Below are 115,343 nucleotides of genomic sequence, written 5' to 3' on the forward strand. Positions count from 1 at the left end.
ATTACCGTCAGCTGAATGGTGACCCACAGCCCCGCCAGCAGCTCCGGCCAGTGCGGCCAGAGGGCTGAAAAATCAAGTTGCTCCGTCATCGGCTCAGGCGCCAAGGTTTGCCGGCAGCGGGGCCTTCAGCCATTGCTCAGACAGGCCGTTCAGCGTGCCGTCCTTGATGCCCTGCTCAATCAGCGCATCCACTTTCGCCTTCAGGGCCGGTTCGTTCTTCTTCAGGCCGATAAAGCACGGTGAGTCTTTCAGCATAAAGCTCGGCACCGGGGCTTTATCCGCGTTCTGCCGTGAAATGGCCGCCACCACGAGGTTGCCGGTCGCCACGTACTGCACCTGGCCGGAGAGGTAGGCCGAGAGCGTGGTGTTGTTGTCTTCGTAGCGTTTCACGTTGGCGTCTTTTGGTGCCAGGCCGGTCAGCACCATGTCCTCCACCGCCCCGCGCGTCACGCCGATGGTTTTTCCGCTCAGCGCGGCGGCGTCCTTCAGCTCAGCCCCTTTCGGGCCAAACACGCCGAGGAAGAACGGCGCGTAGGCGCGGCTGAAGTCGATCACCTTCTCGCGTTCCGGGTTTTTACCGAGGCTGGAAATGACCAGATCCACCTTGTCGGTTTGCAGGTACGGCACGCGGTTGGCGCTGGTCACCGGCACCAGCTGCAGCTTGAGCTTCATCTGTTTCGCCAGATAGCGCGCCATGTCTATGTCGTAGCCCTGCGGCTGCAGATCGGTCCCCACCGAGCCAAACGGCGGGAAATCCTGCGGAACGGCAATGCGAATGGTGCCGCGCTTCTCGATATCCTGAAGCTGGTCAGCCTTTGCTGGCAGCTGAGTGAAGAGACATGCGGCCCCGGCCAGTGCAATAAATAGTTTTTTCATGGTGCTTCCCCGTAACGTTAACATGAAACAAAAGATTCTTTGAATGTGATTTTGCAACTAATGTGCCAGATAAGGCGAAGCGGGGAATTTTCTCTTAAAGCCTGATCAAACGCGGACGGGGCGAAAATACTCTCTATTTTCGCCCCGTTCATTTGCACCATTACAATGCAAAGCACCAGTCTGATGCCCCATTATCGTTGTTCGAGTTCGTCCAGCTGCTGGTAGAGGGAGGCAATCTCGTGAATGCGCGGACGGCCTTTATCGAGAATGTCATGCAGGAAGGCGTTCGCCAGCAGGTTGATCAGGCTGTTGACCGAGGAATAACTGTCATAGGCGGAGACGCTGTCCAGCGGGGCGCAGAGCTGCCAGCTCGCCAGCGGAAACAGGCTGTGGGCCTGCGGCTCGCACATCAGCAGCACCGGAATACCGCTACTCTGAAGCTGCTGCATCAGCGGACGAATGATGCGCGGGCGGCGGCGGAAGGCCATCATCACCACCAGATCGTCCGGCGTTAGGTCCACCAGCTCCTCGCTCAGGCTCTGCCCCGGCTGCGGCAGGACCAGCACCTGACCGCGCGCCTGCAGCAGCTGCTGGCGCAGGTGGAGCGCCGCCGGATAAGCGTTACGCATGCCGATAATGACGATGCGCCGCGCCTTGACCATGCAGGCCATGGCGTCGGCAAACTGCTGCGCGTCAAGGGCATTAACCCACTGGGTCAGGTTCGCCATCTCCTGCTTGTAGTGGCGCGCCAGCAGCGTGTTGCCCTGCACCGCGTCGCGGTTATCGGTGAGCGGCATCCCGCTCTGGCGCAGGGTGCGCAGCTCGTCGCGCATATCCTTATATTTCTCATAGCCCAGACGCTTAAACAGGCGGCTGACCGTGGCTTTCGACACCCCGCTCAGCTGCGCCAGCTCGGCGCTGTTGTAGCTGATCAGGTCGTCAAAATGGTCGAATATAAAGTCTGCCACCCGTTGCTCCTGCGGCGACAGCGACGGGTATTGTGCTTTCAGACGTTCATCCAGTTGTTCCATAGCGCCTCTGTAACTTTTGTTTCATCACATTATACCTTTCTTTATACGTATTCATTATACGTGCCAGCTTACTGAAACTTTTCTTTCAGAACTGGAACAGCTTTTGCAGCGCCTTGTGACTTTCAGTGTTACGAGGACTTCTCATGCAAAGCAACGTCTCCACGCACGGCATGGCCGTTGCGCCCCACCATCTTGCCAGCCAGAGCGCGCTGGCGGTGTTGCGCGAAGGCGGCAGCGCGATTGAAGCGATGGTCGCGGCGGCGGCCACCATCGCCGTGGTTTACCCCCACATGAACGGGCTGGGCGGCGATGGCTTCTGGCTTATCGTGCCGCCAGAAGGCGACCCCATCGCCATTGACGCCAGCGGCGCGGCGGGATCGCGCGCGACGCTTGCCGCCTACGACGGGCACACGCACATTCCCCATCGCGGACCGCAGGCGGCGCTGACCGTCGCCGGCACGGTGAGTGGCTGGGACGAGGCGCTGAAAGTCTCCCGCGAGATGACCGGCAAGTCGCTGCCGCTGGCCCGCCTGCTGGCCGACGCCATTGACTATGCACAGAACGGCGCCCCGGTCACGGCCTCACAGGTCCATGCCACGGCCAGTAAATTCGACGAGCTTAAGGCCATCCCCGGCTTCGCAGAAACGTGGCTGGTGAATGGTAAGCCGCCGCAGGTCGGGAGCCGTTTTTACCAGCCCGCCATGGCCTCAACCCTGACGCGCCTGGCGGAGGACGGTCTCGACAGCTTTTATCGCGGCCCGCTGGCGAACGTGCTGGCGCACGGCTTGGAGACGCTGGGCATGCCCGTGACGCTGGCCGATCTTAACGCGCACGTTGCCCGGCGCACCGCGCCGCTGAAGTTGCAGCATCAGCAGGGGGAGATCTTTAACCACGCCCCGCCGACGCAGGGGCTGGTCTCGCTGGCGATACTCGGCATCACCGACCGCCTGAATATGGCGGAGGCCGACGACGCGGACACCATTCACCGCATCGTTGAAGCCACCAAGCTGGCCTTTGGCCTGCGCGATGCCCACATTACCGACCCGCGTGAGCTGAAAACCGAGATTCAGAAACTGCTGGATCCCGCCGCCCTGCAGGCGCTTGCCGACAGGGTTGACGACGGCCACGCCGCGCCGTGGGGAACCGGAAAAGGGCCCGGCGATACGGTGTGGATGGGGGTGATGGATAACAGCGGGCTTGCCGTGTCGTTTATCCAGAGTATTTATCACGAGTTCGGCAGCGGCGTGGTGCTGCCCGATACCGGCATCGTCTGGCAGAACCGGGGGGCGTCGTTCAGCCTCGACCCCGCTCATCTTCTGGCCCTCGCGCCGGGCAAACAGCCTTTCCATACCCTGAACCCGGCGGCGGCGCGTCTTAAGGACGGGCGCGTAATGGTCTACGGATCGATGGGCGGTGACGGACAGCCGCAAACCCAGGCCGCGCTCTTTACCCGCTACGTGGTTCAGGGCGTCCCGCTGCAGGAGAGCATCACCCGCCCGCGCTGGCTGCTGGGGCGTACCTGGGGGCAAACCTCGGACACGTTAAAGCTGGAAGGACGATTTAGTGCTGAGACGGTCGCTGAACTGCGGGCGCGGGGGCATGAGGTCGAACGCTTCACGGACTTTAGCGAAGCTATGGGCCACGCGGGCGCGATTGTCCGGCACCCCAACGGGCTGTTTGAAGGGGCGTTTGACCCGCGCAGCAACGGCGCGGCCGCCGGATACTGAGGAGAAAACAATGACGACACAACAACCCGACTGGCAGGCGTATCTTGCGCAAATGGAGTCCGTGCTCGGCGTGACGCTGGACGATGCCCGCCGCGCCGAGCTGCAGTTGCAGTTCAGCCGCATTGCCAACATGGCCGCCCCGCTGATGGCGCTGCAGCTCGACGACCGTCTGGAGATCGCAGGAGTGTATAAAGCATGACGCTACACGAGATGAGTATCAGCGACATTCAACAGGCGCTGAGCGCGGGCGAGCTGAGCGCCCATGAGATTGCCCGCCAGACGCTGGAGGCGATTGGGCGCGTTAATCCGCAGATCAATGCCTGGACCACCGTGACGGAAGCACGCATGCTCGCCGAGGCCGAGAACATCGACACCCTGCGCCGCGAAAAGCGCCCCCTGCCGCCGCTGGCGGGCGTGCCCTACGCGGTGAAAAACCTGTTCGACGTTGCCGGACACACCACCCTCGCGGGCGCCGAGCTGTTCAGCCAGCGCCCCGCTGCGGCCGCTGACAGCTTCGCCGTGCGCCAGCTGCGCAGCGCGGGCGGGCTGCTGTCCGGCATGATGAATATGGACGCCTACGCCTATGGCTTTACCACCGAGAACAGCCACTACGGCGCGACGCGTAACCCGCACGATCTGACGCGCATTGCGGGCGGATCCTCCGGCGGTTCAGCCGCCGCCGTAGCTGCCGGGCTGGTGCACTTTTCGCTCGGCACCGACACCAACGGGTCGATTCGCGTTCCGGCCTCGCTGTGCGGCATCTATGGTCTCAAGCCCACCTTTGGCCGCCTGTCACGATCCGGCAGCCATCCGTTTGTCGCGAGCCTGGATCATATCGGCCCCTTCGCCCGCCGCGTGTGCGACCTGGCGTCCGTGTACGACGCGCTTCAGGGCCGGGACAGCAGCGACCGTTTTCAGGCAGAGAGCTCCCGCGAGCAGACGCGCCCCCTGCTAGACCGCGGGCTTGACGGCCTGCGCTGCGCGGTGCTCGGCGGCTACTTCACCATCTGGTGCGACGCACAGGCCAGAGACGCCGTGGCGCGGGTGGCGAAGGCGCTCGACGTGCGGGATGAGCTGCAGTTTCCGGACGCCGAGCTGGCGCGCTCCGCGGCGTTTATCATCAGCGCCTCCGAAGGGGGAAATCAGTACCTGCCCGCGCTTCGCCGCGAGCCCGAGCGCTTTGAGCCGCACTCCCGGGAGCGACTGCTGGCAGGCGCGATGATCCCCTCCGCCTGGTATATTCAGGCCCAGCGGTTCCGCGCGCAGGCGCGGCAGGCGTTTCACGCACTGTTTGCCCAGGCCGACGTGCTGATCGCCCCCGCGACGCCGCGCAGCGCCACGCGGATCGGCGAGCAAACCATGGAGATTAACGGTCAGCCGCTCCCCATCCGCGCCAGCATGGGGATGCTGACCCAGCCGATTTCATTTTTGGGCCTGCCCGTGACCACCGTTCCGCTGCGCACCGCACATGGCGCGCCGATTGGCCTGCAGCTGATTGCCGCGCCGTTTAACGAGCAGGCCTGCCTGCGCGTCGCTCGCGTGCTGGAAGAGAGCGGCATCACCGATGCCCGCCTGGCGGAGGTTGCAGCATGATCAATCACGATGACATTAACCTCCCGTGGGTGGTTGCCGAGGTGACCGCCGCGTTTTATCGCTATGAAGACGCGCTGGTGAGTAACAACATTGCCGTGCTGGACGAGCTGTTCTGGCACGACAAAAACACGGTGCGGCTGGGAGCGGGTGAAAACCTGTACGGGATCGATGAAATCCGCGCCTTTAGGGCGGCGCGCCCGTCTGCCGGGCTTCAGCGGACGCTGCGCCACACCGTGATTACCACCTTCGGGGAGGATTATGCCGTGTGCAGCACCGAGTTTACCCGTGAAGGTACGGAGCGGATTGGCCGCCAGCAGCAGACGTGGGTAAGGTTTGCCTACGGGTGGCGCATTGTTGCGGCGCAGGTGAGTTTGATGTCGTAGCCGTAGGCCGGGTAAGGCGCAACCGCCACCCGGCAAAACATCGCACAATTACTTCTGAAACGGATGCACTTCCCGCCAGTGGTCAGCAATCTGCTGGCGGGTACAGACCCACACCCGCTCGTGCTGCTGAACGTAATCCAGGAACCGCTGCAGCGCGCGGAAGCGCCCCGGCCGCCCCAGCAGGCGGCAGTGCATGCCGATGGACATCATCTTTGGCGCGCTCTCCCCCTCCTCGTACAGCACGTCAAAGCTGTCCTTCAGGTACGTATAAAACTGCTCGGCGGTGTTAAAACCCTGCGCGGTCGCAAAGCGCATGTCGTTCGCATCCAGCGTATAGGGCACAATCAGGTGCGGTTTTTGGGTGCCATCGCCGCAGGCCACTTCCGTCCAGAAGGGCAGGTCGTCGCCGTAGTAGTCGCTGTCGTAGTCGAAGCCGCCGTGCTCCACCACCAGCTGGCGGGTGTTGGGGCTGTCGCGCCCGGTGTACCAGCCGGTTGGCGGCTTGCCGAACAGGTCGGTAAGAACCTGCACCGCCTTATGCAGGTGGTCGCGCTCCTGGCTGATGTCCATGTTCTGATAGTGGATCCAGCGCCAGCCGTGGCTGACCACGTCGTAATCCGCGGCTTTAATCGCCTCAACAATCTCCGGGTGACGCGCCAGCGCCATCGCCACGCCAAAGACCGTCAGCGGCAGGCCGCGTTTTTGAAATTCACTGTGGATCCGCCAGAACCCGGCGCGGCTGCCGTATTCGTAAAGGGAGTCCATCGACATATGTTTGTCCGGGTAGCTGGCCGCGCCGATGATGTCCGACAGGAACTGCTCGGACCCGGCATCGCCGTGCAGAACGTGGTTTTCCGCCCCTTCTTCATAATTGAGCACAAACTGCACCGCGATGCGCGCCTGATTCGGCCACCGCGCGTGCGGCGGGTTGCCCGCGTAGCCGCGCAGATCCCGCGGATAATCCTGTTCGAAAAGCCCCATACCACCCCCAAAAGTTAAAATGGATTCAATGCCTGAAAATGCCCGCTTAACGGTTTGCTCTCCGGGAAGGCCAGATCCCCATGCTTGCTGGTCGTGAGCCCCAGCGCCACCAGCGATTCCACCATCTTCACCGCCGCGCTGACGCCGTCGATCACCGGCACGCGCAGCTCGCGGGTCAGCTCCTGCGCAAGGGTCGCCATGCCGCCGCAGCCGAGCACGATGGCGCCGCAGCCATCCTCTTTCAGAGCCTGTATACAGCGCGCGCGCACCTTCTCCTGCGCCAGACCGCTGCCGTCCTCCAGCGCCAGCACCGGGAGATCAATAGCGTGCAGCGCCGCGCACTTGTCCTGAAAGCCATACTGGTGCAGAAGATGGCGGGCAATAATCAGCGTGCGCGGCAGCGTGGTGACCACCGAAAAGCGCGTCGCGACCAGCGTCGCCATATGCATGGCAGCTTCGGCGATGCCGATAACCGGCCCCTGCGCCAGCTCGCGCGCCGCCAGCAGACCCGGATCGCCAAAGCAGGCAATCACGTGACCGTCCACGCCCTGCTCCCTGCCTTTTTTGATCTGTTCCAGGACACCGACGGCGGCGATGGCCTCATCAAAGTGGCCCTCGATAGACGGCACGCCCGCGCCCGGACAGACCGCGAGGATCTCCGTTCCCGGCGCCGCCACCGCTCGGGCCGCCGCGCCGATGGTTTCCGTCATCGCGAGGCTGGTGTTGGGGTTGATCACTTGTATACAGACAGACATTACGACTCCTTGTGGCCGGCAAACAGCCGGGCAAAATCAGGCAGGCACTCGCCCGCCCGCTCGAAGCAAAGGCTGGCAACGATGTGTTCAAAATGGTGCATGAGGGCATCGCTTAGCGGCTGCAGCGCCTTCTGACGCAACAGATCCACAAGCTGTTCGTGATCGTTGCAGCGGCAGCCCTGACGCCACGGCGCACCCCAGGTAGCAATCACCAGCGAGGAGCGCTGGCTCAGGCTTGTCACCATCTCCGTCAGCACCTGGTTGCCGGAGATGGCCTGCAGTTGTATGTGGAAACTGGCGGAATGTCGGATTGCCGCCGGGCCGTCGTACGCCTCGTGCGCCTGCTGCTCCTGACGAATAATGGCCTCCAGCGCTGCAAGGTGCGGCGGCTGACAGTGCGCCAGCACATCCGGCAGGTTAGCGACCTCCAGCAGCGCGCGGGTGCGGAAGATGTGCCGCGCCTCTTCCACCGTCGGGCTGGCGACGTGTGCACCACGTTTGGGCGTCAGGGTGACCATTTGCACAGCGGCGAGTCGTTGAAGCACCTTGCGGATGCCCGTGCGGCTCACGCCAAACACCTCGGCCAGCGCCTCTTCCGGCAATTTGCTCCCCGGCAGCAGCTGATGTTCCACAATCGCGGTCATCAGCGCCTGGAAGATGGTTTCGTCTTTGTCATGCAGGTCTGGCGCGGTCTGCAGGGCGTTTATGTTGTTCATTCACCACTCCGAATTTTACTTTCCGTTATCGAATCGTATACATAAAAATAAAATATTGCATACAAGATTTATTATTTTGGCCTGGATCCTGCAACACCGTTTGCACTCCCACTCAACGGGTTTACATTCACAGGAGCAGGTTTCATGCCAAACAGTCAAAACGCACAGCAGAGTACGGCCGCTGATTCCGGTGCGGTTTACAGCCCACGTCTTTGCAATGAGGATCTGGCACCGACGCGTGACCAGAACTGGAGCTGGTACAACATCTTTTCTTTCTGGATGTCCGACGTTCACAGCATGGGGGGTTACGTTGTTGCCGCGAGCTTCTTTACGCTCGGGCTGGCAAGCTGGCAGGTACTGCTCTGCCTGCTGGTGGGGATCTGCATTGTGCAGCTGTGCGCCAACCTGGTAGCAAAACCGAGCCAGATGGCGGGCGTGCCCTATGCGGTGATCAGCCGTCAGGCGTTTGGCGTCTTCGGGGCCAATATTCCGGCGGTGATCCGCGGGCTTATCGCCTTTGCGTGGTACGGCATCCAGACCTGGCTTGCCGCCAACGCGCTGATGCTGGTGGTGCTGAAGTTCTGGCCTTCTCTGGCGAGCCTTACCAACGGTGCCTTCCTGGGCCTGTCGCCGCTGGGCTGGATCTGCTTTGCCATCATGTGGGTTCTTCAGGCGATGGTCTTCTGGCACGGCATGAGCGCCATTAAGCGCTTTATTGATATCGCCGGTCCGGCGGTCTATGTGGTGATGCTGGCCCTCGCGGGCTGGATTGTATACAAGACCGGTTTTGACGGGATCTCTTTCACCCTCGCCAGCAAATCCCTGAGCGCGGGCGAGCAAACCTGGCAGATGATCACCGCGACCGCGCTGGTGGTCTCCTACTTCTCCGGCCCGCTGCTTAACTTTGGCGACTTCTCCCGCTACGGCAAAAGCATGGGTGAGATCCGCCGCGGCAACCGCTGGGGGCTACCGTTTAACTTCCTGCTGTTCTCCATCGTCACCGTGGTGATTGTCTCCGGCACCCAGTCGCTGTTTGGCCGCATGATCACCGACCCGATCGAAACCGTCAGCCGCGTAGGTAACGATCTGGCCGTGGCAATTGGCCTGCTGACGATGATCACCGCCACCATCGGGATCAACATCGTCGCGAACTTTGTCTCACCGGCGTTTGATTTCTCTAACTGCTCGCCGCAGAAGATCAGCTTCCGCACCGGGGGCATGATTGCCGCCGTCGGCTCGATCCTGCTCACCCCGTGGAACCTGTTCAACTCGCCGGAGCTCATCCATTACACCCTGGACGTGCTCGGAGCGTTTATCGGCCCGCTGTTCGGCATTCTGATTGCCGATTTCTACCTGATTAAGCGCGGCAAGGTGTCGGTAGACGATCTGTTCGACGACACGCCAAAGGGCAAATACTGGTACCGCAACGGCTTTAACCCGAAGGCCATTGGCGCGCTGATCCCATCCGTAGCCGTAGGTCTGGTGATTGGCTTTATCCCGGCCCTGCATGAAGTGGCAAACTTCAGCTGGTTTATCGGCGTCTTCCTCGGCGGCGTGACCTACCGCTGGCTGGCGCGGGAAGAGCGCGAGAGGGCAGGCGCGGCCTCGTTCAGCTCCCGCGTGGCGACGCAAAAAGAGTAACCCCTCCCTCCGGCCGCAGTTTATCTGCGGCCCGTTCATTCTGGCACCGTTCTTGCTGAGCTTTTTCACCCCGCTACGCAAACACTAAGGCAGGACCCACGATGGAATACCAGACTGCGATACGCGGTGCATTTTTCGATATCGCCCAGGTCTGCGACAGCGCAGACGCGATTGCCCAACACGCCCGCTACCTTGAGGACGGGCTGCTGTTTATCCAGAACGGAAAAATTCTGGCGCACATGGCGTGGCAGGAGGGCGAGCAGTATCTCGACCCCCACAAAGGCTACACGGACCTGCGCGGCAGGCTGCTGCTGCCCGGTTTTGTCGACGCCCACGTTCATTATCCACAAACGGAGATGATCGGCGCCTTTGGCGAACAGCTGCTGGAGTGGCTGACCACCTACACCTTCCCGGTGGAGAGCCAGTTTGCCGATGAAGCCTACGCGAAAGAGATCGCCGAATTTTTCATTAACCAACTGGTGAGCAACGGCACCACCACCGCACTGGTGTTTTGCACGCTGCATCCGCAATCGGTCGAAGCGCTGTTTACCGAAGCCCTGCGCCTCAACATGCGCCTTATCGCCGGAAAGGTGATGATGGACCGGCACGCGCCGGACTACCTGAGCGAAGATGCAAAGCAGAGCTACCGGCAGACGCGGGAGTTGATCCAGCGCTGGCACCACCGGGGGAGGCTGGGGTATGCCATTACGCCGCGCTTTGCCCCAACGTCCTCTCCCGAGCTGCTCGCCGCGGTCAGCCTGCTCAGAGAGGAGTTTCCGGATACCTGGCTGCAGACCCATCTCAGCGAAAACCCAAACGAAGTGGCCTGGGTGAACGATCTCTGGCCGGAGCACGAGCGCTATCTGGACGTGTATCACCACTACGGCCTGACCGGAGAGCGCAGCGTGTTTGCCCACGCGATTCATCTGCACCACAGCGAGTGGCAGTGCCTGCACGACACCGGTTCGGCGGTGGCATTTTGCCCCACCTCGAACCTGTTTCTCGGCAGCGGGCTGTTTCGCCTGCCCGCCTGCTGGCAGCACAAGGTGCGGATGGGCATCGGCACCGACGTCGGCGCGGGCACCACCTTCAGCATGCTGCGCACCCTGGGAGAAGCCTACAAGGTCGGCCAGCTTCAGAGCTACCGCCTGCGCGCCAGCGAGGCGTTTTATCACGCCACGCTGGGCGGCGCGCACGCCCTCAGGCTGGACGATAAGATTGGCAACTTCGCCCCCGGCAAAGAGGCGGATTTTGTGGTTATCGATCCTGACGTGACGCCGCTGCAGCGCCTGCGCAATCGCCGCTGTCAGGATATCTACGAGCAGCTATTTGTGCTGATGACCCTGGGCGACGAGCGCAACATCAGTGAGACCTGGGTCAACGGCGAGCGGGTGTGGTCAACTGCCCCGGTAGGTTGACCACCCGCCTGGCGCAATCACAAACGGCAGATGGAAGTGCTCGTCTGCCGCTTCTTCCGTCACAAAATCAATTTGCGCGCAGGGGTAGATCGTCTCCCGGCCGGTTGCGCGAAACCACCCGCCGATCTCCGCCACCAGCCGATAGTGTCCTTTTGGCAGGAATGGGACAAATTCGGTGATGCGGCCATTAGCGTTGGTCACGCCCGTCGCCATGATTTCGCCCTCCCGTTCAAGGTGAACCGTCACGCCCGCTGCGGGCTTGCCCGTCGAAATATCGAGAATATGGGTGCTGAGTGTGCTCATTCGTGGATAACTCCTTCAAGGCGCAGCAGCGTAATTTCCCGCAGCTGTTCCAGCGCAGCATGGATTTCCTGCGCGTCGCTGTTTTCCAGTCGCGCGCGCAGGGCCTGTAATATCTCCTCGCCGCTGCGGCCCTTAGCGCGGATCAGAAATACGCGCCCAAAGCGGGCTTCGTAGCGGGCATTGCCTTCACGCAGCGCCTGCGCAAGCGCCGCGTCACGGTCATTCACCGCGCCCTGCTCCTGACGCGACAGCGCCGCCTCCACCTCTTCACCCGCGGGCTTTTCGCCGATGCGCGGGTGCGCGCTCAGGGCTTGCGCTAACGACGCCTCATCCCAGCGCTGCATCAGCGCCTGCGCCGCGATCGTCAATTCACTCCGGCTCGGGTAAGGCCGTCCACAAACCAGCGCCTCAGCCCAGCCGGGGAGCGCCACGCAGGGGGTGAGCAGCGCGAGAGCCTCTTTCTCAGGAAGATAATTGAAGTCGTGCAGTGCGATCATAGTGTCTCCTTTATTGTCCTCCTCCGGGTTGTTGCACAAACCACGCCACTCTTGTCGCCGATGTGAAACAGTCGATTCTGTATGGCTGGACAGGAAATTATTGATTCATAAAAAGGCATATTCACCGTGTTTGCGCACCTTAGCAGTGCAAACTCACCTCCCACAACGCCGTTTTCGCCACTCTGCAGCCTGGTACGCAAATTGCTGAATGTTTTTACACCCTGCAAAAGGAGAGAAGCATGAAAGCAATCGTCATTGGCGCGGGTATTGGCGGCCTGAGCGCTGCCGTCGCGCTAAAGAAAGCGGGCATCGACTGTACCGTGTTTGAAGCCGTAAAAGAGATCCGGCCCGTCGGGGCGGCCATCTCCATCTGGCCTAACGGCGTGAAGTGTATGCAGCACCTCGGCATGGGCGACATTATCGAAACCTACGGCGGTCCAATGCGTTTTATGGCCTACAAGGATTACCGGCGCGGCGACACCCTGACCCATTTTAGCCTTGCCCCGCTGGTTGAGCGTACCGGAGGGCGTCCCTGCCCCGTCTCGCGCGCTGAACTCCAGCGCGAAATGCTGGACTTCTGGGGTCGCGACAAGGTGCAGTTCGGCAAGCGCGTGGAACACGTTCATGAAGACGACGCGGGCGTAAGCGTCACCTTTACCGATGGCACCACGGCAACAGGCGATTTTGTGATTGCCGCCGACGGCAGCCACTCGGCGGTTCGTCCGTACGTGCTGGGCTATACCCCGGAGCGCCGCTACGCCGGATACGTGAACTGGAACGGGCTGGTGAAGATTGATGAAGAGATTGCCCCGGCGCACCAGTGGACCACCTTCGTTGGCGAAGGCAAACGCGTGTCGCTGATGCCCGTCTCCGGCGGTCGTTTCTACTTCTTTTTTGACGTGCCGCTGCCCGCGGGCCTGGCGGAGGATCGCACCACCCTGCGCGCCGATCTCACGGGCTACTTCCGCGGCTGGGCGCCGCCGGTGCAGAAGCTTATCGCCGCGCTGGATCCCGATACCACCAACCGCATTGAAATCCATGACATCGAGCCGTTCGACAGCCTGGTACGCGGCAACGTCGCGCTGCTCGGCGATGCCGGGCACAGCACCACGCCTGATATCGGCCAGGGCGGCTGCGCGGCCATGGAGGACGCCGTGGTGCTGGGCGAATGCCTGCGTGAAAACCACAACATTACGCTGGCGCTGCGGCAGTACGAAGCCCTGCGCTGCGACCGGGTGCGTGACCTGGTGCTGAAAGCGCGTAAACGCTGCGACGTCACCCACGGGAAAGATATGGCGTTGACGCAGGCCTGGTATCAGGAACTCAAAGAGGAGACCGGGGAACGCATTATCAACGGTCTGTGCGAGACCATTCAGGGCGGCCCGTTAGGCTGAACAAGAGGGACAACGATGAAAAGAGAACCGACACCACCCGCCCACTGCACGTTTGAGCCAGAGGACTGGCTGCGCCTGGCGAAATGCTGGCATCCGGTTGCGCGCGCCTGCGACGTCGGCCCGGCCCCCGTCAAGGCCACCCTGCTGGATGAACAGCTGGTGATTTACCGAATTAACGACCAGGTCGTGGTTGCCCGGGACGTGTGTCCGCACCGCGGCGTGCCGCTGACGCTCGGCTTTCACGACGAGCACGGGATTATCTGCCCCTACCACGGCTTACGCTTTGGTGAAGACGGCCGCTGCAACCGCATTCCGTCCAGCCCCGACCAGCCCGTTCCGGCGAAGCTGAATCTGATTAACTACGCGGTGGAAGAGCGCTTCGGCCTGATCTGGACCTGCCTGGCGTTTGACCCGGACAATCCCGTGCCGCTGCCCACCATGCCGCACTGGAGCGACGACGGATTTCAGCAGATCAACTGCCCGGCGTTTGAGGTGAACGGCTTCGCCGGGCGCCAGGTGGAGGGGTTTCTGGATGTTGCCCACTTTGCGTGGATCCATACCGATACCTTTGCCGATCCCAATAATCAGCTTGTCCCTATCTATCAGCCGCAGGAGACGCCCTTCGGTTTCGTGGCCGATTACTGGAGTTCCGTGAGCAACTATCCCGCCAGTTCACCCGTGCAGGCGCCAGAAGGGTTCCAGTGGCTGCGCCATTTTGAAATGCATCTGCCGTTTACCGCCACCCTGACGATTCATTTTCCGGGTGAATCGAGGCTGGTGATTATGAACGCCGCCTCGCCCGTCTCGTCACGGGTGACCCGCATGTTCGCGCCCATCGCGCGCAACTTTGATCTGCATATTCCGGTGGAGGACGTGCATGCCTTTAACCTGCGCATTTTTGAAGAGGATCGCCTGATGGTCGAAACCCAGCGCCCGGAAAGTCTGCCGCTGGATCTCACTCTGGAAGCCCATATTCCGGCAGATAAGAGTTCGATTGCCTACCGTCGGGGACTGAAGAAGATGGGCTTTGGCGAATTTTTCCTGGTATGACGGAGGCCAATATGCTGAACGTGATCGTTGACGGGCTGTGGCGCGAGGGGGATAAAAGCCTCGCCGTCAGGCTGGTGGCCGAAAACGGCGACGCGCTACCGGCGTGGCGACCCGGCGCGCACATTGATGTCCACCTGCCCTGCGGCGTGGTCCGCCAGTACTCTCTGACCGGGGCATGTGGCGACGAGAGCTATCTTATCTGCGTGGGGCGAGAAGCCGCCTCGCGCGGCGGGTCGCGCTACGTTCACGAAACGCTGCGTCCGGGCCAGAGGCTTTCAATCTCGGCCCCGCGCAATCTGTTTCCGCTGCATCAGGCTGAGCGGGTATTGCTGCTGGCGGCAGGGATTGGCATTACGCCGCTGTATGCGATGGCATTGCAGCTGAAAGCGACCGGAACGCCGTTTACGCTGCACTATTACGTCAGAAACCGGGAAAACGCGGCGTTTGCGCGCGAACTCTCGCAGTGCGGTGACTGCATTATTCATACCACCACCCCACGAACCACGCTGGCGGAGCATTTCCCCGCGCCTGAAGCGGGGCTGCACGCGTGGGTGTGCGGACCTGCGGGATTTATGGAGAAAGCGCGCGATGTGGCGGCGGCGAAGGGATGGAATGACGCCCATATCCACAGCGAGGCGTTTCAGCCCGCTCCCCCTGTCACAAGCGGCGTCGCAGGCGAGATCTTTACGGTCAAACTTGCCTCTACCGGCGAGCGCTGGCCGGTGCCTGCGGATAAGACCATCGCTCAGGTATTACAGGAAAACGGCGTGGACGTGCCGCTGTCCTGCGAAATGGGGATCTGCGGCGCCTGCCTGACGCCGGTGATTGACGGCGTGGTGGACCACAGGGATAGCGTGCAGTCGGAGGCAGAAAAAAGCGCGGCTGACCAGCAGGTGGCGCTCTGCTGTTCGCGGAGTCACTCCGGGGAGCTGGTGATTGCGCTGTAAAACGAAAAAACCCTGCGATATTGCTATCGCAGGGTTTTCGAATTTGGCGGAAGCGTAGAGATTCGAACTCTAGAACCCTTTCGGGTCGCCGGTTTTCAAGACCGGTGCCTTCAACCGCTCGGCCACGCTTCCAAAGTGAGGCGCACTATAAACATCTATTAGCGCCTTGTAAAGCAGGAATTTTTCTATTTTTGCCTGCAGGCGTTTGACTGCGCAAAAAGTCACCCGGACGCTTTCCTGCCCTCCCCCCTTCCCCCCTTGTACATACCGTTACACAGCAACGCTCATCCTTTTAAATCACCGTGGTATAGAATGCCAAAAAAATAGACGGCCATGTGTTTTGTAATGGTAATAAATCCGGGTAATGCGGGTTTTAACGCATTACTGTCATAGCGCCTTACTGGTTGATGATGAAAATCAAAAATACGTTTTGCTTACATATCCTGATGGCCGTTTTGGCCATTTTAGTCCTGAGTTTTCACCCGCTGGTGACAAGCTTTGATCCGCCGCTTAAATTCCAGCCGCTGATCAAGTCCATGGCAGGGACGACAAAAGAACAGGCGGAAAAAATAGCCACAATTTCCCATGCTTTAGAAGGGAATGCTATTTTCTTCCTTGGTGCGTCTGAGGTCGCCACCTCAGAAGAGGAACATTACGCCGTATTTAATTATTTTAATAAGCAATTGCACCAGCCCGTCGTGGCCTATGGCGATGCGTTTGTCGATGACGAAACGCAATTTTTACTTCTCTCGCGTTTTAAAGATAGCCTTAATGCAAACAGCAAAGTGGTTCTGCTTCTGGCGCCTGACGGCTTTTATTCAAAAGGCCTGCCGCCCGCTATCTATGCGGATAATTTCCCGGGCTCGATTTTTAATCCCCTGATGAAGGATCCGCAGGCGCGCCCGTTCCTGGTTAATTACCTGAAGCATATTGATGCGAAAGAGATAAGCCATTTAACCTTCGGGCAAATGCGTGTGTATGGCTGGCATCCGGCGCTGATGTGGGACGAGCTGAGTTTTCAGTTTGCAAACTTCTGCACCCTGATTAAAAACGACTGGCTGTCGCTGCTCAACATCAGGCCACAGACGGCGCAGCCCTGGCCTCAGCAGCCAACCGCCCGTCTCTCCCCTGACTGGGATAAAGCGCTGGCGAATGCCCGCGAGTTGAATAAAAAACGCCATCAGAGCGCGGCCACGCTGTGGATGGACAAAACGATTTACGACGAGGACGGTAAGCCGCAGCAGTGGGATGACACGCCGGTGGTGCCGGCGCAGTTCGCCGCGTTCAGGAAAACCGTTCAGCTTTTGAAAGCGCATCACGTGCAGGTGATAGCTATCGTCGACCCGGTTAACCCCTGGGCGCTTTACAATACCGACACCTTCCGCCCGTTCGATAAGCAGATTCAAACCATTCTGAAAGAGAACCAGATCCCGTATTTGGATATGTACGCCATGCCGTATCAGAACGGCTGGAACTGGGATCGTCTGCACCCTACCGAACTGGCCTGGGTGCCAATGCTTCGCTTTATTGCACAGAGTTTTAAATAATGAAAATCGCGATCCGTCTTTTTTGCCTTTATTTACTGCTGGCGATCACCGTCGTTGCATGGACCGCTGTCGATGACAGCATGAGTATGCAGCTGCATTTTGAATATCAAAAATTCTGAGGCGAAATGATGTACAGCTCAGGAATGTTTTTTGTCTGTTTATTTTCATCCGCGCTGGTGTTTGCGATGGTTAATCGTGTTTTACGCCACCGTCTGACCTGGCTAGTTTCCTTATCCGTGGTGACAGCATTAGGCTGGGGTTATATTTTTCAGGGCAATTACAGTGTTCCCGTGGCCGTCTTTTGCTGGTTTTATCTTGTCGCCACGTTAAAAGAAAAAGGCAGATTAAAAACCTGGCAGGCGGTCGTTTTAACGCTGCTGCCCCTGGTTCTGGTGAAATTACATTTTAATTATCACCTCGGCACAATCGGTCTCTCTTTTATGACCTTCCGCGCTGTGGATGTACTGCTGTATCGCAGTAAAAAAGAGGGCCAGAATTTCCTGCACTATTTCTGCTATCTCTTTATGCCCTTTATTATTCTGGCCGGCCCGATGTATCGCTGGCGGACATGGATGAGCGATGTGAATAAGCCGGCATTTGTCCTGAACCGCGAACAGTTTTTAACGGCACTGGAGCAAATTATTACCGGCATCATTCAGAAGTTCCTGTTTGCCATGCTGATCGATTCGCTCGTCGTGCAGCCCTGGAGCCATAAGCCGTTTACCCTGACCGTGGGCGTGGTGATGTCGATTGCCTACAGCGCCTATCTGTACTTCGATTTTGCGGGCTACAGCAATATGGCCATCGGCGCGGGCCGGCTGTTTGGGCTGAATATTCCGGCAAACTTCAACATGCCGCTTCTTGCAAAGAACCCGCAGGATTTCTGGCGCCGCTTCCACATCAGCCTGTCCGAATGGCTGCGCGACGTGGTCTTTATGCCCGTCTATATGAACCTGATGAAGTTTAACTTTTTCCGCCAGAACAAAACGCTGGCGCAAAATATCGGTATTTTTTGCACCCTGTTCTGCATGGGGGCGTGGAATGGCCTGGAACGCCATTACGTCATCAGCGGCGCGCTGTTTGGCGCGATTTCCGTCGCGCACAACATGCTGCTGTGGTCAGCCAAACGCAGCCCAACGTTACACCGCGGATTGCAGTATCCGGCCGTTGCGTTTTTGGGACGAATTCTGACGCTGGGAAGCGCCGCAGGATCCCTTTACATCTTCAGTGGAATGTCACCTCTATGAAAAATCACTCCGATCTTCAGGAACTGCAGGATTTCTTGCGTGCGGCACTGCGCGATCCCGCCTCCCCGCAGCAGCTGGCCATCAGCGGCAGCGACGAAACCTTAAGCTGGCTCCAGCTTTCCTCTGCCGTGACGAACTGGGCAGAGCGTTATCGACGCTGCCAGCCCGCAGACGGTACGCCGATCGTGCTGTACGGCCATCAGCAGGCCGAGTTCGCCGTGGCCATATATAGCTGCCTGCTGCACAACATTCCGTACATCCCGGTGGACTGCATCTACCCTCAGGAGCGGCTTCGCGAGATCTGCAACCTGACCGGCGCTCCTTACTACTACGACGTGGCGACGCGGCAGTTCATCGCCACCGGCGAGGCGGGCAAGGTGCTGGAGGAGCAGGATCTGGCCTATATCATGTTTACCTCAGGAAGCACCGGAAAACCGAAAGGCGTGCAGATTGGACGTGAAAGCGTATGGCACTTCATGAAGTGGGTCAGCCAGGACTTTTCGCTGCCGGAAAAACCGGTGCTGATGAACCACGCGGTGTTCAGCTTTGACCTCTCCCTGATCCCTCTGCTGGCGAACCTGGCGATGGGAGGCCACATCGTGCTGAATGCCAAAGAGGATATCCAGAAAGAGAACTGGCTCGAGCGACTGCAAAGCAACGCGGTCTCCGCCTGGGTTTCCACCCCCTCTTTTGCCTACCAGCAGCTGCTTTCTCCGCACTTTAACAGCGAGTATTTGCCTGCACTCAGCGTCTTTATCTTCATTGGCGAAGTGCTCAATAAAGCGCTGGTGAAACAGCTCCGCCGCCGTTTCCCGCAGGCCAAAATCATCAACTCCTATGGCCCAACGGAAGCGACCATTGCGACAACCGTGGTTGAGATCACGGATGAGATCCTTAACAGCGACAGCGCGGTGCTGCCGGTGGGCGTGATGATGCCGGACAGCAGAATGGAGATTTCCGCCGAGGGCGAGCTGATTATCTGGGGCAAAAACGTCATGCGCGGCTATTTAGGCCTGCCGCAGGAGAACGCGGCAAAACTGCTGCGTCGGGAAAATGATGCGTTCCGCGGCTACCGGACCGGCGATCTGGGTTATGAAGACGGGCTCATCTACTGCCAGGGCCGCAACGACAGCCAGGTCAAGCTGAATGGCTACCGCATCGAGATCGGCGAGATTGAAAACCGCCTGCTGGCCATGTCCGGCATCAGCGAAGCGGTGGTGATGCCGCTGATGAAACCCTGCGGCAGCGTGCTGCGCATCGCCGCGTTCTGCGTGACGGAGCTGGCACCGGAGGCGATCAAAACCTCGCTGGCAAATGTGGTGCCCCACTACATGGTGCCTTCACAAATTATCGTAAAAGACGCTTTGCCGCTAAATCCTAACGGCAAAATTGACCGCAAGCTGCTGGACGCTTACGCCCGCACACATTAATTATCCCAGGAAAAATGATGGAACACGATATTCTCGCCCTGTTTGAAAAAGTGTTATCCCGCAAGGTTGGCTTTCACGATGAGCTGATTGAATCCGACATTCTCGACTCCATTCTGGCAGTCGACATGGTGCTGGAGGTGCAGGACGTTTACGGCTGTATGATCCCGCCTACCGACGTGGCGACTGTGCTGAAAACCCCGGCCGATCTCGCCCGTTATATTGAAGAGAACCGTTAACGCCCCCTCCTCTGATGGCTCTGGGACTCACTCCAGAGTCCATCATTCGCTTTCCCCTTCTGGATACCATTCACACGAATGAAACCCACCGGTTTTACTATTTCTCCTACACTTTAGGGGTACTGTCGGTACGGGAAATAAAACAAGCCAACATCATGAAGACAATAATGGTTCGCTCTGCGCTCAGCCAGCGATCGTTGCGTCTTTAACAGAGGAGTCTGCGGTATGGCATTCGTAACAACGAAAGACGGCGTCAATATTTACTACAAAGACTGGGGTCCGAAAGAGGCTCAGCCCATTGTTTTCCATCACGGCTGGCCATTGAGTGCCGATGACTGGGATAACCAGATGCTCTTCTTCCTTGCGGAAGGCTATCGCGTTATCGCAATCGACCGCCGTGGTCACGGGCGTTCGGACCAGGTCAGCGAAGGGCACGATATGGATCATTATGCGGCTGACGCGTCGGCCGTGGTTGAAAGCCTGGACCTGCACAATGCGGTGCACGTCGGCCACTCTACCGGCGGTGGCCAGGTGGCCCGCTATGTTGCGAAGTACGGCCAGCCGCAGGGGCGCGTTGCCAAAGCGGTGCTCGTGAGCGCCGTTCCACCGTTAATGGTGAAAACAGAAAACAACCCTGGCGGGACACCTGTAGAGGTTTTCGACGGCTTTCGTAAAGCGCTGGCCGCGAATCGCGCCCAGTTTTACCTCGACGTCGCCAGCGGTCCTTTTTATGGGTTTAACCGGGCGGGGGCCGAGGTTTCAGAGGGCACCATTCAGAACTGGTGGCGTCAGGGCATGATCGGCAGCGCCAGGGCCCACTATGAGGGAATTAAGGCGTTTTCAGAAACCGATCAGACAGAGGATTTGAAAACCATTACGGTTCCCGTTCTGGTGATGCAGGGGGATGACGATCAGGTCGTGCCTTATAAGAATGCCGCCCTTCTGCAGGATAAGTTGCTGGCGAACAGCGTACTGAAAATTTATCCGGGCTTCCCGCACGGGATGCATACCACCCACGCGGATACGATTAACGCGGATATTCTGGCCTTTATCCGTTCATAAACCTCGCCTTTCTTGCCGGGTGGCGCTACGCTTACCCGGCCTACATTCTGCAATAATATTAAGACGTTGCACGTTTCATTGTAAGCCTGTGCCAGCGAAACGCCGCCGGGCGCTAACGCTGTTTAGCCCGAGGGGATTACACACCGAGAGATACTGACTGGAGCTTTTTATGCATGAAAACTATACCGTAGTTGAAACCGTCCCCTCCGCAGAAGCGTTTTGCCGCCTTCGCGAAATCTCGGGTCTTAGCCCTCGTCCGCTGGAGGCAGCACGCAAAGCGCTGCCTGGCAGTTGTTATGGCATGCATATTTTGTGTGAGGGAAAACCCGTGGGTATGGGGCGAATCGTGGGAGACGGTGCGTTGAATTTTGATATTGTCGACGTCGCCGTTGACCCTCTTCATCAGGGAAAGGGGCTCGGTAGACTCATCATGGAAACTCTTGTGGCATGGCTGGATAACAATGCCTGTAGAGGGGCCTACGTTTGTTTAATGGCGGATGTCCCCGAGCTGTATTCTAAATTTGGCTTCACTCTCGTTCGCCCGGCAAGCGAAGGAATGGCCAGAATCTGGTAAAAGGCAACTCTGAGATAAGACAAAAGAAAAACCCCAGCTTAACGAGTAAGCTGGGGTTTATATCTGGCGGAAGCGCAGAGATTCGAACTCTGGAACCCTTTCGGGTCGCCGGTTTTCAAGACCGGTGCCTTCAACCGCTCGGCCACACTTCCTGAGTGAGGCGAACTATAAACACCTCACCGCATGCTGTAAAGAGTGGCTGCAATCGTTCGCTTTAAAATTAGCCAAAATGTGCTTAATCGGTTGAACTGACAACACATCGGCGATTTTATCAGCATAAAATTCAGCCCTCTCGCTTAGTGCTTTTTGATGTACATATCTTTTGTGAAATAGTACCCCAGCTTATCCGGCGTAAAGCCGCCCACCCACGGTTTCACCAGGTGCGTACGGACGTAGTGATAAACCGGAATGGCAGGCACATCACGCCCAAGCAGATCCTCTGCCTGCTGGTAGAACTTACCCCGCTCTGCCGGCGTTTTGGCCTTTGCGGCGTTGATCAAGGCTTGATCGTAGTCCGGGTTGCTGTACTGGCTGGTGTTTTCACTGTCGCCGGTACGGAAGTTGTTCAGGAAGGTCGCCGCGTCGTCGTAGTCGGCAATCCAGGCGTAGCGCACCGCGTCAAAGTTGTGGGTGTGCATGGTATCCAGCATGGTTTTCCACTCCTGATTTTGCAGCTTCGCGTCTACGCCGAGGTTTTTCTTCCACATAGAGCTGGCCGCAATCGCGATGCGCTGGTGCGATTCAGAGGTGTTATAGAGCAGGTTGAAGCTCAGAGGATGGCTTTCGTTATACCCGGCCTCGTTGAGCAGTTTTTTCGCCTCAGCAATACGCTTGTCCAGCGGCCAGCTGGCGTAATCCGGATTCTGCAGCTTGACCCCGCCGATGTCCGGCTGGCTAATCAGCCACGCCGGGCGCTGCCCCTGCCCCATCACCTTCTCAGCGATGATGTCTTTATCCAGCGCCATGTTCAGCGCCTTGCGCACGCGGGCATCGTTGAACGGCGGACGGGTGGTGTTGAATTCGTAGTAATAGGTCGCCAGCTGCGGGGAGACGTCCAGCTGGCTGCCCAGCGTTTTCTTCAACTGAGCAAACTGGTTAATGGGTACCGTATACACAATATCAATTTCGCCCGCTTTATAGCGGTTCACATCCGAGGCCTCGGAGGTGATCGGCAGATAGGTGACTTTGTTAATAACGGTATGCGCGTTATCCCAGTAGCGCGGGTTACGCTCCGCCACAATGCGTTCGTTGACCACCCACTGGGACAGCTTATACGCTCCGCTGCTGACGAAATGCTCCGGTTTGGTCCACTTTTCACCGAAACGGCCAATCAGCACTTTATCCACCGGCACCAGCGACGGGTGCGCCAGCATCGCCAGGAACGCCGCGTTGGGCTGGGTGAGCGTTACTTCCAGCGTGGTGTCGTTAATTGCTTTTACGCCCAGCGTGTCGGGGGATTTTTTCCCCTGAGCGATATCGGCCGCGTTGACGATATGCATGTTGCCGGGATAGCTGGCGTACGGTGAAACGGTTTTTGGATCAACCAGGCGCTGCCAGCTCCAGACCACATCCTCTGCGGTAATGGCCGTCCCGTCGCTCCAGGTGATGCCCTGACGTAAGTGGAACGTCCAGACGGTGTTGTCCTTGTTCTCCCATTTTTTAGCCAGCCGGGGTTGGATTTCTCCTGACGGGGAGACGCTCACCAGCCCTTCGAATAAATCGCTGATAATATTGAATTCGACATCGCTTTCGACTTTATGCGGGTCGAGCGAGGCCGGTTCGCTGCCATTGTTTCTGACCAGTTCCTGTTTTTCGGCCAGCGCTGTTCCTGCTGGCACGTTAGCCGCCCAGGTCGCCGTGCTGGCGCACAGGATCCCGGCAGTGAGTAAAGAGAGCGTAAAGCGCGTGCGTGTTTGTGGTTTCATTTCCTTCGCCTTATTGTCTGTTTTATGACGATCCGGAGATAACTCTTAGCGCCCGAAAGGCAATAACGCAATATTTTTCAGTAACCTATAAGAGGTTGATCTGGTAAATACTTTTAAACCGCCGTTCATACTGGTTACACATGCTTTTGCAGAAGAAACAACCACCTTCAGCGCTAACGTGCTGAGTAAAGATGGGTAAAACCACTTTGAGACTGGCGCGCCGTTTCCTATTCTTTCCGTTAATTACATCTGTCATAAGAGAGTGACTCATGGATCGTATAATTACTTCCTCACGCGACCGCACATCGCTACTCAGCACCCACAAGGTGCTGCGCAATACCTATTTCATGCTCAGCCTGACGCTGGCGTTTTCGGCTATCACCGCTACCGCCAGCACCGTGCTGATGCTGCCATCTCCGGGCCTGATCCTGACGCTGGTGGGGATGTACGGTCTGATGTTCCTGACCTACAAAACCGCTGATAAACCGGTCGGTATTCTTTCCGCGTTCGCCTTCACCGGCTTCCTGGGGTATATCCTGGGGCCGATCCTGAACGCGTATCTGTCTGCCGGTATGGGTGACGTGATTGGCATGGCGCTGGGCGGTACCGCGCTGGTGTTCTTCTGCTGCTCGGCCTACGTGCTGACCACGCGCAAGGATATGTCCTTCCTCGGCGGTATGCTGATGGCGGGCATCGTAGTGGTGCTGATTGGTATGGTGGCAAATATCTTCCTGCAGCTGCCTGCCCTGCACCTGGCGATTAGCGCGGTGTTTATCCTGCTGTCATCCGGCGCGATCCTGTATGAAACCAGCAACATTATTCACGGCGGTGAGACCAACTACATCCGCGCGACCGTGAGCCTGTATGTGTCGCTGTACAACATCTTCGTCAGCCTGCTGAGCATCCTGGGCTTCGCCAGCCGCGATTAAGCAGACCTGCTGAAACAAAAAGGAGAATGCCTCAGGCATTCTCCTTTTTTTATGCTCTAGTCACCTCGGCAAATATAGGTGGGATAGAGCCGGTCCTGTATGAGCCACACGGCGGGCGCAAGCTCGGAGATCGTCAGGTAATAGCGGGCTGTCGGCCTCGCAAAGCCTCCCCACTTTTCGTCCGGGGTATTGTCATTATGCCGACGCCAGGTTTTGGTGTAGCTCAACACGATAACGTTATCATCATCCCGTCGCGACCAGGTAAAATCCACATCCCTGTCAACGATCATGCCCCGGCCTTCAGCCATAGCTGCACCTTTGTACGTTGTTAAGCCGGTGCCGTCCCGATGAAAATAGAACTGGGCCACGGTATTGACCCGGACCTCATTCGCTTTTCCCTCGTTACGCGTAAAGTTAAATTCCGTACTGCAGGCCAGCGCATCACGCTTATATATGCCCCCGGAATAAATAAAGAGCGCCAGCGCGCCGCCAGCAAGCGCCCCACCCGCAGCAAACAGAAGTCTCATTTTCATTTTTCTGCCCCGCTTTTATAGCGAATGGTTTTGCACAGGCTGGTTTTATTGACCGGGCATGCACCAATAAACACTTCATCCGCAACTGCAAGGTTAAAGCGGGCGCTGAAATAGTAGATATTGTACGCTTCGCGCGCGCACGCCACGTTATTCGCCTCCAGCAGCACCGCCAGTTTCGAGAGCACCAGCGGCCGGCCATGATCGTTGATAAGCCAGATGCTACAGCCCGCTATTTTCTGCGCGACGGGCTTTGGCGTCATCGGTATAGCGATCTTCTGCTGCTGGTTAAACAGCAGGCCTAACCCCAGTGCTGATGCTAACAATGCCGCTGCCGAGGCGCCCCATTTAAGGGAAATACGCTGACGTTTTGCCTCTGGCGGCACGACGGAAGAGATCGGCTGTGCTTCAGCGGGTTGAACAATTTGCGCAGGCTGGCAAATCACATCGGCAACAAAACGGAATCCATACCGGGGTATCGTCACAATGAAATTATGATGTTCCCCAAGAGACTGGAAGCTTTTGCGTAATTCACTGACCGCTTTGTTGAGGTTATTTCCAGACGGCGTAAAGCCATACTCCTCCCAGACGCGCGTAATTAATTCCTCCCGACTCAGATCGTGCCCTTTATGACGAATAAACTCCTGTAAAAGGCGAACGGCTGGCGCCGAGAGCGTTAATACAGACTCCGGTTGACCAACAAGACTAATTGCATGTGCTTCAGGATCAAATAACAACGAATTATTGCATATAAAAAACATATTTCACTCTCAGCTATTACCGCAGGCTTTTTTATCCCTGTGACATCGGCAAGAAAATCGCTTCCTGAGCTGGTTCTTTTTTCATCAACAGGAATTTTCTTCCCATCCTGGGTAGCGGCATTTTCTTTTAACTATACAACTTTAAACCCAGCAAATCAGGATAAATCACTGTATATCAGCGGTTAACTAATACAAATTTTCACAACCTGCTGTTCTGGTTAAAGTTTCCCTGCCCTGAAGCGATACGAAAGCAGACGGTGTCCTGGTGTTAAAAACCGCACAAGAACTCAGAGCAGGCAGGCTGAATGTGAAACAGAAACAAAAAGTGAATATGACAACCGCGTTTTATGTCGCCGCGCTGTCGCTGTCATTTTTCTCAGAAATGACAAGGGCCAATATGAGCGTCTATCCAATGGAACTTAACGTGGATAGCGCCGGCGCAGCGCAAATAAAAGTGGCATCGAAAACGGATGATATTCAGTTCATTCGGGTGAGGCAAAAGAAAATTCTTAACCCCGGAACGGCCCAGGAAAAAGAGATTGACGTTGCTTCGTGGAAAGAAGGCGGCGTCGTGGTGACGCCCGATAAATTTGCCCTGGCGGCAGGCGCAATGCGCGTGGTGCGCCTTGTTTCACTGACGCCGCCGGAAAAAGAGACCACCTGGCGAGTCTATTTTGAAGGGGTTAAACAGCCGGACAGCATTATTCCCGGCCAGCCCGAAAGCACGGCAGCGACGGCAAAGCTTGGGGTCAATGTTATCTGGGGGGCGCTGGTACATCTGGCCCCTGCCACGGAGCGCGTTTCGCTGCATATCGATCCCGCACGGGGGACCGTCACCAACGCCGGCACCCTGCGCGTGCCGCTCAGGGAGATCGGTATTTGTCAGTCAGACGACGTCTGTAAATGGATTAAAGAAGACGCCACGATTTATCCGGATACCGAGCGGAAATTAAAAACGCTTAATCAGGTAAACGGCAAGAAATACAAATTCCGCTACTTCAACTGGGTGAAAAAAACCGCTGAAGAAGCTGACTTACCCGTCGTGCAATAACACGACGTCACTGTAAAAACCCTTGTGGTTTGTTTAAAGAGCCAGGGTGCTCATTTGTAAAATATGGAGATATCAATGCGTAAATTTATTAAACCTCTGATGATCGTTGCCGCGATGACCACATCTGCCAGCGCGCTGGCGATCCAGAAAGATATTACCGTCAACGCCAGCGTTGATTCACAGCTGGATATGACCCAGGCCGATAACACGCCGCTGCCAGCCAGCATCGACATGCAGTATCTGCCGGGTCGGGGCCTGGAAAGCTACCGCCTGAACACCAAGGTATGGTCCAACTCCGCTACCAGTAACGTCAAAGTACGCCTCGTTAGCGCAGCTAAGCTCACCAACACGGATGGGGATCAGATTGTACCGATGACGGTTCTTCTGGGTGATAAAACCCTGTCCACCACCGATGCCGAATTTACCGGAACCGAACTTTTCCCGGGCAGCATTGAAAACGGTTCTGCGGTTCTGCCTCTGACCATTTCCCAGACCACCAAAGGCATTCTGAAAACCGGCCAGTACAGCGGCGTTGTAAGCCTGATGCTGACTCAGGCGACCACCACGGAAGGCGGTGCGTAACACCATAGCACCTAAGGAATAACGTCAGAGGGCCCCGCCCTCTGACGTCAGGATGATGTCGAGGCTCGTTCATGGCGTTTCACAGAAATACTCTCCTTTTTGTTGCTTTATTACCCGCATCTGTCCACCTCGCCTGCGCTGAGATGGCCGTCCCGGCCGGATTCGAGGACCTGGCGAAAACGCAGCGCATGTGGACAGAGGTGAGCTTATACGGCGAGTCGCTTGGCCTTTTCGAAACCGATATCAATCTTGAAACGGTCAGTTTTGTCGCGCCTGAAACCGTGGTCGCGGCCATCAAACGTCAGTTTAACGACGATCCTGCCCTTATCGGCTCCGTTTCCGCAGCGTTGGCCGTTCCGCTTGCCCGTAACGGCAACCTGGCCTGCAGCAGCAACGGCTCCGCGACGGGGTGTGATTATCTTGAAACCCGCCGTGCGGCCATCATCTATGACGAAAACAATGCTCGCATAAACCTGTTTTTTGATAAGCGCTTTTTGCCAAAGCCCTCGGAGGAAAACCAGTGGTATCAGCCCACCAAGGACAGCGAAAACGCGTTGATTCATCAGCAAAATATCAATTTCGTTGCCGACAGTGATTATCAGTCTGCCACCGTTCAGGGCAACGGGGCGCTGGCGCTGACCCAGGACGGCTATCTTAACCTCGACTGGACCTGGCTGGGACAACGCTCGCGTCATCAGCAGCAGCAGGAAATGACCGTTAACAATGCCTGGTTCCGCCAGGATTTATGGCGTGAATATTATCTACAGATAGGCGAGATGGATACCCGCGACCTGTTCAGCAACGCCGGGGGGAATATTAACCTCAGCCAGCTGCCGCTGGGCAAAATTCGTGGCATGCGCGCGGGCTCGACCCGGGCATGGATCAACCCTATTCAGCAATCGAAGGGCACGCCCATTACGGTGCTGCTTTCGCACGATGCGCGTATCGACGCGCGCCGCGGCAAGGAGCTGCTGGCCAGCTTTTACCTCAATGCCGGGGCACAAACTCTGGATACCCGCGCGTTTCCGGATGGAAGCTATACCGTGACGCTGTCAGTTTACGAAAACAACCGCCTGACGCGTACCGAGCAGGTTCCGTTTACCCGTACGGGCATTACGCCATTCGACCGCGTCGAGTGGTTTATGCAGGCAGGGGAAACGGCTAATAACGATCGCAATGATGAACGCAGCCCGGTCACACAGGCGGGTATACGCCTGCCCGTCACCCCGACGCTGGCGCTGACCAGCGGCGCAACCGTCATGAAAAGGCAGCACTTCCTGGAAAATGCCCTCGACTGGAGCCGCGGCTTTAACGCGGGCCCGATCGACGGGGTATTAAGCACACGCTTTAGCTACCTCTACGGCAGCAAGGGCCAACGCGGCAATATTCAGCAAATCAGCTATAACGACGGGTTTTCGCTGAGCTTCTACCGCAACGCGTTATCCGCAGAAAATTGTGATACCCGCAGCGCAGGTTTTGACGCCGTCAACGGCTGTTATCGTAGCCTCTCGGTCATGTTCTCCGTGCCTGTCGGCTCGTGGTACGCCAACCTGGGGTATTCGGATAACCGCAACGAAGGGCGCTACGTTACGCGCCGGGAACTGCCTGACCATGACGATCGTCACGATGCCGGCCTGCCGTGGGAGCCGGTGTATATGACCCGCTCCCGCACGCAGGCCTGGCAGGGCGGGCTGAGTAATACCTTTAACGCGCGCGGTCTGAACATCAACAGCAGCATTAACCTGTTTATGCGCAACGACCACTCTCGCGACGGGAAAGACAAAGGCGGCTATCTGAGCGTTAGCCTCTCACTGGCGCATAAGCGTCAGGGTGATGCGTCAGGCTATACCTCGCTTGGTGCAACCTGGCAGCACCAGCAGCATCAGAAAAACCAGCTGAGCTACAACGTGGCGCACAACTGGTATGCCGACGCGCGCGGCGAGAATGAATACGGGCTGAGCGCGTCGGGGATTAACAGCGATTCGCTCAATGCCTCGGCGTATACGCGCCAGGGTGGACGTTTTGGTAACGCCAGCCTGACGGTGAGCGACGCATGGGACCGCCAGGATGGGCGCCATACGTTAAGCAGCAGCGGCAACTACAGCTCCACCCTCGCCCTGTCGCGCTCAGGGCTGTGGCTTGGCCGCTGGGGCGATGGACGCCCGGCTTCTGCCGTTGCGGTAAACGTGGCTACGCCTGAGGATTCCCGGGATTCACGCGTCGCCGTCTCGCTGGATAACGGCGGCACCGCGGATATCCCGGCCAACAGCCGTGCCCTTTTTGCGGTGCCGGGTTATCAGCCAACAACGCTGACGGTTAATGAGTCGCTGAACGTCTCATCAGGCGCAAGCAGTGAAATCACGCAGGGTTCCGGGAGCCGGACGCTCTTTATGGTGCCGGGCAAAATGCTTCGCCGGGACGTGCAAACCACCACCCGCTACACCTGGCTCGGCCAGCTCACTGACGAACATCATTCGCCGTTCGTGGGCGGCGTACCGCTGAACGTGAACGGCTGGAACGATCTCGGCAATGGCGGTTTCAGCGCCCAGAGCGACGCCCTGCTGCGCAACCTTTATCTGGTGCGTCAGCAGCAGTTTTATCAGTGTGAACTGAGCGTGAAAAGCATGCGCGACGTGGTGCGTTACGTCGGGTCGATCCCGTGTCGGGAACTCACTTTCTCCGCCCTGCCGGATTCGGTCCAGCACCAGGCGCAACTGATGCTCGCCGGGCGGAACGTGCCTACGGGGCCAACGGCCATGAATGCAGAGCACCTCACCAAAGGGAAATGATGTGAACAACTACCTCTTTATTTTACTTTTTTTGACGCTGTGGAGCTGTCAGACGCTGGCGGGCGTCCCTGCCGGAAGAAATTCCAGCGTAGGGATTAGCTACGATCGCGCGGTGCCGCCTGCGCGTTTTGATATCTGGGTCCATGAACCGAGCGGTTACGACACTATCGACCCGCAAAAGTGGGGACGCAACACCCTGACCTGCGAGTCCCGCACCGACCCGACGAACGGAGCGTGTATGACAGCGCCGGTCTGGTTTACCGCGAACCCGGCCGCCCCCTACGCCATTACGCTGCGTTTTACCCACACGTCGACAAATAAAACAGCAGATGTGAAGGTCTATGGGGAAAAACATATGTTTATCAACAACAAAGTTTTCACCTTTGCCAGCTTTGTCACCGGCGGTACCGGCGATCTCTCGGCCTGGAACCGGGAACCCTATTTTGATTTTTACATCGTTAAAGGCGAACTGGATAAGCTCGCCCAGCCGGGCATCTGGACCGCAACGCTGAAGCAGAACCTGCGCGAATGGGGAAGCGCCGACTGCGGGGGCAACTTTAACGATGTCAACGTCGGGTGTCCGGGCTACCTCACCATAGCCCGCTGGCAGGCGACGATACGCATTGAGGTGGTCGATCCGGGTAACCAGCAGATTTATCTGCCGGCGTTCCCCCACTCAACCCCGATGGTTAACCTCAATCTGACCAATTTTCCGGGGCGGCCCGGCGGCAGCGAAATCCAGGGCGAGAGCGCGCTGGATATGTGCCTGTATGACGGTAAAAACAGCGCCAGCACGCGCGTCTATCTGCGCTTTGAGGATGACGGTTTAGCGGCCACGGGCCGTACTGAGGGAGCGTTTTCCGTCAGACGACGCGGTGGAAGCCAGACCGAAGCACGGGATCGGCTCGATTATCAGGTTACGGTGATCAACCCGGTAACGGGCGCAGCAGAAACCGCGGCGAATGGCAAAACGCTGATCTGGCAGGGCACTAATGACCCGCAATATCTGCGTCAGGTTGTGCTGCCGGGTGGACGGGAGAGCGTACTTTGTGTCCCCGCCCCCATCATTCTGAAAACGCCCGCGTTTGCTGCCAGCAGCAAAAATGCCGGGGATTACACCGGCACCCTACGCGTTATCTATACGCCCAGTACCTTATAAAGAGGCCATCGTGAGTTACGCCATCCTCGACAACAATCGTTTTTATGCCGAAGGGTTGCGCTACGCCCTTCTGCGCCGTAACGCTCAGACGCAGGTTTCGAGCGGTACGGTAAAGTGGTGCCGTTCGCTGCTGGCCTGCGACACCCTCGTTGTTCGCTGCCGCTTTTCCGTCGCGGGGACGCATCTGGCGCTGGTCGACATTCTTCTGGAGCTGGAAGCCAGGCGCTGGGAAGGAACGGTGTATCTGGTATGCAATGAAAAAGGCTGGGCACTGGCTACCCATCTGCGAAAGCGGTTTGCCACGCTGACCTTATATATCATTGATGACCGGATTGCCGTTGCGGATGCGGCGTATCTGCTTGCCAGAGAGCCCCGCCGGGTGCGCACCCTGAATTGTTGCCTGACAGGCATGGAGTTCAACGTGCTCGACAGGCTGGTGAACGGACAATCGGTACGGCATGTCGCGCATATGACGCAGATGAGCGAAAAACAGGTATCGACGTATAAATGCAACGCGCTAAAAAAGCTTAATGCCAACAATCTGCTCCAGCTTCTTCTGTAGGTCGAGGTTTCTCACGCCGCCCCTTATTTGCTAGACTAGGGGCGTTTTTTACTTTATCGACAGAGCACTATGTTCATTTTTGCAGGCCAGGAAATTGAGACCGATAGCGAAGGCTATCTGAAAGACACCACGCTATGGAGCGAGCCGCTGGCGGAGAAAATCGCCGAAAACGAAGGTATCGCCCTCTCCCCCGAACACTGGGAGGTGGTCCGTTTTGTGCGCGAGTTTTATCTCGAGTTCAACACCTCTCCGGCGATCCGCATGCTGGTTAAAGCAATGGCCAACAAATTTGGCGAAGAAAAAGGCAACAGCCGCTATCTGTATCGCCTGTTCCCGAAGGGCCCGGCAAAACAGGCCACCAAAATTGCCGGCCTGCCTAAACCGGTGAAGTGTATTTAATACCGAATACCGAAGTTCACATATTCCCTGCCGGGTTGATGCGGTTCCGTTAAGACCTTATCAACCCGGGCGCTGCGCGGCCCGCCTGCTTTCAGCCACGCCATCAGTTTTTCAACCTGCTCCGCGTCGCCGCAGGCGACCACCTCAACGCTGCCGTCGTCCATATTTCGCGCGTATCCCGTTAGCCCAAGCGTCATCGCTTCGCGCTGGGTGCTGTAGCGGAACCCGACGCCCTGAACAAGGCCGTGGACCCAGGCAATGGTGCAGACTTTTGACATTTTTCTTCTCCTTAACGTAGCGTTTTCGGTAAACAGCCATAGTGCTGCCGGAAACGGGCGGTGAAACGAGAGCTGGAAAGATACCCACATTGTAATGCGATTTCACCGATCGGTAAGCGAGTCGACTGTAACTGTGACAGCGCCACGGCCATTCTCACCTCCTCCACGATCTGCCGAAACGCTCAACGACATCCGCAGATGATTGCGCCTGGCTGAATGTGCTACTCTACGCGCCATTTCCCTGAAATCGACAGAACAGCAAATTATGAGTGTACGTTTAGTGTTAGCCAAAGGGCGCGAGAAGTCATTACTGCGCCGTCATCCCTGGGTCTTTTCCGGCGCGGTTGCCCGTATGGAAGGCAAAGCCAGCCTCGGTGAAACCATTGATATTGTTGACCATCAGGGGAAATGGTTAGCGCGAGGCGCTTACTCGCCAGCGTCTCAGATCCGCGCACGCGTCTGGACCTTCGATAAAGACGAAACCATCGACATTGACTTCTTCGTCCGCCGCCTGCAGCAGGCGCAGCAGTGGCGCGAGTGGCTGGCAAAGCGCGACGGGCTGGACAGCTATCGCCTGATTGCCGGTGAGTCCGACGGCCTGCCGGGCGTGACCATCGATCGCTTCGGCAACTTCCTGGTGCTGCAGCTCCTCAGCGCCGGGGCGGAATACCAGCGTGCCGCGCTGATTAGCGCCTTGCAAACCCTGTTCCCGGAATGCGCTATTTACGACCGCAGCGACGTGGCGGTGCGCAAAAAAGAGGGCATGGAGCTGACGCAGGGCCCGGTCACGGGTGAGCTGCCGCCTGCCCTGCTGCCGATTGAAGAGCACGGCATGAAGCTGCTGGTGGATATTCAGGGCGGGCACAAAACGGGTTACTACCTTGACCAGCGCGACAGCCGCCTGGCTACGCGTCAGTACGTTGCCGACAAACGCGTGCTGAACTGCTTCTCCTACACCGGCGGTTTTGCCGTTTCGGCGCTGATGGGCGGCTGTGCCCAGGTGGTCAGCGTGGATACCTCGCAGGAAGCGCTGGACGTGGCAAAACAGAACGTCGAGCTGAACAAACTGGACTTGAGCAAAGCCGAATTTATACGCGACGACGTCTTCAAGCTGCTGCGTAAATATCGCGATCAGGGCGAGAAGTTCGACGTCATCGTGATGGATCCGCCAAAGTTTGTGGAAAACAAAAGCCAGCTGATGGGCGCCTGCCGTGGGTATAAGGATATCAACATGCTGGCGATCCAGCTGCTGAACCCGGGCGGGGTGCTGCTCACCTTCTCCTGCTCCGGGCTGATGACCACCGATTTATTCCAAAAAATCATCGCCGATGCCGCAATAGATGCTGGTCGTGATGTACAATTTATAGAGCAGTTCCGTCAGGCAGCCGATCACCCCGTGATTGCTACCTACCCGGAAGGACTGTATCTGAAAGGGTTTGCCTGTCGCGTCATGTAACTTGAAAAGAGAAATATTGCCCGCACTTAATGTGTAAGTCGTATTTCCCGGGAGGTGACTATGATTGCCAGCAAATTCGGTATCGGCCAGCAGGTCCGCCACACTTTGCTTGGGTATTTGGGTGTGGTCGTGGATATCGACCCGGAGTATTCCCTTGATGAACCGTCAGCGGACGAACTGGCGGTGAACGCAGAGCTTCGCGCTGCACCCTGGTACCATGTGGTGATGGAAGGTGACGACGGACAACCCGTACATACCTACCTTGCCGAAGCGCAGCTGAGTAGCGAGCTGCAGGAAGAGCATCCGGAACAACCCACAATGGATGAACTTGCTCAGACTATCCGCAAACAGTTACAGGCTCCGCGCCTGCGGAACTAAGCGTGTAAAAAAAGCCCGATGAACGGGCTTTTTTTTTATTACTTCGCCAGCCCCAGACGGGGGATATCGATTGCCGGACAGCGATCCATAACCACCTTCAATCCCGCATCCCGCGCCAGCACGGCAGCCTGCTCGTTAATCACGCCCAGCTGCATCCACAATGTTTTCGCCCCGACGGCAATCGCGTCCTGCGCTACTTCCCACGCCGCCTCGGAATTACGGAAGACATCGACCATATCAATTTTTTCCGGCACGTCAGCGAGCGTGGCATAACCCTGCTGGCCCAGTAAGGTTTTACCCGCCACTTTTGGCGACACCGGGATGACGTGATAGCCCTGATCGAGAAGGTATTTCATCACCCGATAGCTGGGACGGTCGGGTTTATCGCTCGCGCCCACCAGCGCAATGGTACGCGTGGATGTCAGAATCTCGGCAATATCGTTCTCTTTCATGGTTTTTCTCCTGGCTTTTTTAAAAGTGTACGCCAAAGCGCACATCTCAACCATCCATCCCATACAGATGTATGAGGGCAAAACGGCAAAATATGTCTATATGTTAGTAAACGTGATTATCGAAAGATTTAGATACATTAATGCGGCGACAGTATCTCTGACGGGAGCCTTCTATGAAAACCGGTTTTGCCACTGCTCTGATTGCGTTAGTGATGCCGGTTTGCGTTTTTGCCACCACGCTTCGGCTCTCTGGCGACATTGATCTCCTGGTTCTGGACGGGAAAAAGGTTTCCAGCTCGTTATTGCGCGGGGCTGACAGCATTGAGTTAGATAACGGGCCGCATCAGCTGGTGTTCCGGGTCGAAAAAGCGATCGGCCTGACTAACCATGAGCAGCGGATGTACATCTCTCCGCCGCTGATTATCAGCTTTAATACCCGGCAAATCAGTCAGGTGAACATAACCCTGCCTCGCCTTGAAACGGAGAAGGAATCAGCGGCCTTCGACGCCTCGCCACGCGTTGAGCTGCTGGACGGGAATGCAATGCCGATCCCGGTCAAGCTGGATATTCTGGCGTTGACCAGCGCCACAAAAAGCCCGGACTACGAGGCCGCAACGCAGGTCTATAACAAAGCCGGCAAACGCGCCTCCCTTCCGCAGTTTGCCACCATGATGGCGGACGACAGTACGCTGCTATCCGGCGTCTCGGAACTGGACGTCATTCCGCCGCAGTCCCAGAGCCTGACGGAACAGCGCCTTAAATTCTGGTTCCAGCAGGCCGATCCCGACACGCGGGCCCGGTTTTTACAGTGGGCAAAGCAACAACCTTCATCTTAAGCCACATTTTTTACGCCTTTCTCTTGCAGCGTCAGACGGTTCCCGTCATCGTGTAGTCAGTTAACCTGATGGATATGATTATGGAACTGACAACACGCACGCTGCCTGAACGCAAACACATTGCGCTGGTGGCGCACGATCACTGTAAACAAATGCTGCTTAACTGGGTTCGCCGCCATCAGCCGCTGCTGGAAAAGCACGCCCTGTCGGCGACCGGCACTACCGGTAACCTGATCCAGCGCGAAACGGGTCTGGAGGTGAATGCGATGCTGAGCGGCCCGATGGGCGGCGATCAGCAGGTCGGGGCGCAGATTTCCGAAGGGAAAATTGATGTGCTGATCTTCTTCTGGGATCCGCTGAATGCGGTTCCGCACGATCCGGATGTCAAAGCGCTGCTGCGTCTGGCAACGGTGTGGAATATTCCGGTGGCGACGAACCTGTCAACGGCGGATTTTATCATTGAATCACCGCAGTTTAACTCGCCGGTTGAGATCCTTATTCCGGACTATCAGCGCTATCTTTCCGAGAGACTGAAGTAGCTTTTTTTGCCGGGTGGCGGCTACGTCTACCCGGCCTGGAAATCTTGCCTGACGCCGTTATGGCTTCCGCGCCACCGGCACGTCAATACTCTTCAATATATCGACAAACACGGATGGCTCCTCTTTATTGAACAGCAGCCACACGCGGTGACGCGCGCGGGTGATGGCCACGTACAGCAAACGCCGCTCTTCGGCATCCGGGAAGTCTTCCGGCACCGGCAGCAGGGCCTCTTCCATGACCGACTCGCGGGCCGGAGCCGGGAATCCGTCGCTGCCCTCCTTCAGCCCCACCACAATCACATAATCGGCCTGCTGCCCTTTGCTGGCGTGAATGGTCATAAATTCAAGCTGCAGTTTCGGCCAGCGGGTAGCGGCTTTTTCCAGCGCAGCAGGCTTAAGGTGATGATAACGCGCCAGCACCAGGATACGTTCATCGGGTTTCGCATAGCCGCTGAGCTTGTCCAGCAGCGGCTCCAGCTGGTCATCCGCCAGCAGGGTGACCGCTTTTTTATCCCCTGCCCGCAGGCTGTTTAGCGGCTTGGCCAGCTGGTGCGGGTTCTGCTGGATAAAGCGGTTGGCGATCTCACCAATCCGTGAATTGAAGCGGTAGGTCGTGTCCAGATCGCTACGGTCGCCTTCGCCAAAATAGTGGTGGAAGGCGGTCGTCAGCGAGAGCTGCGCCCCGCTGAAACGGTAGATGGCCTGCCAGTCGTCCCCCACCGCGAACAGCGAGGTATGTTTATTTTGCGCCCGCAGCGCCGAGAGCAGTGCCGCACGCTGGGGTGAGATATCCTGGAACTCATCCACCAGAATATGCTTCCACGGGCTGACAAAGCGCCCCTTCTCCAGAATGACGATCGCCTGATGTATAAGACCGGAGAAATCAACGGCATTTTCCTCTTTCAGCGCGGTTTTCCAGGCTTTCAATAGCGGAGCCATCAGCTTGACCCGTTTTGAAAACAGATCGCGGATCGCCTCCGGCGCGCTTTCAATCATCTCTGCCTGCGAGCCGCCGTGCATCCGCATCAGGCTGACCCAGCGGTCAAGACGCGAGCCGATCCGACGCGCCAGTTTTTCATCCTGCCAGAAGCTGCCCTCCGGCACCTCCCAGTTGAGTTCCTCTTCCAGCCATTGACGCCACCCTTTCGCCTGCGCCTTTTTCTCACTGCACTGCTGACGCCACGTTTTAATAAACAACGCCTGTCGCGCCTGCGCGTCGTTTTCCAGTTTACTGATGGCTGGCACTTTTTTACTGCCCTGCTGAATGATATGCAGCGCGAGGGCATGGAAGGTTCTGGCGGTAATATCCCGGGTGTGCAGCCTTTCCTGGATGCGTTCGTCCATCTCCTGTGCCGCCTTACGGCCAAAAGCCAGAAGCAGGATCTGATCGGCAACGGCCTCTCCGGTGGTGAGAAGCCAGCCCGCACGCGCCACCAGCACCGACGTTTTACCGCTTCCGGCCCCCGCCAGCACCAGCAGCGACTGCTCGCCGTTCACCACCGCACGCGCCTGAGCAGGGTTGAGCGGTGAAGACTCCACCGTACTGAAAAAGTCGGCGTATTGGGTGAGCATGGCGTCCGTCCAGGCCTGGTTATGCGCCAGCCGGCTTTTATCCATATCGTTCAGCCAGGCCTGGCACTGACGCCAGGCATCGCGACAATTGTCGAACTCATCAAGACGCGTCACGGAGAGCGGCAGCGCCGAAAGTGCCTGTCGAATCTTTTGCTGCAGACCGGCGGTCTGCTGGCGCGTCAGCCACGTTTGCTGCGCGTTGCTTTGCGCGATATCGTCCAGCACCTGCTGCAGCACCTGAGCGGCAATCACGCTCATGTCGTGGCTCCACTGCTGCCAGAGCGCGTTCAGGTGATGGTGGAAACGCTGGGTTTCCGCCCACTCGGTACCGTGAAGGCGCACGACTTTGTCGTCAGGCAGAACGAACTCGAGCTCGCCCCACACCAGCCCGCGCTTGCAGTGAATAGCCAGAAGCTGATTAAACGGAATAAGGTATTCGTGGCGTTCTCCGGAGACTTTAACCCCGGCGTTGAGCAGAACAACTCTGTCATAGGGGTGTTGCGCCAGGCGTTTGCCTAAAGAAGTTGCTTTCAGTTCCATGTCCCGCCAAATCCACGAAGAGATAATTTACCTGACAGTTTAACTGCCAGTTTTAAGGTGCTCCAGCCTAAAAAAACGTTACAATCATTGGGCGTTAATTTATCGAAAGGAAGTGAGGGTTTATGCGTACCGTTCTGAATGTGTTGAATTTTGTGCTGGGCGGTTTTGCCACCACCCTTTCCTGGCTTTTTGCCACGCTGGTGAGCATCGTCCTGATCTTCACCCTTCCCCTGACCCGTTCCTGCTGGGAAATCACGAAACTCTCGTTCATCCCCTACGGTAATGAAGCTATCCACGTTAACGAGCTGAACCCGGAGAGCAAGAGCGCCCTGATGAATACAGGGGGAACTTTGCTGAACATTCTGTGGCTGATTTTCTTCGGCTGGTGGCTGTGCATCATGCATATTTTTGCCGGTATTGCGCAGTGCATCTCAATAATTGGTATTCCGGTCGGGCTCGCGAACTTTAAGATCGCCGCCATCGCCCTTTGGCCCGTCGGGCGCAGGGTGGTTCCGGTCGAAGTGGCCCAGGCGGCGCGTGAAGCGAACGCACGTCGTCGTTTTCAGTAAATAAGGGCTGGCCGCGTTTATGCTAAGTCCACTGCTTCGCCGTTATACCTGGAACAGCGCCTGGCTCTACAACGTCAGGATATTTATCGCGCTTTGCGGCACGGCTGCCCTGCCGTGGTGGCTGAATGATGTCAAGCTCACCATCCCCCTCACGCTGGGGGTGGTGGCCGGAGCGCTGGCGGATCTGGACGATCGCCTGGCCGGGCGTTTGCGGAATCTGGTCATTACGCTCGTCTGTTTTTTTATCGCCTCCGCGTCCGTTGAGTTACTTTTCCCCTGGCCGTGGCTGTTTGCCCTTGGCCTTACACTCTCCACCAGCGGGTTTATTTTGCTGGGCGGTCTGGGGCAGCGCTATGCCACTATCGCCTTTGGGGCCCTGCTGATCGCCATCTACACCATGCTGGGCGTTTCCCTGTACGACCAGTGGTATCAGCAGCCTGTGCTGCTGCTGTTGGGCGCCATCTGGTATAACCTGCTGACGTTAACCGGCCACCTAATCTTCCCGGTTCGTCCTCTGCAGGATAACCTTGCCCGCAGCTATGAGCAGCTAGCCCATTATCTGGAACTGAAATCCCGGCTGTTCGACCCGGATATTGAGGAAGAAAGCCAGGCGCCGCTTTACGATCTGGCGCTGGCAAACGGCCAGCTGGTCGCCACCCTTAACCAGACGAAAGCCTCGCTGCTTACCCGTCTGCGCGGGGATCGCGGCCAGCGCGGCACGCGCAGAACCTTGCACTACTATTTTGCCGCTCAGGACATTCATGAGCGCGCCAGCTCCTCACACGTTCAGTATGCCGCCCTGCGCGAGAAGTTCCGCTACAGCGACGTCATGTTCCGCTTTCAGCGCCTGCTGTCCATGCAGTCACAGGCATGCCAGCAGCTCGCGCGCTCCATTCTTTTGCGCACGCCCTATCAGCACGACTCCCGCTTCGAACGCGTGTTTAGCCATCTTGATGCGGCGCTCGACCGCGTGCAGGCCAGCGGAACGTCACCGGAACAGATCAAAGCGCTGGGTTTTCTGCTCAACAACCTGCGGGCGATTGATGCTCAGTTGGCGACGATTGAGTCCGAGCAGGCGATGGCACTGCCGGGCAGCGAGGTGGATAACCAGCTTGCAGATGACAGCGTGCACAGCGTGAGCGATATGTGGCTAAGGCTGAGCCGCAACTTCACGCCGGAGTCGGCGCTGTTTCGTCACGCGGTGCGAATGTCCCTGGTCTTATGCGTGGGGTATGCTTTTATCCAGATAACCGGTTTGCACCACGGCTACTGGATCCTGCTGACCAGCCTGTTTGTCTGTCAGCCGAACTATAACGCCACCCGACACCGCCTGGCATTGCGTATTATCGGCACCCTGGTCGGCGTCGCCATTGGCCTTCCGGTGCTCTATTTCGTGCCGTCCATTGAAGGACAGCTGATCCTGATCGTGATCACCGGCGTGCTGTTCTTCGCGTTTCGCAACGTGCAGTACGCCCATGCCACAATGTTCATCACGCTGCTGGTTCTGCTCTGCTTTAACCTGCTGGGTGAAGGGTTCGAGGTCGCCCTGCCCCGCGTACTCGATACCCTGATTGGCTGCGCTATCGCCTGGGCCGCCGTCAGCTTTATCTGGCCGGACTGGCGTTTCCGTAATCTACCGCGCGTGTTAGACAGGGCTATGAACGCCAACTGCCGATACCTGGACGCCATCCTTGAGCAGTATCATCAGGGCCGCGATAACCGCCTGGCTTACCGGATAGCGCGCCGCGATGCGCACAACAGCGATGCGGAACTGGCCTCGGTGGTCTCTAACATGTCAACGGAGCCTCGCGCCACGGCCGAGATTCGTGAGACGGCTTTCCGGCTGCTCTGCCTGAACCATACCTTCACCAGCTATATTTCCACGCTGGGCGCCCACCGCGAAAAACTCACCAACCCGGGCATCCTCAATCTGCTGGATGACGCGGTCTGTTATGTCGATGATGCACTGCATCACCGGCCAGCCGATGAACCGCGCGTGAGACAGGCGCTGGATGAACTTACCCAACGTATTGCGCATCTTGAGCCCGGTAACGACAGCAAAGCGCCTCTGGTGTTACAGCAGATTGGCCTGCTCATCGCCCTGCTGCCAGAAATTTGCCGGCTGCAACAGCAAATCGCTACCTGGAGGAGTGATTCTCCAGTGGCTCAGGCAGCGCATTAAACCACTCCGTCAACTCCCGGCGAATGCCGGCCGGGAGTGCCGCCTCATGCAGCCCCTCGATCGCCCCTTCCAGCGCGAATAGCACTTTGATACTCAGCGCTTTATTTTTCGCCCGCATCTTCAGCCAGCTCTCCCTTGCGCCAAGCGCCCGCAGTGTTTCTTCGTTGGTGATGCCCGCTTCAAAGAGCAGCACTTCCAGCTGAAAGGTCAGGTTTGGCAGGTCCTTAAGTCGATTGCGCTGATGCCGCTGGTAACGCTCTTTTCTTGCCGCATTAAGTGCGAAAGTGGAGAGCTGAAGCAGACGCTCCCTGTCCTGCCATAGCCCGTCATCCACCCGGTAATAGTTGAGAAGCACCGGACGGCCCCGCTTCATCAGGGTCAAAAAAGACGCGGCATTTTTCACACAGTATTTCGCACTTTCTTCACAGGCACGGAGGTAGAGCTCACCTTCTGACACCATGGCAAAAACCGCATCATCCACTGCCAGGGTATAGCCCCCGAACAGCGCGCGATGATGAATTTCACCCAGTGGTGACAGGTATTCCTGGGATTTATAAATCCGTTCATAAGATATCTTTTTCATGATATTTCCCTTCAAAATCATAAAGTAACAACGAAATTTCTTACTAGCGGATCCGTTAGCAGGAAAATAGGCAACTTAGCGTCGTTGAGCAAGATGATTTTTCGAAGGGCATCAACATTGAATGAATTTTGCGAGTCGCTTTCCGAAAATGAGGTTGATCTTTATGCATACAGGGGTTACTGTATATCCATACAGTAACTACAGGGCTGGAATGAATATGTACACTTCAGGCTATGCAAATCGCTCAACTTCTCTCTCCTCTACCGCGGGCACTGTCGCGCAGAACACCGTTGGGGGTGCTTCGACGGGGCTTATTAGTGAAGTGGTTTACCGTGAAGACCAGCCTCTGTTGACCCAACTCCTGCTGCTTCCGTTATTACAGCAGCTTGGTCAGCAATCACGCTGGCAGCTCTGGCTGACGCCACAGCAAAAACTGAGCCGCCAATGGGTGCAGTCTGCGGGCCTGCCGCTGGCAAAGGTTATGCAGATCAACCAGCTTTCTCCCTGCGATACCGTCGAATCGATGATTCGCGCGTTACGCACCGGAAATTACAGCGTGGTGATCGGGTGGTTACCGGAAGAATTGACGGAAGAGGAACATTTTCGTCTGACCGAAGCGGCTGAAGAAGGGAATGCGATCGGGTTTATCATGCGCCCGGTTCGTCCAGATTCTTATCGCAGAGGACAACTTTCTGGGCTAAAAATTCACTCAAATTTGTATCATTGAGTGAAATTAAGATTTTTCCTGGAATTTTTTTTGACCGCAGGATGCGGTTTTAGTTCCCGGCCTCAAAATTGCGGCAAGGCTTGTCTGGTGCGGTTCTCCTTAATTTTATTGCACAAAATTCGTTCTAAAAATGTTAAATAATAGGTATACGGAACTTTTTTTTTCATATGCCTGACAGACTTCACACTTGTAAGTTTTCAGCTACGTTGTAGACTTTACATCGCCAGGGGTGCTCGGCCTAAGCCGAAGATATCGGTAGATTTATATTTGACCACGCCCCCCGGTGAAGGATTTAACCGTGATTCTCTCTTGAGACCTTCATGGCGAATTTTGGATGATAACGAGGCGCAAAAAATGAAAAAGACAGCTATCGCGATTGCAGTGGCACTGGCTGGCTTCGCTACCGTAGCGCAGGCCGCTCCGAAAGATAATACCTGGTATGCAGGTGGTAAACTGGGCTGGTCTCAGTTCCATGACACTGGCTGGTACAACAGCAGCCTGAACAACGATGGCCCTACTCACGAGAGCCAGCTTGGTGCAGGTGCGTTCGGTGGCTATCAGGTTAACCCGTATGTTGGCTTTGAAATGGGTTACGACTGGTTAGGTCGTATGCCATACAAAGGCGACACCATCAATGGCGCTTTCAAAGCTCAGGGCGTTCAGCTGACCGCTAAACTGGGTTACCCAGTAACTGACGATCTGGACGTGTACACCCGTCTGGGCGGCATGGTATGGCGTGCAGACTCCAGCAACAACATCGCTGGCGACGACCATGACACTGGCGTTTCCCCAGTATTCGCTGGTGGTGTTGAGTGGGCTATGACCCGTGACATCGCTACCCGTCTGGAATACCAGTGGGTTAACAACATCGGTGACGGTGCTACCGTTGGCGTTCGTCCAGACAACGGCATGCTGAGCGTAGGTGTTTCCTACCGTTTCGGCCAGCAGGAAGATGCAGCACCAGTTGTTGCTCCAGCGCCGGCTCCAGCTCCAGAAGTACAGACCAAGCACTTCACTCTGAAGTCTGACGTTCTGTTCAACTTCAACAAAGCGACCCTGAAACCAGAAGGTCAGCAGGCACTGGATCAGCTGTACACCCAGCTGAGCAACCTGGATCCTAAAGACGGTTCTGTAGTGGTTCTGGGCTTCACCGACCGCATCGGTTCTGACGCTTACAACCAGAAACTGTCTGAGAAACGTGCTCAGTCTGTTGTTGATTACCTGATCTCTAAAGGTATCCCAGCTAACAAGATCTCCCCACGTGGTATGGGCGAATCTAACCCAGTTACTGGCAACACCTGTGACAACGTTAAAGCTCGCGCTGCACTGATCGACTGCCTGGCACCAGATCGTCGCGTAGAGATCGAAGTTAAAGGCGTTAAAGACGTTGTAACTCAGCCAGCGGCATAAGTTATCGTCTTATAAAAAAACCCCGCCATGCGGGGTTTTTTATTGTCTGAAGAAAACTAAAATCTATTTTTTGCCCAACAACGCCTGAAGGTCGTTTTTCAGCGACGACATCTGGTTGGCGTACTTCTCTTTATGTTCGGCATCCTCAATCAACTGCACGATGGTTTCCGACAGGGTCTTACCACGCCGTTGTGCCAGCCCGGCCAGACGCTGCCAGACCACGAACTCCAGGTCGATGGATTTTTTCCGGGTATGCTGATGCTCAGCATTAAAATGCCTTTTACGTCGCGCGCGGATAGTTTGCTTCATCCGGTTTAACAACGCAGGATTAATGTGCTTCTCAATCCAGCCATTGACCTGTACCGGTTCATTTTCGAGGGTCAGCAAAATATCCACGGCTTCTTGCGCAGCGCTGGCTTCGATGTAGCAGGTGATCAGCTCCCCTTCACGGTGCTTTTTGACCAGGTACTTCCATTTCCAGCCGCTTTCGAGATTTTCCAGTTGTTGATATTTCATTGCGATCTCAGTGTTACCACGTAACTCTGTTCAGAATATCAGTTTTTTAGCAATCTGCTGAAAAGAAATCATATCCTGTGAGTGACTGCAGCCAATCCGCCTGCTGAAACACCAATCCTGCTTGGGTAGAGCCCCCCGCTTACGGTATACTCCACGCTTTTACATCTGACTAAAAAAAATCAACTTTGACCATTACGAAACTAGCATGGCGTGACCTTGTTCCGGATGCCGAGAGCTATCAGGAACTGTTTGCACAGCCCGATCTCGCAAAAGAACACGAATTCATCCTTAGCGATACGCAACCACGCTTACATTATGCGCTGGAGCAGACGTTAAGCCCGTGGGCGACATCGCCCTTCATGCTGCTGAAAGCCCCGGAAGAAGCGGAATATCTGTCGCTGCTTGGGGATGCCACGCGCCAGCTGCGGCCAGACACCACCGCGGTATTTGGCGGCCAGTATCGTATCGCGGGGCATAATATTACCTTCGGACCGGCGGACCAGGCCGACGGTCGTTTTGCTGCTAACGGCGAGGTAATTACCGCTAATTGGGTCGAGGCTGAACAGCTGTTTGGCTGTCTGCGCCAGTTTAACGGCGAGCTTTCCCTGCAGCCGGGGCTGGTACATCGTGCAAACGGCGGCGTGCTCATCATCTCTCTGCGCACTTTGCTCTCGCAGCCGCTGCTGTGGATGCGTCTGAAAACCATTGTGACCCAACAGCGCTTTGACTGGGTCGGTTACGACGAGTCTCGTCCTCTTCCTGTCTCCGTGCCGTCAATGCCGCTGTCGCTGACCGTCGTGCTGATGGGTGACCGCGAATCGCTGGCGGACTTCCAGGAGATGGAGCCGGAACTGGCCGAACAGGCAGTTTACAGCGAATACGAAGACAACATTCAGATTGCCGATGCGGACGACATGGCGCAGTGGTGTCAGTGGGTGATGGCCGTGGCGGAACGTTTTGCATTGCCAGCGCCTGCCGCCGACGCGTGGCCGGGTTTAATCCGCGAAGCCGTTCGCTATACCGGTGACCAGGAAACCTTGCCGCTCTGCCCGCTCTGGATCGGCAAGCAGCTGCGTGAAGTCGGTACGATCAGCGGTAACGGTGCGTTTACTGGCGAACAGCTCACGCAGATGCTGGCGCAGCGAGAGTGGCGCGAAGGCTATCTTGCTGACCGCATGCAGGATGAAATTCTGCTGGAACAAATTCTGGTCGAGACAGAAGGCGAACGCGTTGGGCAGATCAACGCCCTCTCGGTGATCGAGTTTCCTGGCCATCCGCGCGCGTTCGGTGAACCCTCGCGAATCAGCTGCGTTGTGCATATTGGCGACGGCGAGTTTACCGATATTGAACGCAAGGCCGAACTGGGCGGCAACATTCACGCCAAAGGCATGATGATCATGCAGGCATTTTTGATGTCTGAGCTGCAGCTTGAGCAGCAAATCCCCTTCTCCGCCTCGCTGACGTTTGAGCAGTCCTACAGCGAAGTGGATGGCGATAGTGCCTCAATGGCGGAGCTGTGCGCCTTAATCAGCGCCCTGGCGGACGTGCCGATCAACCAGAACATTGCTATTACCGGTTCGGTCGATCAATTTGGTCGTGCTCAGCCCGTTGGCGGTCTGAACGAAAAAATTGAAGGCTTCTTCTCTGTCTGTCAGCAGCGCGGTTTAAACGGCAAACAGGGCGTGATTATTCCGGCGCCTAACGTACGCCATCTCAGCCTGTGCCAGGATATTCTGGACGCGGTTGAACAGGAACAATTCGCCATCTGGGCCATCGAAGGGATTGAGGATGCACTACCCTTACTGACAAACCTGGTTTGGGATGGCGAAGGTCAGACAACTTTGATGCAGACTATCCAGGAGCGCATTGCTCAGGCGACGCAGCAGGATGCTCGCCATCGTTATCCATGGCCGTTACGCTGGCTGGGCTGGTTCAGTTCGAACTGATCGGACTTGTTCAGCGTACACGTGTTAGCTATCCTGCGTCCTTCACTAAAATAAGGCTTACTGAGAACATGGTAGATAAACGCGAATCCTATACAAAAGAAGATCTTCTTGCCTCTGGTCGCGGAGAACTGTTTGGCGCGAAAGGCCCACAGTTACCGGCCCCGAACATGCTGATGATGGACCGTGTCGTGAAAATGACCGAAACCGGCGGCAACTTCGATAAGGGTTACGTAGAAGCAGAACTCGATATCAACCCGGACCTCTGGTTCTTCGGTTGCCACTTTATTGGCGATCCGGTAATGCCTGGCTGCCTGGGCCTGGATGCCATGTGGCAGCTGGTTGGCTTCTATCTGGGCTGGCTGGGTGGTGAAGGTAAAGGCCGCGCGCTGGGCGTGGGCGAAGTGAAATTCACTGGCCAGGTTCTGCCTACGGCGAAGAAAGTCACCTATCGTATTCACTTCAAGCGCATCGTTAACCGTCGCCTGATTATGGGCCTGGCGGATGGCGAAGTGCTGGTAGACGGTCGTCTGATCTATACCGCGAACGATCTGAAAGTGGGTCTGTTCCAGGACACTTCCGCGTTCTGATATCGCTTTAAGCGACTCCGGAAAGGCGAAACCTCCGCAGTGCGGAGGTTTCTTTTTTTAAAGAGACGTTATCAGGCTATAAGTGCCCTGTCGCCGATGGCTTCTCGCCAGCCTCCAAGCCATTGTGACCTTTGATTTATCGTCTGATAAGGACACATTTCTTTCGAACGTCCAGCGATGCCGGCCTGATAACCACGTTGATGAGCCCGTTCCAGGCGATCTCGTTTCTGTCTCTTCATGCCTCGTTTCCCTCATTCTTTTGTCTGGTGGAAAGAAAACAGTGTCCGCGCCAGATGCGCAGGCACAGATAACGAATACCCCGAATTAGTCCCAGCGTCAATGTTCAAAATTCATACGGGTGTCATATTTGTGAGCTAGCCAGAAGATCATTTGTACAAAAATTGTGACCCGGCACAAGTAACAACCTGACGCAAAAACGAAAAAAAAACCGCAATCAGCACCAGGCCGATTGCGGTTTTTGACGATGAATTTTACTTATGGCAGTCGGGAAATTTCCCTGGCGATACTGGCTGACTCCTGCGCCCAACCCTGAGCCAGCACTTTCACCATTTCATCATAGCCATCCTTCTGCTGCTTCAGCTCCAGATGGAAAGGACGCTTAATCAGCTGTCCCTGATGATTCAACAGCCACTCGCCGCTGATGACAACGGCACCGTCATAACGGCCGTGGAAGCCCGTTACCGTGACGTTCAGCGTGTCCTGATCGCTTCCCAAAGGCTGGGAGGCAACAACCCAGCCCGGAAGCTGGCTGCCCAGATTCGCCACCAACGTATTGCGTAACTGCTGGTCCAGCGGGCTGGCCCACAGGTTGTTGTTGGCGATAACGTACTGTACATCGCTGGTCTGATAGACCACCCCGTTGCCGGCCAGGTAATCCGGCACGGCGACCTGCTCAACCCACAGCAGACGGTTGCCCTGCGAGGCGGAACTTTGCGTAACCGCCTGCGTCACCAGAGGCAGCTGGTAGTAGCTTTTCGTTTCGCTCCCGGAGCTACAGGCCGTGAGTGCCATCGCTCCTGCAATCGCTAGCCATTTTTTCATTGTTTCGCCCTCTTAGGCTCAGGATCCTTTTTATCTTTCGCTTCGAACACCAGCGCGTTGCTCTTCTCGTTGAGCGTTTTCAGAACCGGCTGCAGTTCACGCAAGACCTGATCGAGACGCTGCATATCTGCCACCATCTTGTTGTACGCCGCCGAGCCAGGCTGGAAGCCCTGCATACTGCGATTCAGCTCGCGCAGCGTTTTCTGCATATCCTGCGGCAGCTGCTGCATACTCTGGTTTGCAGTGATCTTGTTGATGTTATCCAGCGTGGTCTGCAGGCGCTGCATTGTCGCCTGGCTTTGATGTAACGAACCTGTCGCCGCCTCAATCATTGGGTTCAGAGGCAGATTGTTAATTTTATCCAGCGTTTCCATGAGACGCTGCTGGATCTGGGCCAGACCGCTGCTTACCGTTGGGATGATCTTGTAACCACCAAATTCACGCATACCGGTAATCGGCGGCGCTTTTGGATAGAAGTCCATATCGACATACAGTGCGCCGGTCACCAGGTTACCGGTTTTCAACGAGCCGCGCAGACCGCGATTCATCAGGTCGGTGATGTGCTCGCCGATATCCTGATTCTCACCAATCTGGTTGATCAGGCGCTCAGGCTCAATGCGGATCAGCACCGGAATACGGTAATCATCATCAAGCATCTGCTTAAGGCCTGGAACAAAGTAAGGCACTTGTCCCACCGTCCCCAGACGAATACCGCGGAACTCAACGGGCGCCCCAGGCTGCAGGCCGCGAACAGAATCCTTAAAGAACATCAGGTAGTCGATGTGATCGGTATAGAGTGCATCCTGAATGCTTTTTTGATCGTCGAACAGGCGGAAAGCGGTGTTCTCCGCAACCGGCTGCCCCAGGTCCAGACCTTCGGGTACGTCAAAACTCACGCCGCCGCCAAACAGTGTTGTCAGCGAGCCCATTTCTACTCGCATGCCCGCCGAGGTCAGATCCACCGCGATGCCGCTGTCTTTCCAGAAACGGACGTTGCTGGTAACCAGACGATCGTTAGGCGCATTGATGAACAACTGATAGCTGATGGATCTTTTCTGAGGATCGAAGGTGCTTTTCTCCACCGAACCCACGCGATAGCCGCGGAAAAGTACCGGGTCGCCCGCCGTGAGCTGGCCCGCTTTTTTACTGTCGAGGATCACGCGGATACCTTTTGCATCAGGCGGTGCTAGCGGCGGTGAATCCAGAAGCTGGTACTGCGCCGGCTGGCTGCCTTTTGCACCCGGCTGCAGTTCGATGTAGGCACCTGAGAGCAGCGTTCCTAAGCCGCTGATCCCTTCACGTCCCACCTGCGGTTTAACCACCCAGAAAACAGAATCGCCGTGCAGGAGTTTTTCCATGCCGGCATTAAGACGCGCCTTAATCTCCACATGGGTTAAATCGTCGGTCAGGGTTGCGCTTTCCACCACGCCCACATCCACGCTGCGGCTTTTGATGGTCGTTTTACCGCCCTCAATTCCTTCGGCATTGGTGGTAATCAGCGTCACTTCCGGTCCCTGATGGCTGTAGTGATAAAACAGGATCCATGCACCGATCAGCGCGGTCACGATGGGGAAAATCCACACCGGCGACCAGTTTTTGACCTTCTGCACTTTCGCCTCTCCACTCTTATTTTCCATGCTCTTACTCTTCCTCATGGCTTGATTCAGGCTCACGATCCCACGATAAACGAGGGTCGAAGGTCATGGCCGCAAACATGGTCATAATCACCACCAGTGCAAACATTAAAGCCCCCATCGCGGGATAAATACTCATCAAACCGCCCATCCGCACCAGCGCAGAGAGAACGGCAATCACAAACACGTCGATCATTGACCAACGACCGACAAATTCGACCACTTCGTAAATCAGATGCATGCGTTCGCTGTCGCGTTTTCCGTGGCCTTTTGCATCCCAACAGAGCCAGGCAATGGCTATCATTTTTAAAGTGGGCACCATGATACTGGCGATGAAAATCACGCCGGCGACAGGATAGGATCCTTCGCTCCACAGCAGTATGACCCCGGCGAGGATCGTCGAGGGCATTTTATCGCCGAGCAAATCGGTGATCATAATCGGCAGAATATTAGCGGGCAGATACAGCATGACGGACGTGACCAGCAGTGCCATCGTCCACTGCAGGCTATTTTTACGGCGAACATGGCCCTTCGTTTCGCAGCGCGGACAAACCTCAAGATCGGCGGGCAGCACGGCGGTACAGCACGGACAAGAACGGAGCCCCTGGCGGATACCCGGCACGCCGACCTTCACCGTCTGCGCGAGCGTCGGTGCAGGGGCGATATCGTCCCAGGCCCAGCGCCTGTCCACGCACTGGAAAGCACGCAGCTGCAGGACACAGTACAGACACCAGGGAATAAAGCTGCTGCCTATCCCCACGTCGCCGTACGCCATCAGCTTCACGAAACTGACCAGTATCCCTGCGAGAAAGATCTCGGCCATCCCCCAGCTTTTGAGCTGAAAAAGGATGCGCGCGAGCCGGATTTTCAGCGATGACGGCATCCTGACGCGGTTAACCAGCAGCAGGATGACGACCAGGCAAAACGCCGGGACTATCTGGACGAATAGCAGAAAAAAGGTGCCGAGGCTGGCGTAATCTTCCGAGAACATCACGCCCGGGATTTCAAGCAGATCCACCTGGCTTGTCATCCCGCCTACCTTCATATAGACGAAGGGGAAGAGATTGGAGAGCAGTAGCATGAACAGTGCTGCCAGCGCGTAAGCGGTGGGACGCTGCCGCGGCGCGTCCCACTCGGTTGTCAACGTCGCGCCACAGCGTGGACACTGGGCTTTATGTCCGTGACCAAGCTCTGGCAACGCCACGAGCATATCGCATTGCGAGCATAATATATGCCTGTCGGCATGGTGCTGGTCACACATATTTAATCCCTGTTATGCGCCGTTTTTCAGAGACTCAAGGTACTCCCAGCGCTCAAATGCTTCTTCCAGGGCTTTTTCAGCCGCGGACATTTCAGCCAGTACTTTCTGAGTATAGTCATGCGATTGGGTAAAGAATGAGGCATCAGCAACCTGCGCTTGCAGCCCCTCAAGCGCGGCCTCCAGCTCTTCAAGACGCTGAGGTAGCCCCTCCAGTTCGCGCTGCAGGTTATAGCTTAGTTTAGCCGAGGTTTTCTTGACAGTTTCTGCTTTTGTTACAGCAGGTTCAGAACTTGTTCTGGACTTCGACTGTTTCTGCGCCAGAGACTGCGACTGCTGCCCTTTTGCGTCGTGATAACCGCCCACGTACTGGCCAATTCGCCCTTCACCTTCGAAGATCCAGCACTCGGTCACGGTGTTATCCACGAACTGACGATCGTGGCTAACCAGCATCACGGTTCCCTGATACCCATCGATCAGCTCTTCGAGTAATTCCAGCGTTTCGACATCCAAATCGTTCGTCGGTTCATCGAGGATCAACAGATTACTTGGCTTCAGGAACAGACGTGCCAGTAGAAGACGGTTACGCTCCCCGCCGGACAGCGCGCGCACCGGTGTCATGGCGCGTTTCGGGTGGAACAGGAAGTCCTGCAGGTAGCCCAGAACGTGACGCGGCTTGCCGTTTACCATCACTTCCTGTTTACCTTCGGCGAGGTTGTCCATCACCGTGCGGTCCGGATCCAGCTCCGCGCGGTGCTGGTCGAAGTAGGCCACTTCCAGCTTGGTGCCACAGTGAATGCGGCCGCTGTCGGCCTGCAGCTGGCCCAGCATCAGCTTCAGCAGCGTGGTTTTGCCGCAGCCGTTCGGGCCGATGAGTGCAATTTTGTCCCCGCGCTGAACCTGCGCAGAGAAATCTTTCACCAGCACCTTGCCGTCAACCTGGTAGTTAACGTTTTCCATTTCGAAGACAATCTTGCCGGAGCGGGACGCCTCTTCCACCTGCATTTTGGCGCTGCCCATGACTTCGCGGCGCTCGCTGCGCTCGCGACGCATCGCCTTCAGGGCACGCACGCGGCCTTCGTTACGGGTACGGCGGGCTTTGATGCCCTGGCGGATCCAGACTTCCTCCTGCGCCAGCTTGCGGTCGAACTCGGCGTTCTGCAGCTCTTCCACGCGCAGGTTTTCTTCTTTCTCCAGCAGATAGGTGTCGTAATCGCCGGGATAGGTGACCAGCTTGCCGCGGTCGAGGTCGACAATGCGCGTCGCCATATTGCGAATAAACGAACGGTCGTGCGAGATGAAGATGATGGTGCCGCTGAAGGTTTTCAGGAAACCTTCCAGCCAGTCAATCGCTTCGATGTCCAGGTGGTTGGTTGGTTCGTCCAGCAGCAGTACCTTAGGGCCGCTGACCAGCGCGCGCCCCAGCGCCGCTTTACGCAGCCAGCCGCCGGAGAGCGCCGACAGCTCCATGTCGGGTTCCAGCCCGAGCTGCGCCAGCACCTCGTTAATGCGGTTTTCCAGCTGCCACAAACCGTGGTGATCGAGCATCTCCTGCACTTTCGCCAGTTCGTTGAGATTCTTGTCGCTCGGGTCGGTCATCACCAGATGCGAAATCTCGTGATAGCGCTTCAGGTACTCCGCCTGCTCGGAGATGCCTTCCGCCACGAAATCGTACACGCTGCCGGTCACATGACGCGGCGGATCCTGCTGGAGGCGGGAGACGATCAGATCCTGCTCGTATACGATGCGGCCGTCATCCAGCCCCTGCTCGCGGTTGAGGATTTTCATCAGCGTGGATTTACCCGCGCCGTTACGGCCCACCAGACAGACGCGCTCGTTATCTTCGATATGCAGCTCTGCATTATCGAGAAGCGGTGAGTCGCTGAAAGAGAGCCACGCGCCGTGCATACTAATTAATGACATTTATTTTTCCTTTCAGACCGCGGTAATCAACCAGCAGTTATGAATTTGACGGTTACGGGCGAAGTCCTGAGACAGCGTTTTTTGACTGATTTCTTGTGCTTTCAGTCCCAGGGCTGCCAGGCCGTCATGATCCATACGGAAGCCGCGTTTGTTGTTCGAGAACATAATGGTGCCGCCTTTGCGCAGCAGTCGCTTCAGGTCGGTCATCAGGCGCAGGTGATCGCGTTGAACGTCAAAGCTATCCTCCATGCGCTTGGAGTTAGAGAAGGTCGGCGGATCGATAAAGATCAGGTCGAACTGCTCGTCGGTATCGCGCAGCCAGCCCAACACGTCGGCCTGCATCAGGCGATGCTGACGTCCGGTTAAGCCGTTCAGACGCAGGTTACGCTCGGCCCACTCGAGATAAGTGCGGGACATATCCACCGTGGTAGTGCTGCGCGCACCGCCGAGACCGGCATGCACGCTGGCGCTCCCGGTGTAGGAGAACAGGTTGAGGAAATCTTTGCCCTTGCTCATCTGGCCGAGCATGCGGCGGGCGATGCGGTGGTCGAGGAACAGGCCGGTATCAAGATAGTCGGTCAGGTTCACCCACAGGCGAGCGTTGTATTCGCCCACTTCGATAAAGTCGCCCTTTTCGCCCATCTTCTGGTACTGGTTTTTACCCTTCTGACGCTCGCGGGTTTTCAGCACCAGCTTGTTCGGCGCAATCCCCAGCACGGCAATGGTGGCCGCAATGACGTCCAGCATGCGCTGGCGCGCTTTTTGCGCATCAATGGTTTTCGGTGGAGCATATTCCTGAATCACCACCCAGTCCGCATAGCGGTCAACCGCCACGTTGTACTCCGGCAGGTCGGCATCGTACAGGCGATAACACTCGATCCCTTCCTGCTTCGCCCATTTTTCAAATTTCTTCAGGTTTTTGCGCAGGCGGTTGGCGTAATCCTCTGCCACGCCGGTTGGCTTGCTGTCCGCCGCTTTCTCTGCCAGATGGTAGTTTTTCTGCACGCAGTCCAGCGGGCCGTTTTTCGCTTTAAACTGGCGATCGGCTCGCAGCTGAAGGCAGCTCAGCAGCTCCGGCGAGGCGCTGAACAGAGACAGATTCCAGCCGCCGAAGTAGTCCTTCATATTGCGGCCCAGCAGGCTGTGCAGGGCAATCAGCGCAGGCTCGCTGTCCAGACGCTCGCCGTATGGCGGGTTGCTGATTACGGTCCCGTACGGGCCCTTCGGCAGCGGGTTGGTCAGGATCGCTACGTCTTTCACCTCGAAGGTGACCAGCTCGCCGATACCGGCGCGACGGGCGTTGCTGCGCGCGCGTTCAATTACGCGCGGGTCGCTATCCGAACCGTAGAAGTGAGAGGTATACTCCGCAAGGCCCTTACGCGCGCGGGTCTGTGCGTCGTCTTTAACCTCTTTCCAGAGCGCTTCGTCGTGCTGCGCCCAGCCTTTGAAGCCCCAGTGGCCGCGGTGCAGCCCCGGCGCACGGTCGGTTGCCAGCATTGCGGCCTCAATCAGCAGCGTACCGGAGCCACACATTGGGTCGAGCAGCGGCGTGCCCGGCTGCCAGCCGGAGCGCATCACGATGGCGGCGGCCAGGGTTTCTTTGATCGGCGCCATACCGGTGCGATCGCGGTAGCCGCGCAGGTGCAGACCCGCGCCGCTCAGATCGAGGGAGATGCTCGCCGTGTCGCCGTTCAGCCAGACGTTGATACGCAGGTCCGGGTTTTCGCGATCGACGTTCGGACGTTCCTTATTTTTACGCGTGAAGCAGTCCACAATGGCGTCTTTTACGCGCAGGGCGCCGTACTGGCTGTTGCGGATCTCGTCGTTCACGCCGTTGAAATGCACCGCGAAGGTGGCGTTAGGCGTGAAGATCTCTGTCCAGTCGATCATCTGTACGCCGGTGTAGAGATCCAGGTCGCTATAGACCTTGCATTCCTTCATCGGCAGCATGATGCGCGACGCCAGACGGCTCCACATCAGGCTCTGGTAAATAAGCCGCGTGTCGCCCTCAAAATGGACACCACCCTGAACCACCTGGCACTCTTGCGCGCCCAGGGCTTCCAGTTCAGTTTTTAACAGCTCTTCCAGCCCACGGGCCGTACTGGCAAACAGAGAATTCATATCGTCACTTTTACTCTTAGAAAATTGTCGCGCATTATAGCTAATATGGCGTGTATGTCATAAAGTTGAAGGCTTATTTTCATTCGAGGGAGTGTGCAGTGGCGACGTTATCCAGGCTTTTTATTCATCCGGTGAAATCCATGCGCGGCATCGGCGTCACTCACGCGCTGGCAGACATGAGCGGGTTCGCCTTCGATCGTATTTTTATGGTCACCGAGCCTGACGGTACGTTTATCACCGCACGCCAGTTCCCTCAGATGGTTCGTTTTACCCCTTCCCCGCTTCACGACGGTTTGCACGTTACCGCGCCGGACGGTTCCAGCGCGGTGATTCGCTTTGCGGATTTTGCGGCTGTCGACGCGCCAACGGAAGTATGGGGCAACCATTTTACCGCGCGCATCGCCCCGGATGAAATTAACCGCTGGCTGAGCGGCTTCTTCTCCCGCGACGTGCATCTGCGGTGGGTTGGGCCGGAACTGACGCGTCGCGTAAAGCGCCACGACGCCGTTCCCCTCTCCTTCGCGGATGGCTTCCCGTTCCTGCTCACCAACGAAGCGTCTCTGCGTGATTTACAGAATCGCTGTAAAGCCAGCGTACAGATGGAACAGTTCCGCCCGAATCTGGTCGTGACCGGAGCGGACGCCTGGGATGAAGACACCTGGAAAGTCATCCGCATCGGCAGCGTCATCTTTGATGTCGTCAAACCCTGCAGCCGCTGCATTTTCACCACGGTAAGCCCTGAGAAAGGCCAAAAGCATCCTTCCGGCGAGCCGCTGAAAACGCTGCAATCGTTCCGTACCGCGCAGGATAACGGCGATGTCGATTTCGGCCAGAACCTGATCCCGCGATCCAGCGGCGCGATTCGCGTAGGTGATGAAGTTGAAATTCTCGCCCGCGGGCCGGCGCGAGTGTACGGCTCAGGCCAGGAAGAAGAAATGGTCGAGGTTGAGACGAATGTCGCCACTGGGGTGGATATTCACTGGCAGGGCAAGGTTATTCGTGGCAACAATCAGCAGGTTTTACTGGAGCAGCTGGAGCAAGCCGGTATTCGCGTACCGTATTCCTGCCGCGCGGGAATTTGCGGATGCTGCCGCATCAAGCTGCTGGAGGGAGAAGTGAGTGCGCTGAAAAAATCTGCAATTGGAAATGACGGCACAATCCTGTGCTGTAGCTGCGTACCGAAAACGTCGGTACAACTGGAAGCTTAAACCGCTTGTTCGAGACTGAAGGCATCGACGCGCAGCTGTGGCTTCAGCCTGTCATTCATGACTTTGATCGCATCACCTAACTGCATTACGCGCCCGGCAATCGTCACGCCGGGCTGCGCCAGCAGACAGAGTGCGGCGTTTTCGCCCGGTTCAACCACTAACAGGCTCACCTCTTCGGCGGTATCGCTCAGGTTAACGCTGGCCGCATCGCCCGTTGCTGGCGTCCAGTCCATGCCGTGAGGCAGGAAATGCCAGCTTTTCGGCATTTGCGGTTTCAGGAAACGGATAGCCACCAGCGCATTTAATACCAGTTCGGCACGCTGCTCTTTAGAGAGCATCAGGTCGCGGCATTTTTCTTCAAAGGAGAAATAAAGCGCCGCATCGTCAACGCAAAAGCCCGATGGAGAAAACGCGTCCGGGGTTAACATTCGGCGGGCAAAACGAGAACGAAACAACATGCCATTGGCTAAATCGAGCATCATACGGTCATGCTCGTCGCAAAAATACCAGCGCCAGTTATCGTCAGGTTTAATTCGCATGTGTCTCTCCCGTCCCCAAACGTCCTGTACTAAAAATGTCCTGTTCGCCGCTTCGTTTATAACACTAGTAATAAAAGACGATAATGTCTAAATAAGCAACAGTGACGGAATATAAAACAACCAGGGCTGGAAATAAAGCCCTGGTTGTCTGATTAAGAAAAAAGATTAGATATGCGTAACGATTTCTTTAATCAAAGGCGGGCCTTTAAAAATAAAGCCGGAATAGATTTGCACCAGTGACGCACCGGCCGCCATCTTCTCGCGCGCAGCAATCACCGAGTCGATACCGCCGACGCCAATAATCGGTAAACGGCCTTTTAATTCCGCAGACAGCGCGCGAATAATTTCGGTGCTTTTTAATTGTACCGGACGGCCACTTAACCCACCCGCTTCGTCACAGTTTTTCATTCCCTGAACGAGCGAACGATCGAGCGTGGTATTCGTTGCAATCACCCCGTCAATATTATGGCGAACCAAACTGTCGGCAACCTGGATCAATTCTTCGACAGAAAGATCCGGCGCGATCTTCACCGCGACCGGAACATATTTATGGTGGATCGCCTGGAGTTCATTTTGTTTATTTTTAATGGCACTCAGAAGATCGTCCAGCGCTTCGCCATATTGTAAGGAGCGCAGCCCCGGGGTATTGGGCGAGGAAATATTCACCGCGATATACCCGGCATAGGCGTAGACTTTTTCCATACAAATCAGGTAGTCATCTTTACCCTGCTCAACCGGCGTATCTTTATTCTTGCCAATATTGATGCCTAACACCCCATCAAAATGGGCTTTCTTCACGTTCTCTACCAAATGATCAACGCCGAGGTTATTAAAGCCCATGCGGTTGATCAACCCTTCGGCTTCGACCAGGCGGAACAGGCGCGGCTTGTCATTTCCCGGCTGCGGGCGCGGCGTGACGGTACCAATTTCGATGGAGCCAAAGCCCATCGCGCCCAGGGCATCAATGCACTCGCCATTTTTGTCCAGACCGGCCGCCAGACCCAGCGGATTTTTAAAGGTCAGCCCCATGCACTGCACAGGCTTTTCCGGCACGTTTTGACGCACCAGGGCTGCCAGAGGCGTTCCTGTAATACGACGTAATTGCTGGAATGTAAATTCATGAGCGCGCTCGGGGTCGAGCTGGAAAAGGGCTTTACGAACGAAGGGGTAGTACATGAACTCTCCTGGATTCCCGGTGTGCAAACCGGGAGGGGATTATGGGCGATCCCGTCACGAAAGGGAATTGACCTGCGGCAAAAAAATCGGCGTAAAACGCAATCGTTTACCTCCCACTCTCTTTCTTATGCAGTTTTTCGCAGTTTAATTGCGGATAAATCATTTAGTGGAATAACCGCGCAGTGTCACACTCCTGAAAAATGTTATGAATGTTAGATAAAAGCAAACAATTAGTTATAAGGAGGAAGTATGCGCGTCATTACCCTGGCCGGAAGTCCACGATTCCCTTCGCGTTCCAGCGCCCTGCTGGAATATGCCCGCGACAAGCTCAATGCCCTGGACGTGGAAGTGTGCCACTGGAATCTGCATAACTTCGAACCTGAAGATTTGCTGTATGCCCGCTTCGACAGCCCCGCGTTGAAAACCCTCACTGAGCAGCTCAAGGAAGCGGACGGACTCATCGTTGCGACCCCGATTTATAAAGCCTCTTTTTCGGGCGCGCTGAAAACGCTGCTCGATCTTCTCCCCGAGCGCGCACTGGACGGCAAAGTGGTTCTGCCGCTGGCAACGGGCGGCACGGTGGCACATTTACTGGCGGTGGATTACGCCCTGAAGCCGGTGCTGAACGCCCTGAAGGCGCAGGAGATCCTTCACGGCGTTTTCGCGGATGATTCGCAGGTCATTGACTACCAGCATAAGCCGCACTTCACGCCGAATCTGCAAACGCGCCTTGATGCCTCGCTGGAAACTTTCTGGCACGCGCTGCATCGCCGGGATATCCAGGTTCCTTCTTTTAATCCGCCGCAGGGAGTCGCACATGTTTAAAACCTTAACCCGCCTCGGACTGGCTGGCCTGATGGCGTTTACCGCGCTGGCACATGCCGCAGAAACCGCACCGGACAGTTTACGGATTGGCTACCAAAAAGGCAGCGTCAGTATGGTGCTGGCAAAAAGCCACCAGCTGCTGGAAAAACGCTTCCCGGACACCAAATTCTCATGGGTGGAGTTCCCGGCAGGGCCGCAGATGCTTGAAGCCCTGAACGTCGGCAGTATCGATCTGGGCAGTACGGGCGACATCCCGCCTATTTTCGCTCAGGCTGCCGGGGCAGACCTGGTATACGTCGGTGTAGAACCCGCTAAGCCGAAAGCCGAAGTCATCCTGGTACCTGAAAACAGTGACATTAAAAGCGTCTCCGACCTTAAAGGGCGTAAGGTCGCTTTCCAGAAAGGTTCCAGCTCGCACAACCTGCTGCTGCGCGCCTTACAGGAAGCCGGGCTCAAGTTCACCGACATTCAGCCCGTTTACCTGACGCCCGCCGACGCGCGCGCCGCGTTCCAGCAGAAGAACGTTGATGCCTGGGCTATCTGGGATCCGTACTACTCCGCGGCATTACTGCAGGGTGGCGTACGGGTGCTGAAAGACGGTACCACGCTGAAGCAAACCGGTTCGTTCTACCTCGCCTCACGCCCTTACGCCGAAAAAAACGGCGCGTTTATTCAGGGCGTACTGGATACCTTTACGCAGGCAGATGCCCTGACCCAGAGTCAGCGTCAGGCGAGCATCGCCCTGCTGGCAAAAACCATGGGCTTACCTGAGCCGGTGATCGCGAGCTACCTCAGCCACCGTCCGCCCACCACCATTGCGCCTGTCGACGCGCACGTCGCCGCGCTTCAGCAACAGACTGCTGACCTCTTCTATCAAAACCGCCTGGTACCAAAACAGGTCGATATTCGCGAACGCATCTGGCAGCCCGCTGGCAAAGAAGGAGCTAAATCATGAGTCTGAATCTTTTCTGGTTTTTACCCACCCACGGTGATGGACACTATCTTGGTACAGAAGAGGGCTCGCGCCCGGTTGACCATGGCTATCTTCAGCAGATTGCCCAGGCGGCGGACCGAATCGGTTTTACCGGCGTGCTGATCCCGACCGGACGCTCGTGCGAGGATGCCTGGCTGGTGGCCGCGTCGATGATCCCGGTCACCCAGCGCCTTAAATTCCTTGTTGCATTGCGCCCGAGCGTCGTTTCACCCACCGTGGCGGCGCGTCAGGCAGCAACGCTGGACAGGCTCTCCAACGGCCGCGCTCTGTTTAACCTGGTGACGGGCAGCGATCCGCAGGAGCTGGCGGGTGACGGCGTGTTCCTCGACCATACCGAGCGCTATGAAGCCTCCGCTGAATTTACCCGCGTCTGGCGACGCCTGCTGGAAGGCGAAACCGTCACCTTTGAAGGTAAGCATATTCACGTTCGCGACGCGAAGCTCTACTTCCCGCCGGTGCAACAGCCGCGCCCTCCGCTCTATTTTGGCGGATCGTCGGATGTGGCCCAGGATCTGGCCGCCGAGCAGGTCGATCTCTATCTGACCTGGGGCGAGCCGCCCGAGCTGGTGAAAGAGAAAATTGCCCAGGTCCGCGCCAAAGCCGCCGCCCATGGCCGCAAGGTGCGCTTCGGGATTCGCCTGCACGTGATTGTGCGCGAAACCAATGAAGAAGCCTGGCAGGCGGCAGACCGTCTGATCTCCCATCTGGACGATGAGACCATTGCGAAGGCGCAGGCTGCGTTTGCCAAAACCGACTCCGTCGGGCAGCACCGCATGGCCTCTCTGCACAACGGCAAGCGCGAGAATCTGGAAATCAGCCCGAACCTGTGGGCGGGCGTGGGTCTGGTACGCGGCGGCGCGGGCACGGCGCTGGTCGGCGACGGGCCAACCGTGGCTGCACGTATTAATGAATACGCTGACCTGGGCATCGACAGCTTTATTCTCTCCGGCTATCCGCACCTGGAAGAGGCCTACAGGGTGGGCGAGCTGTTATTCCCGCATCTGGATGTCGCCGTTCCGGAAATTCCGCAGCCGCAGCGGCTCCAGCTGCAGGGCGAAGCCGTGGCAAACGAGTTTATTCCGCGCAAAGCCGCACAGAGCTAAGGAGTGACCATGTCTGCCACCTCACAAAAATGGCTGCTGCGCGCCGCCCCGTGGTTTTTGCCCGTCGGCATCGTGGCGCTCTGGCAGCTCGCGTCGACCACCGGCTGGCTGTCGAGCCGCATTTTGCCCTCTCCGGAGGGCGTTATCGAAGCGTTCTGGTCGCTGAGCGTCAGCGGAGAGCTGTGGCAACATCTGGCGATCAGCTCCTGGCGCGCGGTGATTGGGTTTTCCATCGGCGGCAGCATCGGTCTGGTGCTGGGTCTGATCAGCGGCCTTTCACGCTGGGGGGAAAGGCTGCTGGATACCTCCATCCAGATGCTGCGCAACGTGCCGCATCTGGCGCTGATCCCGCTGGTCATTTTGTGGTTTGGGATCGATGAGAGCGCCAAAATCTTCCTCGTGGCGCTGGGCACGCTGTTCCCGATATACATCAACACCTGGCACGGCATCCGCAATATCGATCGCGGTCTGGTGGAGATGGCGCGCAGCTACGGCTTATCGGGTTTTTCCCTCTTTGCTCACGTGATTCTGCCGGGCGCCCTGCCCTCCATTATGGTCGGGGTGCGCTTTGCGCTCGGCCTGATGTGGCTGACGCTGATTGTGGCGGAAACCATCTCAGCCAACTCCGGTATTGGCTACCTGGCGATGAACGCCCGCGAATTCCTGCAAACGGACGTGGTGGTGGTCGCCATCATTCTGTATGCACTGCTCGGCAAACTCGCCGACGTCAGCGCACAGTGGCTGGAGCGCAACTGGCTGCGCTGGAACCCGGCCTATACCCTTCAGGAGGCGAAAGCATGAATACCGCACGACTAAATCAGGGCACGCCGCTGCTACTGAACGGCGTAACCAAACACTACGGCGAAAACACCATCCTTAACGGGCTGGATCTGCACATTCCCGCCGGCCAGTTTGTGGCTGTAGTCGGGCGCAGCGGCGGCGGAAAAAGCACACTCCTGCGTCTTTTAGCCGGGCTGGAGGCCCCCAACGGAGGAGAGATTCTGGCAGGAACCACGCCGCTGGCCAATATTCAGGACGATACGCGCATGATGTTTCAGGACGCGCGCCTGCTGCCGTGGAAAACGGTGATTGATAACGTCGGGCTGGGGCTCAAAGGCAGCTGGCGGGATGAAGCCCGTCAGGCGCTGGCCGCCGTCGGGCTGGAAAACCGTGCAGGTGAATGGCCTGCGGCGCTGTCGGGCGGCCAGAAGCAGCGCGTGGCGCTGGCGCGAGCGTTGATTCACCGTCCCGGCCTGCTGCTGCTTGATGAGCCGCTCGGCGCTCTTGATGCCCTGACGCGGATAGAAATGCAGGATCTGATTGAATCCCTCTGGCAGGCGCACGGCTTTACGGTACTGCTGGTGACGCATGACGTCAGCGAAGCCGTGGCGATGGCGGACCGGGTATTGCTTATAGAAAACGGGAAAATCGGTTTGGATCTGACGGTGGACATCCCGCGCCCTCGTCGCGTGGGCTCGGCGAGACTGGCGGAGCTGGAAGCCGAAGTGCTGGATCGGGTGATGAAACGTGGGGAAGCGGAGATTCAGCGGATAAAGGCCAATGCCTGATGCCCTCTCCCACAGGGAGAGGGAGAAAACCGATGCCCCGCGCCCCCACGTAGGCCCGGTTAGCGTAGCGCCACCGGGCTTTTTACATCAGGCCAGCGCCTTAGCAATCTTCTCGTACAGATCGCCAGACAGATTTTCCAGCCCTTTCAGCTGCTCAAGCGCGGCGCGCATCTTCGCCTGACGCTTCTCATCGTAGCGTTTCAGACGGATCAGCGGCTCTATCAGACGCGACGCCACCTGCGGGTTACGGCTGTTCAGCTCGGTCAGCATTTCCATCATAAACTGGTATCCGCTGCCGTCTTCGGCGTGGAACGCGGCCGGGTTACTGCTGGCAAATGCGCCAATCAGCGAGCGAACGCGGTTCGGGTTGCTCATGGTGAACGAACGGTGCTTCAGCAGGCTGCGAACCTTACTAAGCGCATCGGCCGCCGGGCTGGTCGCCTGCAGAATAAACCACTTGTCCATCACCAGGCCATCCTGGTGCCACTTGTCGTCATACTCCTGCATCAGCGCATCGCGGCACGGCAGTTCAGCGGCAACGCTTGCTGCCAGGGCCGCGAGCGCATCAGTCATGTTATCCGCTTCGTGATACTGCTTGCTCACCAGCGCGTTCGCCAGTTCGGCCTCACCAAACGCAAGATAGCGCAGGCAGGTATTGCGCAGGGTACGCTTGCCGATATCCGCATGCTCCACGCGATACGCGTCAAGCTTGTTAGCGTTGTAGAGAGCCAGGAATTCATCCGCCAGTTCGCTCGCCAGCGTGCGGGTCAGCGCTTCGCGCACTGCCACGATGGCAATCGGGTCGATAATGTCGAACAGCTCCGCAATTTCAGTCGCGGACGGCAGCGTCAGAATTTCAGCCGCCAGCGCCGGGTCAATCTTCTCGTCCAGCAGGATGGCGCGGAACGCGTCTGCCACATGCACCGGCAGCGTCAGCGGCTGGCCCTGCTGGTAACGGTTCACGTTAAGCTTGATGTAGGTTGCCAGCAGGCTCTGCGCCGCGTCCCAGCGGGAGAAATCGTTGCGGGCGTGACGCATCAGGAACGTCAGCTGCTGGTCGCTCCACTTGTACTCCAGCTTCACCGGCGCGGAGAACTCGCACAGCAGCGCAGGCACCGGCTGGAAGTAGACGTTATCGAAGATAAAGGTCTGCTCTGCCTGGGTCACGTTCAGCACGTGGTGCACCGGGTGGCCGCCCTTCTGTAGCGGGATGACGTTGCCTTCGTTGTCGTACAGCTCAATGCTGAACGGAATGTGCAGCGGATATTTTTCTTCCTGCTCGGCGGTTGGCGGCGTGCGCTGGCTGATGGTCAGAGTGTACTGCTCGGTTTCCGGGTTGTAGTCGTCCTTAACGGTGACAATCGGGGTCCCGGCCTGGCTGTACCAGCGGCGGAAGTGAGAAAGATCAACGTTGGACGCGTCTTCCATCGCCTGCACGAAGTCGTCGCAGGTAGCCGCGCTGCCGTCGTGACGTTCGAAGTAAAGCTGCATCCCTTTCTGGAAATTCTCTTCACCCAGCAGGGTGTGGATCATGCGGATAATTTCAGCGCCCTTCTCGTACACCGTCAGGGTGTAAAAGTTATTCATCTCAATGACTTTATCCGGACGGATCGGGTGCGCCATTGGGCTGGCATCTTCCGCAAACTGCAGGCCGCGCATGGTGCGCACGTTGTTGATGCGGTTGACCGCCCGCGAGCCCAGATCGGAGCTGAACTCCTGATCGCGGAAGACGGTCAGCCCCTCTTTCAGGCTCAGCTGGAACCAGTCGCGACAGGTGACGCGGTTACCGGTCCAGTTATGGAAATACTCGTGGCCGATAACGCGTTCGATATCGAGGTAATCTTTATCGGTGGCGGTATCGGTACGCGCCAGCACGTACTTGGAGTTAAAGATGTTAAGGCCTTTATTCTCCATCGCGCCCATGTTGAAGAAGTCAACGGCGACGATCATATAGATATCGAGATCGTATTCGAGGCCGAAACGCTCTTCATCCCACTTCATGGAGTTAATGAGTGAAGTCATCGCCCACGGCGCGCGGTCAAGGTTGCCGCGGTCAACGAACAGCTCCAGCGCCACTTCGCGGCCAGAGCGGGTTTTGAAGGTATCGCGCAGCACGTCGAAATCACCCGCCACCAGCGCAAACAGGTAGCACGGTTTCGGGAACGGATCCTGCCACTGAACCCAGTGACGGCCATTTTCCAGTTCGCCCTCACCCACGCGGTTACCGTTGGAGAGCAGGAACGGATAGAGGGTTTTATCGGCAATGATTTTGGTGGTAAAGCGCGCCAGCACGTCCGGGCGGTCCAGGTACCAGGTAATGTGGCGGAAGCCTTCGGCTTCACACTGGGTACATAGCGCCACGCCTGACTGGTAGAGCCCTTCCAGCGCCGTGTTGGCGGCAGGGCTGATTTCATTCACGATGCGCAGCGTAAAGCGTTCCGGCAGGTTGTCGATGACCAGCTGGTTGCCTTCTTCTTTATAATCTGACCAGGCTTCATCGTTAATGTGCAGGGAGACCAGCGTCAGGTCTTCGCCATCCAGACGCAGCGGTACGGCAGTCGCGCTGTGGCGCGTCACCTGGCTTACCGCCGTCACAACGGTTTTTGTGGCATCCAGGTCAAAAGTCAGGTCGATATCGCTAATCAGGTATTCCGGCGCACGGTAGTCGTGGCGGTATTTGGCTTGTGGCTGTTGTGTCATAGAAAACCTTATGCATCGTTTGTCGAGTAACGTTTCAATATATTCCTGTTGCGTAAAACGCGCTATGCAGAATGTTCATCTTTTCAGGCTTAAACACCTTTTTCGCTACATTTGTATAACACGGGGCACGAAATGCTCTCGACCATAAAGTGTGCTTATGTTGTGATCGGGGTTCAATAAATCACTAAACAAGGTATACTCCGGAGTTGTTTATTGTACTAAACGCTCCCGTGAGAGGATGCTACAGCGCACCTATGACTCAATTCGCTTCTCCGGTTCTGCATACGTTGCTGGATACCGACGCGTATAAACTGCATATGCAGCAAGCCGTTTTCCACCATTACTATGACGTTCACGTCGCGGCGGAATTCCGCTGCCGTGGTGACGACTTGCTCGGTATCTACGCAGACTCCATTCGTGAACAGGTCGATGCGATGCAGCATCTGGCGCTCACCGATGACGAATATCAGTGGCTTTCTGGCCTGCCTTTCTTTAAAGCGGACTATCTGAACTGGCTGCGCGACTTCCGCTATAAGCCTGAACAGGTCACCGTGACCAACGAGAACGGCAAGCTGGATATTCGTCTTGAAGGTCCGTGGCGGGAAGTGATCATGTGGGAAGTGCCGCTTCTGGCCGTCATCAGTGAGCTGGCTCACCGCTACCGTTCGCCTGAAACGGGCGTCGAACAGGCGGTCGCCTCGCTGGAGAACAAACTTGAGGCATTCTCAACGCTGACCGAAGGGCTGGATATGTCCCGCTTCCGCCTGATGGATTTCGGTACCCGTCGCCGCTTCTCTCGCGAGGTTCAGCAGGCTATCGTTGAACGTCTGCAGCAGGAGCCGTGGTTCGTGGGTACCAGCAACTACGATTTGGCGCGTCGCCTCAACCTGACGCCAATGGGCACTCAGGCGCACGAGTGGTTCCAGGCGCATCAGCAAATTAGCCCGGACCTGGCTAACAGCCAGCGTGCGGCGCTGGCTGCGTGGCTTGAAGAGTACCCGAATCAACTCGGGATCGCCCTGACCGACTGTATTACGATGGATGCCTTCCTGCGCGACTTTGGTCCCGAGTTCGCTGAGCGTTACCAGGGGTTACGCCACGACTCAGGGGATCCGGTTGAATGGGGCGAAAAGGCGATTGCTCATTACCAAAAACTCGGCATTGACCCGATGAGCAAGGTGCTGGTCTTCTCCGATAATCTCGACCTGGCGAAAGCCGTCGAACTGTATCGTCATTTCAATGCCAGAATTAACCTGGGCTTCGGGATCGGTACCCGGTTGACCTGCGACATTCCTCAGGTAAAACCTCTGAATATCGTGATAAAGCTGGTGGAATGTAACGGCAAGCCGGTGGCTAAGCTCTCCGACAGCCCGGGTAAAACCATCTGCCATGACAAAGCGTTTGTTCGCGCATTGCGCAAAGCGTTCGATCTCCCCCAGATCAAAAAAGCCAGTTAAGCGCTTACGGGAGCCTTCAGGGCTCCCTTCCCTTATTTATTTCTCAATTCTTCTCTTTTGACTGCGAAATTTACTTGTCTGATAGCGGTTGGCAGGTAACATAGATATCCCCCCGTCTTGGGGTGGACAAGTGTTTATTTTTTCCGACTATTAACAGAGAGAATATTATGAGCGTTGTGCCTGTAGCCGACGTACTCCAGGGCCGTGTCGCCGTTGACCAGGAGGTCACCGTGCGCGGATGGGTGCGTACTCGCCGAGATTCTAAAGCTGGCATCTCCTTCCTTGCCGTCTATGACGGTTCCTGCTTTGATCCTGTACAGGCCGTCATTAATAATTCTCTGCCCAATTACAATGATGACGTTCTGCGCCTGACGACGGGTTGTTCCGTTATCGTCACCGGTGTGGTTGTGGCATCCCCGGGCCAGGGCCAGAGTTTCGAGATCCAGGCTTCTGCCATTGAAGTGACCGGCTGGGTTGAAGATCCGGACACCTACCCGATGGCGGCAAAACGTCACAGCATTGAATATCTGCGTGAAGTCGCACACCTGCGTCCGCGTACCAACCTGATTGGTGCGGTGGCTCGCGTGCGCCATACGCTGGCCCAGGCGCTGCATCGCTTCTTCGATGAGCAGGGTTATTTCTGGGTGTCTACCCCGCTGATCACCGCGTCCGATACGGAAGGCGCAGGCGAAATGTTCCGCGTCTCGACGCTGGACATGGAAAACCTGCCGCGCACGCCGGAAGGTAAAGTCGACTACGACAAAGACTTCTTTGGCAAAGAAGCCTTCCTGACGGTATCCGGCCAGCTCAACGGCGAAACCTACGCCTGTGCGCTGTCTAAGATCTATACCTTCGGCCCAACCTTCCGCGCCGAAAACTCCAACACCAGCCGCCACCTGGCGGAGTTCTGGATGCTGGAGCCGGAAGTGGCGTTTGCCGATCTGAATGACGTAGCAGGTCTCGCAGAAGCGATGCTGAAGTACGTCTTCAAAGCGGTGCTGGAAGAGCGTCCTGACGACATGAAGTTTTTCGCCGAACGCGTAGACAGCGATGCTGTGGCACGTCTGGAGCGTTTCGTCTCTGCCGACTTTGCGCAGGTGGACTACACCGATGCGGTGGCGATCCTAGAGAAATGCGGTGAGAAGTTTGAGAACCCGGTTTACTGGGGCGTCGATCTGGCGTCTGAGCACGAACGCTATCTCGCCGAGAAACATTTCAAAGCGCCGGTTGTCGTTAAAAACTACCCGAAAGACATTAAGGCCTTCTATATGCGCCTTAACGAAGACGGGAAAACCGTGGCAGCGATGGACGTACTGGCGCCGGGCATCGGTGAGATCATTGGTGGTTCTCAGCGTGAAGAGCGTCTGGACGTGCTTGACGCACGCATGGCAGAGATGGGGCTCAACCCTGCGGACTACAGCTGGTATCGCGACCTGCGCCGTTATGGCACCGTTCCGCACGCTGGGTTCGGTCTGGGCTTCGAGCGTCTGATCGCCTACGTTACTGGCGTTCAGAACGTGCGTGACGTAATTCCGTTCCCGCGTACACCACGCAACGCCAGCTTCTAAGCAACGCAACAGACAATGGCCAGCATTTGCTGGCCATTATTTTATTCTGCCCTGTCAGTTTTTGTCAGCGTAAAGTCAGCGTTTTTAAACCACTACCCCGTCACAACCGCTACCTGTTACGTTTTGTTTCCGCGAAATATCCAGCCACAAAAAATTAACCTCATTCTTATTGCGATTATTACATTCTGAAGCAATAGCACAAATTTCAACCAATTTTTCAGCCATCCAGAAGTCTTTTTTGGGTCATAAGAAAAAACGAGTCGTTTAACATTCGTTTATAGGAATTGCCTTTATCCAAATTAAACATAAGGAATTCATATATATAGGAAACAAACCGATGCTTAATTCGCCGGGGGGTTCTGAAATTTGAGATGGTTCACAAAGTTCCCAAAAATACACATTTAGTTACACATATTTTCTTTCTGTAACTCAATCTTGAGAATTGTAGCACTTTCAGGCTAGCGAAACGCTTCGGTGAATGGAAAGATGCCTGTCAGATACATAAAGACACCAAACTCTCATCAATAGTTCCGGAAATATTTATTGACAGAATTTATTGACGGCAGTGGCGAGTGTCATAAAAAAACCAATGAGGGTAATAAATAATGATGAAGCGCAATATTCTGGCAGTGGTAATCCCTGCCCTGCTGGTAGCCGGTGCAGCTAACGCTGCAGAAATCTATAACAAGAACGGCAACAAACTGGACTTCTACGGTAAAGTTAACGCCGAGCACGATTTCGTGACCTCCGGCGATGACACTAACAATAACGACGCTACCTACGCGCAGATCGGTTTCAAAGGCGAAACTCAGATCAACGACCAGCTGACCGGTTACGGCCAGTGGGAATACCGCTTCATGGCTAACCAGGCTGAGAACACCGCTCAGTCTAACAAAAACCGTCTGGCCTTTGCTGGTCTGAAAGCGGGCGACGCTGGCAGCATCGACTACGGTCGTAACTACGGTATCGTATACGACGTTGAGTCATACACCGATATGGCGCCGTCCTTCTCCGGTATGACCTGGGGCGGTAACTACGTTGATAACTTTATGACCAGCCGCAGCACCGGCCTGCTGACCTACCGTAACAGCGATTTCTTCGGTCTGGTTGACGGTCTGAGCCTGGGCGTACAGTACCAGGGTAAAAACGACCGTGCTGACGTTAAAACCTCTAACGGTGACGGCGTAGGTTACTCCCTGGGTTACGACTTCGGCGAAGGCTTCGGTGCAATCGCATCTTACAGCAACGCTAACCGTACTCTGAACCAGAAAGCTGATGGCCAGGGTGATAAAGCTGAAGCATGGGGCGTGGGTCTGAAATACGACGCTAACAACCTCTACCTGGCAACTACCTATGCAGAAACCCGTAACACCACCCGTACCGGTTCTAGCGGTGATGCAGGTTTCGCTAACAAAACTCAGAACTTCGAAGTGGTTGCTCAGTACCAGTTCGACTTCGGCCTGCGTCCAGCAATCTCCTACGTGCAGACCAAAGGTAAAGACCTGGCTGCCGTCGGCGGCTTCAGCGGTGGCGATGCAGACCTGGCTAAATTCATCCAGGTTGGTACCACTTACTACTTCAACAAAAACTTCAACGTGTGGGCTGACTACTACATCAACCTGCTGGATAAAGACACCGACTACGCGAAAGCTGTTGGCGGTCTGAACGGCAACGACGATATGGCTGCTGTGGGTGTAACCTACCAGTTCTAATCAGAACACCACTTTGTTATATGCATAATGAACAGGGCTTCGGCCCTGTTTTTTTATGCCTGACAGAAAATAATGGCGACTTTTGAAAAGCCGCACGCTTTTCGTCGCAAACGGTTGGCATTTTGTAAATCTACCGTTAACCTGATAGCGGATTTCACTTCTGTAATCACAATGGAACTTCGTCATGTTTGAGAACATTACCGCCGCTCCTGCCGACCCTATTCTGGGCCTGGCCGATCTGTTTCGTGCCGACGACCGCCCTGGCAAAATCAACCTGGGTATTGGTGTATATAAAGATGAAACCGGCAAAACTCCGGTACTGACCAGCGTTAAGAAAGCTGAGCAGTATCTGCTGGAAAATGAAACCACCAAAAACTACCTCGGTATTGATGGTATCCCTGAATTTGGTCGCTGCACCCAGGAGCTGCTGTTCGGTAAAGGCAGCGCAATTGTGAGTGACAAACGTGCGCGCACGGCGCAGACCCCTGGCGGTACCGGCGCGCTGCGCGTGGCGGCGGATTTCCTTGCGAAAAACACCTCTGTGAAGCGCGTATGGGTGAGCAACCCAAGCTGGCCGAACCATAAGAGTGTCTTTAACTCTGCGGGCCTGGAAGTGCGTGAATATGCTTACTACGACGCGGCCAATCACTCTCTGGACTTTGACGGCCTGCTCTCAAGCCTGAGCGAAGCGCAGGCGGGTGACGTGGTGCTGTTCCACGGCTGCTGCCACAACCCAACCGGTATCGATCCAACGCTTGAGCAGTGGGAACACCTGGCGAAGCTGTCCGTAGAAAAAGGCTGGCTGCCGCTGTTTGACTTTGCTTACCAGGGCTTCGCCCGCGGTCTGGAAGAAGATGCCGAAGGCCTGCGCGCGTTCGCAGCCATGCATCAGGAGCTGATCGTTGCAAGCTCCTACTCCAAGAACTTTGGTCTGTACAATGAGCGTGTAGGTGCCTGTACGCTGGTTGCGGCTAACGATGAGACCGCCGATCGCGCTTTCAGCCAGATGAAGTCCGTTATCCGCGCAAACTACTCTAACCCGCCGGCACACGGTGCGTCTGTTGTTGCGACCATTCTGAGCAACGATGCGCTGCGCGCGATTTGGGAACAAGAGCTGAACGATATGCGTCAGCGTATCCAGCGCATGCGCCTGCTGTTTGTGAACACCCTGGCGGAGAAAGGCGCTGACCGCGACTTCAGCTTCATCATCAAACAGAACGGTATGTTCTCGTTCAGCGGCCTGACCAAAGAGCAGGTTCTGCGTCTGCGTGAAGAGTTTGGCGTATACGCCGTAGCCTCTGGCCGCGTAAACGTTGCAGGCATGACCCCTGACAACATGGCGCCACTGTGCGAAGCGATTGTCGCCGTCCTGTAATTTGCGCCCACAAAAAAGCCTGCGTTAAGCAGGCTTTTTTTATGCTGGTTACCAGACAGGCATTTCATCCTGAAGGAACGGGTTATGGAGCCGTTCATAGCCCAGCGTCGACATCGGACCGTGACCAGGGATAAACGTTACGTCATCACCCAGCGGCAATAACTTCTGTTTGATCGACTGAATCAGCTGCCCGTGATCGCCGCGCGGAAAATCGCTGCGTCCTACGCCACCTTTGAAAATCACATCGCCGGAAATCAGCAGACGGGACTGGTCGTCAAAGAAGACGATATGGCCTGGCGTATGCCCAGGACAATGCAACACCTGTAAAGTCACATTCCCTACGTTAACGCGCTCTCCTTCGTTCAGCCAGCGATCGGGCGTCAATGGCAGACACTCATCAAGGCCAAACATGCGGCTTTGGGCGGGTAACCCCTGCAGCCAGAACTCATCTTCTTTTTCCGGGCCAATAATCGGCACACCGTAGTGTTTAGCCAGTTCAGCCGCTGCGCCTACGTGGTCGAGGTGACCATGCGTCAGTAAAATCTGCATCAGCGTCACGCCGCTGTCGGCAACGTCCTGCTTGATTTTCTCAGCGTCACCGCCGGGATCGACAAGCGCGGCCAGTTTGGTTTGCTCGCACCAGATTAATGAACAGTTCTGGGAGAACGCGGTAACCGGAATAATACGATAGTTCATACTGCTCCTGTGTTTCGTTATTACCAGTGCCGAACCGGCCCGGTATCAATATGCACAAAGTTGCTACGTGGGTAATATCCTACACCACCAGCGCGCATAGATAACGCGGCTTTGCGAATATTGGCTAACGAAACGCCTTCAATGTGGAAATCCATTGCCTGTCCCTTCGTGTGGTAGCTTTTTTTCGCTACCCCACGGCTATGGGCGCGCAGTTCATTGTTGGTATCAATTGAGCGATAACCAGAAATAAGCTGCACCGGCTTGCTGGTGCCCAGCAGGCCCTGAAGGCGGAAAAGCTGATCAAACAGTCCTGGGTCGATGGCTTTTACTTTATTCGCGCGGAAATCACGGAAAAAATGGTTGAGTCTTGCTAATTCATCCTGAATATAGCCTCTGCCATCGAAAAACTCCGCTTTTAGCGACTCACCGGTGTGAAGATTGCTGAGCGTTAAAACGCGCGGACGAGGTGTCGAGAGGGTGGCAAATGCTGGCGTCGGTAAGATGGCCGCTGCGCCAAGCGCAACACCACCTAACGCCAGCAGCTTGCGGCGATTAGCGTCAAATTTGTCCATGATAATCAGGTCTACAGGTCAAGGAAATCGTAATATGCTTAGCGCACGAAGGGCACCTTAACTGGCAAAACAGGGTACGTCAAGGCGCCCAACCCCAGTGAATACGCGGCTTACAGCGATATTGGCCCCGATTCACCATAACTTACGACAATCATTTTTCCCGAACTACTTCATTTACCTGATTAATTGTTCCGCTTTTGGCAAAATTTGTGCGCCGGATCGCGCGGTGAGATCATAATTGTAAATATCTGTACGGTACTGAGTGCGACCGTCTTCACCCACAAACGCTGTCAGATAATAAAGATTAACCGGAATGTTGTGGCGAATATTCACGTAGCGCGTATCACCCTGCTTCAGGGCGTCAGAAATACGCGTATCGTTCCAGCCCGCATCCTGCAGCAGCATGTTGGCCAACTCCGAGGCTTTGTTCACGCGCACGCAGCCTGAACTCAGTGCCCGGGTATCTTTCTGGAACAGATTGTGGTTCGGCGTATCGTGCAGATAGATAGCATCTGAACTTGGCATGTTGAATTTGTAGCGCCCCAGCGAGTTATGCGCTCCGGGAGCCTGCTGGAAGCGGAACGGCAGGTTGGAGGCCGTGATCGTCGACCAGTCAACCATGTAAGGATCGATCGCCTCTTTACTGTTCCAGCCACGCATGACCGTATAGCCGTGACGTTCCAGATAACCCGGATCGTTCCAGACCTTAGGCAGAATGTCCTTACGCGCCAGCGTCGGCGGCACGTTCCACGGCGGGTTAACTACCACATTATTTAACGCACTGCTCATCATCGGCGTTTTGCGATCCGGACGCCCGACAATCACGCGCGAGGCCAGCTTCTCGCTACCATCCTGATAATAAACCAGTGAATAGGCCGGGATATTGACCATAATGCCGGTAGACAGCGTGCCCGGCAGCAAACGCAAACGCTGAATATTAAGCGCCAGCACCCCGGCCCGCTGCGCAGGCGATACGTTAAGCCAGTCACGCGTTGAGGGTCCAATGACGCCATCGGCTCCCAGCCCCTGAGCGGCCTGGAACTGTTTAACCGCGGCAACCAGCTCGCGATCGTAAGCCTCGGGCTTATTGCTCAGGGTAGTGGCCTTGTTCTCTTTTACGGGCGCTGACGGGCTGACCACCGCGCTTTGCGGATCGTCGCCCGGCAGGGCAATGTTCGGCCCGCCATCAAGAATACCGGAGCGTTTAAGGATCTCGCGCAGGGCTGGCACATCGCTGCTCCACTGACCCGGACGCAGCGTTGCGGTCCCCCGCATTTGCGGCCATGGACGCGAGTCCCCCACCAGCGCGAGGAGCGACTGGTGCATCGTGGCATACTGTGGATGCGCCGGCGCGAGGCTGGCAATGAAGCGAGGCAGGTCGCCGTTATCCAGCGCTAATTGCCACTGGTTAATCACCGACAGGGCTGGCGTCGCCAGCTTATAGGGCCTATCGCTGTACAGCCAGCGGTTGCCATTGACCGGAATACCCGCCACAAACTGCAGGTAGCCCATCATGGCATCGGAAAGGACCACGTCCCGCGCCTGACCAGTGACGGCAGGATCGGTTAACAGCTCAACCCACTTCGTAAACTGCGGCTGGAATCCCGCAATCGCCACTTCCGCCAGCTGTTGCTGGAAGGCGCGCACGGCTTCACGATTTTCCCACATGGGTTTCATATCGCGGGCAGCATAAAGCAGCGTGAGCTGATTGATATAGGCAGGCGTGTAGCCTGCAGGCAGGCCTGTCTGGAGCTGCTGGCTGAGCGATTCAACGTCGATGCCTTCCGGCAGCGGCTTAATCCCGGACATGATGGCCGTTGCCGTAGACTGTTCCAGCGGCTGAGACAATGACGTCGGCTGCGCGCCTGTCGTTGCGGTGCTGTCAGTCGGCACAATTTCAGGCTCGTCGGCCTGGGCGGTTAACAGTGGAGCAAACATCACTGCCAGACATAAACTCAGCGCTGACAGCTGACGACCACATTCTTTCTTTAGCAACATCCCTTGCCCCCTGTTTTCACGACATGCCCATCACGGTGGGACTTTCTTTTATTATAGGTAGACGACAACTCTGTTGCCTTACCTTATGTAAAGAAGTTTAAAGATAACGCAGCCCTGAACACAAGTTAAGAGAATAAAAAAAGCGGCGCTACTGCGCCGCTCTTTGTAACAAAACGCCTCAGGAAGCGTCTGCCGTGGTTTCCGGCAATGATTCCGGCGGCTGCGGCGCAAAGCCACGCAGCCCGACAACGTGCACGTGTTCGCTGTTCTGGAACACTTTACGCACCAGCTTATAGGTGGTGCCTTTTTCAGGGCTGATGTTTTCCGGTGCCGCAATGATGAGCTGCATATCGAGACGTTCGCAAAGCTCAAACAGCGTGGCAATCGAGCGGGCATCAAGACGCGCCGCTTCATCGAGGAACAGCAGTCGGCATGGGGAGATGTCTTTACCGCGCAGGCGGCGCGCTTCATCTTCCCAGCTCTGCACCACCATCACCAGAATCGACATCCCGGTACCAATCGCTTCACCGGTCGACAGCGCTCCGGATTCCGCACGCAGCCAGCCGTCTGAACCACGGTTTACCTCAACTTCCATTTCCAGGTAGTTACGATAGTCCAGCAGCTCTTCACCGATGGTTTGCGGCGTACGCTGACCCATATCAATCTGCGGATTCAGGCGCTGATACAGCTTCGCCAACGCTTCGGAGAAGGTCAGACGGTTGCTGTTGAACAGATCCTGATGCTGCTCGTGCTGCTCAGAGAGCACTTCCAGCAGCGTCGCGTGGGCTTCACGCACGTTGACGTTAAGACGCACGCTGTTGACCTGACCAAACGAGACGCTCTGCAGCCCCTGGTTCAGCTGGCGGATACGGTTCTGCTCGCGCTGAATGGTTTTGCGAATGATATTCGCCACGCTGCGGGAGCTGATCGCCAGCTTCTGCTCGCGGGAGGTCAGCTCTTCCGTCAGACGGCCCAGCTCGATTTCCATCTGTTCGATGGCTTCGACCGGATCGTCAGTACGGATAATGTCCTGACGAATACGCTCGCGCAGGTGCTGATAAACTGCAACGAAGAACTGAATTTTACGTTCAGGACGTTTCGGATCCTCTGACATGCGCAGCACATCGCGCAGGTGTTCGTTATCCGCCACCGCCAGACGCAGCGCACCCAGCGCCTTATCCGACATCGAACGCAGCTCATCGGCAGAAAGGTATGCCAGCTCGCGACGGTGCAGGCGACGTTCAACGTTGTTGTCTTTCACCATCCGCATCACGGCGCACCAGCCCGCTTTCGCCGTCACGACCTGCTCGCGCATTTCATGATAGTCGCGCTCCAGCTTGCGCAGGCGGCGGGTCAGGTTATCCATTTCCGCTTCGCAGAAGGTAAGCGCTTTTTCCAGCTGATTACGACGCGCGCGGTTATTGCTGAGCTGGCTATGCAGCTCATCACGACGAATGCGCGCGCGCTCTTCCGCTCCGCTGTCGGCACGAACGCCAATGTCCTGCAGTTCTTTCTGCAGGTCGTTTAACAGCTCTTTCTTGGTGTCGAAGGAGCTTTTCAGCGAGGCCAGCACCTGGTTGTACTGGTTCAGCTGAGCGGAGTGGCTGCGCATCGCTTCGCGAGCGCGGGTACGTTCCGCTTCCGCCTGCTCAAGGCGCTGGCGCAGTTTTTCATTCAGGTCGCTGTTACCGCTCAGCATTTCAGCCGAATCGGAGTAGCCGAAGTGCGCACGACGCTGCACCACTTCCGTCAGGGCAAACGCCTGCTGACGCGCTTCACGCTGCACCTGCTGCGACCAGGCATAATCTTCTTTTAACTGCTCGAACTGTTCCGGGTCGCTCTGCAGTACAGACACGACGGGCTCCAGCTTCGCCAGCTGGTTGCCGTGCTGCTGCACGAAGCGCGCGGCTTCCTGGGCTTCATCCAGACGTTCCTGGATCTCATCCACGCGGTCGGCCAGCGTGTCATCTGCCAGCAGGTTCAGGCGCGGCAGAATGCGGTTAAGGGCAGCGACGCCCTCTTTCGCCTGTTCGAACTGGGCGCGGCTCTGCTGGTTGTCACTTTCATGACTGGCAATCGCGCGCTCCAGCTCGCCACGGCGGGTGTTGAGCTTGCGGATTTCCGCTTCCGGGTCGGCTTCAAACGCCACGCCCAGATGGCTGCCGATAAAGCGGCTGAACGCCTGGTGCAGACGCTGGGTTTTCTGTACGTCAAACGACAAAGTAGCAAAGCGTTCAGACAGCGTTTCACGCTCGGCGTGGAGGCTCTCGATGCGGCTTTCGCGCGCGGCGCGGCCAAACAGCGGCAGCTCCGGGAAGCGGGAGTAACGCCACTGGCGATCGGCGATTTTCACCACCACCGCTTTTTCCAGCTCGTCAACGCTGAAGACGCTGTCATCGAACGACTGCGGATCCCCTTCGATCAGATAGAGATCTTCCGGGCAATCTTCCAGCCCTGCGAGCTGCTCAGAAATCAGCGACAGATCCGGCACCACAATTGCGTTGCGGGATGGACCGTACAGCGCGGAGAAGTACGGCGCATCGTCCAGGCCAACGTCATCGTAAATCTCAGACAGCAGTACGCCGCCAAAACGCTCGGCTAAGGTGTTCAGACGCGGATCTTCTGACCCGCCCGGCTGGCTTAAGCGCTCGATTTCTTCATCGACGTCACGCTTGCGGGCACCCACTTCGTCACGTTCAACAATGGCTTCTCGCTCGCGCTCCAGCAGCTGTTGCAGGTATTCAGTCACTTCCTGGCTGGACTCGAACTGCTCGCCGCACTGTTCGCTGAGCTGGTTCAGGCTGCTTTGCGCTGCCAGCCAGACCGGCGCACGTTGCAGGAGCGCCTTCGAACGGGACTGAAGCTGCTCCAGCTCCTGACGCAGCGTCATACGCTGTTCGCTGGCATTTGATACGGTATCGGACAGGGCCGCAATACGCGCTTCCAGCTCCTGATGCAGGGCCTCAAGCTCGTCGAAATCGTAATGTTTACCCTGACGCTTGCAGAACTCGGCCAGCAGACGTTCGGCTTCCTGCTGCTCGCGCAGACGCTGTTCCAGCTCGTTCAGACGCATACGCAGCGGCTGCACCTGCTCGGCCAGATGGCGCTGGTTGACGCCGTCGCGCAGCAATTCACGGGCAACGTCCCAGGCTTCGCTACGCGCCAGCGGGCCGTTAATGGCAACTACCAGCTGATAAGCCTGTTCAAACTGGCTGTGCGCCGTTTGCGCGACGCTCATTTTCTGTTCAAGCGAGAGCAGTTTCTCGGTGGCTTCCTGCTCTTTGGCCTGGAAGGTGTCCAGCCACTCGTCGGCACTTTCCGGCGTCAGGTCTGGCAGATGGCACAGCTCTTTCGCACGCTGTAGCGCCTGTAGCGCCTGGTTGTACTGAATCGCACGCGTCTGCTGCACATCCAGCGCCTGCTGGTAATCCGCAAGCTGGCTTTTCAGCTCGTCCACTTCCAGCTCGGCGGCTTCGGCGCGGGCTTCGTTCTCTTCCTGCATCTCGGCGGCTTCGGCCACCACTTCATTCTGCTCTTCGAGACGAATTTGCAGCTCATCGAGGTCCGCTTCGTAGCGTTCGATCTTTTCCTGCTGACGCAGCGCGGTCTGCACCAGGTTCAGGTGATCGCTGGCGGCCTGGTAGTCGGCTTCCAGGTCGCCCTCGGCACCGTTGTGCTCACCCAGCTCGCGCGCCATTTCGACGTGCTTGTACTGCTCGGCCACCAGCTGTTTACGGGAGGTAAACAGCTCGCGGCGATATTCTAATGCCTGATCGAGATGGACGCGGCGCTCGTTGGCGTGGCGCATATAGTCCGCCGCCACGTAGTTGGTCGCTTCGCTGATCAGATGTTTAAACAGGTCGCGGTCAGACTGGGTAACGCGAATCGCTTCCAGCGTCATGCGGTTTTCACGCAGTGCCGCCTCCATGTCCTGGAAGGCCTTACGCACGCCGCTGTTTTCCGGCAGCAGGTAGTCACGCAGGGAACGGGTAATGGCGCTGGAGATACCGCCGTACAGGGACGCTTCGATCAGACGGTAGTATTTACTACGGTCTGAAGCGGTGCGCAGACGGCGCGCCACCACGCCCAGATCGAACATCAGGGAGTGATAGTCAGTAATCGAGTTGAACTGCTTAAACTGCACCCCTTCGATAGCTTCAAGCTTGTCCTTCAGCTCCTGCAGCGTCAGGACGCGCGCCTGGCGTTCATTCAGCGTTTCCGTCAGCAGCGCGGTCGGCTGTACGGAGGTTGGCAGCCCCTGAATGGCGAACGGTTTGATATCCACTTTACGGTCGCGGCCGGCAACCTGTTGCAGACGTACGCCCACCACCACGCGCTGGTGACGGGAGTTGATGACGTCCAGCACGGAATAACAGACGCCCGCTTTCAGCTTACCGTGCAGGCCTTTATCGCGGGAGCCGCTTGTCGCGCCCGCTTCGGTGGTGTTACGGAAGTGAAGCAGCGTCAGGTCGGGGATCAGCGCCGTTACAAACGCCGCCATGGTGGTGGATTTACCCGCCCCGTTACCACCGGAGAGCGTCGTGACCAGCTCATCCAGATCGAAGGTTCGGGCAAAGAAGCCGTTCCAGTTAATCAGCGTCAGTGAGCGAAATTTACCGCGTTCAATCATTACTCTTCCTCCCCGCTATCCGGCAGATTCTCTTCATGCTCATCATTGAGCTGCAAATGGTTTTCCACCGGCATCGCTTCACCGTCGCGGATCATGCGAAGCTGCGCTTCACGCGCATCATCGCCCGCACGCACGTCGGCGCCGAAGCGGAAGACCGATTCCGTGATGCGGAATTTGCTGCTGTCGTGGCCCATAAACCAGACCATCCCCAGACGGCGCAGACGGTTCAGGGAAGAGCGAACCTTTTCCTGTAATTTTTGACGGTCAAGATCCGACCCCGTCGAACGGTTATTCACCAGCTTAAGCAGCTTGCTCTCATCCGCCAGCGTCAGCAGTTCATCGTACAGCTCCTGCTGGGTGAAGATGCCTTCATTTGCCAGGCGTTCCGGGCTGAGGTAGAGATAACAAAGAATTTTGCCAACCATCATGTCCAGCTCGGAGAGCACGGAGCGCGGGATCAGGGTCGTGGAACGCGGGCGCAGATAGAAAAAGCCTTCCGGCGCGCGGATAAGCTCCACGTTATAGCGGGCGTAAAACTCTTCCAGGTACTCCTGGAAGTCCATCAAAAAGGCGTGATTATCCAGCTCGTCCAGGCCAATGTGACGACCGGCACGCAGCTGGCTGTCCAGCGCCGGAAATAACGGATTCGCCAGCGCCTGTGCCAGCTTAACTGGCATCACTTGTTCAATATTTGTCAATGACATGCGCCTGTACCTTGGCTCCGTAATCGTTAATTGGCTGCCACTTCGGCGGCAGTCCGGTGAAGTCTGCTTGCGCGATACCCAGGCGCACCGCCTGGTCTACCACAATGCGGGCAACGTCGAAGTGGCGCGCACGCGGATATTGCGCCAGATAGTCGCGCACCACGAGCCCAAGATCCAGCGGCGCTTGTCTGGTTTTGTAGACGGCGAGCTGTTCTTCGATCATCGCCGCAAGTTGCTCACGAATTTCGTTGAATTCTTCGTACTCCAGATCCGGCGGCAGTTCACCGGTGACCTCTTCATCGCGCAGCGCCATCTCTTCGTCGCGCATATCCAACAGACGATCGGCATTGGCATAGGTCAGCGCCCACGGTGCATCAAAGTAGGTCTGTACCGACTGACGAAGACGCTGAGCAAAGACGCGGTTTTTATCCATATCAATCGCGGTACGGATAAATTTATGCACGTGGCGGTCATAGCCGATCCACAGATCGATCGACTGCTGGCCCCAGCTGATAATGCGGTCAAGTTTGCTCTGCAGATCAAACACCAGACGGTCGATAAAATGCAGATCGTCGTGCGCCATGGTCGCATCCTGGATGCGCAGCAGGTTGGCCTGCAGCTTGTCCCCTGCGGCCTCCAGCGTATCCTGCAGCTCACGCAGCGTACCGGAGGTTTCTGACAACAAAAGTTCACAGCTGGAAATGGCCGCACGCCAGTCCTTGTTCAGCAGCTGCGCGATATCGTCTTTCACCTGCTGCTGCTGCTCGTCCATCAGACGCTGAGTAAGATCGATACTGTCGAAAATCTCGGCCACCGAGTATTTCAGCGGCGCGTAAACGTTGCGGTGCCAGTGGAATTCGTCACCGTTTTCATCGGCCGCGTCGGCGGCACGTTTAAGCTCACCCGCCACGATCGAGAGCTGCATGGAGAGACGCAGCGTGGAAAATTCGCGCTGGCGAATGTAGTAATCGGTGATGCCGATGCCCAGCGGGGTCAGGCGATAGATGGCGTTTCCTTCCGCCTGCTCGCTGGTAAAGCGGTTCAGCAGACGTTGACGCACCATATCGTTGATTGCGTTATTGGCACGCACGCTAATGGTTTCGCTGGTTTGCTCAAACGCATCACTGACGTGGCGGAACGCATCCACCAGTTCACCCTCGCTCATTTCACCATCCAGCCGTTCGCCGTTCAGCGTGGCAACCGCCAGCAGGAAAGAGAGTCTGTCTACCGGCAGCGAGATGGAGAAATCGTTTTTCCTGGCCCAGGCAACCAGTTCGGGGACTGTCTGGGAAAATTCACTCATAGGTTATCCTTGCATCTGCGGCTTGTGCGCGGTGACGTGAATATAGCGGCCAAGGCTGACGAACGGCTCCTGGCGGCAATACCGCGTTTCTAATTCTGTTAAGGTGTCAAAACAGTCACGCTGTTTGTGTTTTTCACGCAGATAATCATGAAACACCCTGACGCCCGTCTTCCCGACGATCTGCCAGCCAATCTCTTCCAGCCAGCCGTAAACCTGCTGCGGATCGCGCGGATAGTCCGGGGAAAGCGTGCGTTTTTTCTTTTTCGGCATCCCGACCTGAACATAGTCGAAGTTCCCTGCCACCATGTTGTGCATCAGGAAGCCGTTAGCATTGTAGAACATCAGCGACAGCGTACCGCCCGGACGTAACATTGACCACAGGGTTTGTAACACGCTTTGCGGATCGGCAACCCACTCCAGCACCGCATGAAACAATATCAGATCAACCTGGGTTTCCAAATGCTGCGCGATGTCCTGAGCGGCGCATTGTATAAAATGCATGTTGTCGCTCACACCTTTCTCTTCTGCCGCACGCGTCGCGCGGGCGACCATTTCAGCAGAAAGATCGCAAAGCGTGACGTGATGACCACGTTCAGCCATTTTTATCGCCGTCTGCCCTTCACCACCACCGGCGTCCAGCACGCGCAACGTTTGACCACCGAACGTCGCCAGAATAGTGTCCAGATCCTGCCAGAGGATCGTCTGACGGAGCTGCCCTTTCGTGGTGCCATAAATGTTGCGCGAAAACTTTTCCGCGATGTCATCAAAATTGCGATCCCGCATTGGGAGAGTTCCACTCGCTAACTGCAAAACTGCTATTTTGTCACACCCGCGCGGAGAATGAACCTCTCTGGTGTAATATCACCGGTAATCATCTGCTGTATGGTCAAAAAAGGAACCAAAAAGGATGCTTTTTACCCTTAAGAAATACGTTGGAGGGATGATGCTTCCCCTTCCGCTGCTGCTTATCATCATCGCGCTGGGGCTGGCGCTGGTGTGGTTTAGTCGCTTTCAGAAGAGTGGCAAAACGCTTATTACGTTCGGCTGGCTGGTCCTGCTGCTGCTGAGCCTGCAGCCAGTGGCGGATGGACTGCTGCGCCCCATCGAAAACAGGTACCCTACGTGGCAGGGAAACCAGAAAGTTGATTACATCGTTGTGCTGGGCGGCGGGTATACCTGGGACCCTGACTGGGCCCCCAGTTCGAACCTGATCAACAACAGCCTGCCACGGCTAAACGAAGGTATTCGCCTGTGGCTGGCGAATCCGGGATCAAAAATGATCTTCACCGGCGCAGCGGCCAAAACCAACCCGGTGAGTACGGCTGAAGCGGGGGCCAGAATCGCGGAATCGCTCGGCGTACCGCGTTCCTCTATCATCACGCTGGACAGCCCAAAGGATACCGAGGAAGAGGCTGCCGCGGTGAAGCAGGCGATTGGCGATGTTCCGTTCTTACTGGTGACCTCCGCCTCGCACCTGCCAAGAGCGATGATTTTCTTCGAGAAGCAAGGTTTGCACCCGCTTCCCGCACCGGCAAACCAGATGGCCATCAGCGCGCCGCTCAACCCATGGGAACGGGTGATCCCCTCTCCGATGTGGTTGATGCATAGCGATCGCGTTGGCTACGAGACGCTCGGACGCCTCTGGCAGTGGCTGAAAGGCTCGTCAGGCGAGCCAGGGCAAGAGTGATTTAGCCGCCAGATCGAAGTTGGCGCGATTGAAACGTCCGGTGTTGACCAGCTGCGCCACTTCATCCCAGAGCAGATAAAGCCAGCGACGCCAGAGAAACTCCTCTGCAACGGGCGCGCGTTGAAGGTAGTGCCACAGTAAACCTTCCGCCGCCCCGCTGTCGCTGAGCCTGAACAGCTCATATTCCCGCGGTGCCCAGAGCATGATCCCCGGCCCTAGCATCGCCAGGAGCTGATCGCTGCGGGAGTCTTTGAGCATACTGCGCAGAGTAAAATTGCCGTGGATCAGCACGCAGTTGTCGTTAAAGCCGTCGAACAGCGCCGGTAAGCACTCGCGGGTGCGAAACAGAATACGTTTGTCCTGCATGGTCAAACCGGTATTGTTGAACTGGTTAAGCGTCCCCCACAGCACTTCCACCCGCTGGCGATACCACAGCGGCCACAGGTTTTCCTGGGTGCTGTCAACCGGACCAACAAGCCCGCGGCTATCCTGTCGGTGCCAGGCCAGCAGCGCCTCAACAATCTGGTCTTTCAGCTGTTCCCAGCGTTCCGGCGTACGCGCGGGCGCTTCTACCGGCACACCGCGTAAACGCTCAATCAGCAGTACGTCCGGGCCGGGATGTTCCTCGTGGGTCATTACGCCGTACACAGTCGGCATACGGACGGTTCCCTCCCGTGCCAGCATCGACATTTTCCAGGCAAGCTGCCTGGCGACGCCCGGCGACGAGAAGCTTCGTGCCATCAGCGGCATCGGGTTGCCCTGGCCGTCATACAACGACCAGAGCGCGGTATCGACCTTTTCACTCACGCATTCGACCCGGCTTAACTTCTCACCCAGCAGATGGCTAAGTTCGGCACGCAGCTGTTCCATATGAGATTACCCCCATTAATACTACTGCTTTTATAATGAGCGCACAGCGTGAAGATGTCACCCGGAAGAGATCAATTAGGGTAAAGAAAGGGGAATTTGCGGGGAGAGGACATCCCTCCGAAAGGAGGGATGCAGGCGGGATTAGCGCAACTCGGCGCGGACGCGCTCAAGATCTTCCGGCGTATCAACGCCCGTTCCCGGTACTTCGCGGGCAACGGCAACGTGGATTTTTTCGCCATACCAGAGCACGCGAAGCTGCTCCAGCATTTCGATATGCTCCAGCGGGCTCGGCGCCCAGGCTACATAGCGACGAATAAAGCCGGCGCGATAGCCGTAGATCCCAATATGACGCAGGAAAGAATCACCGATGGTCTCTTTAGAGAGCGCAAAGCGATCGCGATCCCATGGAATCGTAGCGCGGGAGAAATAGAGCGCATAGCCTTCGGCATCCATCACCACCTTCACCGCATTCGGATTGAATACCTCTTCAGCATGGTGAATAGGCACCGCGAGCGTCGCCATACCGACCTGACGCTGCGCCAGGTTTTCCGCCACCTGACGGATAATAACGGCCGGGATCATCGGCTCGTCGCCCTGCACGTTGACGATGACCGTATCGTCACTGAAACCACATTTCTCAACCACTTCCGCCAGACGCTCGGTGCCGGACTGGTGATCGGCGCGGGTCATGCACACCTCACCGCCTGCGGCCTCAACCGCACGGGCGACATCAGGATGATCGGTTGCAACGATAATGCGGTCGGCACCGGACTCACGCGCCCGCTCAAGGACATGCACAATCATCGGCTTGCTGTTGATATCTACCAGCGGTTTACCCGGCAGACGCGTTGAGGCATAACGTGCAGGAATAATGACAACAAAACTCATGGTTTGCTCTCTTCTGCCACCAGGGAACGGGCTTCATTTTCCAGCAGTACCGGAATGCCGTCACGCAGCGGGAAGGCCAGACTGTCCAGCTTGCAGATCAGCTCCTGTTTGTCCTGGCTGTAGTAAAGTTTGCCGTTGCATACCGGGCAGGCAATAATTTCAAGTAAACGGTGATCCATAGTTCCTCCGTATGGGTAATCGCTAAAGCTTAACACATTCCCTTTTCAGGGCGTGCCTGTTTCCCAGCCACTTCGACAGGATGTGAATAACCCGTCAGGTACCCGGCCAAGCGTTACGTCGCGAGCCTCCTGCCAGCGCGCGAACTCGCTAATGGCGGACGTTAACCCTTTTTCCAGGCTCGCCGTGACCCTGATGCCCTCTTGCAGATAAAGGGCAATGACTTCAAGCGTGCCGGTCTTGCGGTGCATTTTGGCATCCATGCGCCCGACCAGTTGTCCCTTGTGCAGCAGCGGTAAACCAAAGTAGCCGTATTGCCGCTTTGGCGCCGGGGTATAGCATTCCAGCCGGTAGCTGAAGTCAAACAGCTGCTCGGCGCGTTTTCTGTCCCAGACAACCGGGTCGAACGGCGACAATACCGCGCTGTGGGTCGCCCGGAGTTTCCCCTCCAGCGCCTCGGGCAGCAGAGGGACAAGATCCGCATGCAGCCACATTTCTCCCAGCGTTTCCACCATGACGGGAATAACTCGCTGTTCGCGCTGCCACATCTCCAGCAGAGGCTTCAGCGCAGGCTGACGGAGGCGGTAATAGTCTGCCAGCCATTGCGGACGGAAAATGCCCAGGCTGCGGGCGCTGTTCTCCAGCATGATGGCCTCGGCCGCCTCCTGAGTAAGCAGATCCCGCTCGTCGTCCCAGTGAGGCATCACGCGATGCGTCAGATCATAAACGCGCTGAAAATTACGCCGTTCAATGACCATGACTTTGCCTGACGTGAACAACCCTTCAAGATGACGCTTGTGCGGCTTCCACTCCCACCATCCGCCTGCACCTTTGCGCGGATGTTCAAAATCGGCGGATCGAACGGGGCCGTTTTCCTGAATATGGCTGATAAGCTGCTCTATTTCGGCCTCATGTTCCTCCATCCACGCATGCCGGTATTTCCATCCCATCTTTTCCGGAGCAAGCATACGGTGACGTACCAGGGCGAAATCGCTACGGGGCAGGAAGCAGGCTTCGTGGGCCCAGTACTCCATCAGCTCCCCTTTGGAGAGCGCCTCATCCAGCCACTGCGGAGGATAACTCCCCAGGCGGCTAAACAGCACCAGGTAAGGGCTACGGGCGACAATGTTAATGGTGTCGATTTGGAGCAGCGACATGCGCTGGACGGTAGAGAGGATATCGGCAGGCTGCGCGCGGCGACGGGGCTTTTTGAGCAGCCCCTGCGCGGCAAGGTGTAAATGACGTGCGGCTGAAAGCGAGAGTTGCGGTAAAGACATGCGTTTTCCTGTCAGTCAAAGCGCCACCAGAACCGCGTAAGCCTCTACTGCACCAACGCAATCAGTTCCTTGAGCAATTGTTCCGGCTGTTCGCCGCTGAGTTCAGCGTCAACCGGCAGATACCACCAGTTTTCTTTCGCAAAGGCACGGCATTTCACCGCATCTTTTTCGGTCATAATGAGCGTCTGGCCAGGCGCGGTAAGCGCCTCAACCTGCTCTGCCACCAGCGCCTGATGGTCAGCCAGCGGAACGCGTTTTTCCAGCCGGGCGCCACACTGCTCCAGCGTCGCGAAGAAGCGCGGCGGATGACCAATACCCGCCATTGCCACCAGCGAAGGCAGTTCTGCAACCGCCCGGCGTTCACCCGTCACCAGGTTGACCGCCATTCCCGGTAACAGACGCATAGGAATTTCACCCGCCTCGGCTTCACCACCGTTAACAATCACCGCATCAACGGACTTCAGACGCGAAGCGCGTTCACGCATGGGGCCAGCGGGCAGCCACCAGCCGTTGCCGAAACGACGCACGCCGTCGATAACTACAATCTCTTTATCACGCGCCAGAGCGTAATGCTGCAGGCCATCGTCAGTAATAATGATTTGTACTGCATGCGCGGCAAGCAGCGCCTGCACGGCGTCGCTGCGCACCGGGGAGACCGCAACCGGCGCGCCGGTACGCTGGAAAATCAATACTGGCTCATCACCCGCTTCTGCGGTCGTGGTTTCCGCCGACAGCAGCAATGGGTAGTGCGCCGCTTTACCACCATACCCACGCGACACCACGCCGGGGCGGATGCCGCGTTTTTGCAACTGCTCCACCAGCCAGATCACCACTGGCGTTTTGCCGTTGCCGCCCGCCGTGAGGTTACCCACCACGACTACCGGAACCGGCGCGCGCCAGGCATGCTTGATCCCCAGACGGTAAAACAGGCGAATAATGCCGCTCACCAGGCCGTACAGCCAGGAGAGCGGCAAAAGCAGCAGCCACAGCGGGGATTCACCGGACCAGATGCGTGCAATCATTCGCCGAACTGCATCTTATGAAGCTGGGCGTAAACGCCACGATGTTCCAGCAGATCGGCATGGCTTCCGCGTTCAACAATGATGCCGTCCTCAACCACGACGATCTCATCTGCCTGCTCAATAGTGGACAGACGGTGCGCAATCACCAGCGACGTACGGTTCTTTTGCAGTTCATCCAGCGCCGACTGAATCGCGCGTTCAGATTCCGTATCCAGTGCAGAGGTTGCTTCGTCCAGGATCAGTATCGGGCTATCGCGCAGCAGCGCGCGCGCAATGGCGATACGCTGGCGCTGACCGCCGGAGAGCAGTACCCCGTTTTCACCGATTATCGTGTCCAGACCGTTATCCATCTTGTTGATAAAGTCCATTGCATACGCCATACGCGCGGCGTTCTCAATCTGCTCACGGCTGTACTCGTCAGTGCGCGCATAAGCAATGTTGTTGGCAACCGTATCGTTGAAGAGATGCACGTTCTGAGAAACCAGCGCAACCTGGTTACGCAGCGACTGCAGGGTGTACTCCCGCAGATCGTGACCATCCAGCAGGATCTCACCTTCGTTAATATCGTAGAAACGAGTGATGAGGCTTGCAATGGTGGATTTACCGGAGCCGGAGCGGCCTACCAGCGCAACGGTTTTACCTGCCGGAATCGTCAGGTTGATATTGCGCAGAGCCGGCGTTTCGCGGCCTGGATAGGTGAAGGTCACGTTGCGGAACTCCACGTCGCCACGCGCGCGCTCTACCTCGCGTGTACCTTCGTCTTTTTCCTGTTCAGAATCCAGAATGCTGAACAGCGTCTGGCAGGCGGCCATCCCGCGCTGGAACTGGGCGTTCACGTTCGTCAGGGATTTTAGCGGGCGCATCAGGGCAATCATCGAGGAGAAGACTACGGTGATAGTACCCGCCGTCAGCGTCTCCATTACGCTCGGGAAGCTTGCCGCATAAAGAACGAACGCCAGCGCCAGTGAGGCAATCAGCTGAATGATCGGGTCAGAGATGGAAGAGGCCGAGACCATCTTCATCCCCTGCAGACGCATTTTGTTGCTGACTTTGTCAAAGCGTTTGGTTTCAACTTCCTGACCGCCGAAGATCAACACTTCTTTGTGCCCTTTCAGCATCTGTTCTGCGCTGGTCGTCACCTGCCCCATGGTGTTCTGCATATTCTTACTGATATTGCGGAAGCGCTTTGAGACAACGCGGATAGCAATGGACACGACCGGTGCCAGCACGATAAGGATCAGCGACAGCTGCCAGCTGTAATAGAACATCATTGCAAACAGACCGATGATCGACGCTCCTTCGCGCACGACGGTAATCAGCGCGCTTGAAGAGGAGGAGGCAACCTGCTCTGAATCGTAGGTAATACGAGACAGCAGCGTCCCGGTGGATTGCTTGTCAAAGAATGAGACCGGCATGCCCATCATGTGGCTGAACAGACGACGGCGCATGGTCATAACCACTTTCCCGGAAACCCAGGAAATGCAGTAGCTGGAGATATAGCTGGTGATACCACGTAAGATCATCAGCCCGATAACCACCAGAGGCATCCATAGCAACACTGAGCGATCCGTTTTACCAAAACCGTCGTCCAGTAACGGTTTGAGGAGCGATAACATAAAAGTATCGCTGGCTGCGTTGAGGATTAACGCTACACCCGCCACGATCAGGCCTGCTTTAAAGGGAGCAATCATCGGCCAGAGTCGGCGGAAGGTTTGCCACGTGGAGAGATCTTTGTCGTTATGCATTCAAAAAACCAGCATTTGTTGAAATAGCCGCATATTCTACCCGTTATCTACGGGCGCGCCAAACCACTGATGATACCAGGGGGGTAAAAATTGATCCCGCACGCGCCGGATTTGCCAGCGATGGTGCGAAAATGTCACCGATATTTGCCCGGAATGGGGGGTATCGTGCCAGATATATCCCTCTTTTCGATAGCGCCGGACTACTTTAGCAGACGGGAATCGCCATGCGTTATAGCGGGCCGCTGAATCCAGAGCTATCAGCCCCTCAACCCGCTGTACCAGCGGCAATGACGACGAGGTATTGCTGCCGTGATGAGGTACCTGTATGAGGGTGGACGTCAGATGCTGCCAGTAATGGCTAAGCATAGCCTGTTCTGCCTGTGCTTCAATGTCTCCCGTCAGCAGAACGCTCTGCTCGCCGTCGTCAATTTTTACCACGCAGGAGTGATTGTTACCCTGAGCCGGATAATTTTCAGTGGGCCAGTGGACGGTGAACGTTAACCCCTGCCATTGCCATCTTTGCCCGCGAAAGCAGGGACGATGCCCGGTCTGGTGCAACGGACTTCTTACCCACATTTCGGGCCATGTTTTTTGCAGCGATACAAGGCCTCCCGCATGGTCGAGATGCTCATGGCTGAGAATAACGCCTTCCGGCTGCAGATGATGCCAGCGCAGCCATGGAATAATTAACCGCTGTGCACTATCCCCGCCCGGCCAGGCAAGCCCGGTATCGTAAAGAATGGCTTTTCCCTGTCGTTCAATAACCATTGCCAGTCCCTGCCCCACGTCCAGCATATGGAGCGTCCAGGCGTCGCTTTTCGCCGTCCGCCAGAGGGGAGAAGCCAGCAAGACACATCCCGCCAGACAAACGGCAGGAACGGTTTTCCAGGCACGGAAACGCCAGCCGATGAGGATAAGCCACGGCAGTAACGTCATGTACTGCCAGCGCTGGTCCACACTCTGCCAGCCGTCTGGCAGGCGCATCAGCAACCAGAACAACCCGGCAAGCGTCTTATCGGCTGCATACCAGATGCCGCTTTCCAGCCCCGCCAGCGGCAGCAGATGGAGCAGCATGCCGAGTAAAATCAGCGGTACGCAGACAAACGTCACCAACGGCACGGCAAAGAAATTGGCGATCAACGATGAAATGCTAAAGCCATGGAAAATCAGAACCTGTAGCGGCATGAGAAGTAACAGCATGCCGACCTGCAGATAGACAAGGTTCAGCAGCGGACGTATCCGGCGAGCCCACTGCCAGTGAGGAAGCGGCAACCACTGAAACCAGAAAATCAGCGCGGCGACGGCAAATGCAGACAAAAGCAGACTCTGCGAAAGTATGGCTAAGGGATCGCTTATCAGGATCGCCGCGACACAGCAGATCCACACCTGCCATGGAGACCATTGCCTGGAACCGATCCGCAGCGCCGCCAGTACAGCAAGTGCGATAACCGTGCGTAGCGCGGGCGGTTGCAGACCGGTCAGCCAGGCGTAGAAAGCAGCAAAGAATAACCCCGCCAGCAGAGGCATTTGCCAGTTGACCCGATGGCAAGGTAATAAAAACTGAAGCCCGCGCACAAGAAACCAGACGATGGAGGCCGCCAGCGCGATATGCAGACCCGAAATCGCCATCAGATGCAGCGTGCCGGTTTCACGCATCAGGTCTTTTATTTCCCTGGGGACATTAAGACGTTCTCCCATGCCCAGCCCGAGGATAACCGCGCCCCAGCGATAAACTGAAAGTCGGTTTTGCAGCGATGTCAGGTATTGCGCTCGCAGGCTGCAGCGTCCATCGATGAGTTCTGCATGGGTAAAACGCCCACTTAGCGTTTGATGGCGGGCAATAGCGCTGCGCTGGGGGTCATACCCTCCGTCATTCAGTTCGCCGTGTACAGGCCTGAGCCGGAGCGTCATCGCCCAGCGCTGACCGGCACACGCTTTCTGCGGCAGATAATGACCATAAAGCGTGACGCCCGTTGACGCCCACCAGCGCTGGCCATCAACGGTGAGTATTTTTCCCTGATGCACAGTGGCACCATCAGTCGCGGCGACCTCCACCTCGGCCTGCACGGCACCTGCGGTTAAATGCTGCATCGGCCAGACGCTCTCTTGCGCGGCCAGAATGCCCCACACGCAAAATAACAGCGTCATCCCCACATACTTCAGCCGTACGTTTTGGCGTGCGGCCAGTGCAACCCCGCCAGCCATCATTATCCAGATGGTATAACGCGATGGCAGTTCAGGTAGCCAGAGTAACGGGGCTATCGCCAGAATGGCGCAGATACCTAAAGCGGGAATTCCCATTGCTACCTCCCTGTTTCTGGGTGGCAGTATGCGGGCAGATCGAGCGGGGTGTCAGGTGTGAAAAATACAATCTACAGCAAACGCTGCAAGGTTTTTAGCGCGTTGCAGAAAACGCGACTTAAAATGCGAGACACCTTCAGAATGAAAGTGACGGAGACAAAAAAAGCACCCGCAGGTGCTTTCTTTCGAACCCAGTTTAACCGGCTGGCTAAACTCAGTTGCCGTAAATATTGGCGCGATCGCGCAGTTCTTTACCCGGCTTAAAGTGTGGAACGTACTTCCCTTCCAGCTCGACTTTATCACCAGTTTTCGGGTTACGCCCGGTACGTGGAGCACGATAGTGCAGAGAAAAACTACCGAAACCGCGGATTTCAATGCGCTCGCCCTGGGCAAGAGTGGAGGCCATATGCTCCAGCATCTCTTTTACGGCATCTTCCACTGCCTTGGCAGGGATATGCGGTTGCTGACTGGCAAGTCTTTCAATCAATTCTGACTTGGTCATGATTCCTCCGGTTCCTTTCAAACCAATTAGCTGAACAGCTCATTAAACAAGGGCGGCCGTAGCCGCCCTTTGTTATTGATTACAGGACGAATCCTGCAATCTGTCAAGTCTGCTCATCATCCTTCGCGCTGTAAATGCGTTACAGCTCAAATGATGCTGAGAACCTGATATTACTCGCCTTTAGCTGCTTTGAAAGCTTCAGCCATTGCGTTGTTAGAGAAGTTTGCATCTTCCTGTTTGTTAACAGTTGCGATTGCATCTTTCTCATCAGCTTCGTCTTTAGCACGAACAGACAGGCTGATTGCACGGTTCTTACGGTCAACACCGGTGAACTTAGCTTCAACGTCGTCGCCTACGTTCAGAACCAGAGTGGCATCTTCAACGCGGTCACGTGAAGCTTCAGAAGCGCGCAGGTAACCTTCAACGCCGTCAGCCAGTTCTACGGTTGCGCCTTTAGCGTCAACTGCAGTCACTTTACCGTTTACGATTGCGCCTTTCTTGTTCAGTGCAACCCAGTTGTTGAACGGATCTTCTGCGAGCTGTTTAACGCCCAGGGAGATACGCTCACGCTCTGCGTCAACCTGCAGAACAACTGCAGCGATTTCGTCGCCTTTTTTGTATTCACGAACTGCTTCTTCGCCTGCAACGTTCCAGGAGATGTCAGACAGGTGAACCAGGCCATCGATGCCGCCGTCCAGGCCGATGAAGATACCGAAGTCAGTGATAGACTTGATTTTACCTTCAACACGGTCGCCCTTGTTGTGGGTTTCCGCGAACTGCTGCCATGGGTTGTTTTTGCACTGCTTCAGGCCCAGGGAGATACGACGACGTTCTTCGTCGATATCCAGAACCATCACTTCCACTACATCACCAACGTTAACAACTTTGGATGGGTGGATGTTTTTGTTGGTCCAGTCCATTTCGGAAACGTGCACCAGGCCTTCAACGCCTTCTTCGATTTCAACGAAGCAGCCGTAGTCGGTCAGGTTGGTTACGCGACCAGTCAGTTTAGTACCTTCTGGGTAACGCTTAGCGATAGCTACCCATGGATCTTCGCCCAGCTGTTTCAGGCCGAGGGATACACGAGTACGCTCGCGGTCGAACTTCAGCACTTTAACAGTGATTTCGTCGCCCACGTTCACGATTTCGCTTGGGTGCTTAACGCGTTTCCACGCCATGTCGGTGATGTGCAGCAGGCCATCAACGCCGCCCAGGTCAACGAATGCGCCGTAGTCAGTGAGGTTCTTAACGATACCTTTGACTTCCATGCCTTCCTGCAGGTTTTCCAGCAGCTGATCGCGTTCTGCGCTGTTTTCGGATTCGATAACGGCACGACGGGAAACAACAACGTTGTTACGCTTCTGGTCCAGCTTGATTACTTTGAACTCAAGCTCTTTGCCTTCGAGGTGCAGGGTGTCACGGACTGGACGAACGTCTACCAGTGAACCTGGCAGGAACGCACGAATACCATTCAGCTCAACAGTGAAGCCACCTTTAACTTTGCCGTTGATAACACCGACCACAGTTTCAGCTTCTTCGTAAGCTTTCTCCAGCGTGATCCATGCTTCGTGACGTTTAGCTTTCTCACGAGACAGCAGGGTTTCGCCGAAGCCGTCTTCTACTGCGTCCAGAGCAACGTCAACTTCGTCACCAACCTGGATTTCCAGCTCGCCCTGGGCGTTTTTGAACTGCTCAGCCGGAATGGCGGACTCAGATTTCAGACCGGCGTCAACCAGTACTACGTCTTTGTCGATAGCAACAACAACACCGCGAACGATGGAACCCGGACGGGTTTCGATTTCTTTTAAGGATTCTTCAAACAGTTGAGCAAAAGATTCAGTCATGTTTAATCTTCAGGTTAATATTAACGTCCACCTGGCTCCGTGCCGGATGGGGTTGTTTCACATACCCGCCGTCAATCCATTGCAGCGGGGGTACTGCTAAATCGGTCGCGATTACGCGAGTGCCAGTTTTTGGCGCGCATATTGTAGCGCTTTTTCAATCACTTGCTCAATAGTTAAACTGGTTGAATCCAGAACTAATGCATCTTCTGCAGGAACAAGCGGTGCGACGGCGCGGTTACGATCGCGGTCATCGCGCTCTTTTATCTCGGATAAAAGGCGATCAAAGTTAACACTAAACCCCTTTTCCTGCAACTGAAGCATACGGCGTTGAGCACGTTCTTCCGAAGAGGCGTCAAGGAAGATTTTTACTGGCGCATCAGGGAAGACCACGGTTCCCATGTCGCGTCCATCAGCGATCAGACCCGGGGCTTCACGAAACGCTCGCTGGCGACGCAGCAGCGCCTCACGAACGCGTGGGAAAGCCGCCACCTGGGAGGCCGCATTAGCGACTTCCTGCGTACGGATCTCGCCGCTCACGTCTTCCCCTTCCAGGATCACTTCCAGGTTGCCATCGGTAGAAACAAAACGCACATCCAGATGCGCAGCCAGCGGTACCAGCGCTTCTTCAGAGGCGACATCCACGTGATGATGCAGCGCAGCCAGCGCCAGCACGCGATAGATTGCTCCCGAATCTAAAAGATGCCATTGCAATGCTTCCGCCATCGCTTTGCACAGAGTACCTTTCCCTGCGCCACTCGGCCCATCAATGGTGATTACCGGGGCAACTGCCGTCATCTTTTTCTCCTTAAATAAGGCATACCGTTAACATGAACGCCGCGCATTATACGCGCCAACGTGCGCAACTGTTACCTTTGCGTGCAAATTACGGAATGATAGAAGCAGAGTGTAGAAGAAATGAGCGGGAAAGATCGTCAGGAAGCGTAAGGAAATGCCGCATCAGGTGATGCGGCAAGACTTCATCATGCCAGGGTGCTAATGCGCGCCAGCTGTTCGAAATAGTCCGGGAAGGTTTTCGCCGTACATTTCGGATCGAGAATGGTCACAGGGGTATCGGACAGCGCCACCAGCGAGAAACACATCGCCATACGGTGATCGTTATAGGTCCCGATTTCAGCAAAGTTCAGTTTTGCCGGAGGGGTAACGCGAATGTAATCTTCGCCCTCTTCTACCTCAGCGCCGACTTTACGCAGCTCGGTTGCCATCGCGAACAGGCGGTCCGTCTCTTTTACGCGCCAGTTATAGATGTTGCGCAGCGTGGTGGTGCCTTTGGCAAACAGCGCCGCCGTGGCAATGGTCATCGCCGCATCCGGGATATGGTTCATGTCCATGTCGATGGCGTTCAGCTCACCGTGGGTACAGGAGATGAAATCATCCCCCCAGGTGACAACCGCGCCCATTTTTTCGAGCACGTCAGCAAAACGAATATCGCCCTGCACGCTGTTGCGGCCAATGCCGGTCACTTTTACCGTACCGCCTTTAATCGCGCCAGCGGCAAGGAAATAGGATGCGGATGAAGCATCGCCTTCAACCAGGTAGTTGCCCGGCGACTGGTACTGCTGCGCGCCGCGAACCACGAAACGCTGATAAGACTGGTTTTCAACCTCAACGCCGAAGGTTTTCATCAGATGCAGCGTAATATCAATATACGGTTTGGAGACCAGCTCACCTTTAATCGTAATAACCGTATCCTGCGGGGCCAGCGGCGCGGTCATCAGCAGCGCCGTCAGGAACTGGCTGGAGACGCTGCCGTCAACCTCGACGGTACCGCCGGTAAAGCCCCCGCGCAGACGCAGTGGCGGGTAATTTTCCTGCTCCAGATACTCAATCTGCGCGCCGCCCTGACGCAGGGCATCTACCAGATGGCCGATCGGACGTTCCTTCATGCGCGGCTCGCCGGTCAGCACGATGTTATTGCTCCCGAGGCACAGGGCTGCCGCCAGCGGACGCATCGCGGTACCCGCGTTACCCAGAAACAGCTCAAGCTCTTCACTCGCCTGCAGCGCGCCGCCGTTGCCGGTCACTTCGCAGCGGGTGCGATCGTCAGAGAGTGTGTAATGAACGCCCAACGCTTTCAGCGCATTGAGCATATGGCGCACGTCATCGCTGTCCAGCAGGTTGGTGAGGACGGTGGTGCCGTTTGCCAGAGCTGCCAGCAGCAGAGCGCGGTTCGAGACACTTTTTGAACCAGGCAGATTGATGGTGCCATCTACCCGCGCGATAGGTTGTAACGTCAGGGATTCCATGAAAACTAAACTCTCAACTCAACATAATAAAAACCCCGCAGGGATGCTGCGGGGGTGAAAAACAGCAAATTAACCGTGACGACGTTCGAAGTCGATCATGAAATCGGTCAGGGCGTTAACGCCTTCCAGCGGCATGGCGTTATAAATGGAAGCACGCATCCCGCCAACCACACGATGGCCTTTCAGCGCGTGCAGACCCGCCGCGAACGACTCTTCCAGGAACACGCTGTCCAGGCTGCTGTCTGCCAGCTGGAACGGTACGTTCATGCGGGAACGGTTCGCTTTCGCCACATCGTTACGGTAGAAATCGCTCTTGTCGATCGTGCCGTACAGCAGTTCGGCTTTCTGCTGATTGATCTTGTCCATCTGCGCCACGCCGCCGTTTTGCTTCAGCCATTTGAAGACCAGGCCGGAGAGATACCAGGCAAACGTAGGTGGGGTGTTGAACATGGAGTCGTTGTCATTCAGGACGGTGTAATCCAGGATTGACGGGCAGGACTTATGGGCTTTCCCCAGCAGGTCTTCACGGACGATGACAATAGTCAGCCCAGCAGGACCGATGTTTTTCTGAGCACCTGCGTAAATGACGCCGTAGCGGCTGACGTCCAGCGGAGTGGACAGAATGGTTGAAGAGAAGTCCGCCGTCACAATGACATTGTCGCCAAAGTCTGGCTCTTCGTGAATGGCGATGCCGTCGATGGTTTCGTTCGGGCAGTAGTGGAGATACGCGGCGTTGTCAGACAGCTGCCACTCGCTCATCGGCTTCACGGCGCGCAGACCGTCAACGGTCACTTTGGCGTCGATAACGTTCGGCGTGCAGTATTTGTGCGCTTCTTTTAACGCACTGGCTGCCCAGTAGCCGGCATCGACATAATCAGCGGTGGTTTTGTCGCCCAGCAGATTGAGCGGGATGCCCGCAAACTGACCGCGTCCACCGCCGTGGCAGAACAATACTTTGTAGTTCGAGGGAATGTTCAGCAGATCGCGAAAATCCTTTTCTGCCTCTTCCGCCACCTGAATAAACGCTTTACCACGGTGGCTGATTTCCATCACCGACGTACCCAGACCGTTCCAGTCACACAGTTCCTGTTGAGCCTGTTTGAGTACGTCTGCCGGTAACATTGCCGGACCTGAACTGAAATTAAAAACTTGAGCCATTTCCCCTCACCACGCTAAAAGCCATAAGTTATAACTGTGGATATCGGTTTTATCATTCAGTGACACGCGCCGCAATGTCTAAAACTTATGACCGGGGAAATGTGCCCTTCGTCACACAAAACAATCTGCCGCCTCGTCGTCACAAAACCGACAAAATCGCTGTCAGACGAGGCGTTTAGCCCGGCTAACCTTTGTCCATTCCGGATTTGCACAACGAGGGCATAATTGATGATCGCCCGCATGCATCCCCACAACATGACTACATTTTATACATGCATACTCCCCGGTTTCAGGTATCACCCTGAACCGTTCTACTAACATATCCGGCAGGATACACAGGCCGGGCTTAACGTCGTCATCAGCATAGTAATAGACGCTGATTTGCCCATTGGTTTCCATGATCGCCAGCCGCACCTGTCCGAGCTGTTCAACGCTATTCAGGCGCAGCTCCATAAAGAACTCAAACTCGGTCATATTGGCGCTTTGCACATTTTCCCAGGCCAGCTGACCGTCCTCGACAATTACGACCGGTTTCCCTTCAAGCAGATCTTCCAGCTTTTCACTTTTTGACATCAGCCACATCACCAGCCGGTAAAGCAAGGCGAGGGAAACAAAAACGATAAACACCGGCACCATCGGCACGTCGTCATAAAACGCGACGTCCCCCGCCGCCGAGCCCAGCGTCAGGATGATCAGCACTTCAAACAGCGACATCTGACGAACGCCACGACGACCGGTAATTTTGAGAAACAGGAAGACGAGTACGAAGGTATACAGGCTGCGCAGCGCCACTTCGCCCAGAAATTCAGGTGGAACTTTATCAAACGCCATCCGCTGGAGATCAAATGCTTTCATTTTTCTATGCCTTAACAGTCAGTTACTGCTACTAAGCATAGCCCAGCCATTTATTTTCGCCGGAGATAGCACCCGTCACGCAAAACCCGTATCATTGCGCGCTTTACGTACGATAAAAGTGAACGCCATGACTCAAACGTTTATCCCCGGCAAAGACGCCGCTCTGGAAGATTCCATCGCTCGCTTCCAGCAGAAACTGACCGACCTGGGCTTTAACATCGAAGAAGCCTCCTGGCTGAACCCGGTGCCTCACGTCTGGTCCGTGCACATTCGCGACAAAGACTGCGCGCTCTGCTTTACCAACGGTAAAGGTGCGACGAAAAAAGCGGCACTGGCCTCTGCGCTGGGTGAGTATTTTGAGCGTCTGTCCACCAACTATTTCTTCGCTGACTTCTGGCTGGGTGAAACCATCGCCAACGGCCCGTTCGTTCACTATCCGAACGAAAAATGGTTCCCGCTGACCGAAGACGATGAACTGCCGGAAGGCATTCTGGATGGCCGTCTGCGTGCCTTCTACGATCCGGAAAACGAACTGACCGCCAGCATGCTGATCGATCTGCAGTCTGGGAATGAAGAGCGTGGGATCTGCGCCCTGCCGTTCACCCGTCAGTCTGACGAGCAGACCGTCTATATCCCGATGAACATCGTCGGCAACCTGTATGTGTCTAACGGTATGTCCGCCGGTAACACCCGCAATGAAGCGCGCGTGCAGGGTCTCTCTGAAGTCTTCGAGCGTCATATCAAAAACCGCATTATTGCCGAATCCATCAGCCTGCCTGAAATTCCGGCAGACGTGCTGGCGCGCTACCCGGGCGTGGTGGAATCCATCGCCAAACTGGAAGCCGAAGGTTTCCCAATCTTTGCGTATGACGGCTCGCTGGGCGGTAAATATCCGGTTATCTGCGTCGTGCTGTTTAACCCGACTAACGGAACCTGCTTCGCCTCCTTCGGCGCGCACCCTGACTTCGGCGTGGCGCTGGAGCGTACCGTGACCGAGCTGCTGCAGGGCCGTAGCCTGAAAGATCTCGACGTATTCACCCCGCCAACGTTTGACGATGAAGAAGTGGCCGAGCACACCAACCTCGAAACCCACTTCATCGACTCCAGCGGTTTGATCTCCTGGGATATGTTCAAGCAGGACGCGGACTATCCGTTCGTGGACTGGAGCTTTGCCGGTACCACCGAAGAAGAGTTCGCTACATTGATGGCAATCTTCGACGCCGAAGATCAGGAAGTCTACATTGCCGACTACGAACACCTGGGCGTTTACGCGTGCCGCATCATCGTACCTGGCATGTCCGATATCTACCCGGCGGAAGATCTGTGGCTCGCAAACAACAGCATGGGCGCGCACCTGCGTGAAACCCTACTCTCCCTGCCGGGCAGCGAGTGGGAAAAAGAAGATTATCTCAACCTGATAGCCCAGCTGGACGATGAAGGCCACGATGACTTTACCCGCGTGCGCGAGTTGCTGGGTCTGGCGACCGGGAAAGACAACGGCTGGTACACGCTGCGCATCGGTGAACTGAAAGCGATGCTGGCCCTCGCGGGCGGCGATCTGGATCAGGCTCTGGCCTGGACAGAATGGACCATGGAGTTTAACCAGTCGGTCTTCTCCGCCGAGCGCACCAACTATTACCGCTGCCTGCAAACCCTGCTGTTGCTTGCACAGGAAGACGATCGCGAGCCACTGCAGTATCTGAACGCTTTCGTACGTATGTACGGTGCTGAAGCGGTTGAAGCCGCCAGCGCGGCGCTGAGCGGTGAAGAGCCGTTCTACGGTCTGCAGGCGGTTGACAGCGATCTGAAAGCCTTCCCGGCGCATCAGTCTCTGCTGAAAGCCTATGAAAAACTGCAGAAAGCAAAAGCTGCTTACTGGTCAAAATAAGCGCATATAACATTAACGGCAGTAGGCGTATTCAATCGTCTGGGCTATATTACGGGGCAATTTCATTGCCCCGTTTTTTATTCTCTTCGGCAATGATTGTTGATTGTAATAATAAAGTTAAACACGGGTAAATATAATAATATTTGCCTGGGCTTTATTGTTACTTTTTATGGTAAATACTCCATATTAATTAACTGTTTCGAAGGGGGCCGAACGAAAAAATTCAACTCTTTTCATAACTTTTAAAATTTATTTTTATACGGATAATCAAATACTTACTCCGCATTTGTTGTAAAACCATACATACTGCGGGCCTATAAGCCAGGCGAGATATGATCTATATCAATTTCTCTTCTATAATGCTTTGTTAGTATCTCGTCGCCGACTTAATAAAGAGAGAGTTAGTGTGAAAGCTGACAACCCTTTTGATCTTTTACTCCCCGCCGCGATGGCAAAAGTTGCCGAAGAAGCGGGTGTCTATAAAGCAACGAAACACCCGATGAAGACGTTCTATCTGGCGATCACCGCAGGTGTGTTCATCTCTATCGCTTTCGTCTTCTACATCACCGCCACCACCGGTACTGCCGGAATGCCTTTCGGCATGGCCAAACTGATTGGCGGCATTTGCTTCTCACTGGGTCTGATTCTCTGCGTCATTTGCGGCGCCGACCTCTTCACCTCAACGGTGCTGATTGTTGTGGCGAAAGCCAGCGGAAGAATTACCTGGGGTCAACTGGCGCGCAACTGGCTTAACGTCTACGTTGGTAACCTGATTGGCTGTCTGCTCTTTGTTCTGTTGATGTGGCTCTCTGGCGAGTATATGACCGCCAACGGTGGCTGGGGGCTTAATGTCCTGCAAACCGCTGACCACAAAATGCATCACACATTTATCGAAGCCGTTGCTCTCGGCATCCTCGCAAACCTGATGGTCTGCCTGGCGGTCTGGATGAGCTACTCTGGCCGTAGCCTGATGGATAAAGCCATGATTATGGTTCTGCCGGTTGCGATGTTTGTTGCCAGCGGCTTCGAGCACAGTATTGCGAATATGTTCATGATCCCGATGGGGATTGTTATCCGCAACTTTGCAAGCCCGGAGTTCTGGACCGCAGTTGGTTCATCCCCGGAAAGTTTCTCTCACCTGACTATTATGAATTTCATTACTGATAACCTGATCCCCGTCACTATCGGGAACATTATCGGTGGGGGTCTGTTAGTTGGGTTGACATACTGGGTCATTTACCTGCGTGGCGGCGACCATCATTAATGGTTGTCTCAGGCAGTAAATAAAAAATCCACTTAAGAAGGTAGGTGTTACATGTCCGAGCTTAATGAAAAGTTAGCCACAGCCTGGGAAGGTTTTGCGAAAGGTGACTGGCAGAATGAAGTCAACGTCCGTGACTTCATTCAGAAAAACTATACCCCGTATGAAGGTGACGAATCCTTCCTGGCTGGCGCAACTGACGCGACCACCAAGCTGTGGGACAGCGTAATGGAAGGCGTTAAACTGGAAAACCGCACTCACGCGCCAGTTGATTTTGACACTTCCGTTGCATCCACCATCACTTCTCACGATGCTGGCTACATCAACAAAGCCCTTGAGAAAATTGTTGGTCTGCAGACTGAAGCACCACTGAAACGCGCCATCATCCCGTTCGGTGGTATCAAAATGGTTGAAGGTTCCTGCAAAGCGTATAACCGCGAGCTGGACCCAATGCTGAAAAAAATCTTCACCGAATACCGCAAAACCCATAACCAGGGCGTATTCGATGTTTATACCAAAGACATTCTGAACTGCCGTAAATCTGGCGTTCTGACCGGTCTGCCAGATGCCTATGGCCGTGGCCGTATCATCGGTGACTACCGTCGCGTTGCGCTGTACGGTATCGACTTCCTGATGAAAGACAAATACGCGCAGTTCGTTTCCCTGCAGTCTGACCTGGAAAACGGCGTAAACCTGGAAGCGACTATCCGTCTGCGTGAAGAAATTGCTGAACAGCACCGCGCGCTGGGTCAGATCAAAGAGATGGCGGCTAAATACGGCTGCGATATCTCTGGTCCTGCGACCAACGCTCAGGAAGCTATTCAGTGGACCTACTTCGGCTACCTGGCCGCTGTTAAGTCTCAGAACGGTGCAGCAATGTCCTTCGGCCGCGTATCCACCTTCCTGGATGCGTACATCGAACGTGACCTGAAAGCAGGCAAAATCACCGAGCAAGACGCTCAGGAAATGATTGACCACCTGGTCATGAAACTGCGTATGGTTCGCTTCCTGCGTACCCCAGAATATGATGAGCTGTTCTCTGGTGACCCAATCTGGGCAACCGAATCTATCGGCGGTATGGGCGTTGACGGTCGTACGCTGGTTACCAAAAACAGCTTCCGCTTCCTGAACACCCTGTACACCATGGGTCCTTCTCCGGAGCCGAACATCACCGTTCTGTGGTCTGAAAAACTGCCTCTGAACTTCAAAAAATTCGCCGCTAAAGTGTCCATCGACACCTCTTCTCTGCAGTACGAGAACGATGACCTGATGCGTCCGGACTTCAACAACGACGACTACGCTATCGCTTGCTGCGTGAGCCCAATGGTTGTTGGTAAACAAATGCAGTTCTTCGGTGCGCGTGCAAACCTGGCGAAAACCATGCTGTACGCTATCAACGGCGGCGTTGATGAAAAACTGAAAATGCAGGTTGGTCCTAAGTCTGAGCCAATTAAAGGTGACGTGCTGAACTATGACGAAGTCATGGAGCGCATGGACCACTTCATGGACTGGCTGGCTAAGCAGTACGTGACCGCGCTGAACGTTATCCACTACATGCACGACAAGTACAGCTACGAAGCCTCTCTGATGGCGCTGCACGACCGTGACGTTATCCGCACCATGGCGTGTGGTATCGCAGGTCTGTCCGTTGCGGCTGACTCCCTGTCTGCAATCAAATACGCGAAAGTTAAACCAATTCGTGACGAAGACGGCCTGGCCGTAGACTTCGAAATCGAAGGCGAATACCCGCAGTTTGGTAACAACGACGCTCGCGTTGATGACATGGCGGTTGACCTGGTAGAACGTTTCATGAAGAAAATTCAGAAACTCACTACCTACCGTAACGCTATCCCGACTCAGTCTGTTCTGACCATCACCTCTAACGTTGTGTATGGTAAGAAAACCGGTAACACCCCAGACGGTCGTCGTGCTGGCGCGCCATTTGGCCCAGGTGCTAACCCAATGCACGGTCGTGACCAGAAAGGTGCTGTAGCTTCTCTGACCTCCGTTGCTAAACTGCCGTTTGCTTACGCGAAAGATGGTATCTCTTACACCTTCTCTATCGTGCCAAACGCGCTGGGTAAAGACGACGAAGTGCGTAAAACTAACCTCGCGGGTCTGATGGATGGTTACTTCCACCACGAAGCGTCCATCGAAGGTGGTCAGCACCTGAACGTGAACGTAATGAACCGTGAAATGCTGCTCGACGCGATGGAACATCCTGAGAAATATCCTCAGCTGACCATCCGCGTATCTGGCTACGCAGTACGTTTTAACTCCCTGACGAAAGAACAGCAGCAGGACGTTATCACCCGTACTTTCACTCAGTCCATGTAAGTGGAATTGACTGAAATCACGCGTTAAAAAGCGTACAATAAAGGCTCCACGCAAGTGGGGCCTTTTTAACACCCTCGCTTCACCAGTCTCTTTTGTCCGCTATCTATACTTTATGGATAACAGCCAAAACAGACTCGACATAGCCTTTGAGCTGTGCAACTACACAGGCCCCCGGATGGGCCAAATTCGGAGATATCACCGCAATGTCAACTATTGGTCGCATTCACTCCTTTGAATCCTGTGGCACCGTCGATGGCCCGGGGATCCGCTTTATTACCTTTTTCCAGGGCTGCCTGATGCGCTGCCTGTACTGCCATAACCGCGACACCTGGGACACGCACGGCGGTAAAGAAGTCACCGTGGAAGATCTGATGAAAGAGGTGGTGACCTACCGCCACTTTATGAACGCATCCGGCGGTGGCGTGACCGCGTCCGGCGGTGAAGCTATTCTTCAGGCTGAGTTTGTCCGCGACTGGTTCCGCGCCTGCCATAAAGAAGGCATTCATACCTGTCTCGACACCAACGGCTTTGTGCGCCGCTACGATCCGGTCATTGATGAACTGCTCGACGTGACCGATCTGGTGATGCTCGATCTCAAACAGATGAACGATGAGATCCACCAGAATCTGGTTGGCGTTTCTAACCACCGTACGCTGGAGTTTGCCAAATACATCGCCGATAAAGGCATCAAAACCTGGATCCGCTACGTTGTTGTTCCCGGCTGGTCAGATGACGATGACTCCGCGCATCGCCTGGGTGAATTTACCCGCGACATGGGCAACGTCGAGAAAATTGAGCTTCTGCCCTATCACGAGCTGGGTAAACATAAATGGGTGGCGATGGGCGAAGAGTACAAGCTTGATGGCGTGAAGCCGCCGAAAAAAGAGACGATGGAACGCGTGAAAGGTATTCTTGAGCAGTACGGCCACAAGGTCATGTATTAAAGAGAAGGCCCGGTAAGAACCGGGCCTTTTTATATTCTATTTAAAGACGCCGTTAATTACGGAGGTCACAATCGCCGTACTCAGCGCAATTAAGACCAGATCGTCCCCGACCACACGCCATTCATAGCCCGGGTAGGAAGGAAGCTGGCCGAGCATAGAGGCTGGTACGGTCTTCTTCGCAATGCCCGGAGGGAGCGGTTTACCGCGTGCGAGGTTTTTCGCAATCCCCGGAGGCAGAGACTCATAGCCCGTTAAGCCATAATTCAGTGCCAGGTGGCGGGCATGATCGAAGCTCACGCGAGCGTCGACGTCATTACCGACATCTTTGCTGTTTTTGAAGCTCTTATCCGATTTTCCAGGGTTTTCCTTTCCGCTATTTTGCTTATTACCATGGTTACCGGAATTACCAGAATTCCCGTTACCATGATTGCCGCCATTACCTTGTCCGCCACTGTTTCCATGACCACCGCCATTCCCGTTTCCAGGATTAGCCATGACCGGAGCCGTTGCAAACGTTAAAGACAACACTACGGCAAGTGCGGTAGTGGAAAAACGACGTATAGACATGATTGTTGCCTTTTGTGGTAGAACTCATTTGAATTATCGCCAGGCGGGGAAAACAAACAATGCGTAAAAGTCTTATATGTGACAGGGACAAAAAAGCCTGTCATCGACAGGCTTTTATTTAATCAGGCGTGCGCCACAGGGGTTGGATGCTCGCCCGCTTTGCGCAGCAGCATCAGGAGATAAATAAACGACACGCTGGCAATCATGATAAACAGCAAATTGTCGGAATAATTCTGCATAAGCATCGCGGTAAATGTCGGTCCCAGCAGGCTACCGATGGTATAGCTTAATAATAGCGCCTGGTTCATTGCCACGAGCTGGTGATGTTCTACTTTCTCACAGGCCCACGCCATCGCGACCGGGTAAAGCGTGAATCCTGCGGCCCCGAGAATAAACAGTGCAGGCGCCATCGCGGCGTTGCTGAGCATCGCAAGGCATCCCATGATCACCACGAAGACCTGAACGCGCAGCACCAGCAGACGACCAAAACGGTCTGCCAGGCGGCCAATCGGCCATTGCCCCACAATACCCGCACTGACCATCACCGCCATCCAGAAACCAATTCCGGAATCGCTGACGCCCTGATGATTCAGGTAGAGCGGCATCAGGCCATAGAGCGAGCCCAGTACAATTCCCGAAATAATGCATCCGTTTACGCCCAGACGCGCCTGACGGAGTCTCAACATCGGCCAGACGTGGGTCGCTTCCTGATGTTCGCTGTTCTGGTTAACAATGCGCGTAAAGAGCAGCGGCAGGATCGCGGCCAGCACCATGCCGGTTACCCACGGCAGCACGCTCATCAGGTCGGTTGGCAGTTTGCTGACCATCAGTTGACCCAGAACGGTACCGACGTAGTAAACCATCATATAGGCCGCCAGCAGACGTCCGCGGTTGCGGGAGGTACCGCTACACATCAGCGCGCTTTCAACCACCACCCAAATCATCGCGCAGCCGACGCCGGCGATAAAGCGCCATGCCATCCAGCTCCAGAAGCCCACCATCAGACCCAGACCGGCGCACCCGGCAGCGAAAATCAGCGAGGCCAGATAATAGCTGCGATTAAAGCCAAAACGCTTAATCAGGCTACCGGTTAATAATGTGCCCAACAGGTTCCCGGTGAAAAAGGACGAGCTGACCATACCCACCTGCCAGGTCGGTAAGTTTTCATGGGCGAGCCACAGCGGGACGAGCGTGTTTAACACGGCGATCGCCAGGGTCAACAGAAGCAGGCCACAGAGCAACAGGAGCACTGGCCGGGTATAGGTGGTCATGGATTAAAAACCGTGAGGAAGTTCAGATTTCGTGCGCATCATGCCACTGGCAAAAACAAAGTCAATCCACAGATTTAGCCGGCTCGCACAATATGTTCCCTGTCGATTTAAAAAACTTATCCTGCTAATGCAGCGCCTGCTATAGATATTAATTATGTATCTGTTTTTATTTATTAATGACCGAAATTAAAACAAAACGACAGTCGAAAAATTTCATGAATGAAAAAAAGAAAAGCCGGGCGCTATGTCCCGGCTTTTTATAACGAAAAATGAAACTAGCTGGCGATAGCCATACCGACCGTCATATGCAGGCCGTAAAACACACCGCGACCAATTAACTCCCCTGCCAGCACCAGCACAAAAGCCAGTGACAGGAGCGGCAGTGCAGGCTGATAACCTTTAAGCTGAGGGCCGATCCAGCACACCAGCGCAGCTGCCAGCAACACCACGCGCCAGGCCATCAGCGAACCGTAGTCCGGCACCAGCGCAGAAGCCTGCTGGATAGAGCTGTGAATGGTTGCCAGCTCGGCCCCCTGCATCAGGGCGACCATCGCGCTCACCACCAGCGCCAGCAGCGAAACGGCTGGCAGCAGACGCATTGCCCAACCGTTTACCCCCGCCACGCGCAGCAGCAGGTAGCCCAGCAGCGGCCCGCCGATAAACATCGTCAGGAAGAAGCTCATCGGCGTCCAGACGCTGTACCAGGTTGGAACGGTATCGATGGTGTTATAGACGCGCACCATCATCCACACGAACACCACGCCCAGTACCATGGTGACGATCAGCCACAGGCTGCGCAGGCCCGCAGGCAATTTTTTCAACGCAGCCAGCAGCCACCCCAGCCCGCCGACGGCAAAGAAGATTGCCCCGCTGGCAATTTCGTTACTGAGCGACGACGCCCCCACGCGGTTCAGGGAGTTAAACGCGCGCATCGGTGAGCCCAGGTGCAGCGTAGAGGCGATAAATCCAATCCCCATCAGCACCCACAGGCCAAACATGCTCAACACTAAACGCTGCTGCTGTTCGGCATTGAGATTCCCTTTTAACAGCGCCAGCGCCAGAACAATGAAGCCGCCCACTACGCACTGCCCAAAGACCGTGAAGATCATCAGCGGCCATTCATGCCATCCACTTCCCATCTCACACCTCCTTCGGATTTGCCAGGTAGCCGGTGGTGTCACCCGTCGGACGGCTGTTGGCGTTAGGTTTAATGACAATACTCGGCTTCGTGAAGTGCGCGGACGGCAGCGGTGCCACTGCGGCAAGCTGACCGTGTTTCTGACGCAGCTCTTCTATCGGACCAAAATCCAGCGCGCGCAGCGGGCAGGACTCGACGCAGATTGGCTTTTTGCCGTCCGCTACGCGGCTGTGGCAGCCGTCGCACTTGGTCATATGTCCTTTGGCGGCGTTGTACTGCGGCGCGCCGTACGGGCACGCCATATGGCAGTAGCGACAGCCGATGCAGACATCTTCATCCACCACCACAAAACCGTCCTCCCGCTTGTGCATCGCCCCGCTCGGGCACACCTTGGTGCAGGCCGGATCTTCACAGTGGTTACAGGCAATCGACAGGTAATAGGCAAAGACGTTCTGATGCCAGACGCCGTTATCTTCCTGCCAGTCGCCCCCGGCGTATTCGTAAATGCGGCGGAAGCTCACGTCCGGGGTGAGATCTTTATAATCTTTACAGGCCAGCTCGCAGGTTTTGCACCCGGTGCAACGGCTGGAATCAATGAAAAATCCATACTGGGTTGTCATCGGTTACTCCTTAAACCTTTTCAACCTGGACAAGGTTTGTGTGAGACGGGTTGCCTTTCGCCAGCGGCGACGGACGCTGCGTGGTCAGGACGTTAATACTGCCTGCCTGGTCGATGCGGTTGGCATCCGGGCTGTACCAGGCCCCTTCCCCCAGTGCCACTACGCCAGGCATCATGCGCGGTGTCACTTTGGCTTCAATGTGTACCTCGCCGCGACCGTTAAAGATACGCACGCGATCCCCGTTACGGATACCACGTGCTTTGGCATCCATCGGGTTGATCCACATCTCCTGGCGGCAGGCGGCCTTCAGTACGTCAACGTTGCCGTAGGTGGAGTGCACACGCGCCTTATAGTGGAAACCGGTCAGCTGCAGCGGGAATTTCGCCGTCAGCGGATCGTTATAGTTTTCGAACCCCGGCGTGTAGATCGGCAGCGGATCGATAACATCTCCTTCCGGCAGCTCCCAGGTAGACGCGATTTTTGCCAGCGCTTCGGAGTAGATTTCGATTTTGCCCGACGGCGTGGTCAGCGGATTCGCCTGCGGATCTTCACGGAACGCTTTATACGCCACGTGATGCCCTTCCGGGTCACGCTGCTTGTACATGCCCTGCTTGCGGAAGGTGTCGAAGTCCGGCAGATCGGGAATTGCTTTACGAGAGAGCTCGTGCAGATGGCGCATCCACCCTTCCTGAGTACGCCCTTCGGTAAACTGCTGTTCGACGCCCAATCGCTTCGCCAGTTCGGAGGTCATCTCATAGATGGTTTTGCACTCGAAGCGCGGCTTGATGGCCTGGTCGGTAAAGATCACGTAGGACATGTTGCCGCAGGAAGCGTCCAGCGCGAAATCCATCTGCTCAGACGCGGTGCAGTCCGGCAGCAGAATATCGGCATATTTTGCCGAGGAGGTCATGTGGCAGTCGATCACCACAATCATCTCGCACTTCTTGTCGTCCTGCAGAATTTCATGGGTGCGGTTGATTTCCGAGTGCTGGTTGATAAGGCAGTTGCCGGCGTAGTTCCAGATCATCTTGATCGGCACATCCAGCTTGTCTTTGCCCCGAACGCCGTCGCGCAGCGCGGTCATTTCCGGGCCGCGCTCGATCGCGTCAGTCCACATAAACATGGAGATGCTGGTCTGAACCGGGTTATCCAGCGTCGGCATCCGCTCAAACGGCACTTCATAAGAACCTTCGCGCGCGCCGGTGTTACCGCCATGAACGCCGACGTTGCCGGTCAGAATTGAAAGCATGGAGATAGCGCGGGTGGCGATTTCACCATTCGCATGACGCTGCGGTCCCCAGCCCTGGCTGATGTAGGCCGGTTTAGCTGAACCTATCTCACGCGCCAGCTGAACAATGCGCTCGACCGGAATACCGGTGATGGTGGAGGCCCACTCCGGCGTTTTCGCTACGCCGTCGCTGCCCTGGCCGAGAATATATGCCTTGTAGTGACCATTGGCAGGGGCACTGGCTGGCAGCGTTTTCTCGTCATAACCGACGCAGTATTTATCAAGGAACGGCTGATCGACGAGGTTTTCAGTAATCATCACCCACGCCAGCGCGGAAACCAGTGCTGCATCGGTACCGGGACGAATGGGGATCCACTCATCTTCGCGCCCGGCACCGGTGTCGGTATAGCGCGGATCGATAATGATCATGCGGGCATTGGATTTGGCGCGAGCCTGTTCGAGGTAGTACGTCACCCCGCCGCCGCTCATGCGGGTTTCGCCCGGGTTGTTACCGAACAGGACGACCAGCTTACTGTTTTCGATATCGGACGGGCTGTTGCCGTCGGCCCAGCCGCCGTAGGTATAGTTCAGACCTGCGGCAATCTGCGCGGAAGAGTAGTCGCCGTAGTGGTTGAGATAACCGCCGCAGCAGTTCATCAGACGCGCGACCAGCGTTTTACCCGGTGGCCAGGAGCGGGTCAGCGTGCCGCCCAACGTCCCGGTGCCATAGTTCAGATAGATGGACTCGTTGCCGTACTCTTTGATCAGGCGCTGCATGTTGGTGGCGATAATGTCGTAGGCTTCGTCCCAGCTAATGCGCTCAAACTTCCCTTCCCCACGCTTACCGACACGCTTCATTGGGTATTTCAGACGATCCGGGTTGTAGACGCGGCGACGCATGGAGCGACCGCGCAGGCAGGCGCGAACCTGGTGTAACCCTTCGTAGTTATCGTCCCCGGTGTTGTCGGTTTCGACATACTTAATTTCGCCATCCACCACGTGCATACGCAGCGGACAACGGCTACCGCAGTTTACGGTACACGCACTCCACACCACTTTTTCCGGAGCTGCGGCTGCGGATAGTGCGTCCGCCGCCGACGCCAGCCGGGTAAAAGGGAGCGTGAAGGCGCTGCTGGCTACAGCCAGGCCGCCTATTGCCGTGGTTTTCATCAACCCACGGCGAGTGACCTCGGCAGCCATTAACGCTTCAGGCGCTTTGATTTTCATAGAGACTCACTTTGGTTGCTCACAAAGAAAAAAGAGGCGGCACGAACCGCTATATAGTTTTGTAAATAACGAATTACTTCGTTATCAGCGTCTTATGCTGACTTTCATTCGGAGGAGTATTACTACTTTAGAGGGAGGGGGTATTGCGTCGTGTCAATTCAGAGGCATAAAAAAAGCGCCCGAAGGCGCTTTTTTGTTGTGAGGCAAAGAATTAGCCGATGTACTGCTGGCCTTTCATGTATGGACGCAGCACTTCAGGGATCTCGATGCGGCCATCTGCCTGCTGGTAGTTTTCCAGCACGGCAACCAGCGTACGGCCAACAGCCAGACCAGAACCGTTCAGGGTATGCACCAGACGGGTTTTCTTGTCAGATTTGCTGCGGCAGCGTGCCTGCATGCGGCGCGCCTGGAAATCCGAGACGTTAGAGCAGGAGGAGATTTCACGGTAGGTATTCTGTGCAGGCACCCAGACTTCCAGGTCGAAGGTTTTGCAGGCACCAAAGCCCATGTCACCGGTGCACAGCGCCATGCGGCGATACGGCAGGCCCAGCAGCTCCAGCACTTTTTCCGCATGGCCAGTCATCTCTTCCAGCGCGTCCATGGATTCTTCCGGACGGACGATCTGCACCATCTCGACTTTGTCGAACTGGTGCATACGGATCAGACCACGGGTGTCGCGACCGTAAGAACCGGCTTCTGAACGGAAGCACGGAGAGTGTGCCGTCAGCTTGATTGGCAGATCGTCTTCGTCAATGATCTCATCACGCACGAGGTTGGTCAGCGGCACTTCCGCGGTTGGGATCAGCGCATAGTTGCTGCTGTCTGCTTCTTCATCCAGCGGACGGGTATGGAACAGATCGCCGGCAAATTTCGGCAGCTGGCCCGTACCGTACAGCGTATCGTGGTTAACCAGATACGGAACATAGGTTTCGCTGTAGCCGTGCTGCTCGGTGTGCAGATCCAGCATGAACTGCGCCAGGGCACGGTGCAGATGGGCAATTTGACCTTTCATAACTACGAAGCGAGAGCCGGTCAGCTTAACCGCAGCGGCAAAGTCCAGGCCAGCGTGCATTTCGCCCAGCGTCACGTGATCGCGCACTTCGAAGTCAAACTCGCGAGGCGTACCCCAGCGCTTCACTTCAACGTTGTCGTTCTCGTCTTTGCCGACAGGCACGCTGTCGTCAGGAATGTTCGGGATAGCCAGAGCGATGTCACGAATTTCGGCCTGAAGAACGTCCAGCTCCGCTTTCGCCTGATCCAGCTCTTCACCCAGCTTGTTCACTTCCAGGCGTAATGGCTCAATATCTTCCCCGCGCGCTTTCGCCTGGCCAATGGATTTCGATCGAGAGTTACGCTCTGCCTGCAGATTTTCAGTTTGTACCTGCAGTACTTTACGACGCTCTTCAAGAGCGCGCAGCTTATCTACATCCAGCTTAAAGCCCCGGCGTGCCAGTTTTTCAGCGACTGCGTCTGGCTCATTACGCAGCAGATTGGGATCGAGCATGCTTATCCTGTGCTTATCGAATTAAAATAGGAAATGTGACCACAGCCTGCGGTCACAAGGATACAATTGCCAACATTACCGCAACGATTGAACTAACGGTAGCGTTTTATAGGGCTATTTTGATCCTGTCCGGCGAGCCAGGTGAGCTTTTCACCAATCTTGCCTTCAAGACCTCTGTTTGTGGGATGATAATAGCGCGTTTGTGCCATCTCCTGCGGGAAATATTCCTCCCCGGCGGCGTAGGCGTTAGGCTCATCATGGGCGTAGCGATACTCCTGCCCGTAACCCATCTCTTTCATCAGTTTGGTTGGCGCATTGCGCAGATGAACCGGCACATCGTAGTCCGGGCGCTCGCGCGCATCCGACATCGCCGCTTTGAACGCGGTATAGACCGCATTGCTTTTCGGCGCGCAGGCCAGATAGACAATCGCCTGCGCAATGGCGCGTTCGCCTTCCGCCGGGCCTACGCGGGTGAAGCAGTCCCAGGCTGAAAGCGCAACCTGCATGGCGCGTGGATCAGCATTGCCAACATCTTCTGACGCAATCGCCAGACAGCGGCGCGCAACGTATAGCGGATCGCCACCTGCGGTAATGATACGTGCGTACCAGTAGAGCGCCGCATCCGGCGCGCTGCCGCGTACGGACTTATGCAGCGCCGAGATCAGGTCGTAGAAACGGTCGCCTTTATTATCGAAACGCGCGCTGCGCTCGCCGGCAATTTCCGTGAGCAGTTCAGGCTTCAATACGCGCTTGCCCGCATCGTCCACTTCGGCCATATCGGCCATCATTTCGAGCGTGTTCAGCGCGCGGCGCGCATCGCCGTTGACCAGCTCCGCAATCGCACGTCGCGTGTCGTCAGGCAGAACGATATCCTGCCCGCCGTAACCCCGCGCTTTGTCGTCCATAGCCTGCGTCAGAACCTTTTCGATATCTTCCGTGGTCAGGGATTTAAGCAGGTAGACGCGGGCGCGGGACAGCAGGGCCGAGTTGAGTTCAAACGACGGGTTTTCGGTGGTCGCACCAATGAAGAAGATCGTCCCGTCCTCAATGTGCGGCAGGAAAGCATCCTGCTGGCTCTTGTTGAAGCGGTGGACTTCATCGACAAAGAGAATGGTGCGGCGTCCGGCATTACGGTTCTGACGCGCGCGCTCGATCGCCTCGCGGATCTCCTTCACGCCAGACGTTACCGCCGAGATACGCTCAACGTCCGCGTTGGCATAGCGGGCGATCACTTCAGCGAGCGTGGTTTTTCCGGTGCCGGGCGGCCCCCAGAGGATCATGGAGTGCAGATGCCCCGCCTCAATAGCGCGCGGCAAGGGTTTCCCCGCAGCCAGCAGATGCTGCTGACCGATGTACTGCGCTAAATTTTCTGGCCGCATACGGGCGGCCAGAGGTTGAAACGCATTATCTGAAAAATCGAGCGACAGGTTGCTCACTCACGCCTCTTACTTATTGCGTTGGTCGTCCACCGTTACGCCCTGCGGCGGGGTAAAGGTGAATTTCGATGCGTCAACGGCGCCGTTTTGCTGAGACTTAAGCTGGTAGCTGCTGCGCTGATCGTCCTGCTCAACCGCGCCGAACTGATTAATGGTACCGTTGGTGCTGACGTTGATGGTGAACTGCTTCAGATTGCCGTTGCTGCCTTTCGGCGTCAGGACAAATTCATCACCGTTCTGTTTAATGTTGTACTGCTGCCAGTCGCTGGTCTGGTTGCGGGCGATCAGCATAAACGGTGTGTTGCTGGTCGCGTCTTTCAGCCAGGTCGCAGTGGCCTGCTCAACAAACGGGTTGAAGAACCACAGGGTTTTACCGTCAGAAACCAGGATGCTCTCATCCGGCTGGGTCATATGCCAGTTAAACAGATTGGGGCGTTTCACCCACAAATCACCCTGTCCTTCCTGCACCGAATTGCCGCTGCCGTCCGTCACTTTTTGCGTGAAGCTGGCGTGGAAGCTGCTTACTTTATCCAGTCGGCTTTTAAGGTCGCTGGCTGCATCAGCCCAGACGCTGCTGGCTACAAAACTGGTGAGTAATGCACAGGCGATGGCGATTTTTTTCATTGTTATTCCTTAAAATACGTCTTCCCGAAATGGGGTTTCCGTTTCTATTCTGGACCTGCCCGAAGGCAGGCGACAGAAGAATATGCTTAATTTTTGCTGATTTACCCTTCTTTGCAATCGCTGAAGGTTAATCAAACGGCGGCGGAGCCAGCACTTCACGGTTACCGTTGTGCCCCTGCTCGCTCACAATGCCCTGCGCTTCCATCTGCTCGATGATGCGCGCCGCGCGGTTATAGCCGATACGGAATTGACGCTGCACGCCAGAGATGGACGCTTTGCGTTTTTCAGTAACGAAATTAACCGCCTGGTCGAATAACGGATCCAGCTCTTCGCCGCCGTCAAAGCCACCACCGCCGCCTTCGCTTTCGCTGTCGGAGGTAATGCCGTCAACGTACTGCGGACGTCCGCGCGCCTTCCAGTCCTGCACCACGGCGTGTACTTCCTGGTCGCGAACAAACGCGCCGTGTACGCGCACCGGAGAGGTGGAGTTCGGGCCGGAGTACAGCATGTCACCCATTCCCAGCAGCGACTCAGCGCCGCCCTGGTCAAGAATGGTACGGGAGTCGATTTTGCTCGAAACGGTAAACGCAATACGGGTCGGAATATTCGCCTTAATCAGACCGGTGATAACGTCCACGGACGGACGCTGGGTCGCCAGCACCAGGTGAATACCTGCCGCACGCGCTTTCTGTGCCAGACGCGCGATCAGCTCTTCCACTTTCTTCCCGACGGTCATCATCAGGTCGGCGAATTCATCCACCAGCACGACGATATAAGGCAGTTTCTCCAGCACAGGATGCTGGGCATCCATGCTGTCACCCGGCTTCCAGTATGGGTCCGGAATTGGACGACCCATGCGCGCCGCCTCGGCGATCTTCTCGTTATAACCGGCCAGGTTACGCACGCCCAGCGCAGACATCAGCTTGTAGCGACGCTCCATTTCATTGACGCTCCAGCGCAGGGCGTTGGCGGCGTCCTTCATGTCGGTGACCACTTCCGTCAGCAGGTGCGGAATGCCTTCGTAGACCGACAGTTCGAGCATTTTCGGGTCGATCATGATGAAACGCACGTCTTCAGGCTGCGCTTTGTAGAGCATGCTAAGGATCATGGCGTTCACGCCGACCGATTTACCGGAACCGGTGGTACCCGCTACCAGCAGGTGAGGCATTTTCGCGAGGTCTGCCACTACCGGGTCGCCGGCGATATCTTTACCCAACACCACGGTCAGCGGAGATGGGTTATCGCGGAACTTGGTGTTATCCAGCACTTCACGCAGGTAAACGGTCTGACGTTTCTTGTTCGGCAGCTCAAGGCCAACGTACGGTTTACCCGGAATCACTTCCACCACACGTACCGCCACGGTCGACAGAGAACGCGCGAGGTCGCGGGAGAGGTTAGAAATACGCGCGGCTTTGACGCCCGGCGCCAGGTTCAGTTCGAAGCGGGTGATCACCGGACCCGGCGAGTAGTTCACCACATCCGCCTTGATGCGGAAGTCTGCCAGACGGGCTTCCACCAGACGGGCCATCTGCTCCAGGGCAAACGTATCAACCGGCTCGACTTCAGCCGGTGGCGGCGTCAACAAATCCAGCGAAGGCAGCGGCGTGCTCGGACGCTGCAGCGGACGGCTATCACCGTTACGCATCAGCAGTGGGTGAATCAGGCTCTCCTGCGGCTGCGGTGCTGGCTGCTGGTACTGCGGCGGCTGCTGTTGTGGCTGCTGCGGTTGCGCATACGGCTGCTGAACAGGTTGCTGCGGCTGCGCGTAAGTCTGTGCCTGCGGCGCTGGCGGCTGGCGCACAGGCTCTGCTTCAGGCATCACGCTCGGGGTGAACAGTGGCTCGCTCGGGCCATCATCCACCAGATCTTTCATCGGCGAAAACTCGAAATCCGATAATGAGAACGGGTTCGCACCA

The 115,343-nt window shown here is 56.2% G+C and carries 101 protein-coding genes, 2 tRNA genes and 2 pseudogenes (2 of these 105 only partly in view); 48 read left to right on the forward strand and 57 right to left on the reverse strand.

The annotated features are described in order from the left end of the window. The 3 genes from A6013_RS02855 to hpxU form a co-directional block, all read right to left on the reverse strand. On the reverse strand, positions 1-89 hold the 5' portion of the coding sequence (locus A6013_RS02855; protein WP_041912033.1) for an amino acid ABC transporter permease. It extends 577 nt beyond the left edge of the window; the window shows 89 of its 666 coding nt (coding positions 1-89); it begins with the start codon at positions 87-89; its stop codon lies beyond the left edge, outside the window. Positions 90-93: 4 nt separating this feature from the next. Then, complete coding sequence (locus A6013_RS02860; protein WP_045261681.1) at positions 94-876, reverse strand: transporter substrate-binding domain-containing protein; 783 nt, start codon at positions 874-876, stop codon at positions 94-96. A 191-nt stretch (positions 877-1,067) separates the two neighbouring features. Beyond that, positions 1,068-1,907 (reverse strand): MurR/RpiR family transcriptional regulator HpxU, encoded by an 840-nt coding sequence (gene hpxU / locus A6013_RS02865; protein WP_045261682.1) that lies wholly within the window; start codon positions 1,905-1,907, stop codon positions 1,068-1,070. A 143-nt stretch (positions 1,908-2,050) separates the two neighbouring features. Between hpxU and hpxW the strand changes: the two genes are divergently transcribed. Genes hpxW through hpxZ form a run of 4 tightly spaced genes read left to right on the forward strand, consistent with a single transcriptional unit; the run spans position 2,051 to position 5,610 of the window. Continuing rightward, positions 2,051-3,634: an oxamate amidohydrolase gene (gene hpxW, locus A6013_RS02870; protein WP_069732513.1), complete on the forward strand. Its 1,584-nt coding sequence runs from the start codon at positions 2,051-2,053 to the stop codon at positions 3,632-3,634. A 10-nt stretch (positions 3,635-3,644) separates the two neighbouring features. Then, a complete protein-coding gene (gene hpxX / locus A6013_RS02875) occupies positions 3,645-3,833 on the forward strand; it encodes an oxalurate catabolism protein HpxX (protein WP_069732514.1) in 189 nt (62 codons plus the stop codon). Next, positions 3,830-5,227 carry an AtzE family amidohydrolase gene (locus tag A6013_RS02880; protein ID WP_069732515.1) on the forward strand — a complete coding sequence of 466 codons (1,398 nt, stop codon included), beginning with the start codon at positions 3,830-3,832 and terminating at the stop codon, positions 5,225-5,227. The genes hpxX and A6013_RS02880 overlap by 4 nt, the downstream gene beginning before the upstream one ends. Beyond that, the gene (gene hpxZ / locus A6013_RS02885; RefSeq protein ID WP_047364248.1) at positions 5,224-5,610 is read left to right on the forward strand and encodes an oxalurate catabolism protein HpxZ; all 387 of its coding nucleotides are present in this window, start codon (positions 5,224-5,226) and stop codon (positions 5,608-5,610) included. Before A6013_RS02880 ends, hpxZ begins: the two co-directional genes overlap by 4 nt. Positions 5,611-5,658: 48 nt before the next feature. Here the strand turns inward: hpxZ and puuE are convergent, their stop codons facing one another. The 3 genes and pseudogenes from puuE to A6013_RS02900 form a co-directional block, all read right to left on the reverse strand. Next, positions 5,659-6,558, reverse strand: coding sequence for an allantoinase PuuE (puuE, locus tag A6013_RS02890; protein WP_370738833.1), 900 nt, complete (start codon positions 6,556-6,558; stop codon positions 5,659-5,661). Next, positions 6,476-7,346: pseudogene (gene hpxA, locus A6013_RS02895) on the reverse strand (allantoin racemase). The gene puuE and the pseudogene hpxA overlap by 83 nt, the downstream one beginning before the upstream one ends. Further along, positions 7,346-8,062 carry a GntR family transcriptional regulator gene (locus tag A6013_RS02900; protein ID WP_045630054.1) on the reverse strand — a complete coding sequence of 239 codons (717 nt, stop codon included), beginning with the start codon at positions 8,060-8,062 and terminating at the stop codon, positions 7,346-7,348. Before A6013_RS02900 ends, hpxA begins: the two are co-directional and overlap by 1 nt. Before the next feature lie 144 nt (positions 8,063-8,206). On the opposite strand from A6013_RS02900, the gene A6013_RS02905 reads away from it, so the two are divergent. Both A6013_RS02905 and guaD read left to right on the forward strand, forming a co-directional pair. After that, complete coding sequence (locus A6013_RS02905; protein WP_069732518.1) at positions 8,207-9,703, forward strand: NCS1 family nucleobase:cation symporter-1; 1,497 nt, start codon at positions 8,207-8,209, stop codon at positions 9,701-9,703. Positions 9,704-9,804: 101 nt separating this feature from the next. Further along, positions 9,805-11,121, forward strand: a complete 1,317-nt coding sequence (guaD, locus tag A6013_RS02910; RefSeq protein WP_049136548.1) for a guanine deaminase — start codon at positions 9,805-9,807, stop codon at positions 11,119-11,121. Here guaD and uraH read toward each other — a convergent pair. Both uraH and uraD read right to left on the reverse strand, forming a co-directional pair. Next, positions 11,101-11,424: a hydroxyisourate hydrolase gene (gene uraH / locus A6013_RS02915; RefSeq protein WP_069732519.1), complete on the reverse strand. Its 324-nt coding sequence runs from the start codon at positions 11,422-11,424 to the stop codon at positions 11,101-11,103. The genes guaD and uraH overlap by 21 nt on opposite strands. Then, the gene (uraD, locus tag A6013_RS02920; RefSeq protein ID WP_069732520.1) at positions 11,421-11,921 is read right to left on the reverse strand and encodes a 2-oxo-4-hydroxy-4-carboxy-5-ureidoimidazoline decarboxylase; all 501 of its coding nucleotides are present in this window, start codon (positions 11,919-11,921) and stop codon (positions 11,421-11,423) included. Before uraD ends, uraH begins: the two co-directional genes overlap by 4 nt. A 239-nt stretch (positions 11,922-12,160) precedes the next feature. Between uraD and hpxO the strand changes: the two genes are divergently transcribed. The 3 genes from hpxO to A6013_RS02935 are packed head-to-tail and all read left to right on the forward strand — an operon-like array spanning position 12,161 to position 15,312. Next, complete coding sequence (gene hpxO / locus A6013_RS02925; RefSeq protein WP_069732521.1) at positions 12,161-13,315, forward strand: FAD-dependent urate hydroxylase HpxO; 1,155 nt, start codon at positions 12,161-12,163, stop codon at positions 13,313-13,315. A gap of 15 nt (positions 13,316-13,330) precedes the next feature. Continuing rightward, on the forward strand, positions 13,331-14,365 hold the full coding sequence (gene hpxD / locus A6013_RS02930; protein WP_059354509.1) for a molybdenum cofactor-independent xanthine hydroxylase subunit HpxD: 1,035 nt from the start codon (positions 13,331-13,333) through the stop codon (positions 14,363-14,365). Positions 14,366-14,376: 11 nt separating this feature from the next. Continuing rightward, the gene (locus tag A6013_RS02935; protein ID WP_069732522.1) at positions 14,377-15,312 is read left to right on the forward strand and encodes a PDR/VanB family oxidoreductase; all 936 of its coding nucleotides are present in this window, start codon (positions 14,377-14,379) and stop codon (positions 15,310-15,312) included. 44 nt (positions 15,313-15,356) lie between these two features. Here A6013_RS02935 and A6013_RS02940 read toward each other — a convergent pair. Next, positions 15,357-15,444: transfer RNA gene (locus A6013_RS02940), tRNA-Ser, on the reverse strand. Between the two features lie 278 nt (positions 15,445-15,722). Here A6013_RS02940 and A6013_RS02945 point away from each other — a divergent pair. The 6 genes from A6013_RS02945 (at position 15,723) to A6013_RS02970 (ending at position 21,408) form a co-directional block, all read left to right on the forward strand. Then, positions 15,723-16,859 carry a D-alanyl-lipoteichoic acid biosynthesis protein DltD gene (locus tag A6013_RS02945; RefSeq protein ID WP_041910591.1) on the forward strand — a complete coding sequence of 379 codons (1,137 nt, stop codon included), beginning with the start codon at positions 15,723-15,725 and terminating at the stop codon, positions 16,857-16,859. Positions 16,860-16,987: 128 nt separating this feature from the next. Next, positions 16,988-18,106, forward strand: a complete 1,119-nt coding sequence (locus A6013_RS02950; protein WP_041910592.1) for an MBOAT family O-acyltransferase — start codon at positions 16,988-16,990, stop codon at positions 18,104-18,106. Next, the gene (locus A6013_RS02955) at positions 18,103-19,536 is read left to right on the forward strand and encodes an AMP-binding protein (protein WP_069732523.1); all 1,434 of its coding nucleotides are present in this window, start codon (positions 18,103-18,105) and stop codon (positions 19,534-19,536) included. Before A6013_RS02950 ends, A6013_RS02955 begins: the two co-directional genes overlap by 4 nt. Positions 19,537-19,553: 17 nt before the next feature. Further along, positions 19,554-19,772, forward strand: a complete 219-nt coding sequence (locus tag A6013_RS02960) for an acyl carrier protein (RefSeq protein WP_028012621.1) — start codon at positions 19,554-19,556, stop codon at positions 19,770-19,772. A gap of 225 nt (positions 19,773-19,997) precedes the next feature. Further along, entirely contained in the window at positions 19,998-20,834 is an 837-nt protein-coding gene (locus A6013_RS02965; protein ID WP_048999094.1) for an alpha/beta fold hydrolase, read from the forward strand. Positions 20,835-21,003: 169 nt separating this feature from the next. After that, the gene (locus A6013_RS02970; protein ID WP_047368238.1) at positions 21,004-21,408 is read left to right on the forward strand and encodes a GNAT family N-acetyltransferase; all 405 of its coding nucleotides are present in this window, start codon (positions 21,004-21,006) and stop codon (positions 21,406-21,408) included. Positions 21,409-21,472: 64 nt separating this feature from the next. Here A6013_RS02970 and A6013_RS02975 read toward each other — a convergent pair. Further along, positions 21,473-21,560 (reverse strand) — tRNA-Ser (locus tag A6013_RS02975). A 144-nt stretch (positions 21,561-21,704) separates the two neighbouring features. Continuing rightward, positions 21,705-23,333 (reverse strand): ABC transporter substrate-binding protein, encoded by a 1,629-nt coding sequence (locus A6013_RS02980; protein WP_069732524.1) that lies wholly within the window; start codon positions 23,331-23,333, stop codon positions 21,705-21,707. Positions 23,334-23,602: 269 nt separating this feature from the next. Here A6013_RS02980 and yccA point away from each other — a divergent pair, with 269 nt between their 5' ends. Continuing rightward, on the forward strand, positions 23,603-24,262 hold the full coding sequence (yccA, locus tag A6013_RS02985; RefSeq protein WP_013097244.1) for an FtsH protease modulator YccA: 660 nt from the start codon (positions 23,603-23,605) through the stop codon (positions 24,260-24,262). A gap of 56 nt (positions 24,263-24,318) precedes the next feature. Here yccA and A6013_RS02990 read toward each other — a convergent pair whose 3' ends face one another. Together A6013_RS02990 and A6013_RS02995 are read right to left on the reverse strand one after the other, a co-directional pair. After that, positions 24,319-24,795 (reverse strand): hypothetical protein, encoded by a 477-nt coding sequence (locus A6013_RS02990; RefSeq protein ID WP_047368236.1) that lies wholly within the window; start codon positions 24,793-24,795, stop codon positions 24,319-24,321. After that, positions 24,792-25,553: a winged helix-turn-helix domain-containing protein gene (locus tag A6013_RS02995; protein ID WP_069732525.1), complete on the reverse strand. Its 762-nt coding sequence runs from the start codon at positions 25,551-25,553 to the stop codon at positions 24,792-24,794. Before A6013_RS02995 ends, A6013_RS02990 begins: the two co-directional genes overlap by 4 nt. Positions 25,554-25,884: 331 nt before the next feature. On the opposite strand from A6013_RS02995, the gene A6013_RS03000 reads away from it, so the two are divergent. The 6 genes from A6013_RS03000 to tusE all read left to right on the forward strand — a co-directional run bounded on the left by A6013_RS03000 (position 25,885) and on the right by tusE (position 32,095). Beyond that, positions 25,885-26,604 carry a fimbrial protein gene (locus A6013_RS03000; RefSeq protein ID WP_180216731.1) on the forward strand — a complete coding sequence of 240 codons (720 nt, stop codon included), beginning with the start codon at positions 25,885-25,887 and terminating at the stop codon, positions 26,602-26,604. 75 nt (positions 26,605-26,679) lie between these two features. Then, positions 26,680-27,186 carry a CS1 type fimbrial major subunit gene (locus A6013_RS03005; protein WP_028012615.1) on the forward strand — a complete coding sequence of 169 codons (507 nt, stop codon included), beginning with the start codon at positions 26,680-26,682 and terminating at the stop codon, positions 27,184-27,186. Positions 27,187-27,257: 71 nt separating this feature from the next. Continuing rightward, positions 27,258-29,975 (forward strand): TcfC E-set like domain-containing protein, encoded by a 2,718-nt coding sequence (locus tag A6013_RS03010; protein WP_069732527.1) that lies wholly within the window; start codon positions 27,258-27,260, stop codon positions 29,973-29,975. Between the two features lies 1 nt (position 29,976). Next, the gene (locus A6013_RS03015; protein ID WP_069732528.1) at positions 29,977-31,134 is read left to right on the forward strand and encodes a CfaE/CblD family pilus tip adhesin; all 1,158 of its coding nucleotides are present in this window, start codon (positions 29,977-29,979) and stop codon (positions 31,132-31,134) included. Between the two features lie 10 nt (positions 31,135-31,144). Beyond that, complete coding sequence (locus A6013_RS03020) at positions 31,145-31,696, forward strand: LuxR C-terminal-related transcriptional regulator (protein WP_047368231.1); 552 nt, start codon at positions 31,145-31,147, stop codon at positions 31,694-31,696. Between the two features lie 69 nt (positions 31,697-31,765). After that, positions 31,766-32,095 (forward strand): sulfurtransferase TusE, encoded by a 330-nt coding sequence (gene tusE, locus A6013_RS03025; protein ID WP_028012611.1) that lies wholly within the window; start codon positions 31,766-31,768, stop codon positions 32,093-32,095. Here tusE and yccX read toward each other — a convergent pair. Together yccX and A6013_RS27810 are read right to left on the reverse strand one after the other, a co-directional pair. Further along, complete coding sequence (yccX, locus tag A6013_RS03030) at positions 32,092-32,373, reverse strand: acylphosphatase (protein ID WP_048999181.1); 282 nt, start codon at positions 32,371-32,373, stop codon at positions 32,092-32,094. The two genes, tusE and yccX, sit on opposite strands and share 4 nt — an antisense overlap. A gap of 11 nt (positions 32,374-32,384) precedes the next feature. Then, positions 32,385-32,616, reverse strand: a pseudogene (locus A6013_RS27810) (helix-turn-helix transcriptional regulator); the annotation flags it as partial. Between the two features lie 22 nt (positions 32,617-32,638). Here A6013_RS27810 and rlmI point away from each other — a divergent pair. Together rlmI and hspQ are read left to right on the forward strand one after the other, a co-directional pair. Beyond that, entirely contained in the window at positions 32,639-33,829 is a 1,191-nt protein-coding gene (gene rlmI / locus A6013_RS03035; protein ID WP_045261702.1) for a 23S rRNA (cytosine(1962)-C(5))-methyltransferase RlmI, read from the forward strand. Between the two features lie 60 nt (positions 33,830-33,889). After that, positions 33,890-34,207 (forward strand): heat shock protein HspQ, encoded by a 318-nt coding sequence (hspQ, locus tag A6013_RS03040; protein ID WP_008499919.1) that lies wholly within the window; start codon positions 33,890-33,892, stop codon positions 34,205-34,207. Between the two features lie 38 nt (positions 34,208-34,245). On the opposite strand, the gene A6013_RS03045 is transcribed toward hspQ, so the two are convergent. Next, positions 34,246-34,659 carry a CoA-binding protein gene (locus tag A6013_RS03045; protein WP_028012609.1) on the reverse strand — a complete coding sequence of 138 codons (414 nt, stop codon included), beginning with the start codon at positions 34,657-34,659 and terminating at the stop codon, positions 34,246-34,248. A gap of 173 nt (positions 34,660-34,832) precedes the next feature. Here A6013_RS03045 and A6013_RS03050 point away from each other — a divergent pair, with 173 nt between their 5' ends. Further along, complete coding sequence (locus tag A6013_RS03050; protein ID WP_069732529.1) at positions 34,833-35,495, forward strand: DUF2057 family protein; 663 nt, start codon at positions 34,833-34,835, stop codon at positions 35,493-35,495. 80 nt (positions 35,496-35,575) lie between these two features. After that, positions 35,576-36,034 (forward strand): methylglyoxal synthase, encoded by a 459-nt coding sequence (mgsA, locus tag A6013_RS03055; RefSeq protein WP_041912035.1) that lies wholly within the window; start codon positions 35,576-35,578, stop codon positions 36,032-36,034. Between the two features lie 57 nt (positions 36,035-36,091). On the opposite strand, the gene helD is transcribed toward mgsA, so the two are convergent. Then, a complete protein-coding gene (gene helD, locus A6013_RS03060) occupies positions 36,092-38,146 on the reverse strand; it encodes a DNA helicase IV (protein WP_069732530.1) in 2,055 nt (684 codons plus the stop codon). Positions 38,147-38,268: 122 nt separating this feature from the next. Here helD and A6013_RS03065 point away from each other — a divergent pair, with 122 nt between their 5' ends. Together A6013_RS03065 and yccS are read left to right on the forward strand one after the other, a co-directional pair. Continuing rightward, a complete protein-coding gene (locus A6013_RS03065) occupies positions 38,269-38,715 on the forward strand; it encodes a YccF domain-containing protein (RefSeq protein ID WP_041910601.1) in 447 nt (148 codons plus the stop codon). Between the two features lie 19 nt (positions 38,716-38,734). After that, positions 38,735-40,897 (forward strand): YccS family putative transporter, encoded by a 2,163-nt coding sequence (gene yccS, locus A6013_RS03070; protein WP_041910602.1) that lies wholly within the window; start codon positions 38,735-38,737, stop codon positions 40,895-40,897. On the opposite strand, the gene A6013_RS03075 is transcribed toward yccS, so the two are convergent. After that, a complete protein-coding gene (locus A6013_RS03075; protein WP_041910603.1) occupies positions 40,854-41,480 on the reverse strand; it encodes a TfoX/Sxy family DNA transformation protein in 627 nt (208 codons plus the stop codon). The genes yccS and A6013_RS03075 overlap by 44 nt on opposite strands. A gap of 217 nt (positions 41,481-41,697) precedes the next feature. On the opposite strand from A6013_RS03075, the gene sulA reads away from it, so the two are divergent. Together sulA and ompA are read left to right on the forward strand one after the other, a co-directional pair. Continuing rightward, positions 41,698-42,207 carry an SOS-induced cell division inhibitor SulA gene (gene sulA / locus A6013_RS03080; protein ID WP_041910604.1) on the forward strand — a complete coding sequence of 170 codons (510 nt, stop codon included), beginning with the start codon at positions 41,698-41,700 and terminating at the stop codon, positions 42,205-42,207. Between the two features lie 354 nt (positions 42,208-42,561). Then, positions 42,562-43,617 carry a porin OmpA gene (ompA, locus tag A6013_RS03085; protein WP_108780329.1) on the forward strand — a complete coding sequence of 352 codons (1,056 nt, stop codon included), beginning with the start codon at positions 42,562-42,564 and terminating at the stop codon, positions 43,615-43,617. A gap of 63 nt (positions 43,618-43,680) precedes the next feature. Here ompA and matP read toward each other — a convergent pair whose 3' ends face one another. Next, on the reverse strand, positions 43,681-44,133 hold the full coding sequence (gene matP / locus A6013_RS03090) for a macrodomain Ter protein MatP (protein WP_023332611.1): 453 nt from the start codon (positions 44,131-44,133) through the stop codon (positions 43,681-43,683). A 185-nt stretch (positions 44,134-44,318) separates the two neighbouring features. On the opposite strand from matP, the gene A6013_RS03095 reads away from it, so the two are divergent. Continuing rightward, positions 44,319-46,079 carry a Lon protease family protein gene (locus A6013_RS03095; RefSeq protein ID WP_069732531.1) on the forward strand — a complete coding sequence of 587 codons (1,761 nt, stop codon included), beginning with the start codon at positions 44,319-44,321 and terminating at the stop codon, positions 46,077-46,079. Positions 46,080-46,147: 68 nt separating this feature from the next. Then, positions 46,148-46,666: a bifunctional 3-hydroxydecanoyl-ACP dehydratase/trans-2-decenoyl-ACP isomerase gene (gene fabA / locus A6013_RS03100; protein ID WP_000227926.1), complete on the forward strand. Its 519-nt coding sequence runs from the start codon at positions 46,148-46,150 to the stop codon at positions 46,664-46,666. Positions 46,667-46,737: 71 nt separating this feature from the next. Here the strand turns inward: fabA and rmf are convergent, their stop codons facing one another. From rmf to rlmKL, 6 genes are all read right to left on the reverse strand, one after another. Then, entirely contained in the window at positions 46,738-46,905 is a 168-nt protein-coding gene (gene rmf, locus A6013_RS03105) for a ribosome modulation factor (RefSeq protein WP_013097261.1), read from the reverse strand. A gap of 256 nt (positions 46,906-47,161) precedes the next feature. Then, positions 47,162-47,728, reverse strand: coding sequence for a membrane integrity-associated transporter subunit PqiC (gene pqiC / locus A6013_RS03110; RefSeq protein ID WP_069732532.1), 567 nt, complete (start codon positions 47,726-47,728; stop codon positions 47,162-47,164). Beyond that, a complete protein-coding gene (gene pqiB, locus A6013_RS03115) occupies positions 47,725-49,365 on the reverse strand; it encodes an intermembrane transport protein PqiB (RefSeq protein ID WP_028012598.1) in 1,641 nt (546 codons plus the stop codon). The genes pqiC and pqiB overlap by 4 nt, the downstream gene beginning before the upstream one ends. 4 nt (positions 49,366-49,369) lie before the next feature. Then, on the reverse strand, positions 49,370-50,623 hold the full coding sequence (gene pqiA, locus A6013_RS03120; protein WP_028012597.1) for a membrane integrity-associated transporter subunit PqiA: 1,254 nt from the start codon (positions 50,621-50,623) through the stop codon (positions 49,370-49,372). A gap of 12 nt (positions 50,624-50,635) precedes the next feature. Then, positions 50,636-52,543, reverse strand: coding sequence for an ABC transporter ATP-binding protein (locus A6013_RS03125; protein WP_059354522.1), 1,908 nt, complete (start codon positions 52,541-52,543; stop codon positions 50,636-50,638). Between the two features lie 12 nt (positions 52,544-52,555). Next, complete coding sequence (gene rlmKL, locus A6013_RS03130) at positions 52,556-54,664, reverse strand: bifunctional 23S rRNA (guanine(2069)-N(7))-methyltransferase RlmK/23S rRNA (guanine(2445)-N(2))-methyltransferase RlmL (RefSeq protein ID WP_069732533.1); 2,109 nt, start codon at positions 54,662-54,664, stop codon at positions 52,556-52,558. Positions 54,665-54,762: 98 nt separating this feature from the next. Here rlmKL and A6013_RS03135 point away from each other — a divergent pair, with 98 nt between their 5' ends. After that, positions 54,763-55,872, forward strand: coding sequence for a YcbX family protein (locus A6013_RS03135; protein ID WP_069732534.1), 1,110 nt, complete (start codon positions 54,763-54,765; stop codon positions 55,870-55,872). On the opposite strand, the gene zapC is transcribed toward A6013_RS03135, so the two are convergent. Beyond that, positions 55,869-56,411 carry a cell division protein ZapC gene (gene zapC / locus A6013_RS03140; protein ID WP_028012593.1) on the reverse strand — a complete coding sequence of 181 codons (543 nt, stop codon included), beginning with the start codon at positions 56,409-56,411 and terminating at the stop codon, positions 55,869-55,871. The genes A6013_RS03135 and zapC overlap by 4 nt on opposite strands. 165 nt (positions 56,412-56,576) lie before the next feature. Beyond that, positions 56,577-57,587, reverse strand: coding sequence for a quinone-dependent dihydroorotate dehydrogenase (gene pyrD, locus A6013_RS03145; RefSeq protein WP_045261711.1), 1,011 nt, complete (start codon positions 57,585-57,587; stop codon positions 56,577-56,579). 249 nt (positions 57,588-57,836) lie between these two features. On the opposite strand from pyrD, the gene ssuE reads away from it, so the two are divergent. The 5 genes from ssuE to ssuB are packed head-to-tail and all read left to right on the forward strand — an operon-like array spanning position 57,837 to position 62,077. Continuing rightward, positions 57,837-58,412 carry an NADPH-dependent FMN reductase gene (gene ssuE / locus A6013_RS03150; RefSeq protein ID WP_028012591.1) on the forward strand — a complete coding sequence of 192 codons (576 nt, stop codon included), beginning with the start codon at positions 57,837-57,839 and terminating at the stop codon, positions 58,410-58,412. After that, positions 58,405-59,367 carry a sulfonate ABC transporter substrate-binding protein gene (locus A6013_RS03155; protein WP_028012590.1) on the forward strand — a complete coding sequence of 321 codons (963 nt, stop codon included), beginning with the start codon at positions 58,405-58,407 and terminating at the stop codon, positions 59,365-59,367. Before ssuE ends, A6013_RS03155 begins: the two co-directional genes overlap by 8 nt. Continuing rightward, positions 59,364-60,509, forward strand: a complete 1,146-nt coding sequence (gene ssuD / locus A6013_RS03160) for an FMNH2-dependent alkanesulfonate monooxygenase (protein ID WP_028012589.1) — start codon at positions 59,364-59,366, stop codon at positions 60,507-60,509. Before A6013_RS03155 ends, ssuD begins: the two co-directional genes overlap by 4 nt. A gap of 9 nt (positions 60,510-60,518) precedes the next feature. Then, positions 60,519-61,310, forward strand: coding sequence for an aliphatic sulfonate ABC transporter permease SsuC (ssuC, locus tag A6013_RS03165; protein ID WP_069732535.1), 792 nt, complete (start codon positions 60,519-60,521; stop codon positions 61,308-61,310). Then, complete coding sequence (ssuB, locus tag A6013_RS03170; RefSeq protein ID WP_069732536.1) at positions 61,307-62,077, forward strand: aliphatic sulfonates ABC transporter ATP-binding protein; 771 nt, start codon at positions 61,307-61,309, stop codon at positions 62,075-62,077. Before ssuC ends, ssuB begins: the two co-directional genes overlap by 4 nt. Before the next feature lie 87 nt (positions 62,078-62,164). On the opposite strand, the gene pepN is transcribed toward ssuB, so the two are convergent. Next, the gene (gene pepN, locus A6013_RS03175; RefSeq protein ID WP_069732537.1) at positions 62,165-64,777 is read right to left on the reverse strand and encodes an aminopeptidase N; all 2,613 of its coding nucleotides are present in this window, start codon (positions 64,775-64,777) and stop codon (positions 62,165-62,167) included. Positions 64,778-65,031: 254 nt separating this feature from the next. On the opposite strand from pepN, the gene pncB reads away from it, so the two are divergent. From pncB to aspC, 4 genes are all read left to right on the forward strand, one after another. Continuing rightward, complete coding sequence (gene pncB / locus A6013_RS03180) at positions 65,032-66,234, forward strand: nicotinate phosphoribosyltransferase (protein ID WP_045630030.1); 1,203 nt, start codon at positions 65,032-65,034, stop codon at positions 66,232-66,234. Between the two features lie 167 nt (positions 66,235-66,401). Then, positions 66,402-67,802 (forward strand): asparagine--tRNA ligase, encoded by a 1,401-nt coding sequence (asnS, locus tag A6013_RS03185; protein ID WP_028012584.1) that lies wholly within the window; start codon positions 66,402-66,404, stop codon positions 67,800-67,802. 605 nt (positions 67,803-68,407) lie between these two features. Further along, positions 68,408-69,514, forward strand: a complete 1,107-nt coding sequence (locus A6013_RS03190) for a porin (RefSeq protein ID WP_041910616.1) — start codon at positions 68,408-68,410, stop codon at positions 69,512-69,514. Positions 69,515-69,698: 184 nt separating this feature from the next. Continuing rightward, on the forward strand, positions 69,699-70,889 hold the full coding sequence (gene aspC, locus A6013_RS03195) for an aspartate transaminase (protein WP_069732538.1): 1,191 nt from the start codon (positions 69,699-69,701) through the stop codon (positions 70,887-70,889). A gap of 48 nt (positions 70,890-70,937) precedes the next feature. Here aspC and A6013_RS03200 read toward each other — a convergent pair whose 3' ends face one another. From A6013_RS03200 to cmoM, 7 genes are all read right to left on the reverse strand, one after another. Continuing rightward, on the reverse strand, positions 70,938-71,585 hold the full coding sequence (locus A6013_RS03200) for an MBL fold metallo-hydrolase (RefSeq protein WP_028012581.1): 648 nt from the start codon (positions 71,583-71,585) through the stop codon (positions 70,938-70,940). A gap of 20 nt (positions 71,586-71,605) precedes the next feature. Further along, positions 71,606-72,157 (reverse strand): YcbK family protein, encoded by a 552-nt coding sequence (locus A6013_RS03205; protein WP_028012580.1) that lies wholly within the window; start codon positions 72,155-72,157, stop codon positions 71,606-71,608. A gap of 174 nt (positions 72,158-72,331) precedes the next feature. Continuing rightward, positions 72,332-74,155, reverse strand: a complete 1,824-nt coding sequence (gene ldtD / locus A6013_RS03210) for a L,D-transpeptidase (protein ID WP_069732539.1) — start codon at positions 74,153-74,155, stop codon at positions 72,332-72,334. A gap of 178 nt (positions 74,156-74,333) precedes the next feature. Next, a complete protein-coding gene (gene mukB / locus A6013_RS03215; protein WP_069732540.1) occupies positions 74,334-78,785 on the reverse strand; it encodes a chromosome partition protein MukB in 4,452 nt (1,483 codons plus the stop codon). Further along, positions 78,785-79,489: a chromosome partition protein MukE gene (gene mukE / locus A6013_RS03220; protein ID WP_008499954.1), complete on the reverse strand. Its 705-nt coding sequence runs from the start codon at positions 79,487-79,489 to the stop codon at positions 78,785-78,787. Before mukE ends, mukB begins: the two co-directional genes overlap by 1 nt. Next, positions 79,470-80,792: a chromosome partition protein MukF gene (mukF, locus tag A6013_RS03225; RefSeq protein WP_015570962.1), complete on the reverse strand. Its 1,323-nt coding sequence runs from the start codon at positions 80,790-80,792 to the stop codon at positions 79,470-79,472. The genes mukE and mukF overlap by 20 nt, the downstream gene beginning before the upstream one ends. 3 nt (positions 80,793-80,795) lie before the next feature. Beyond that, a complete protein-coding gene (cmoM, locus tag A6013_RS03230; protein ID WP_028012576.1) occupies positions 80,796-81,575 on the reverse strand; it encodes a tRNA uridine 5-oxyacetic acid(34) methyltransferase CmoM in 780 nt (259 codons plus the stop codon). A 124-nt stretch (positions 81,576-81,699) separates the two neighbouring features. Between cmoM and elyC the strand changes: the two genes are divergently transcribed. Beyond that, complete coding sequence (elyC, locus tag A6013_RS03235) at positions 81,700-82,479, forward strand: envelope biogenesis factor ElyC (RefSeq protein ID WP_028012575.1); 780 nt, start codon at positions 81,700-81,702, stop codon at positions 82,477-82,479. Here the strand turns inward: elyC and A6013_RS03240 are convergent. The 13 genes from A6013_RS03240 to A6013_RS03300 form a co-directional block, all read right to left on the reverse strand. After that, complete coding sequence (locus A6013_RS03240) at positions 82,456-83,349, reverse strand: YcbJ family phosphotransferase (protein WP_069732541.1); 894 nt, start codon at positions 83,347-83,349, stop codon at positions 82,456-82,458. The two genes, elyC and A6013_RS03240, sit on opposite strands and share 24 nt — an antisense overlap. A gap of 141 nt (positions 83,350-83,490) precedes the next feature. Continuing rightward, the gene (gene kdsB, locus A6013_RS03245; protein WP_069732542.1) at positions 83,491-84,237 is read right to left on the reverse strand and encodes a 3-deoxy-manno-octulosonate cytidylyltransferase; all 747 of its coding nucleotides are present in this window, start codon (positions 84,235-84,237) and stop codon (positions 83,491-83,493) included. Then, positions 84,234-84,416 (reverse strand): protein YcaR, encoded by a 183-nt coding sequence (gene ycaR, locus A6013_RS03250; RefSeq protein WP_006174474.1) that lies wholly within the window; start codon positions 84,414-84,416, stop codon positions 84,234-84,236. The genes kdsB and ycaR overlap by 4 nt, the downstream gene beginning before the upstream one ends. Before the next feature lie 45 nt (positions 84,417-84,461). Continuing rightward, positions 84,462-85,691 carry a winged helix-turn-helix domain-containing protein gene (locus A6013_RS03255; RefSeq protein WP_069732543.1) on the reverse strand — a complete coding sequence of 410 codons (1,230 nt, stop codon included), beginning with the start codon at positions 85,689-85,691 and terminating at the stop codon, positions 84,462-84,464. 44 nt (positions 85,692-85,735) lie between these two features. Further along, entirely contained in the window at positions 85,736-86,713 is a 978-nt protein-coding gene (gene lpxK / locus A6013_RS03260) for a tetraacyldisaccharide 4'-kinase (protein ID WP_069732544.1), read from the reverse strand. Further along, the gene (msbA, locus tag A6013_RS03265) at positions 86,710-88,458 is read right to left on the reverse strand and encodes a lipid A ABC transporter ATP-binding protein/permease MsbA (protein WP_028012570.1); all 1,749 of its coding nucleotides are present in this window, start codon (positions 88,456-88,458) and stop codon (positions 86,710-86,712) included. Before msbA ends, lpxK begins: the two co-directional genes overlap by 4 nt. A gap of 36 nt (positions 88,459-88,494) precedes the next feature. Further along, entirely contained in the window at positions 88,495-90,759 is a 2,265-nt protein-coding gene (locus A6013_RS03270; protein WP_069732545.1) for a ComEC family protein, read from the reverse strand. A 214-nt stretch (positions 90,760-90,973) separates the two neighbouring features. Continuing rightward, on the reverse strand, positions 90,974-91,261 hold the full coding sequence (gene ihfB, locus A6013_RS03275) for an integration host factor subunit beta (protein ID WP_008499965.1): 288 nt from the start codon (positions 91,259-91,261) through the stop codon (positions 90,974-90,976). A gap of 170 nt (positions 91,262-91,431) precedes the next feature. Beyond that, positions 91,432-93,105 (reverse strand): 30S ribosomal protein S1, encoded by a 1,674-nt coding sequence (gene rpsA / locus A6013_RS03280; protein WP_008499966.1) that lies wholly within the window; start codon positions 93,103-93,105, stop codon positions 91,432-91,434. A gap of 111 nt (positions 93,106-93,216) precedes the next feature. Then, complete coding sequence (cmk, locus tag A6013_RS03285; protein WP_013097305.1) at positions 93,217-93,900, reverse strand: (d)CMP kinase; 684 nt, start codon at positions 93,898-93,900, stop codon at positions 93,217-93,219. A 185-nt stretch (positions 93,901-94,085) separates the two neighbouring features. Then, entirely contained in the window at positions 94,086-95,369 is a 1,284-nt protein-coding gene (gene aroA, locus A6013_RS03290; RefSeq protein WP_047362721.1) for a 3-phosphoshikimate 1-carboxyvinyltransferase, read from the reverse strand. Between the two features lie 69 nt (positions 95,370-95,438). Then, positions 95,439-96,527: a 3-phosphoserine/phosphohydroxythreonine transaminase gene (gene serC, locus A6013_RS03295; protein ID WP_069732546.1), complete on the reverse strand. Its 1,089-nt coding sequence runs from the start codon at positions 96,525-96,527 to the stop codon at positions 95,439-95,441. 162 nt (positions 96,528-96,689) lie between these two features. Continuing rightward, positions 96,690-97,382 carry a DUF421 domain-containing protein gene (locus tag A6013_RS03300; protein ID WP_028012566.1) on the reverse strand — a complete coding sequence of 231 codons (693 nt, stop codon included), beginning with the start codon at positions 97,380-97,382 and terminating at the stop codon, positions 96,690-96,692. 127 nt (positions 97,383-97,509) lie between these two features. Between A6013_RS03300 and ycaO the strand changes: the two genes are divergently transcribed. The 4 genes from ycaO (at position 97,510) to pflA (ending at position 103,812) form a co-directional block, all read left to right on the forward strand. Continuing rightward, positions 97,510-99,270, forward strand: a complete 1,761-nt coding sequence (gene ycaO / locus A6013_RS03305) for a 30S ribosomal protein S12 methylthiotransferase accessory factor YcaO (protein WP_049136587.1) — start codon at positions 97,510-97,512, stop codon at positions 99,268-99,270. Positions 99,271-99,676: 406 nt separating this feature from the next. Next, on the forward strand, positions 99,677-100,534 hold the full coding sequence (gene focA / locus A6013_RS03310) for a formate transporter FocA (RefSeq protein WP_028012564.1): 858 nt from the start codon (positions 99,677-99,679) through the stop codon (positions 100,532-100,534). A gap of 51 nt (positions 100,535-100,585) precedes the next feature. Continuing rightward, positions 100,586-102,868 carry a formate C-acetyltransferase gene (gene pflB / locus A6013_RS03315; protein ID WP_023338210.1) on the forward strand — a complete coding sequence of 761 codons (2,283 nt, stop codon included), beginning with the start codon at positions 100,586-100,588 and terminating at the stop codon, positions 102,866-102,868. Positions 102,869-103,071: 203 nt separating this feature from the next. Further along, positions 103,072-103,812 carry a pyruvate formate lyase 1-activating protein gene (gene pflA / locus A6013_RS03320; RefSeq protein WP_028012563.1) on the forward strand — a complete coding sequence of 247 codons (741 nt, stop codon included), beginning with the start codon at positions 103,072-103,074 and terminating at the stop codon, positions 103,810-103,812. Between the two features lie 36 nt (positions 103,813-103,848). On the opposite strand, the gene A6013_RS03325 is transcribed toward pflA, so the two are convergent. Further along, positions 103,849-104,307, reverse strand: a complete 459-nt coding sequence (locus tag A6013_RS03325; protein WP_269837742.1) for an anti-virulence regulator CigR family protein — start codon at positions 104,305-104,307, stop codon at positions 103,849-103,851. On the opposite strand from A6013_RS03325, the gene A6013_RS27495 reads away from it, so the two are divergent. Continuing rightward, positions 104,306-104,446, forward strand: coding sequence for a hypothetical protein (locus A6013_RS27495; protein ID WP_223824769.1), 141 nt, complete (start codon positions 104,306-104,308; stop codon positions 104,444-104,446). The genes A6013_RS03325 and A6013_RS27495 overlap by 2 nt on opposite strands. A gap of 55 nt (positions 104,447-104,501) precedes the next feature. On the opposite strand, the gene A6013_RS03330 is transcribed toward A6013_RS27495, so the two are convergent. The 8 genes from A6013_RS03330 to A6013_RS03365 all read right to left on the reverse strand — a co-directional run. Then, a complete protein-coding gene (locus A6013_RS03330) occupies positions 104,502-105,650 on the reverse strand; it encodes an MFS transporter (RefSeq protein WP_045261768.1) in 1,149 nt (382 codons plus the stop codon). Between the two features lie 275 nt (positions 105,651-105,925). Further along, positions 105,926-106,789 carry a dimethyl sulfoxide reductase anchor subunit family protein gene (locus tag A6013_RS03335; protein WP_028012560.1) on the reverse strand — a complete coding sequence of 288 codons (864 nt, stop codon included), beginning with the start codon at positions 106,787-106,789 and terminating at the stop codon, positions 105,926-105,928. 1 nt (position 106,790) lies between these two features. Further along, positions 106,791-107,408 carry a DMSO/selenate family reductase complex B subunit gene (locus tag A6013_RS03340; RefSeq protein WP_014883208.1) on the reverse strand — a complete coding sequence of 206 codons (618 nt, stop codon included), beginning with the start codon at positions 107,406-107,408 and terminating at the stop codon, positions 106,791-106,793. 10 nt (positions 107,409-107,418) lie between these two features. After that, a complete protein-coding gene (dmsA, locus tag A6013_RS03345) occupies positions 107,419-109,863 on the reverse strand; it encodes a dimethylsulfoxide reductase subunit A (protein WP_028012559.1) in 2,445 nt (814 codons plus the stop codon). A gap of 211 nt (positions 109,864-110,074) precedes the next feature. Next, positions 110,075-111,367: a serine--tRNA ligase gene (gene serS, locus A6013_RS03350; RefSeq protein WP_069732547.1), complete on the reverse strand. Its 1,293-nt coding sequence runs from the start codon at positions 111,365-111,367 to the stop codon at positions 110,075-110,077. A gap of 92 nt (positions 111,368-111,459) precedes the next feature. Continuing rightward, the gene (gene rarA, locus A6013_RS03355) at positions 111,460-112,803 is read right to left on the reverse strand and encodes a replication-associated recombination protein RarA (RefSeq protein WP_028012558.1); all 1,344 of its coding nucleotides are present in this window, start codon (positions 112,801-112,803) and stop codon (positions 111,460-111,462) included. A 9-nt stretch (positions 112,804-112,812) separates the two neighbouring features. Next, positions 112,813-113,427, reverse strand: a complete 615-nt coding sequence (gene lolA / locus A6013_RS03360; RefSeq protein WP_069732548.1) for an outer membrane lipoprotein chaperone LolA — start codon at positions 113,425-113,427, stop codon at positions 112,813-112,815. A gap of 127 nt (positions 113,428-113,554) precedes the next feature. After that, a protein-coding gene (locus A6013_RS03365) for a DNA translocase FtsK 4TM domain-containing protein (RefSeq protein ID WP_069732549.1) crosses the window boundary here: on the reverse strand, positions 113,555-115,343 show its 3' portion. 1,907 nt of this gene lie beyond the right edge of the window; only the last 1,789 of its 3,696 coding nucleotides appear in the window; its start codon lies beyond the right edge, outside the window; it ends in the stop codon at positions 113,555-113,557.

This window comes from Enterobacter sp. IF2SW-B1 (assembly GCF_001743375.1).
GTDB classification, from domain to species: Bacteria; Pseudomonadota; Gammaproteobacteria; order Enterobacterales; family Enterobacteriaceae; genus Enterobacter; species Enterobacter bugandensis.

Coding starts and splice junctions, on each gene's coding strand:
- A6013_RS02860 (WP_045261681.1), bottom strand. CDS start 876: ATGAAAAAACTATTTATTGCACTGGCCGGGGCCGCATGTCTCTTCACT.
- hpxU (WP_045261682.1), bottom strand. CDS start 1,907: ATGGAACAACTGGATGAACGTCTGAAAGCACAATACCCGTCGCTGTCG.
- hpxW (WP_069732513.1), top strand. CDS start 2,051: ATGCAAAGCAACGTCTCCACGCACGGCATGGCCGTTGCGCCCCACCAT.
- hpxX (WP_069732514.1), top strand. CDS start 3,645: ATGACGACACAACAACCCGACTGGCAGGCGTATCTTGCGCAAATGGAG.
- A6013_RS02880 (WP_069732515.1), top strand. CDS start 3,830: ATGACGCTACACGAGATGAGTATCAGCGACATTCAACAGGCGCTGAGC.
- hpxZ (WP_047364248.1), top strand. CDS start 5,224: ATGATCAATCACGATGACATTAACCTCCCGTGGGTGGTTGCCGAGGTG.
- A6013_RS02900 (WP_045630054.1), bottom strand. CDS start 8,062: ATGAACAACATAAACGCCCTGCAGACCGCGCCAGACCTGCATGACAAA.
- A6013_RS02905 (WP_069732518.1), top strand. CDS start 8,207: ATGCCAAACAGTCAAAACGCACAGCAGAGTACGGCCGCTGATTCCGGT.
- guaD (WP_049136548.1), top strand. CDS start 9,805: ATGGAATACCAGACTGCGATACGCGGTGCATTTTTCGATATCGCCCAG.
- uraH (WP_069732519.1), bottom strand. CDS start 11,424: ATGAGCACACTCAGCACCCATATTCTCGATATTTCGACGGGCAAGCCC.
- uraD (WP_069732520.1), bottom strand. CDS start 11,921: ATGATCGCACTGCACGACTTCAATTATCTTCCTGAGAAAGAGGCTCTC.
- hpxO (WP_069732521.1), top strand. CDS start 12,161: ATGAAAGCAATCGTCATTGGCGCGGGTATTGGCGGCCTGAGCGCTGCC.
- hpxD (WP_059354509.1), top strand. CDS start 13,331: ATGAAAAGAGAACCGACACCACCCGCCCACTGCACGTTTGAGCCAGAG.
- A6013_RS02935 (WP_069732522.1), top strand. CDS start 14,377: ATGCTGAACGTGATCGTTGACGGGCTGTGGCGCGAGGGGGATAAAAGC.
- A6013_RS02945 (WP_041910591.1), top strand. CDS start 15,723: ATGAAAATCAAAAATACGTTTTGCTTACATATCCTGATGGCCGTTTTG.
- A6013_RS02950 (WP_041910592.1), top strand. CDS start 16,988: ATGTACAGCTCAGGAATGTTTTTTGTCTGTTTATTTTCATCCGCGCTG.
- A6013_RS02955 (WP_069732523.1), top strand. CDS start 18,103: ATGAAAAATCACTCCGATCTTCAGGAACTGCAGGATTTCTTGCGTGCG.
- A6013_RS02960 (WP_028012621.1), top strand. CDS start 19,554: ATGGAACACGATATTCTCGCCCTGTTTGAAAAAGTGTTATCCCGCAAG.
- A6013_RS02965 (WP_048999094.1), top strand. CDS start 19,998: ATGGCATTCGTAACAACGAAAGACGGCGTCAATATTTACTACAAAGAC.
- A6013_RS02970 (WP_047368238.1), top strand. CDS start 21,004: ATGCATGAAAACTATACCGTAGTTGAAACCGTCCCCTCCGCAGAAGCG.
- A6013_RS02980 (WP_069732524.1), bottom strand. CDS start 23,333: ATGAAACCACAAACACGCACGCGCTTTACGCTCTCTTTACTCACTGCC.
- yccA (WP_013097244.1), top strand. CDS start 23,603: ATGGATCGTATAATTACTTCCTCACGCGACCGCACATCGCTACTCAGC.
- A6013_RS02990 (WP_047368236.1), bottom strand. CDS start 24,795: ATGAAAATGAGACTTCTGTTTGCTGCGGGTGGGGCGCTTGCTGGCGGC.
- A6013_RS02995 (WP_069732525.1), bottom strand. CDS start 25,553: ATGTTTTTTATATGCAATAATTCGTTGTTATTTGATCCTGAAGCACAT.
- A6013_RS03000 (WP_180216731.1), top strand. CDS start 25,885: ATGACAACCGCGTTTTATGTCGCCGCGCTGTCGCTGTCATTTTTCTCA.
- A6013_RS03005 (WP_028012615.1), top strand. CDS start 26,680: ATGCGTAAATTTATTAAACCTCTGATGATCGTTGCCGCGATGACCACA.
- A6013_RS03010 (WP_069732527.1), top strand. CDS start 27,258: ATGGCGTTTCACAGAAATACTCTCCTTTTTGTTGCTTTATTACCCGCA.
- tusE (WP_028012611.1), top strand. CDS start 31,766: ATGTTCATTTTTGCAGGCCAGGAAATTGAGACCGATAGCGAAGGCTAT.
- yccX (WP_048999181.1), bottom strand. CDS start 32,373: ATGTCAAAAGTCTGCACCATTGCCTGGGTCCACGGCCTTGTTCAGGGC.
- rlmI (WP_045261702.1), top strand. CDS start 32,639: ATGAGTGTACGTTTAGTGTTAGCCAAAGGGCGCGAGAAGTCATTACTG.
- hspQ (WP_008499919.1), top strand. CDS start 33,890: ATGATTGCCAGCAAATTCGGTATCGGCCAGCAGGTCCGCCACACTTTG.
- A6013_RS03045 (WP_028012609.1), bottom strand. CDS start 34,659: ATGAAAGAGAACGATATTGCCGAGATTCTGACATCCACGCGTACCATT.
- A6013_RS03050 (WP_069732529.1), top strand. CDS start 34,833: ATGAAAACCGGTTTTGCCACTGCTCTGATTGCGTTAGTGATGCCGGTT.
- mgsA (WP_041912035.1), top strand. CDS start 35,576: ATGGAACTGACAACACGCACGCTGCCTGAACGCAAACACATTGCGCTG.
- helD (WP_069732530.1), bottom strand. CDS start 38,146: ATGGAACTGAAAGCAACTTCTTTAGGCAAACGCCTGGCGCAACACCCC.
- A6013_RS03065 (WP_041910601.1), top strand. CDS start 38,269: ATGCGTACCGTTCTGAATGTGTTGAATTTTGTGCTGGGCGGTTTTGCC.
- yccS (WP_041910602.1), top strand. CDS start 38,735: ATGCTAAGTCCACTGCTTCGCCGTTATACCTGGAACAGCGCCTGGCTC.
- A6013_RS03075 (WP_041910603.1), bottom strand. CDS start 41,480: ATGAAAAAGATATCTTATGAACGGATTTATAAATCCCAGGAATACCTG.
- sulA (WP_041910604.1), top strand. CDS start 41,698: ATGTACACTTCAGGCTATGCAAATCGCTCAACTTCTCTCTCCTCTACC.
- ompA (WP_108780329.1), top strand. CDS start 42,562: ATGAAAAAGACAGCTATCGCGATTGCAGTGGCACTGGCTGGCTTCGCT.
- matP (WP_023332611.1), bottom strand. CDS start 44,133: ATGAAATATCAACAACTGGAAAATCTCGAAAGCGGCTGGAAATGGAAG.
- fabA (WP_000227926.1), top strand. CDS start 46,148: ATGGTAGATAAACGCGAATCCTATACAAAAGAAGATCTTCTTGCCTCT.
- rmf (WP_013097261.1), bottom strand. CDS start 46,905: ATGAAGAGACAGAAACGAGATCGCCTGGAACGGGCTCATCAACGTGGT.
- pqiC (WP_069732532.1), bottom strand. CDS start 47,728: ATGAAAAAATGGCTAGCGATTGCAGGAGCGATGGCACTCACGGCCTGT.
- pqiB (WP_028012598.1), bottom strand. CDS start 49,365: ATGGAAAATAAGAGTGGAGAGGCGAAAGTGCAGAAGGTCAAAAACTGG.
- pqiA (WP_028012597.1), bottom strand. CDS start 50,623: ATGTGTGACCAGCACCATGCCGACAGGCATATATTATGCTCGCAATGC.
- A6013_RS03125 (WP_059354522.1), bottom strand. CDS start 52,543: ATGTCATTAATTAGTATGCACGGCGCGTGGCTCTCTTTCAGCGACTCA.
- rlmKL (WP_069732533.1), bottom strand. CDS start 54,664: ATGAATTCTCTGTTTGCCAGTACGGCCCGTGGGCTGGAAGAGCTGTTA.
- zapC (WP_028012593.1), bottom strand. CDS start 56,411: ATGCGAATTAAACCTGACGATAACTGGCGCTGGTATTTTTGCGACGAG.
- pyrD (WP_045261711.1), bottom strand. CDS start 57,587: ATGTACTACCCCTTCGTTCGTAAAGCCCTTTTCCAGCTCGACCCCGAG.
- ssuE (WP_028012591.1), top strand. CDS start 57,837: ATGCGCGTCATTACCCTGGCCGGAAGTCCACGATTCCCTTCGCGTTCC.
- A6013_RS03155 (WP_028012590.1), top strand. CDS start 58,405: ATGTTTAAAACCTTAACCCGCCTCGGACTGGCTGGCCTGATGGCGTTT.
- ssuD (WP_028012589.1), top strand. CDS start 59,364: ATGAGTCTGAATCTTTTCTGGTTTTTACCCACCCACGGTGATGGACAC.
- ssuC (WP_069732535.1), top strand. CDS start 60,519: ATGTCTGCCACCTCACAAAAATGGCTGCTGCGCGCCGCCCCGTGGTTT.
- ssuB (WP_069732536.1), top strand. CDS start 61,307: ATGAATACCGCACGACTAAATCAGGGCACGCCGCTGCTACTGAACGGC.
- pepN (WP_069732537.1), bottom strand. CDS start 64,777: ATGACACAACAGCCACAAGCCAAATACCGCCACGACTACCGTGCGCCG.
- pncB (WP_045630030.1), top strand. CDS start 65,032: ATGACTCAATTCGCTTCTCCGGTTCTGCATACGTTGCTGGATACCGAC.
- asnS (WP_028012584.1), top strand. CDS start 66,402: ATGAGCGTTGTGCCTGTAGCCGACGTACTCCAGGGCCGTGTCGCCGTT.
- A6013_RS03190 (WP_041910616.1), top strand. CDS start 68,408: ATGATGAAGCGCAATATTCTGGCAGTGGTAATCCCTGCCCTGCTGGTA.
- aspC (WP_069732538.1), top strand. CDS start 69,699: ATGTTTGAGAACATTACCGCCGCTCCTGCCGACCCTATTCTGGGCCTG.
- A6013_RS03200 (WP_028012581.1), bottom strand. CDS start 71,585: ATGAACTATCGTATTATTCCGGTTACCGCGTTCTCCCAGAACTGTTCA.
- A6013_RS03205 (WP_028012580.1), bottom strand. CDS start 72,157: ATGGACAAATTTGACGCTAATCGCCGCAAGCTGCTGGCGTTAGGTGGT.
- ldtD (WP_069732539.1), bottom strand. CDS start 74,155: ATGTTGCTAAAGAAAGAATGTGGTCGTCAGCTGTCAGCGCTGAGTTTA.
- mukB (WP_069732540.1), bottom strand. CDS start 78,785: ATGATTGAACGCGGTAAATTTCGCTCACTGACGCTGATTAACTGGAAC.
- mukE (WP_008499954.1), bottom strand. CDS start 79,489: ATGTCATTGACAAATATTGAACAAGTGATGCCAGTTAAGCTGGCACAG.
- mukF (WP_015570962.1), bottom strand. CDS start 80,792: ATGAGTGAATTTTCCCAGACAGTCCCCGAACTGGTTGCCTGGGCCAGG.
- cmoM (WP_028012576.1), bottom strand. CDS start 81,575: ATGCGGGATCGCAATTTTGATGACATCGCGGAAAAGTTTTCGCGCAAC.
- elyC (WP_028012575.1), top strand. CDS start 81,700: ATGCTTTTTACCCTTAAGAAATACGTTGGAGGGATGATGCTTCCCCTT.
- A6013_RS03240 (WP_069732541.1), bottom strand. CDS start 83,349: ATGGAACAGCTGCGTGCCGAACTTAGCCATCTGCTGGGTGAGAAGTTA.
- kdsB (WP_069732542.1), bottom strand. CDS start 84,237: ATGAGTTTTGTTGTCATTATTCCTGCACGTTATGCCTCAACGCGTCTG.
- ycaR (WP_006174474.1), bottom strand. CDS start 84,416: ATGGATCACCGTTTACTTGAAATTATTGCCTGCCCGGTATGCAACGGC.
- A6013_RS03255 (WP_069732543.1), bottom strand. CDS start 85,691: ATGTCTTTACCGCAACTCTCGCTTTCAGCCGCACGTCATTTACACCTT.
- lpxK (WP_069732544.1), bottom strand. CDS start 86,713: ATGATTGCACGCATCTGGTCCGGTGAATCCCCGCTGTGGCTGCTGCTT.
- msbA (WP_028012570.1), bottom strand. CDS start 88,458: ATGCATAACGACAAAGATCTCTCCACGTGGCAAACCTTCCGCCGACTC.
- A6013_RS03270 (WP_069732545.1), bottom strand. CDS start 90,759: ATGGGAATTCCCGCTTTAGGTATCTGCGCCATTCTGGCGATAGCCCCG.
- ihfB (WP_008499965.1), bottom strand. CDS start 91,261: ATGACCAAGTCAGAATTGATTGAAAGACTTGCCAGTCAGCAACCGCAT.
- rpsA (WP_008499966.1), bottom strand. CDS start 93,105: ATGACTGAATCTTTTGCTCAACTGTTTGAAGAATCCTTAAAAGAAATC.
- cmk (WP_013097305.1), bottom strand. CDS start 93,900: ATGACGGCAGTTGCCCCGGTAATCACCATTGATGGGCCGAGTGGCGCA.
- aroA (WP_047362721.1), bottom strand. CDS start 95,369: ATGGAATCCCTGACGTTACAACCTATCGCGCGGGTAGATGGCACCATC.
- serC (WP_069732546.1), bottom strand. CDS start 96,527: ATGGCTCAAGTTTTTAATTTCAGTTCAGGTCCGGCAATGTTACCGGCA.
- A6013_RS03300 (WP_028012566.1), bottom strand. CDS start 97,382: ATGAAAGCATTTGATCTCCAGCGGATGGCGTTTGATAAAGTTCCACCT.
- ycaO (WP_049136587.1), top strand. CDS start 97,510: ATGACTCAAACGTTTATCCCCGGCAAAGACGCCGCTCTGGAAGATTCC.
- pflB (WP_023338210.1), top strand. CDS start 100,586: ATGTCCGAGCTTAATGAAAAGTTAGCCACAGCCTGGGAAGGTTTTGCG.
- pflA (WP_028012563.1), top strand. CDS start 103,072: ATGTCAACTATTGGTCGCATTCACTCCTTTGAATCCTGTGGCACCGTC.
- A6013_RS27495 (WP_223824769.1), top strand. CDS start 104,306: ATGACCGGAGCCGTTGCAAACGTTAAAGACAACACTACGGCAAGTGCG.
- A6013_RS03325 (WP_269837742.1), bottom strand. CDS start 104,307: ATGGCTAATCCTGGAAACGGGAATGGCGGTGGTCATGGAAACAGTGGC.
- A6013_RS03330 (WP_045261768.1), bottom strand. CDS start 105,650: ATGACCACCTATACCCGGCCAGTGCTCCTGTTGCTCTGTGGCCTGCTT.
- A6013_RS03335 (WP_028012560.1), bottom strand. CDS start 106,789: ATGGGAAGTGGATGGCATGAATGGCCGCTGATGATCTTCACGGTCTTT.
- A6013_RS03340 (WP_014883208.1), bottom strand. CDS start 107,408: ATGACAACCCAGTATGGATTTTTCATTGATTCCAGCCGTTGCACCGGG.
- dmsA (WP_028012559.1), bottom strand. CDS start 109,863: ATGAAAATCAAAGCGCCTGAAGCGTTAATGGCTGCCGAGGTCACTCGC.
- serS (WP_069732547.1), bottom strand. CDS start 111,367: ATGCTCGATCCCAATCTGCTGCGTAATGAGCCAGACGCAGTCGCTGAA.
- lolA (WP_069732548.1), bottom strand. CDS start 113,427: ATGAAAAAAATCGCCATCGCCTGTGCATTACTCACCAGTTTTGTAGCC.